Genomic DNA, 115343 nt, shown 5'->3' with positions numbered 1-115343 from the left:
CCGGTGCTTTCGGTGGTGCGCGTGCATGATCTTGCCGAGGCGGTGAACCTGATCAACGCGCACGAGTTTGGCAACGGCGTGTCGTGCTACACGAGCGATGGCGGCGTGGCGCGCGCATTTGCGCGGCAGATCCAGGTGGGCATGGTCGGGATCAACGTGCCGATTCCGGTGCCGATGGCGTGGCACAGCTTTGGGGGCTGGAAGCGCTCGCTGTTCGGGGACCACCACGCCTATGGCGAAGAAGGTGTGCGTTTTTACACGCGTTACAAGAGCGTGATGCAACGCTGGCCGGATTCGATTGCCAAGGGCGCCGAGTTCGTGATGCCGACAGCCAAGTAAGCCGGTGCATCACCCATGAGAAAGGGAGGCAATGCCTCCCTTTTCTTTTGACCATGCCGAGTTGAAACCGGCGTGTCATATTGGTTTGATGTTGACGGCGATCAGTTCGCCATCGGGCCCGATCTCCACATCAAAGCTGACGCGCTGGCCTTCATGGAATGTCTGCGAGCGCGAAAACTGGATTTCCGAATCCCGAATGAAACTCGGGGCAGCATGCATTTCTGCAGCTGCCCCGGCGGGCGGATCATATTGAACGGCGTTCTCTTCAATTCGGCTGGCCATTGCATGCTCCCAATAGGGGGTTCGTCAAACCAGGCCACCGCTTCCGGCGGCCATCCGACTGCTTGATGGCAAACACGTACTGAACAACCTGCCTGGCGGAATATCCCGGCCAATACACGCGCGAGGAAACCCCGCGCGGCAAGCCAAAACCGGGCTACCGCGCCCGCGTGCTCCTAGTTACTGGGGCACGATGTTCGAAGCTTGCTTGCCCTTGGGGCCTTGCGTGACTTCGAACGACACCTTCTGACCTTCCTTCAGGCTTTTGAAGCCTGCGGAGTTGATAGCAGAGAAATGTGCGAAAAGGTCTTCGCCGCCATCATCCGGGGTAATGAAGCCGAAACCCTTTGCGTCGTTAAACCACTTGACGGTACCAGTAGCCATGATTTTGAGTCGTGAAGTTGAGAAATCGATCGGCCGCCGGCCAAATACAAACGCAGCAGGCAGACCCGGCCTAACCGGCCAAACGATCGTTTGGTGAATATATGCTTGGCGCGTCTCCCCGTCAAAGTCTGTTTTTTTAAGCTTTCTTTTCGAACCGGGCGGGCCCGTCGTTTTCTGGCGCTCAGCAGGGTTGGCGCAGGCTTGCCATCGGTGCAAACACCGGCGCAAAACCTGGCGTTTTCACCTAAGCTTTAGTGGCTTCTGCCGCACTCGGCTCGCCCCGTAGAATCGGTGCCGCAGACGGCGCACGAAAATTGCGTGCGCCCCCGTCGTTCCAGTCGCAGCCTACCCATGACGACCGCCGCAGCCAGTAAAACCAAGAAAAATCCCGCGTTGATGGCCACCATGGTGGGCGCAATCGGCGTGGTCTTCGGGGACATCGGTACCAGCCCCCTGTATGCACTGAAGGAATGCTTCAACCCCGAGCATGGGGTCCCGTTTTCCGATCAGACCGTCTTCGGCATCCTATCGATGCTGTTCTGGGCGATGACGCTGGTGGTGTCCGTTAAATACGTGTTGTTCGTCATGCGCGCCGACAACAACGGCGAAGGCGGCATCCTCGCCCTGACGGCGCTGGCCATGCGCGCAAGCAGGGGAGGCGCCCGGTTCACACGCACATTGATGCTGCTCGGCCTGCTCGGCGCCGCCATGTTCTATGGCGATGCCGTCATCACACCTGCCATTTCAGTGCTCTCCGCCATTGAAGGCATGGAGATCATGGCCCCCGCGCTACAGAAGTGGGTGTTGCCCCTGGCGCTGATCGTGCTGATTGCCCTGTTCTTGATTCAAAAGCAGGGCACGCACGTGGTCGGGCGCCTGTTCGGGCCAATCATGGTGATCTGGTTCGTGCTGCTGGGGCTGATGGGGTTGGCTTCGGTGGTGAAGTCGCCGCAGATATTGGTGGCGTTGAGCCCTGTGTACGCCATCGAGTTCGGATTCCGGCATACGGTGCTTGCGTTCATCGTGTTCGGCTCGGTGTTTCTGGCGCTGACCGGCGCTGAGGCGCTGTATGCCGACATGGGCCACTTTGGCGCGCGCCCGATCCGCTACGCGTGGTTCTACATTGCCATGCCGTGCCTGCTGCTGAACTACTTTGGCCAGGGCGCTTTGCTGCTGCGCGAGCCGAGCGCGGTGCAGAACCCGTTCTTTCTGCTGATGCCGAACTGGGCCGTGGGCCCGATGGTGGTACTGGCCACGGCGGCCACCGTCATTGCGTCGCAGGCTGTCATCTCCGGAGCGTTTTCGATGACGGCGCAGGCCGTGCATCTGGGCTATGCGCCGCGCATGAAGATTCTTTACACGTCGGATGTGGAGATCGGCCAGATCTACGTGCCGATGGTCAACTACATGCTTTTGGTGCTGGTGGTGGCGGTGGTGCTGGCTTTCGGCAAGTCCGACAACCTGGCCGCGGCCTACGGTATTGCGGTAACGACCACCATGGTGCTGACGACGGGTCTGGTTACGGTGGTCATGCGCAACGCCTGGAAGTGGCGCCTGTCGCTGGTGGCCCCCCTCGGCGCGGTTTTCCTGGCGGTGGATCTATCGTTCTTCTCAGCCAACCTGCTCAAGATTGCCGCGGGTGGCTGGTTCCCGTTGCTGCTGGGTGGCTTGATCTTCTTCCTGATGGTGACGTGGCACTCGGGCACGCAGCTGTTGAAGGCGCGCAATGTGGAAGGTGGCATCCCGCTCGAGCCGTTCATGGAGGGGCTGCTGCGCCATCCGCCGTATCGTGTGGACGGCACGGCCGTGTATCTCACCCCGAGCATGGATTTCGTGCCCTTGGCGTTGCTGCACAACCTCAAGCACAACCACGTGCTGCACAAGCGCGTGCTGTTCATCCACTTCCGCACGCTGGCCGTGCCGTATGTGGACCCCGCCAAGCGCCTGGTTATCAAAACCATTGGCGACGACATCCACACGGCCGTGGTCGATTTCGGCTTCAAGGAAACACCGGCCGTGGACGAGATCGTCCGCAACGTGGGTGAGCGGCTTGGCATCGTTTTTGAAGATATGGAAACCTCGTTCTTCATTACGCGTGCCACGGTGGTGCCGTCGCCGCTGCCTGGCATGGCGATGTGGCGCGAATCGCTGTTTGCCTGGATGCAGCACAACAGCGCCAAGCCGTCGGACTTTTTCCGGATTCCCGCCAACCGACTGGTTGAGCTGGGGAGCAAGGTGGAGATTTAGCCCTGCGCGTGCAGTGCGCTACGCAAACCGCGTCACGCTCTCGCCCCGGCAGAACGCCAGCAGTGTCAGCTGTCCGGCCTTGGCGTGGCGGATCGCCAGCGAGGACGGCGCGGAGATTGTTGCCAGTAGCGGCACCTGCACCTGTACGCACTTGCGCGCCAGTTCGAAGCTTGCGCGGCTTGTCATGACGATGAACCCGTCTGCGGGGCGGATGCCGAGCCGGGCGAGCCGGCCGATCAGCTTGTCCAGCGCGTTGTGACGGCCCACGTCTTCCAGCACATGCAGTGGCGCGTTGCCGTCCGCAGGTACCCAGCCCGCGGCATGCAAGCCGCCGGTGAGCGCGTTGGCCGGCTGATGCGCCGTCATCGCGTGCATGGCGTCCAGCACTTGTGCGTCGGTCAATGACGCCATCCATGCAGCCGGCACAAGCGGTGTCGGTGCGTCTTCAAAGGTCTGCAGGCTTTCAATGCCACACAGCCCGCAGCCGGTCGGGCCGGCCAGCGCGCGGCGGCGTTCCTTCAGCCGCACGAAGCAATGCGAAGCGATTTCCGCATGCACCTCAAGCCCATGCGGATGCGTTTGAACATCTGCGCCACGCCAATCGGCGCGACTGTCAATGATGCCTTCGGACAGCGCGAAGCCCAATGCAAAGTCTTCCAGGTCGGCTGGCGAGGCCATCATCACCGCATGTGTGATGCCGTTGAAGACCAGCGCGACCGGTGCTTCATCTGCGACGGCGGTGGACGCGTCTTCTTGCGTGCCGGTGCGCGTGCGTTTCGTCGCGGTGGTGGAAACGACGGGCATTCCGGCGGGGTGGCGGGGCAGAAAAGTCATGCAGTGAAATGGGGCAAAGCGCGGCCGGCATCGAGCAGCACGATGAGCCAGCGTGTGTCGTCCATGGCGACGCGCAGCAGGCCGGCGTCAGCCAACGGATGCAGCGCGCGCAGCACTGTGCTGGCGCGCTCGCCCACGCGCTTGGTCAGCCAGGGTAGCGAGACCGGCTTGGCGGCGTCGGTCTCGCGCAATGCGGCCAGCAGCGCCAGTTGCAGCGCAGACCACGCCGGCTCGGTTGGCATCAGGCTTCTGCCGTGTTGGCCGCTCGGGACTCAGCGGTGCGCTCGACCTGGCTCGGCACGAGCATCACCGGAATCGACTTTGATGTCGGCGTGCGGGCCTGGTCAGCCACGGAAGAGAGCGGCACCAGCGGATTCGTCTCGGGGTAATACGCTGCCAGGCAGCCGCGCGGAATGTCGTACGCCACCAGTCGGAAGCCATCGGCGCGGCGCGTGGTGCCGTCGTCTGACAGCGTCACCATGTCGACCCACTCGCCGTCCTTCATGCGGATCGTGTGCAGGTCTTCCTTGTTGATGAAGACCACGCGGCGCTGGCCGAACACGCCGCGGTAGCGGTCGTCCATGCCATAGATGGTGGTGTTGTACTGATCGTGCGAACGCACCGTGGCCAGCGTAAAGACCGTCGTATCTGCATGGCGCTCGCGGGCGCGGTGGACCGGCGTGTCGGTCGGCACGGCGTGCGTGTGGAATTCCGCCTTGCCCGACGGCGTGCTCCACACACGTTCGGATGCAGTGTTGCGCAGACGGAAGCCGCCCGGCACGCGAATCTTCTCGTTGAAGCCGGCAAAGTCGTCGAACACGGCCTCGATGCGCTCGCGGATGCGGTCGTAGTCTTCCACCAGCCAGCGCCATGGGATGGTGCTCTCAGGCAGCGTGGCTTCCGCCAGCCGCGCCACGATGGCCGGCTCCGACAGCAGATGTGACGAGGCCGGCGGATTGATGCCCGCCGACATGTGCACCATGCTCATCGAGTCTTCCACCGTCACGCCTTGCGTGCCGCCGGCCTGTTGGTCGACTTCGGTGCGGCCCAGGCACGGCAGGATCAGGGCAGCCCTACCGTGCACGATGTGGCTGCGGTTGAGCTTGGTGGTCACGTGCACGGTCAGGTCGCACTGGCGCAGGCCAGCCCACGTGGCGGCGGTGTCCGGCGTGGCCGCCGCGAAGTTGCCGCCCATGGCGAAGAACACGCGCGCGGCGCCTTGCTGCATCGCTTCAATGGCGCCGACGGTGTCATAGCCGTGTTCGCGCGGCACCTGGATGCCGAAGACCTTTTCCAGCCGATCCAGAAACGCAGGGGCGGGCTTCTCGTAGATGCCCATCGTCCGGTCGCCCTGCACGTTGCTGTGGCCGCGCACCGGGCAGGCGCCGGCGCCCGGGCGGCCGATGTTGCCCCGCAGGAGCAACAGGTTGACGATCATCTGGATCGTCGCGACCGAATGCTTGTGCTGCGTGATGCCCATGCCCCAGCAGGCGATGACGCTGCCGGCCTTGATGTACGTGTCGCCAGCTTGGCGGATTTCGTGCTCCGGCAGGCCGGATTCGGCTTCGATGGTCGCCCACGATTCCGCGCGAACATCCGCAGCGAAGGCGTCGTATCCGCCGGTGTGTTGCGCAATGAAGGCGTGGTCGATGATGGCGGGCTCACCGCGGCTACGTGCCACGTCGTCACGCTCGATCACGTGTTTGATGACGCCTTTCACCGTTGCCAGGTCACCGCCGATGCGAACCTGGTGGTACTCCGTGCTGATGCGCGTAGAGCCCAGCGTCAGCATCTCGATCTTGCTTTGCGGATCGGCAAAGCGCTCCAGCCCGCGCTCGCGAAGCGGGTTGAACGAAACAATCTTGGCGCCGCGCTTGGACGCCTCGCGCAGCTCACCGAGCATGCGCGGGTGGTTCGTCCCCGGGTTCTGGCCGAAGATGAAGATGGCGTCCGCCTTGGTGAAATCGTCGAGCGTGACGGTGCCCTTGCCAACGCCGATGCTGCCCCGCATGCCCGTGCCGGAAGGTTCGTGGCACATGTTGGAGCAGTCGGGGAAATTGTTCGTGCCGTAGGCGCGCACGAACAACTGATAGAGGAAGGCCGCCTCATTGCTGGTGCGGCCGGAGGTGTAGAAGATCGCCTGGTTCGGATCGGGCAGCGCGCGCAGGTGCTGCGCGATCAGCGCGAAGGCGGCATCCCATTCGATCGGGACGTATTTGTCGCTGGCCGCGTCGTAGACCATCGGGTGCGTCAGGCGCCCCTGGTCTTCGAGTGCGTAGTCGGACCAGTTGGCCAACTCTCGCACGGTGTGCTGTGCGAAGAATTCCGGCGTGGTGCGGCGGGATGTAGCCTCCGCAGCCACGGCTTTGACGCCGTTCTCGCAAAATTCAAACGTGGAGGCGTGGTCGCGGTCAGGCCAGGCGCAGCCGGGGCAGTCGAAGCCGTCGGGCTGGTTGGCCGACAGCATCGTCTTGGCACCCTTGGCCGCGATGCCCTGCGAGAGCAATTGATGCGCAACGCTTTTGAGCGCGCCCCAGCCACCGGCCGGATGACGGTAGAACTCGATCTTCTGGTGCTTCATGGGTGGCGGGGCGGCTTCGAATCAGGTGTCAGGAGAACAGAACGGCAGCTTTTTGGAGTGTAATCCAAACCCCCCAGCCCAACGGCAGGCCCACGGCGGCCCAAGCCAGCACCACGGCCACGGCCGAACCAGGATGCGCCTTCCATTCCAGCGACGTTTCCGGTGCGATCACCGACGGCGTCGGGCTCTTGGTTGCAGCAGCGTGACGTTGCTCGTCGAGTTGCGCTTCGGTCATGAAGTGCTTCGCGTTGACCGGGCGCACCAGCAGGTTGCAGATGAAGCCGAGAATCAGCAGGCCGGCCAGGATCATCATCGTGATGTCGTACACGGCTGCGCGTTCCACGCCATGGGCGATCTGGTATTCGCGCAGGTAGTTCACCAGCACCGGGCCCAGAATGCCGGCCGTCGACCACGCCGTCAGCAGGCGGCCGTGGATGGCGCCCACCATTTGCGTGCCGAACATGTCAGCCAGGTACGCCGGCACGGTAGCAAAACCGCCGCCGTACATCGACAGGATCAAGCAGAAGGCCAGTGCAAACAGCGCGATATTGCCTGTGTGCGAAGTCCACGGAATCGATGCGTACAGCACGAAGCCGAGCACGAAGAAGACCGCGTACGTCATCTTGCGGCCCAGGCGGTCCGACAGCGATGCCCAGAAGAAACGGCCGCCGATGTTGAACAGGCTCAGCAGACCCGTGAAGCCCGCAGCGATGGCCGCGATCTGGCCCTTCTGAGCGGCGGTCAGGTCCATGAACGAAGTCGTCACGCCAAGCAGCTTGCCGCCAAACACTTCCTGCAGCAGCGGCGAGGCCATGCCGAGCACGCCAATACCGGCCGAGACGTTCAGGCACAGCACCGCCCAGATCAGCCAGAACTGCGGCGTCTTCAGCGCTTCGTTTGCGTGCACGTGGCGTTGCGTGACCATCGTGTCCTTCGCCTTGGTGGGCGAGGGTGTCCAGCCGGCCGGTTTCCAGCCCGTGGGCGGCACGCGGTAACCCAGTGCCCCCGCCATCATGAACACGAAGTAGATGCCAGCCAGCACAATAAACGTTTGCGACACGCCGACCGATTCGGGCGTGGCAAACACCTTCATCAGGCGGTCAGCCAGCGGGGCGCCGATCATCGCGCCGCCGCCAAAGCCCATAATGGCCATGCCGGTGGCCATGCCGCGCTTGTCCGGAAACCACTTGATCAGCGTCGACACGGGGGAGATGTAGCCCAACCCCAGGCCGATGCCGCCGATCACGCCCGAGCCCACCCACAGCAGCCACAGTTGGTGCATCTGGATGCCGAGCGCGGAAATCAGCAAGCCGCCGCACCAGCACACGGCCGACACGACGCCAGCCTTGCGCGGGCCGACGCGCTCGAGCCAGCCGCCCCACATGGCTGCGGATGCGCCCAGGAAAACGAAGAACAGCGTGAACATCCAGCCCAGGCTGGACACGCGCCAGTCACAGGTGGTGGTGAACAGCTCGGCGATCAGCGAGACATCGGCGCCGCAGGTGAGCGGCTTGGTGATGCCAAGCGCGCGGCCAAGCGGCAGCCAGAAGACTGAGAAACCGTAGGCCATGCCAATGCACAGATGGATGGCCAGTGCGGCAGGCGGAACCAGCCAGCGGTTGAAACCAACCGCGGCGACGGTGCGCTCGCGCGAAAAAAATGGATGCAGGACTGCTTCGGACATCGAATCCCCCCGGATAAGTTGAGCCCGTGTTGTGACGTACGTAGTGAAACGGTGCGGCCGCGCCGGTCATGGCCGGTGCGTGCCAGGCGGCGGCAGTTGGAGTGCGCCGACGTTGCCCGCGAAAGATAGTGGGGCAGCGTGTCCTAGATCAATAGTTGTAATCACCCGTTGTATTACGAGTCACGCAATTTACAGCCTAATCAATTAAGTTATGTTTAATAAAGCATAACTTAACTAGACCAAGGGTGACGCTGCTCCGCAACCGATGGCTTGCGGAGCGTGGCGCGCCGTTAGCCCACCACCGGCGCGTCTGGCCAGGGGCAGGCGTTGGCCTGCTGGCGGAATTCATCGGCCAAGGCGCGCAGGCAGGGGAGGGCAGATTCCATTTCTTGCGCACGCTGCTGATAGGGCCCGATGCTTTGCGCAGCGCGCTCGATGCGGCGGGCAGCATCGCCAATCGGTTGATGCCCCAGCATGCGCGCGGAACCGACGATGCGGTGCGCCGCTTCAACGATCTGTGCGTCCTCGCCGCCGCGGATGGCGTTCTCCAGGTTGGCGAGATCCTGTTCTGCCGTCTCGCAAAATAGATCGACGATAAAACGCCATTGGTGCAGATCATTGCCAAACAGCTCGATGAGCGTGTCGACGACCTGCGGCGGGAACTTGGCGGCGACGCTGGGGGATACGTTGGGCGTGGGGAGCATGGTGGCGATGCGTGCGATAGAACCAGAGGCGCACTCTGCTCGCCTCGGCTACGCGTCACCATGAGATTGGTCCGATTCTGGTGTGAGCCCAAATGAAAACGGGCGCATCGCTGGCAAAGCGATGCGCCCGTTGCGCTTTCAGCACATGCGGCTTAAGGCAGCATGGCCGCTGTGGGATTGACGTCCGCATCGCGCGAGGGCGGCCGGCGATGACGGTGCGCCCACGTGAAGACCACCGGCAGCACCAGCAGCGTGAGAATCGTCGTGGTGACCATGCCGCCGACGATCACCAGCGCCAGCGGTCGCTGTGCCTCCGAGCCGATGCTGTGCGACAGCGCCGCCGGCAACAGGCCCAGGCCCGCCAGCATGGCTGTCATGATCACCGGGCGCAAGCGCAGTGCGGCCCCGTCGACGGTGGCTTCACGCACGTTTTCGGATTGCGCCAGCCGATTGACGTACGAGATCAGGATCACCCCGTCCTGGATGGCGATGCCGAACAACGACAGAAAGCCAATCCCCGCCGAAATCGACAGCGTCTCATGCGCGATATGCAGCGCCAGCAGCCCGCCGATGGCGGCAAACGGCACATTCAGCACCACCATCAGCGCATCCTTGAAGTTGCCGAACGTGCTGTACAGCAGCAGGAAGATCACGAGAATCGTCAACGGCACGATCACCATCAGCTTGCTCTGGGCGACCTTCATCTCGTTGAACTGGCCGTCCCACTTGACGGTGTAGCCCTCGGGCAACTGCACGCCGTTGCCCACCACGTGCTGCGCCTCGTCCACCGCGCTGCCCAAATCGCGCCCGCGCACGCCGAACTTGATGGCGATGTAGCGCTTGCCGAGTTCGCGGTAGATGAAGAACGGGCCGTCGGTCATTTCCACCTTGGCGATCATCGACAGCGGGATGTGCTGGCCGTCGGGCGTATCGATCAGCAGTTCGCGGATGGCGTCGTACGACGCGCGTGCCTGCTGGTTCAGCCGCACCGCCAGGCCGAACGATTTCTCGCCCTCCAGGATTTGCGTGACCGGCGCTCCGCCAATGGCGTATTGCACGAGGTTCTGCACATCGCTCACGTTGATGTTGAAGCGCGCAGCGGCCTGGCGGTCGATGGAAACGTTCAGCGTCGGCTGGCCCAACTCGCGGAAGATGCCCACGTCCACCAGTCCTGGCACCTTCTTGAGCTGCGCCTGGATTTCGTTGGCTTTGGCTTCGAGCACATTCAGGTCATTGCCGAACAGTTTGACCGAGTTCTCGCCCTTCACGCCCGAGAGCGCTTCATCCACGTTGTCCTGGATGTACTGCGAGAAGTTGTATTCGATGCCCGGAATCTTCTCCAGACGCTTGGACAGGCGCTCGACCAGCTTCCCCTTGGTCATGCCGGCGGGCCATTGGTCAGGCGGCGCGAAGTACAGGCCGTATTCCTGGTTGAACACGCCGGTGGAATCGGTGCCGTCATCGGGGCGGCCGATCTGCACCGAAACCTGATTGATTTCCGGCTGCTTGACGAAGTACGCGCGCAGGTCGTTGGCCACTGACGACGAGTAGTCCAGGTCGACCGTGTTGGGCAACGTAATGCGTAGCCACAGGTTGTTTTCTTCCAGCGTCGGGAGGAACTCGGTACCGAGGAACGTGGCGCTATACAGCGTCAGAACGAGCGCCGTGATGGCCGTGGCAAAGACGGCCATCGGGCGTGCAATGAGCTTGCGCAGCAGCGGCTTGTACCAGCGCAGAATCGCCGCGATAAACGCCGGCGAATGCGGATGCAGCGTCTTGCCGAAGACGAACGACGTGGTGGCCGGCACGAAGGTCAGGCTCAGCACGATCGACGCCATCAAGGCAAAGCCCATCGTGAACGCCATCGGCTTGAAGATGATGCCTTCCACGCCGCCGATGAAGAACAGCGGCGAATACGCCACGATGATGATGCCCGTGGAGAAGATCATCGCGCGCTGCACTTCGCTGGTGGCCTTGATGATGGCATCGTCGAGTTTCTCGGCGCCTTCTTCCAGATGCCGCATGATGTTTTCCATCACGATCACGGCTGCGTCGACAATCACCCCAAAGTCGATCGCCCCGAGCGAGATCAAATTGGCCGGCACATGGAAGTGTTCCATGCTGATGAACGACACGCACAGCGCCAGCGGAATCACCGCCGCCACCACAGCCGCCGCACGGAAATTGCCCAGGAAGACGAACAACACCGCCAGCACCAGCGAGATGCCCACCACCAGCGTGTGTTCAACTGTGCCCATGGTGATGTCGAGCAGCACCTGGCGGTCGTAGAACGGCTTGATCTGAACGCTCTTGGGCAGGATGCCGTTGTTCAGTTCCGTTACCTTTTCGCGCACCTTGGCCAGCACCTCGCTGGCGTTGGCGTCGCGCTTGAGCAGCACGATGCCTTCCACCACGTCGGGCTGGTCGTTGTATTGCACCTGGCCCAGACGCTGCACGTTGCCGACTTCCACCTCGGCAATGTCGCGCACGCGCACCGGCACGCCGTTGTTGGCGGCCACCACCACATTGAGGATATCGTCAACCGTCTGCAGCAGGCCCACGCCGCGCACGACGAACTGCTGCTCGCCGTCGCGCAGCAGGTTGCCGCCGGTGTTGTTGTTGGCGTTGCCGATGGCCGTGATGAGTTGCGACAGCGTGATGCCGTACGACTGCAGCTTCGCCGGCGACGGCACGATGTGATACTCCTTCACCTTGCCGCCGAAGGAGCTGACATCCGCCACCCCCTGCACGTGCTTCAGCTCTTTGGTGATGTCGTAGTCCTGATAGCTCTTGAGCGTGGTCAGGTCTACGCCGTTGCCCACGAGGCGAAAGCGCATGATCTCGCCCGTGGCGTCGGAGTCGGGGCTCAGCGACGGCTGCACACCGGTCGGCAGATTGGCTGCCGCCACGTATTGCGAGAAGTTCTGCCGCGCCTTGAAGCTGTCGGTGCCTTCCTTGAACTTGAGCGTCACCACCGACAGCCCGAACAGCGATACCGAGCGGAACGACTGCACATCCGGCACGCCAGCCAACGCATTCTCGATCGGGATGGTGATCTGCTGTTCGACTTCGGTCGTGCTGCGGCCCGGCCATTGCGTGATGGCCTGCACCGACAACGGCGCCACGCCCGGATACGCCTGCAGCGGCAGCTCGCGGAACGCCAGCACGCCCGCCACCAGCAGCGCGATCGCCAGGAAGACAATCAGCAGCCGCCGCTTGAGAATGCCCGCGATGGGGTTGAAGCCCATGCCTACGCCCCCGCCTTGACGATCATCTCGTTGAGCAGCGCGGCGCCGCGCACCACTACCTGCGACGAAGCCTCAAGTCCGGCCGTCACGGCAAAGTTGCCGTCGGTGCCGGTGTCTTTGCCGTGCACTTCCACGCGCTTGAAATGCGTGGCATCGCTCTGCACGATCACGTAGTAGCTGCCGTGGTCTTTCACCAAGGCGGCCTTCGGTACCACCGTGGCCTGGCCGCTGCCGGTCTGGATGCGCGCCGTGGCGTACATCTCGGGGCGCAGCAGGCCGTCGGTGTTGGGCACGTCGCAGCGTACCGTCAGGGTGTGCGTTGCCGGGTCGATGTTCGGGGCGATAAAGCTCACGCGGCCGGTGAACTCGCGGTCCGGATACGCCGACGTATGCAGCGAGATCGGCTGACCGATACGCACGCTGGCAATGTCGTTCTCATAGACATTCCCCGTGAACCACAGCACACGCGTATCGACGATGCTCATGAACGAGTCACCCACGTTCAGGAAGGCGCCCGGGTCCATGTTGCGCTTGACGATCGTGCCCGAGATGGGCGCGCGCAGCGTCAGGTGTTCAGCCGGCGTGCCGCGCTTGGCGATCTGCGCGACATCGGCATCGGACATGCCCAGCACATGCAGGCGGCCAGCCGCGGACTGTACGGTGGCGTCCGCATCGTCCTGCAGATCCTTCATGTTGGAACCCTTGAGCTGGCGGGCGGTATTCAGCGCCAGCAGATATTCCTTCTGCGCGGAGATGAAGTCTGGCGAGTAGAGCTGCGCAATCGGCTGCCCCTCGCGCACCAGCGCACCTTCGAACAGGAGAATCTGGTCCAGCCGCCCAGCCACGCGCGCCGATGCCAACTTGGTGCGCTCGGCGTTGTAGGCGAGCTTGCCGGGCGTGGACAGCTCCACTGGCACCGAAAGCTGACTGACCTGTGCAACCTTCACCTGCTGCGGGTCGAAGCCGCCGGAAGGAATTTCCACGGAGTCGGGTTTCGGACGTGCCGGCGTAGCCGGAGCGGATGCCACGGTAACAGCGGGTTTCGCGGTCTCGGCGGGCGCAGCGGCGGGCCATTTGCGTCCGACCACCACACCAACAGCAAGGGCTGCGGCCAAGGCGATGACTGCAACAACGGGAGAGAACTTCTTCATGATGTTATTGAGCTTGAACCGGCGAGCGACCGGTGGCCGCGAGCAGCGCGTGATAGGCCTGCAAGGCCGTGGCCTGAGCCTGGGCGACCGACAGTTCTGCGTTCCTGAGCGCGCCCTGGGCGGTGAGCAGGTCGTTGAAATCAGCGTTGTTGCTGGCGTAGTTGGTCATCGTCACGCGATAGGCCGCCAGCGCTTGCGGCAGTTGCCGCTGCTTGTTGAAGTCGAGTTGGGCAAGCGTCTGGCGCAGCGTGTTATAGGCGGTATCGACGGCCAATAGCGTCTGCTGGCGCACCGACACGTCATTCGCCTCGGTGGCGATCTGGCTTTCCACCGCCTGATTCACGCCGTACTTCTCTTTGGTCAGGAACCAGAACGGAATGATCACGTCCAGCTCGATCTGGTAGCTGTTCGGCCGCACGCCATACGGCGGGTTGTCCGTGGTGACGGTGGCGATGACCTGGAAGTCGGGCAGGTAGGCCTTGCGCGCCAGCGTCACGCTCTTGCGTGCGGCGTCCATCAGGTCTGCCGACGCCTTGATCGACGGGTGCTCGCGCAGCGCCTGGTTTTCCAGCTCGGGCAGCGGCTCTTCCGGCAGGTGTACGGACTCGTCATCGGCCCGCAGCACGAGCGGGAAGCTCGGCTCCTTGCCAATGAGCGTGTTGAGGGTCTGCAGCGTGCTGTCGTACTGACGCTGCGCGGCAAACAGGTCGTTCTGCGCGCTGCTCTGCATGACCTGCGCGTTGAGGAAGTCGGCGTAGGCAGCGGCATTGTTGGCGTAGCGCACGCGCGTGATCTGCTTGACCTGCTCCAGGCGCGTGATGGTCAGCTTCTGTACATCGATCTGCTTCTGCAGCGCGATCGCCTGGTAGTACGTAGTGGAAAGCTGCGCGTAGAGCTGCAGGTACAGCGCGTCGTTTTGCGCGTTCAGCGATTCCGCCTGGCGATCGGCAATCTCAGCGGCCAGCGCTTTCTTGCCCGGAAACGGGATCTGCTGCGTCAGGTTGTACTGGCTGCCGCCCGCGCGGTTGACCGCCAGCGGAAAACCCTTCGGGATGCTGTTCCAGATGTAGCCGAGCTGCGGGTTGTTGGGCGCGGCAAGCTGCGGGGGGATCGATTTGGCCGACAGGTAGTTATGGCGCGCCTGGATCAACTGTGGGTTGTTGCCTTTCAGCTCCTGCAGCAGTTCGACGAGGTTGAAGCCCGCGCCCGTCACGCCCGGAACGGAAGGCTTGATCGACGGCATGGTCGCCACCGGCATGCTGGCCGCAGCCGGTGCCGGCGCAGGCGTGGCTGCCCAGGCAGCGGCAAATGGCAGGCAGGCCACCGCGCACAGCACGGCCCTCGCCCGTGGATGGAACGCACCCCGATGTTTCACTGCAGCAGACTCCCCTTGAGACGGGAGCGTTTTTACCGACGCGAACTTTCAAGCGCCTTTCACGACTCAGCAAGCCGTCAGGGCGTGGAGAAAACGCGCCAAACCCGCCCTGTGGCGGGAGTCTGCGACAGTCATATGACAAGACGTGTCGGAGTCTCAGGTCGGTGCAAGCGGGCATGGCATCCCGACGCGGGCAGCGAGTGCATCACGCGTGGCCTGCAAGCTGGCGATGCGGACATCGATGGCGGCAAGTTTCTCCCGCAGTAGCGCCGTAACGGCGGCATCGGTGTCGGGTTGCTGCCACACCTGCGACATCCCTTCGCCAATTTCTGCCAGCGTGAAGCCCAGTTGCTGAGCCGTGCGCACGTAGTTCACGAGTTCCACGGTTTCGGGCGGGTAAGCGCGGTAGCCGTTACTGCGGCGTCGCGCCCGGATCAGGCCGCGTACCTCGTAAAAGCGCAGGCCATCCCGCGAGACGCCGGTGGCGGCGGCCAGGTCGCCGATGGAAAGGTCGCCGGTACGCGCGTTGGAAGCGGAAGCGGGAAGTGCAGCAGGCATGGTGGCTTGGAAGAGTGGGGCGGCCGAGCGCTTGACCTTGGAGCGTACACCAAGCTTTACCGTGGCGACTCCTTCACTTCATTCCTGGAGTTTCACCATGGTTTCTGAATCGACCTTCCTGCGTGTGGTGCGCGCCAGCGGCTGGTATGACCTGATCGTGACTGCACCGTTTGCCACGCCGTGGACGTTTGCCCTGTTGCATCAAGCGCTCACTGCATTGGCGCATGCGCTGGGTATCGGCCGCTTGCCGGCATTTGAGCCAGAGCACCTGCTGATGGCCAATCTGATGGGGTCGGTGGTGTGCGTGTGGTCGGTGCTGCGCATCCGACAGCCGAGTGTGGCGCTGGGCCGGTACGACGCCGCGGCACGCGGCCTCTTTGCAGCGTGGCAGGCCTATGCGCTGGCATCCGGCGCCTCGCTGCTGGTGTTGCCGTTCCTGATTGCGGAGATCGGCTTCGGCCTGCTGCAATCGGTGCCCGTGGGCCGCTTGCCAGGGCGGACGGGCACACAGGCAGCTTAAGTGCTTGAACGCGTTAGCGCGCGGCCGGGGCGCTGGCCGGTGCCGCCGGCGGCAAGCCGGCCGGGATGTACGGACCGCCGCCCAGCACCTGCATGCGCGAGAGCACGCGCAACTGGTTGTCGAGCTTGGCCGAGTCAACAAAGCGTTTGACGTCGTCACCAGCCCGTCGGGCCATTTCGGGGGTATCGACCCAGCCCGTCAGCGTGACCTTGCCGTCTGGGGTAGAGCGGATGCGGATCTGGCGCGTGCTGAGCGCTGTGTCCTGATCCAGCGCCGCCTTGACCTGGTACGACAGCAGCGAATCGTCGAGCATGCGCGCGCCGGTGGTGTTCGGGCTATCGCCCCACGCGCAGGCAGTGAGAACGGTTGCGGCGGTGATTGCAGCCAACACACCGGTTGAGGCAGCGAAGGACAACGGAGGGAAGCGCATCGATGCTCCTGAAGAGAGGGCGACAGAACCACATCATAAGCCTGCTGCCCACCCAATCTGCTTAATGCGCGCGGCGCTCCCAAAGGGTCTGCACCGCCAGCCAACCCGGTCCCACCGTCGCCACGAGCGCAATCAGAACGCCCCACACAAAATGAAATTCGATGGCCGACGCCGACAGATTGGCCCAGTACGACACCGCCGCTACCACGTTGACGAAGAACAGCCCCGCCGCCGCCAACCGCGGCACGATGCCGACCAGCATGAGAGACGGGAAAACCAGTTCGCCAAACGTGCCGAGCGCGGCTGCAAGGGCCGGGTGCAATAGCGGCACCTTGTATTCCTCGGTGAAGAGCAGCAACGTGGTGTCCCAGTCGTGCAGCTTGGTCAGGCCCGAGCGGAAGAACACGTAGAAAAGATACGCCCGTGCGATCAACAAGATGAGCGAGCAGAGCGCGCTTTGCGGCCCGGCGAGTCGGTCAAGCGAAGCGCGGATGCGCGTGAGCGGGGCAAAGGTCGTGGCGAGGGTGTTCATGGCGTGTCTCCAGTAGGCGGTGTTGTTGGGCATGCGCTCAGCGCGAGCAGCCCCGAGCGATAGAGGGCTGACAGGCATGCGGTCAAATCAAAATCTGGCCGCTCAGCCAGCGTGGTTTCGAGCGCGGCCTGAAGCGACGGCGTCGCGTCGCAAGCTGCGAGGAACGTGGCCGTCGGGGCATCGAGATCGAGCACAGCAACGCGATGCCCGTGCACGGCAATCACAGCGGCTTCGCCCACACTCAGGTCGATTTCGTTGAGCGCGATCGTCGCGTCGGGCTGATGTGCGCGCCAGATCGAGACCACGGGCCATGGAGAAACCACCCACTGCGCACCTTCGACCAGCCCGGCGCGAAGCGTGTCCGCGGGCTGCGCGAACAGGTCGGCGTTCGCCGCTTCCACGTGTGCATCCGGCGCGTAGTGCGCCCAGTGCACGCACCATTCCAGACGCGCCACGTCAGCCAGATACGGCACGCTGTGCGCCAACGGGGATTGCGCAATGACATCCGGCAGCGCATTTCCATAGCGATGCAGGTTCGGGGATGTAGACGCCTGCATGGCCAGCGTGTCGCGCACCAGCGCATCAAAGCAGTCGTCACCGACGAGCGCTCGGCAGACGGGATACGCCCCCGTCAGCGCATTGCGCAGAATTGCCAGACGCGCATTGCGGTAGATGGCAATACCACGCGCCTCTTCGTGGCTTGCAGGGGTGGTCAGTGCGCCGATAAGGTGCGCTTCCCAGTCAGGTAGTCGCATGGTGGGACTCCTGCATGGGGGCACGGGCATGGCGATCGAGCGTTGCTTGCGCGCGTGCCGCTTCGTTCAGCAACACCTGCACGGGCGGCAGCTCGGCATCCCATTCGATCAGTGTCGGGCGTGCGCCGTGTTTGGCAATCCACGCGTCGTACAGCGCCCAGACGGGTGCATGGACCGGCGCACTGTGCGTGTCGATCAGCATGCCGTCTTCCACACTGAAGCCTGCCAAGTGAATCTCGCCGACCAGTGCAGGGTCGATATCGGCCAGTACCGATTCGACGGTCACGCCATGGTTGACGCTGTTCACGTACAGATTGTTCAGGTCCAGCAAGATGCCGCAGCCCGTGCGCCGGGCGAGGGCGGTCAGGAATGCGCCTTCGAAGAGGGCCTCGTCGGCATCGACCAGTGCGCGGCAGTCGATGTACGCGGCGATGTTCTCGATCAGCAGCGGTCGCTTGAGGATGTCCTGTGCACGCATGACGTTGGCGCAGACGACATCCAGCGATTCGCGGGAATAAGGCAGCGGCAGCAGATCGTTGACGACCTGCGCACCGCTGCGGTTGAAGCACAGGTGCTCGGAAATGGCGGCGGGCGCTACCGCATCGGCCAGCGTAGCGATGGCGCGTACGTGCTCGACGTCCAGTCCATCCGCATTGCCCAGCCCCATGCCCACGCCGTGCAGGCTCACAGGCTGGTGCGCCCGCGCGGCGTGCAGCGCTGCGCGGGCGGGGCCGCCATACAGATAGTTCTCGCTGTGCACCTCCACCCAGGGGAAGCGGGCTTCCCCGTGCAGCAGGGCAGGAAAGTGCGGTGCGCGCAGGCCTGCGCCGGCGCAGGTTGGCAGAGCGGTCTGCATGGCGGTCACCCGGCGTCGCGCGTTACTTGGACGGAGCCTGCATCGTGCCGCCCATCTGCGCGCAGGTGCCGGCGGGCACGTATTTCCACGACATTGGGTCCTTGTCCATCTTCGATTGGCCGGCGCAGGCGTGGGCGCTGCCCGGGCTGGCGCAATCGTTCTGGCCGGCCTTGGCGACGCCGTAGCACTTTTCCTTGCCGGCGGCATCAGCGGCCTGCACCGGTGTCGACAGTGCGCCCAGCGCGAGCAGGCTACCCAGAGCGGCGGCGATCATGGCGTGTTGTTTCATTTGTGTTCTCCTTGAGTGGCAGGTGTCGTTGAACGGCGGACAGGGCCAAATCCCTCGCCGTACGGTGCACTGCGGCATCGCGCAGATGTGTTCCGTGCACCTTCGTCGGCGCACGTGGGCGTTCCTGACACGGAGAACAGAAATTTTTTTGATTTTTTTTTTGTGAGGCAAACCGCCAATAAAAAAGGCGACCCCAATGGGCCGCCTTCAGGCTGAACAGGAAAAATTTACCTGGCGTGCGCCGCGCGCGTGCGCGCCGCCTTCTTGGCGGCGGCGGATCGGCCGGCTGCGCCCTTGGTAGCAGCGCCCTTCTTGGCCGCGGCCGAGCGCTCGCTGCTCGAACGCTTGGAGGCCGCGCTATGCGCCTGCTTGGACAGCGACGACTTGGAAGCCGCCGAATGGCCTTCCTTCTTCAGCGTGCGTGTTGTGGTTTTGCTGCGCTTGGCCGTGGATTCCTTGCTCGCACTGGCGTGGCTGCCGGTCTTGTTGCCTGCCTTGCTGCCGGCCTTGACGTCATGCTCCGCCTTCTTGCGCGTGGCGGCCGATGCCTTGCCTTCCCCCGGCGGCTTGACGGCAACGCCCGCGCGGCGTGCCTTCGATAGACCAATCGCAATGGCCTGCTTGGTGTTTTTCGCACCGTGCTTGCCTTCGCGGATGTGATCCATCTCTTCCTTCACGAAGTTGCCCGCCTGGGTCGAGGCGGCTTTGCCGTGGCGCTTGTCGGCGCGCGCACGTTCTACGGTTTTGCGTTCCGGCATGATGACGTCCTCCGTTGGGTTGGGGCGCCGGCCGGTCATACTGGGCATCAGCCCACAGATCGACAAACCGGCGGCGCTTGCAAACAACCACGCAACCGGCATACCTGCATCGCCTGCGTTCAGCCCACGCGGAAATGCTCGATGCTCTGCCCTGCGTTGACGGCGCGCCGCAGCCAGTCGGGCATGTCGCCCGAGCCGTCCCAGTGCTGGCCGTCGGCGCTCATGTAGACCGGGCCGATGGGTGCGGATGGCGCGGGCGGCGGCGGTGGCGCGTCAAAGCAGCCATGCGCCTGCAAATCTTCGACAGACAGGTCATAGGTTTGCATTTGTTCCAGGATCCAGGCGATCGCGGTTTCGCGACCCGGCTCCGGCGGGTGACCTTCCTTCATCTTGTACGTATGTTTGGGGTTTCTGTCCGCTGGCTGCCAAAGGGAGAGAGAGGCAGGCGCAGGGCGCGCCGGGCGCCAGCGGAAAACGCACAAGAATAACAGCAGTTGGACTGCCGATTCGTGTTGCGAATGTGGGGGACTATTGCGTGTATTGCGTTATTTGGTAACGGGGGATTCGCCCCGTGCCCGCAACCAGCGATACGGCGACCACCCCAGGTTCATGCCCGCAGCCGCCAGCAGGATCGCCCCCGCACCCAAAAACTGCGCCAGTTGCAGCCGATGCCCGAACGCAACGATGTCCACCACGATGGCGACAATGGGATAGATGAACGACAACGATCCCGTCAGATGCGTCGGCAGCCTCTGGATGGCGCCATAGAGCAGGATGTACATCAACCCTGTATGCACCACGCCCACCGTGACAAGGATCACCCACGTATGCGCATCGGCCGGCGGATGCGACAGGTTGGCCAACGGCGCCAGCATCAGCACGCCCACACACACCTGGATGAGCGCAATCAGATGCGGCGGCGTACCTGCGAGCTTCTTGATCAGGAGCGCCGCTACCGCATAGGCAAACGCCGCGCCCAGCGCCATCGCAATGCCAGTCAGGTAATCGGTCCCCATGCTGGCCGCAGGCCCCACTTGCACGATCAGTACGACGCCGATAAAGGCGATGGCCAGCCATGTGAGTTTGGCCGCCGTCAGCTTTTCTGACAGAAACAGCGCGCCCAGCCCGACCAGCATGAACGGCTGCGTGTTGTAGACCGCCGTCGCAATCGAGATGGATGCGCGCGGATACGCCGCGAACAGCAGCAGCCAATTGATGACGATTGCCACGCCGCCCAACGCGGCAATGCCCGCACGCCGCCACGTGATGGCGCCGCGCAGCAGCCCCAGGCCGGCGCACACCCCCAGCAGCGTCAGCGCGCCGAACACGCAGCGCCAGAACACAACGTCGGCCACCGGCTGGCCTGAGCGGACAACGAACCAGCCGATCGTCCCGGAGATGACCATGGCGGTGGTCATCTCGACCGTGCCGCGTGTCTTATCGTTCATGCGAACCACCTTGAGCGTTGGATGCAATCAGGATCGCATGCGGATGGGCTCACTTCCATTGCTTTTCTAAGGCAAAATTGGCGTTCTTTCTAATGAAGTAAGGCGAAGTGCCCGAATTGGAGGCGGAACGCAATGAACACGATTGACGCGCTGGATCAACGCATTCTCGACGTTCTACTGACCGATTCCCGCATCTCGCTCAAGCAACTCGCCGAGCAGGTGGGGTTGTCATCCCCCAGCGTGTCGGAGCGCCTGCGGCGGCTGGAAGAGCGCGGCGTGATCCGGCATTACACCGTCGACATTGACCCGGCGGCGCTGGGCTACACGCTGCAGGCCATCGTGCGCGTGCGGCCCATGCCGGGCAAGCTGCATATCGTGCAGAAGCTGATCGAAGAGATTCTCGAGATCGGCGAATGCGACAAGGTCACGGGCGAGGACTGCTTCATCGCCCGGCTGTATGTGCGCTCAATCGACCAGCTCGACCAGATTCTCGATCGCGTGGCGTATCACGCTGAGACCAACACCGCCATCGTCAAGACGCAGCCGGTAAAGCGGCGTGCGCCGCCGTTTGCACCGGCTGACTGACGTGCCGTCGGTTATGCGGCAACAGCGGGCTCCTGGATGGCTGCGCGAGCCATGGCTTGCCGCAGATCGGCAATCAGATCTTCCGGCGCTTCCAGCCCGACATTGAGCCGCACCAGGCGGCCGCGATAGTGGCGGTTCGGTCGCGCCAGATCGGGATACGGCATCACCAGGCTGCTCGTGCCGCCCCAACTCATGCCGATCCGGAACATGCGCAGCGCATCAATGAATGCGTTGACTTGTTCGGCCGAGACGCTTTCTTGGAACACCACCGAAAACACGCTGGTTGCGCCGGTAAAGTCGCGCTTCCAGAGCTCATGGCCGGGGCATGACGGCAGCGCCGGATGCAGCACGGTCGCAATGCAGTCCTGCAGATGCAGCCAGCGCGCCACCGCCAGGGTGGACGTTTGCAGGCGCTCAAGCCGCAGCCCCAGCGTTTGCAGGCCACGCAGCGCCAGGCTGCAATCGTCGGGCGATGCGCCCATGCCCAGATCGGCAAACGCGCTGCCCACACGCTCGAACATCGCCTCCGAGTTGACCGAGACCGACCCGAGCAACAGGTCGCTGTGGCCGCCCACGTACTTGGTCAGCGCCTGCATGCTGATGTCCACGCCGTGCGCGAAGGCATCGAAATACACGCCGGCCGTGTACGTGTTGTCGAGCGCCACCGGCACGCCGCGCGCGTGCGCCTCAGCCACGATTGCCGGCACGTCCTGCACTTCCATCGTGACCGAGCCGGGGCTTTCGGTCCAAACAAGCATGGTGTTCGGCCGGATGAGTCCGCCGATGCCTGCGCCGATGAGCGGGTCATAGATTTCGACTTCGATGCCCATGCGTTTGAGCAGGCCGTCAGCCATGCTGCGGTTGGGCCCGTACGCACTGAACGGCACCAGCGCATGGCTGCCCGCGCCGCAGCAGGCCAGGTAGACGAGCGCGATGGCCGCCTGCCCGCCGGGGACGATAAAGCTGTGGCGGGCGCGTTCCAGTTGCGCAATCCGCACGCCGAGTTCAATGGCGGTCGGTGTGCCGTAGAGGCCGTAGGTGTAGCCGTGCTGCGCATGGCGCCAGTCGTCCACGACCTGCGCTGCGTTGTCGAACAACACGGTTGAACCACGGTAGACCGGGGTCACCAATGACCGAAAGCCGCCAGGGGCAAGCGTTTCGGGGCTGACGAGCTGGGATTGCCAATGCATGGGATGGACCTCTGCGAACGCGTGGACCACGAAATCCTATGTCACGTCAGCAGAGTAATTTCAGCTATTCTGACCAGCCAGACGCAAAAATTTCTCGCTCCATGCCCGTTATGGCCGCACAGAAATCGCTCGAACTCGACGCATTCGACATTGCCATCCTCAACGCTGTTCAGCGGTGCTACACCACGCCGCTGCGCGTGATTGGGGAGCAGGTCAATCTATCGACCGCCGCCGTGCAGCGGCGCATCAAGCGAATGGAGGAAGCGGGCGTCATCGTCGGCAACGTGGCGGTAGTCGACCCCGAGCGGGTGGCCAAACCCATCACCGTGATCGTTGAGGTGCATGCCGAGCGCACCAATACCGCTGCAATGGCTGCGCTCAAGAAGGCGCTCTCCGGCCCCGAGGTGCAGCAGTGCTACTACGTGACGGGCGAGGCCGATTTCGTCCTCATCCTGAACGTGGCCACGATGACGGAGTACGAAGCTCTGGCGCGACGCCTGTTCGACGACAACGACAACATCCGGTGGTACCGCACGGCGGTGGTGCTCAACCGCGTGAAGGTCGGGCTCGAGGTGCCGCTGGGCTAGCGATGCGTGCCGTTCCACCGCCTGCACAATGCGTCAATACGGGGATGAGGCTATAGTGCCCCGGCGCACCGCCTGATAAGGTTCGCGCGCCATAACACGTACGCTGGCACGACCGGCGTCCTTGAAGGTACCAAAGGAGCTCCTATGCAGAATCCAAGAACAGGCATGCGGTGGATCGCCGCTGCAATCGCATCGATCAGCATCACGACCGTCGCACACGCGGCATCCGTCGCACCCGTGGCCGCAGAAAACGGCATGGTCGTTGCGGCACAGCATCTGGCCAGCAAGGTCGGTGTGGAAGTGCTCAAGCGCGGCGGCAATGCGGTGGATGCCGCAGTGGCCGTGGGTTACGCGCTGGCCGTGGTCTATCCGGCAGCCGGCAACCTGGGCGGCGGTGGTTTCATGACCATCCAGCTGGCCGATGGCCGCAAGACCTTCCTCGACTTCCGTGAAGTCGCGCCGAAGGGTGCCACCGCCAACATGTACCTCGACAAGGACGGCAACGTCATCAAGGGTGCGTCCACCAAGGGCCACTTGGCCGTGGGTGTGCCTGGCACCGTGTCCGGCATGGAGTATGCGCGCCAGAAGTACGGCACCATGCAACGCGCTGCACTGATCGCGCCGGCCATCACGCTGGCCGACAAGGGCTTCGTCCTCGATCAGGGCGATGTCGACATGCTGCACACCTCCACCAAGGACTTCCAGGAAGACGCCGCATCGGGCGCGATCTTCCTGAACAAGGGGCAGCCGTTCCAGGTGGGCGAGAAGCTCGTCCAGCATGACTTGGCCAAGACGCTGCGCGAGATCAGCAACAAGGGCACCGACGGCTTCTACAAGGGCTGGGTCGGGCAGGCCATTGCTGCATCGAGCAAGGCCGGTGGTGGCCTGATCACGCAAGAAGATCTGGTCAGCTACAAAACGCGCGAACTGGCGCCGGTCGAGTGCGACTACCGTGGCTATCACGTGGTGTCGGCACCTCCCCCGAGTTCAGGCGGCGTGGTCATCTGCGAAATGCTGAACATCCTGGAAGGCTATCCGCTCAAGGACCTGGGCTGGCATTCCGCGCAGGCCACGCATTACCAGATCGAAGCCATGCGCCACGCCTATGTGGACCGCAACAGCTACCTGGGCGACCCGGACTTCGTGAAGAACCCGCTGGACCGCCTGCTGAGCAAGGACTATGCGGCCAAGATTCGCGCTGTGATCGACCCGAAGAAGGCGGGTGTGTCGAAGGACATCAAGCCGGGCGTCGAGCCGCATGAGGGCAGCAATACCACGCACTACTCGATTGCCGACAAGTACGGCAACGCCGTGTCGGTCACGTACACGCTCAACGACTGGTTTGGTGCGAAGGTGACGGCCGCCAAGACGGGCGTGGTCCTGAACGATGAAATGGACGACTTCACCGCCAAGGTCGGCGTGCCTAACCTGTACGGCCTGGTGCAGGGCGAGGCCAACTCGATTGCCCCGGGCAAGCGTCCGCTGTCGTCGATGAGCCCGACCATCGTCACCAAGGACGGCAAGCCCGTCATGGTGGTGGGCACGCCGGGCGGCAGCCGCATCATCACAGCCGTCATGCTGACCATGATCAACGCGATCGACTACGGCATGAACGTGCAGGAAGCCGTCGACATGCCGCGCTTCCACCAGCAATGGCTGCCGGACGTGACCAACGTCGAGCCGTACGCGCTGTCGGAAGATACGCGCAAGATCCTGACGTCGATGGGCCACAACCTGGGGGCGCCGCAGCCGGCCAACCACCTGGCGGCGATCATCGTCGGGGCGCCGTCGCTGGGCGGCAAGCCGGTCGGCAACAACCGCTTCTATGGCGCGAACGATCCGCGTCGCAACACGGGGCTGGCAGCCGGTTATTGATCGGCATTGCAGCACCCGCAGCACGAAAAAAAGCCCGCCGAAACTTGGCGGGCTTTTTTCTTGGCGACGTTTTCCGGGTCAGGCCGCCGCAGTCAACACCGGCAGATTGCCCTCGCCAAAGCCGTGGTGCCCGCGCCGCTGCACGATCTCGAAAAAGATCTCGCCTGGATGGCGCTTGACGAAGGTTTGCAGGAACAGTTTGGGCACGCCGTCAACGATCTCGCCGTCGACCAGGATGCCGTATCGGCGCAAGGCTTCCAGGTCCAATCCGTGACGGGGCAGGCGCGCGTCGACGGTGTCGTAGTAGTGTGCCGGGGGCTCGACGAAGGTGAGGCCGTTGGCGGCCAGCGCGGCGGCTGTGCGCAGGATGTCGTCGGTGGCCAGCGCAATGTGCTGCACGCCTTCGCCGGGGTGGTCGGGCAGGTAGGCGTGCATGAGGTGCGCGCGGTGCGTGCCTTCTTCATAGAGCGGAATGCGGATCATGCCGCACGACGACACCATCACGCGGGAATCCGCCGCGACGTGCCAGTTGGCATGCAGCTCGTGGATTTCGCTGAAGCCGAGCTGGTTGCGGTAGAAGTCGATCCAATCCTGCAGACGGCCAGCGCCGACGGTTTGCGTCAGGTGGTCGACCCGCGCCAGCCCAACGCCGGCGTGGTGCCAGTCCTCAAGCGCGGTTGCTGCATCCAGCGGCCGGAAGTCGATGTCGTAGATGGAGATGTCACCCAGGCCGCCCTTGGCGCCGTGCTTGCCGCGCCAGCGGTCGACAAAATACAGATGCGTGTCGCCTACGCCTTGGATGGCCGGGATCACCAGTTCGCTCGGGCCGATCGGCTCGGTTTCGGCCGGCCATGCACCCAGTTCGACGGCGCGGTCGTAGGCGTGATGCGCATCGTCAACGCGGATGCCGATGGCGCAGATACCCACGCCATATTCCTCAGCCCAGCGGTGCGCGAAGGAATCGGCTTCGGCGTTGACGAGGAAGTTCATGTCGCCTTGCCGGTACAGCGTGACGTCCTTGCTTACGTGCCGAGCGATGGCCTTGAAGCCGAGCGATGCGAACACCTGGCCGAGCGCAGCCGGCGCTTGCGTGGCGAACTCGATGAACTCCAAGCCGGCGGTCTTGAATGGCAGGTCGGCGTTGCGGCTCATGGTCAAACTCCTGTGGCTGAAGCAAAGAATGCGGACACCGCATTGTGTACCACGCGGGTGGCAATGCGCATCCCGCAGTCGCTATGCGGCAGCTCTTTGTGGATCCGGCTGGCTCTGCAGCTTCGGTAGCCAAAGGAAGGCGATGGACGCCAGCACGGCGCCGGCAAGCATCATCGGCGCCACCATGGGCCAGGCACCGAGGCTGTGCGATGTGTCGTCAAACGCTGCCGCGGTCTGCCCGAGGCAGAAGGCTGCCAGCATCATGATGAAGCCTGACCATGACACCGCCCGCCCTGCAAGATGCGGCAACTCGCCCACCGCGCCTGCCTGGCCGCAAGGCTGGTGGATGCCGTGGCCCATGCAATAGACGCCATGCCCGAGCAGCAGCGGCCACGCCTGCCCGGGAAGCAGCCAGCAGCCCAATCCCTGAATGCAGGCGCCCAACAGGCTGAGCATTGCGCCTTGCTGCACAGTCCGCACGAGGCTCTGGCGGCGCAGCAGGCGCCGGCAACCGGTCGTACTCACGATATAGACGAGCGAGCCGCCGGCCGGTATCCAGCCATAAAGCTCGGGTGACAGGCCGAGGTATGCGATATAGACCATCGGCGAAAGCAGCAGAAAGCAGAAGATGCCGGCGTAGGTCGTGGCCGCCAGCAGGCCCCAGACGCGAAAGTCCGCGCTGGCGAAGATCTCGCGCATGCTGCCCGCCTGGGCGTGTGTCTCTTGCCGGGTTTCGGCAAAGCCGTACCAGCACATCGCCCACAGCACGATTGCATAGATGCTCATGCCCGCCAGCACCCACCGCCAGCCTGCGTGTTGCGCGACAAAGGCACCGAGAATCGGTGCCATCAACGCCACGAAACCCAGGCCCGTGAGGCCGCGTGCCATGACGTGCGGACCATCGCGCGCCGGGTGCAGATCGCGCACAGCGGCGCGGGCGCACACCAGGATGGCGGCCATCGAGAAACCCTGCAGGGCGCGTGCGGCGGTCAACATGGAAGCGGTTGTCGCCAGCGCGCCGGCCAGTGCAGCCATGGCATAGCACGCGAGCCCGAGCAACAGCACCTGGCGGCGGCCAAAACGATCGGCAAGGCTGCCCATCGGCAGTTGCCCGATGCCAAAGGCCAGCGCGAAGACCGTGAGGCTCGCGCTGGCCGATCCCAGCGTCTGGGCAATGGCGGGCAGGGCGGGAAGATAACTGTCGGTCGCAACCGGTTGCGCCGATAGCAGCAACGGCAGCAGCAGGGCAAAGCTCAGGGGGCGACGCGTCATCGGCTCAGTATGCAATGGCCGCGCTGCGCCGCAGCTCATCTGCGGTGGCGGTGCCGAAGCCGAAGAACTCCAGATACGCGGGAATCATCTCGAACAGCATGTCGGTGCCGACCTGGACATCGCAGCCCTTGTCGAGCGCTGCGCGCAGCAGCGGCGTGTACTCGGATTTCATGACCACCTCGCCGACAAAGCAGCTCGGCGCGATGCGTGCCACGTCGAAGGGCAGCGGATCGTCTTCCTTCATGCCGACCGGCGTGGCGTTGACGACCACATCGAAGCCGTCCGGATCATTCGACCCGGTGCGCACCACTAACGCGGGGTAGTGCTCGCGCAGACGCAGCCCCAGTGATTCAGCGGATTCTGCGCGCGTGTCATACAGAGCCAACTCGCCGACACCCGCAGCCGCCAGCGACGCGGCAATCGCCGAGCCGACACCGCCGGCCCCCGAGAGCAGCACACGCGCCCCTTCCAGTTTGCGCCCCTTGCGCAGCACGCCGCGCACGAAGCCGGCACCGTCGAACTGATCGCCCAGCAACGTGCCGTCATCGCGCTTGAGCACCGCATTGCAGGCGCCCGCGATGCGCACGGCGGGCGTGACTTCGTCGACCAGATCCACCGTGGTGACCTTGTGCGGCATGGTGATCAGCGCGCCACGCAGGTTGGTAAAGCGGCAGATCGATTCGAAGCTCTGCGCGTAATCCTCTGCCTTGACCCCCATGGGCACCACAACGGCGTCGATGCCTTTTTGCTCGAACCAGGGGTTGTAGATCATCGGCGACTTGAACGTCTCGGTCGGGTAGCCGATGTGGGCGATGAGGGTGGTTTTTCCAGAAATCATGGTTCAGGCGTGCGTGTTTCAGGCGGCCAAGGCTCCGGCCCGCTGGCGGGCATATTCAGCCTTGTCGACGGGTTGGGCGGCTGGTTGGCCCAGGTCGTCCATATGAATGCGGTAGGTCTCGCGTGCGGTCATGGCGGCCACGGCGGCGATCACCGTTACGCCAAAGGCAATGGCGCCCACGGTCAGCCAGATGTTGGTGGCGCCCGGCGGTGCCACGGCGGTGAAGAGGGCCGGCAGCATGGCAGTGATGGCCGTGCCGACGTTCTGCGAAATCGCCATGGCCGACACACGAGTACGCGTCGGGAACAACTCCGGATAGAAGCTCGGGAACACCGCGTTGTAGCCTTGGTAGACCACGCCCCACATCAGAATCGAGATGACGAAGGCGAGCGGCACGTTCTTGATGCTGATGGCGTACAGGTAGGCAAAGGCGAGCAGGCCAGCGAGCAGCGAACCGATCACGATCGGCGGCTTGCGGCCGATGCGGTCGGACAGGTCACCAACATACGGAATGACGAGTACCGCAACGATGTTGCCCACCACCGGAATCCACAGGTAGATGTCTTGGGCAAAGCCGATGCCGTATGCCGGCTGCACCGCATAGGCGGCGCCAAAGATGGTCGCTACCACCGGAATCACGTTCATCAGCGCCATGCAGACCACGCGCAGCATGTCGGGCGTGCTGTATTTGAAGGCGTCGATCACGGGGGAGCGCGGGCGGCCTTGTTGCTGTTGCTCAGCGGTAAACGCGGGGGTTTCGTGCACTTCGCGGCGGATGACGTAGCCGGCGATGATGACGACGAAGCTCAGAACGAACGGAATGCGCCAGCCCCAGGCGTTGAACTGGTCGGCGGGCATGTAGTGCGCCAGCGGTAGGAACACGGCGGCCGCCAGGATCTGCCCGGCCTGCACGCCTTGCAGCGTAAAGCTCGCGAAGAACCCGCGCCGGCCAAACGGCGCGTGCTCCAGGATCATCGAGCTGGCGCCCGAGATTTCACCGGCCACGGCAAAGCCTTGGATCAGGCGCATGATGACCAGCAATGCGGGAGCCCACAGGCCGACTTGGTCATACGTGGGCAGCAGGCCCACGGCAATGGTCGAAAAACCCATCAGGAACATGCACCAGAGCAGCACGTTCTTGCGCCCATGCGTGTCGCCCAGATGGCCCAGCACGAACGCGCCGATTGGTCGCGCGATATAACCGACGCCGTACGTCGCCAGCGAGGCGATGATGGCCGTCTTCGGGTCGCCTTTGGGGAAGAAGATCTGCGGAAAGATCAGCGCCGCTGCGGTGGCGTAAATGAAGAAGTCGTAGTACTCGAGCGCCGAGCCGATCCAGCCGCTGGCGGCGGCTTTCTTCGACTGGTGCTTGCCCAGGGGCTCGTGGGCAGGGGCTGCGGTCATGGTTGTCTCCGGTTTTATCTGTGCGGCCTATCGTGCAACTCGTGCGATTCGTTCGATGAAGGGCCGTCTGTACACGCAACGCAGCGTAGTCCGCCGCCCGGGCGGGGCACAAGCGACTGCCGATTGAATTCGTTCGATAATCGCACAACATGGTGCGAATAACGTACGACTCAAGGGTTTCTCCGAGTTCATCGGTCTGTCAAAGCGTGAGGTCTTGGTGCAACGGACGTGCGCGGCGCGCTACAGCACACGCATGATCGAAAGCGCTGTGTCCTGCAGCACCTGCAGCACGCGCTGCAAGGCGTGCTCCGTTGTTTCTTCACCGACTTGCATGTTCACGCTCAACGCGGCGATCACGTTGCCGTGCCGATCCCGCAGCGGTACCGCCACGCCGCGCACGCCAATCTGCAATTGCTGTTCGACCACGGCGTAATCCTGCCGGCCCGCCTTGCGGATTTCATCGAACAGGCGGTCCCGCTGCAGGATGGTGTACGGCGTGTAGGGTGTCAGCACGCAGGTCTCCAGCCATGCCTTGACCTTCTGCTCGGGTTGCGCGGCCAGCATCATCACGCCGGCTGAGGCGAGCGGCGCCGGCACGCGCGCACCCAGCACGAAGCCCGTGCTCATGACTCGGCTGGTGCTGGTGCGCGAAATGAAGACGAGCTCCCAATCATCCAGCACGCTGAGGTACGCCACCTCGCCCACGGCGGCGGTCACCTGCTGCAGGAAGGGCTGCACCGTGCGCGGCAGGCGCGCCGAATCGAAGTACGACCAGCCCACCTTCAGCACGCGCGGCGTCAGGCTGAACAGCGTGCCTTCGCTGGTGAGGTAGCCGAGGTGTTCGAGCGTCAGCAGGTAGCGGCGCGCGGCCGTGCGGGTGAGGCCGGTCAACTCGGCAGCCTGGGTGGGCGTCAGGCGCGGGTGCTCGTGGTCGAACGCCTCCAGGATGGCGAGCCCTTTTTCCAGCCCAGCGATCCAGTCGCGCCGGCTCAGCGGTTCCTTCGTCATGGCGATAACCCTAAAAACGAGCGATATGTGCGCACGATTGTACGATCATCGCACGTTGTTGCGCGAATGCCGCTTGTGAATGCATGGTGCGCCCACCTACGCTGCGGGCATCGTCAGACCAACGCATTGCCATGAATTCGCCCCGCGCAGCGCGCCATCCCAAATGCATCGCCACCGTGTGCCTGTCCGGCACGCTGCCTGAAAAGCTGGAAGCCGCGGCCGCCGCGGGCTTTGACGGTGTCGAGATCTTCGAAAACGACCTGTTGAATTTCGACGGATCGCCGGCGCGCGTGCGGCAAATGGCGGCGGACCTTGGGCTGGCGATCATGCTGTACCAGCCCTTCCGCGATTTCGAGGCAATGCCCGGCGAACTGCTCGCACGCAATCTGGCGCGCGCCGAGCGCAAGTTCGACGTGATGGCCGAATTGGGCGTCGACACGGTACTGGTCTGCAGCAACGTGCAGGACATCGCCATCGACGACCCGGCGCGCGCGGCAGACGATCTGCGCCAGATGGCGGAAGCAGCGGCACGGCGCGGGCTGCGCGTGGGCTATGAGGCACTGGCCTGGGGGCGGCACACGCGGACCTGGCGCCAGGCGTGGCAGATCGTGCGGCAGGCTGACCACCCGGCGCTCGGGCTGATTCTCGACAGCTTCCATACGCTGTCGCTGGGCGACACGCTGGATGGCATTCACGACGTGCCGACAGACAAGCTCTTCTTCGTGCAATTTGCAGATGCCCCAAAGTTGTCGATGGACGTACTGTCCTGGAGCCGGCATCACCGTAACTTCCCGGGGCAGGGTGACCTTCCGGTGACGGACTTTGCGCGCGACTTGCTTGCTGCGGGCTATACCGGGCCCTTGTCGCTCGAAGTCTTCAACGACGAATTCCGCTCTGCACCGGCGCGGCTCACGGCACTGGACGGCATGCGTTCGCTGCGCTGGCTGGAGTCCGAAGCTGGTGGTGCGGAACTGCCCGCGGCAGCTCAATTTGAAGGCGTGGATTTCCTGGAGTTTGCCGTGGATGCAGCGGCAGGACGGGAACTTGAAACGCGCCTGCGTGCGCTGGGTTTTATCCTTGCGGGGCACCATCGCTCCAAGGCGGTTGACCTGTATCGGCAAGGTGGCGTCAACGTGATCCTGAACATGGAGCAGGACAGCGCGGCGTCGGAACACTTTCAGCTGCATGGGCCGTCTGTCTGTGCGATCGGCCTGAAGGTGGACGATGCCGAGCGCGCCATGGCACGCGCACGTGAGCTGTGTGCCCAGGAGTGGCGCGGGCCCGTGGGGCCGACTGAGCGCAGCATTCCCGCGCTGCGCGCACCCGATGGCACGCTGCTCTATCTGATCGACGATCGCCATGCCGATCGCAGCATCTACGAGAGCGATTTTGTCTTGCATCCTGGCATGCAAGACGGTGCAGCAGGTTGGGCATCGATTGACCACGTTGCGCAGGCGCTGCCGGCGCACCGGCTCGACAGCTTCGTGCTGTTCTACCGGGCCATCTTTGGCATGCACGCCGAAGCTGTACAGGAGATTGCCGACCCGTACGGCCTCGTGAAAAGCCGGGCGATGGTGAGTCCGGACCGCAACGTGCGGATTCCACTCAACGTATCGGAAAGCGGGCGCACGGCCACGGGCAGGTTCATCACCGCCTACGCGGGCTCGGGGGTGCATCACATTGCATTCCGCACTGAGCGGCTGTTCGAGACCATTGAGGCCATCGACCGTGGCGCGGCCCGCCTGCAGCACGTTCCCGAGAACTATTACGACGACGTTGCCGCCCGGCTTGGTCTGGATGAAGCGCTGCTCAACCGCCTGCATGACGATGGTCTTCTCTACGACCGCGACCCGCACGGCGATTTTCTGCACGCCTACACCGAGCCCTTTCGCGAGCGCTTCTTCTTCGAGCTTGTCCAGCGCAACGGCTACCTGGGCTACGGCGCAGCAAACGCTGCCGTGCGCATGGCTGTGCAGGCACAACTGAGCCGCGGCACCACCACTTCGGCTGACCACTGAGACACGAGAATTTTTGCGCTCACGGTTGTGCGGCCGTGGGTGCTATCCACGCAACACCACGGCTGCGCGTGCGGCCGTCGCACATCCATACCCATCACACCAAAGAGGAGACAAGGGAGCCATGAACAAGACAATGATTGCCGCACTGGTGCTCGGAGCCACGAGCCTGCCAGCGGCAGCGCAAACCGCAGGCGGTGTCACGCTCTACGGGCTGATCGACACCACCATCCGCTACAGCACGCACGAAAATGCGGCGGGCAGCAGCAATCTGCAGATGATGGACGGCGTGCTGACCGGTAGCCGCTGGGGCTTGCGCGGCACGGAAGACCTGGGCGGCGGCACCAAGGCCATGTTCATCCTGGAATCGGGCTTCTTCCCCGATACCGGCGGCAGCCAGCAGGGCGGGCGCCTGTTCGGACGCACCGCGGTGGTCGGCCTCGAAGGCGACTACGGCAAGCTTTACCTCGGTCGGCAATACACGCTGGCGCACGAGGTCTTGTCTTCGTACGAGGCGATGGCGTTTGCCAACAACTCCATCGTTGGCTATCAGGGCGGCAACTACACCGGCCTGCGCTACGACAACACGGTCAAATACATCAAGTCGTTCGGCGGGCTGCAGCTTGCGGGCGCCTGGACCTTTGGCGAGGCTGCGGGCAGCTTCAGCAAGAGTTCGGCTGGCGCCGGCTCGATCGTCTACAGCATGGGGTCGGCTGAAGTGGGCGCGGTGTACCAGGTCACGCGCGATGTGTCATCGGCGTTCTTCGGCGCGGTGCCGGCGGCGCTCGCCAGCAAGCAGACGGTCTGGGGTTTTGGCGGCAAGCTCGATACCTCGATTGCCACGTGGTACCTGGGCTATACAAACAGCCGCCTCGACGTGGCCGACTACAAGAACCAGGCCGCCTATGTGGGCGCGAAAGTACCGATCTCCGGCGCACTGAGTTTCATCGGCACCGTGCAGTACGACTGGATGAAGCACCTCGATGCCAGCGGCAAGCGCCTGACCACCGCCGGTATGCTCGACTACGCTCTCAGCAAGCGCACTGACGTCTACGCCGAAGTTGATTACACCCGCCTGCAAGGCGCCTGGATTGCGCTGAACAGCGCGGCCACGTTCAACAACTCGGGCAACACGTATGGCAACAACTCGCGCCTGGGCGTCATGCTGGGCGTGCGGCACAAGTTCTGATCGCTTTGATCATGAAAAAGCCCGCCAGAGCCTCGGCGGGCTTTTTCTTTGTTGCGATCAATGCACTGGGCAGTCGCGCGCGATCACGTCACCCACCATTGCGGCGGTGGCGCCGGATAGCGTCCAACCCAGATGCCCGTGGCCTGTGTTGTAGAACACGCGCCCATGCCGCCCACGGCCGACGCGCGGCATCATGTCCGGCATCATCGGGCGCAAGCCCGCCCACGGCACCACGCGCGACGTGCCAATCGCAAAGTTGCGGCGCGTCCAGGCCACCAGGGGTTCGATGCGATCCGCGCGGATATCGCGGTTGTAACCGTTGAACTCGGCCGTGCCGGCCACGCGGAAGCGGCCGGTGCCAAGTCGGCTGGTCACGATCTTCGCGCTCTCATCGAGCAGGCTGACCCACGGCGCGCCTTGCATGCTGGCTTCATCGTCCAGGTGCACCGTGATGGAATACCCCTTGACCGGATACACGTTGATGCGATCGCCAACCATTTGTGCGATATGCCGGCTGCCCACGCCCGCGCACACGACCATCGCGTCGGCGGCAAGGTCCTGCACGACGTTCGCCTCGCTGGTGGAAAGGCGGTCATCCAGCGTGGTTTGCAGCAGGAGACGAACGCCGTGCTCTGTGGTTTGCACATCGCGCACGTCCACACCTTGCAGGAAGCGCACGCCGCGCTTTTCGCAGGCCTGCGCGAGGCCGCGCGTGAACTTGTGGATGTCGCCGGTGGCGTCGGACTCGGTGAAATAACCGCCGTAGTAGTTGCCCCGCAGTGTGGGCTCGATGGCGGCAATGTCTTCCGGGCTCACGGCGTGGCGCTCAAGCCCCCCGGCGATGAGCAGGGCGTTGGCCTTGCCTGCGGCCGCAAAGCTCGCCTTGTCGTGATAGACGTGCAGAATGCCGCGCTTCTGCAGGTCGAAATCGATCTGCTCCCGTTCGGCCATCGCAAACAGATGCTTGCGGGCCTCGATGGCCATGCGCGTGGTTTCGATAGTGTTGCGGCGGTAGTGCGCGATGCTGGCCACGAACTCGCCGATCCACGAATACTTATGCCAGGACGGCTTGGGATTGAGCAGGAGCGGGGCGTCGTTGCGCAGCATCCATTTGATGCCCTTGAGCAGCGTGCCGGTGCTGTTCCAGACTTCAGCGTTGCTGGCGGAAAGCTGCCCGCCGTTGGCGAACGAGGTTTCCATGGCCGGATACAAGTGGCGGTCGAGCACCGTGACCTGATAGCCGAGTTGCGAGAGCGTGTAAGCAGTGGTGACGCCGGATATACCGGCGCCGACGATGACGATGTGCGTCATGGCGGTCCCTATGGAGTGATGTCATGACCGGACGATCCGGTCGGCTCACCCCATCTGTCTTGGGACCTGAGAGCTTGGGCGCCAGCAGCGGTGGCGCCTTCCCCTTCGGTGGGCGCACGCATGCACGCCTCTCTCCAGATTCGCAGTCGACGCCACAGTCCTTTTGCCTGAGAGTTTCCGGGGTGGTTGCTCCATCGGCGCCGGGCGTTGCGCGTGTGTGCGTTGAGCCCGGTCTCTCCTGCGGCGTGTTGCAGCTGTCGTTGGTGCGTCAGCCGCGCCTGCGTGCTGCCGGTGTGGGCAGCGGGACGGAGTGTGTCACGGGTTGTGACGTTCGGCAAGTCGGGCTGTCCCGGGGGCAACGGATGGCGTGTCGTCCTTCAGGTCCACGCCACTGCGGCCGAGCGCCAGCGCGCCTTTGAGCAGGAACACCAGCCGGGCCGCTGCCTGGTCATAGGTCAGGCCAGCCGGCCGAACATTCGAGATGCAGTTACGCTGCGCATCGGAGCACCCAACGCGCGGCGCGTAGGTCAGGTAAGTGCCTAGGCTGTCTGGCGAGCTCAACCCGGGCCGCTCACCGATCAGCATCACCACCTGCCGCGCGCCAAGCAGCGAACCGATCTCATCGCCCAGCGCCACACGAGACTGCGCGGCGATGACCACGGGGCCGATCGACCAGTCGCGCGGCAGACGCTCGCGCACGCAGCACAGGAGCGGCATGCCGTGGCTTTGCGCCGCCAATGCGGAAAGCCCGTCAGCAATCACAAAGACAACGTCGAAGGGTTGCGCTGGCCGCAACGCGCCGAGTTTTGCGCGGCTGGCATCGTCAAGCCGGCGGCCAAGATCGGGACGGCGCAGATACTGGGCGCGATCGGCTGCCGCGCTGTGCACGGTCAACGCCGTGAAGCCCGCCTGTTCAAGCGCGGCCGCCACTGCAGCGATATCGAGCGGCAAGTGCACGGCATCGCGCGCCTGGGCATGCGCCACGCCAAACGCGAGCACGGCGTCGGTCGTCTGGCTGTTGCCGGCGCGGCCCAGCGCAATACGTGCGTCGGTAAAGGCACGCAGGTGTGTCCACGGATTCGGTTGAACGAGCGTGTGTTTCGGCATGTGCGGATATCCAACGGGGTTCACAGCGCGTGGGCCAACCGCAGCAGCGGCTGCTGCGCCGTGGCGTCTTGCAGGCGCCCAGCGGTGTCGACAATACCCATGCTTTGCAGCCACGCCTCAAACTCCGGCGCCGGCCGCAGGCCCAGCGTGTCGCGCAGATAGAGTGCGTCATGAAACGACGTGCTCTGGTAGTTCAGCATGATGTCGTCGGCGCCCGGCACGCCCATGATGAAGTGGATGCCGGCCACGCCAAACAGGGTGAGCAGCGTATCCATGTCGTCCTGATCGGCTTCGGCGTGGTTGGTGTAGCACACGTCGCAACCCATCGGCAGGCCCATGAGCTTGCCGCAGAAGTGGTCTTCCAATCCGGCGCGGATGATCTGCTTGCCGTCGTAGAGATACTCCGGCCCGATAAAACCGACCACCGTGTTGACCAGCAACGGCGAGAACGCCCGCGCCACCGCATAAGCACGCGCCTCCATGGTTTGCTGATCGACGCCGTGATGCGCATTGGCCGACAACGCGCTGCCCTGGCCGGTCTCGAAATACATCACGTTATTGCCGACCGTACCGCGCTCAAGGCCCCGCGCGGCGTCATGCGCCTCGGCCAGCAAGGCAAGGCTGATGCCGAATCCCGCGTTGGCCTGTTCGCTGCCCGCCACCGACTGAAATACCAAGTCCACCGGCGCGCCCTGGTCAATGGCGCGCAGTGTGTTCGTCACGTGGGTCAGCACGCACGACTGCGTGGGAATGGCGTAGCGATTGCGCAGTTCATCGACCAATTGCAGCAGCGAGACGATCGCGCCGAGATTATCGCCCGCAGGGTTGATGCCGATGGTCGCATCGCCGCAGCCATAGAGCAGGCCATCGATGATCGACGCGGCAATACCTTTGGGGTCGTCCGTCGGGTGGTTGGGTTGGAGCCGGACCGACAACCGGCCGGGCAGCCCGATGGTGTTGCGAAAGCGCGTGACCACGCGGCACTTGCGGGCGACGGCGATCAGATCCTGATTGCGCATCAGCTTGCTGACCGCGGCAGCCATTTCGGGCGTGATACCGGGCGCGACGTTTGCCAGTGTCTGGCTGTCCGTCTCATGCAGGAGCAGCCAGTTACGAAATTCGCCCACCGTCAGCGAGGCAATCGGCTGGAAGGCCCGCGCGTCGTGCCGATCAAGAATCAGGCGCGTGACCTCGTCTTTCTCATAAGGCACCAGCGCTTCGTTAAGGAACGCCGACAGCGGCACGTCTGCCAGCGCCATGCGCGCGGCCATGCGTTCGCCTTCGCTGGCAGCGGCCAGGCCCGCCAGATAGTCGCCGGAACGCGCCGGGCTGGCTTTGGCCAGGAGCGTCTTGAGATCGTTGAACACATAGCGCTGCGCGCCAATGGTCTGAGCGAAGTGCATGATGGGATACGCGGAAGAGTCCAATGACGGTGACGGCGGTGTCTATCCTGCCACTTTAGTTGCCTTACATGCCACGGCGGCAATGTTCTAATACGCGTTTCCCAAACATCGATCTCTCCCCGCCAATGACCGCATCCGCCACACCGTCCCGCACACATCAAGCGGGCTCTGCCATGGAAGTGCTGGCGGTCTTTCTCAAGCTGGGTCTCACCAGTTTCGGTGGGCCGGTGGCACATATCGGCTACTTCCGGCGCGAGTTCGTGGAGCGCCGCCGCTGGCTGGACGACGCAACGTTCACGGACCTCGTGGGCCTGTGCCAGTTTCTTCCCGGGCCTGCCAGCAGCCAGGTGGGATTCTCCGTCGGGCTGCTTCGGGCGGGGTGGCGCGGCGGGTTAGCAGCATGGTGCGGCTTTACGCTGCCTTCCGTCTTGTTGCTGCTGGCCTTTGCGATGCTCGCGCCGAGCCTGGGCGGCCCGATTGGCGCGGGCCTGATCCACGGTTTGAAGCTGGTTGCCGTTGCGGTAGTGGCACAGGCCGTGTGGGACATGGCACGCAAGCTCTGTCCTGACTGGCAGCGCGCAGGTATCGCGCTGATCAGCATCGCCGTGCTCAGCGCGTTGACAACCGTATACGCGCAACTGGTCGTGATCGTGCTCGGCGCCATGCTCGGGCTGGCGTTGTGCAGATCGTCCCGTCAGGCGAGTGGTGGTCCGAGGGCGGAGCAGGGGGCTGCATTCCGCGTGTCCCACGTGGCGAGCATCGTCTGCATGGTCCTGTTTTGCGCGCTGCTGTTCGGGCTTCCTGTCGCGACGGATCTCCATCCGTGGATGCCCGCCAAGGTGTTCGACGCTTTCTATCGTTCGGGCGCGTTGGTATTTGGGGGCGGGCACGTCGTGCTGCCCCTGCTGGAGCAGCAGACTGTTGCGACTGGCTGGGTCGCGTCGAACGATTTTCTGGCTGGCTATGGTGCCGCGCAAGCCGTGCCGGGGCCGCTATTTACCTTCGCCGCTTTCCTCGGCTGGACGATCGGCCCGGGGCTGAATCACTGGGCCGGGGCTGCGCTTGCCACGGTGGGCATTTTTCTGCCGGGCCTGCTGCTGGTCATTGCCGCGCTGCCTTACTGGCAGGCGTTGCGCGCTCGCCCCTCCATGGCAGCGTTGCTGGCAGGTGTGAATGCCGCGGTGGTCGGGTTGCTGGCGTTTGCGCTTTACTCGCCGGTCTGGACGAGCGCCGTGCGGTCATGGCTTGATTTCGCTGTCGCGGCGATTGCGTTTCTGCTGCTGACGCGATGGAAAACGCCACCGCTGATTGTGGTGGCGTTTTGTGCGGCGGCGGGCGTTGCCGCAGCCGTGCTGGGTTGAATCGCGCTCTCCCTACGAGCGGCAACCGGTAGCTGCGCAAAGGCAGCGGGTCATTCGTCCATGAGCCGAACCCTGACCTTCTTGCCCTTCAGCGTGCCGGCGTTGAGCTTGCGCAGCGCATCGCGCGCGATGCCGCGCTCGACCGCGACGTAGGTCGAGAATTCGGTCACGTTGATCTTGCCGATCTGGTCGCCGCGAAAGCCGGCATCGCCCGTCAACGCGCCGAGCACATCGCCAGGGCGGATCTTCTCCTTGCGTCCGCCGAGAATCTGCAGCGTTTCCATTGGCGGCAGCAGCGGGGCGTCATTGCCGGTATCCAGCTCGTCGAGCTTGTGCCATTCGACCTCGCGCCCGAGGGCCTGCTCGATGTTGCCGACGCGCCCCATCTCATCCATGCTCGCGAGGCTCAGCGCCCAGCCGTTCTCATCGGCACGGCCCGTGCGGCCAATGCGATGCACGTGCACTTCGGGGTCAGGCGTCACGTCAACGTTGATCACCGCTTCGAGCTGTGCGATGTCGAGCCCGCGCGCGGCAACGTCGGTCGCGACGAGCACCGAGCAACTGCGGTTCGCGAACTGGATCAATACCTGATCGCGCTCGCGCTGCTCGAGTTCGCCATGCAACGCCAGCGCGTGGATGCCCTGCGCGCGCAACACGTCAAGCAGGTCGCGGCATTGCTGCTTCGTGTTGCAGAACGCGAGCGTGCTCACCGGCCGATAGTGCTTGAGCAGCAGCCCGACCGCATGCAACCGCTTGTTGTCGGGCACCTCGTAGAAGCGCTGGCGAATCTTGCTGTCGTCGTGGCGCTCTTCGAGCTTTACCTCTTTTGGATTGCGCAGAATGCGCTGGCTCAGCTTCGCAATACCTTCCGGGTAGGTTGCTGAGAACAGCAGCGTCTGCCGATCAGGCGGGCATTGGCGCACGACTGTCGCGATGTCATCGAAGAAGCCCATGTCGAGCATGCGGTCGGCTTCGTCCAGCACGAGCGTCTTCAATGCGCCGAGCGCGAGATTGCCGCGCTCCAGATGGTCCATGATGCGCCCCGGTGTGCCGACGATGACATGTGCGCCATGCTCGAGGCTCGCCGCCTGCGGACGCATCGGTGTGCCGCCGCAGAGCGTCAGTACCTTTACGTTTTCTTCGGCGCGTGCCAGACGGCGGACCTCCTGTGCCACCTGATCGGCAAGCTCGCGCGTGGGGCAGAGCACCATCGCCTGCACGTCGAAGCTGCGCGCGTCGAGCCGTGCGAGCAGGGCCAGCGCAAACGCTGCAGTTTTGCCGCTGCCGGTCTTGGCCTGCGCGATCAGGTCGTGCCCCGCAAGCGCGATGGGCAGGCTTGCAGCCTGGATCGGCGTCATGTCGGTGTAGCCGAGCTGCGCAAGGTTCGCGAGCACGGCCGGGGCGAGCGCTAGGGTGGTGAAGGGCGTGGCGGTTGGTTCGATGGTCATGTCGTTGCGTTGGATCACTTGAGCGGCTTGCCTTCGATTTGCTTGTAGATGACCCGGCCGTCTTTGGTTTCGACGCGTTTGAGATAGTTGCGCGCGCCGCATAGCGCACAGCGGAACAGCGGTCCTTGGCCCTCATCCTTGATGACGACGTCGGACAGCTCCCACTGCGTGCCGCAGCTCTGGTTGATGCAAGTGAACACGGTTTTCTCTAAATGGATTGTTCGTTGCGCCTCGATGACGAGGCAGGTGGACCGGGGCCGCGAGCGCGCCGATGTCAATCTGGATCATTACCTCAACCACAAATGGCGTTGCCAAGCCGTTCGTAGGAGATTGCGCTGCCCTTTGGCTATGTTGGCCTGACAGGTGGGAAAGTCATCTCGTCTCGCGACGCCCACGCCATGCGCCCAATGCATCCTGTTGGTGCAACAGATTCGCGGCTACAACGTTGAGAGCGATGGAGATATGGGGCCGATCCTGCAGATCGTCACGTTTTCCCCGCCGGACTCTAACACACCCATTTAGGCCAGTAAGGCGCGGGCTAAACCTATGTGACGACTGGCAGGAAACCGCAGATGTCATTTCTTTGACACGGCCTAGAGTCCACGCTCTTGTCCCGGTTTGAGGTGCGTCAAGTCCGGTCGGTAGCTGCTGGCATCTAATGGATTGCATATTGGCAATCGTTTGACGCCCCAACCATGCGCACCGCCCCCGTGCCGTCTTCACCGACTGCAGACCAGATCGATCTGCCGTTTCACGCGGCTCTTGCCCGCACATCGAATTCGCTGTCGCTTGCATCAATGCAACTGGCGTTGCTCGATTGGGCGCTGCATCTGGCCGTCTCGCCGGGCAAGCGGCTGGATCTGTGCCGCCTGGCGCTGACGCAGGCCGAACAACTTGAGCGTTACATCCGAAACTGCTTGGCGTCCGGCCCGCGGGACGTGTGTCTTTGCGTCCAGCCGCCGGCCCATGATCGTCGTTTCTTGGCTGACGAGTGGCGCTTGTGGCCGTTCAACGTGCTGCACCAGTCTTTCCTGTTGACTGAACAATGGTGGGAGGCGGCCACGCGCGGCGTCTGGGGTGTCGCCAAGCATCATGAGGACGTCGTTGCCTTTGCTGCGCGTCAATGGCTCGACATGATGTCGCCGGGCAACCAACTGGCAACCAACCCGATTGTCCTGCGTCGGACGTTCGAGCAGCACGGCACCAATCTCGTGCGCGGTGCGTTCAATGCGCTCGATGATCTCGAGCGTTCCATGAGCGGCGCGCCGGCGGCCGGTACGGAACGCTTCATGGTAGGCCGTGACGTTGCCATAACGCCCGGCAAGGTCGTGCTGCGCAACCGCCTGATCGAGTTGATCCAGTACACACCGACCACGAGCAAGGTCCAGGCCGAGCCCATCCTGATCGTGCCGGCATGGATCATGAAGTACTACATCCTGGATCTGTCGCCGCAGAACTCGCTGATCCGCTATCTGGTAGAGCAGGGCCATACCGTGTTCTGCATCTCCTGGAAAAACCCCGACGAGGCTGATCGCGACCTCGACATGGATGACTACCTCAAGCTCGGTGTCTTTGCCGCGCTCGATGCCGTCAATGCCATCGTGCCGGGCCGGCACGTACACGCCGCCGGCTACTGCCTCGGGGGCACGTTATTGGCCATTGCCGCGGCTGCCATGGCACGCGATGGCGATGCGCGGCTGGCGTCGATGACGCTCTTTGCCGCGCAGACAGACTTCTGTGAGCCGGGCGAACTGGGCCTGTTCATCGACGAGGCACAGGTCAGTCTGCTGGAAGCGCAGATGGAGCAGACCGGCTATCTGCGCGCCAGCCAGATGGCCGGAGCCTTCCAGATGCTGCGCTCATACGACTTGCTGTGGTCCAGGTTGGTGGGGGAATACCTGCTGGGCGATCGCGCACCCATGAACGATCTGATGGCCTGGAACGCCGATGCCACACGCATGCCTGCGCGGATGCACAGCCAGTATCTGAGGCACCTGTTCCTGAACGACGACCTGAGCGAGGGCCGCTACCCCGTCAACGGCAAGCCGGTGGCACTCAACGACATCGATCTGCCCATCTTCGTGGTGGGCACGCTGACCGACCACGTGGCGCCATGGCGCTCGGTCTACAAGCTGCATCACTTGACCGAGTCGGAGCTGACGTTCGTGTTGACAAGCGGCGGTCATAACGCCGGCATTGTCAGCCCGCCGGCCAACTCGCATCGGCGGTTCCAGATGCAGACGCGCCACATCGGTGAGACATCGGCGGCGCCGGATGACTGGCTGGCATCGGCCCCCGCCACCGACGGTTCATGGTGGCCGGCATGGCATGCATGGCTGGTCGCGCATGCATCGGGCGCCACAGCGGTCAAACCGCCGAAGATGGGCGTACCCGGATTGCCGCCACTGGCTGATGCGCCCGGCACCTACGTGCTGGAGAAATAGATGCGTGTGGAGAAACAACGCCGCGCATGCGGCAGGTACGCCGGCACGCGTATGGCCGCCATGGTGGCCTCCGCCACTGCGCTGGCCCTGTCGGCTTGCATCTCGATGGCGCCGCCTTACGAGGCGCCCGCCTTGCCCGTGGCCCAGCACTATGACGCTGACGATGGCCGCGATGGCCTGTCTGCCTCCGCCACCGGCTGGCAGGCGTATTTTACGGACAAGCGCCTGCAGGCATTGATCGCTCAGGCGCTGGAGAACAACCGCGATCTGCGCACCGCCGTGCTGCGGGTGGAGGAGGCGCGTGCCGCGTTTGGCATCCAGCGGGCGGAGATATTTCCGCACCTCGACGCGCAGGCCGGCATCAGCCGCCTGAGCATTCCGGCGGACCTGAGCCCATTCGGCATGCCGATGCGTGTCACTCAGTACCAGGTGGGCGCCGGTGTTTCCAGTTGGGAGATCGATTTCTGGGGGCGCGTACGCAACCTCAACGACGCCGCACTGGAGAGCTATGTGGCTTCCGACGCTGCGCGCCGTGCGGTAGCGCTTGGGCTGATCGCGCAGGTGGCCGACAGCTACCTGGTATTGCGTGAACTGGACGAGCGCATTGCACTGGCGCAGCAGACCGTAGACAGCCGAACCGAGACCCTGCGCATCTTCTCGCGCCGTGTGACGGTGGGAGCGACTTCACGATTGAACCAAACGCAGGTCGAGACCCTGCTGACCCAGGCGCAGGCGCTGTTGACGCAATTGCAGCAGGCGCGCGACGCACAGGCGCATGGCTTGGCCTTGCTTGTCGGCAAGCCGATCGACCTGCCATCGGTTTCTGAGCCACTTGACGAGCACCGCATGCTGGCCGAGTTGCGCGCAGGCCTGCCTTCCGACCTACTGACGCAGCGCCCGGACATTGTTGCCGCGGAGCACCGGCTGCGTGCCGCGCACGCCAGCATCGGCGCGGCACGGGCGGCGTTTTTCCCCCGCGTGGCCCTGACAGGCGCTTACGGCACGATCAGCCCGGAACTGGGCAATCTGTTTGCACCCGGCACGCGCGCCTGGGTTTTTGCACCAAGCATCAGCCTCCCGCTGTTTGAAGGCGGCAAGCTGCGCAGCAACCTCGACCTGGCAGAAACCCGCCGAGACCTTGCCGTGTCTGCCTACGAGAAGACCGTGCAGAGCGCTTTCCGCGACGTGTCCGACGCGCTTTCCGCACGCAAGTGGGTAGCCGAACAGCTCGACATTGCGCAGGCCGCACTGGCAGCGCAGACCGAACGCGCACGGTTGTCGCAACTTCGCTTTGATGCCGGAGCATCGACGTTCCTGGAGGTTCTTGACGCCCAGCGCGACCTACTGGCCGCGCAGCAGCAACTGGTGCAGGTGCGCCGTGCGCTTCTCTCTAGCCGCGTTGGCCTGTATGCGGCACTGGGTGGCGGCACGCAGGCCGTCGAATCCGCATCCGATCCGCAACCCCATCTGAGCCCGACGCCATCACCGCGCGTATCGGGCAAACCTACACCATGACCACGACTCCCCGACAACGATGGATTGCGCTGCTCGCTGCCGCCTTGGTGGTCGCCAGTGGGGCGTTCGCATGGAAGGCCTTGCGGCAAGAGGGGCCCGGCAAGGGTTTTGTGAGCGGCAACGGCCGTATCGAGGCCACCGAAATCGACGTGGCCACCAAGCTTCCCGGCCGCGTGCAAGACATCCTGGTGGACGAGGGCGACTTCGTGAGGGGCGGCCAGCCGCTTGCGCACATGCAAGTGCAGACGCTGGAAGCGCAGCGCGACGAGGCCCAGGCGCGGCAGCAGCAATCCGTTTCTGCCGTGGCGAGTGCGCAGGCCCAGGTGGCTGTACGAGAGGCCGATCGGCAGGCTGCACTGGCACAGATCGCCCTGCGTGAGAGCGACCTGGATGCCGCGCAGCGGCGGTTGGCGCGTTCCGAAACGCTGTCGAACGAAGGGGCATCGTCCATGCAGGAACTGGACGACGACCGCGCCCGTGTGCGCAGCGCCAAGGCCGCGCTGGTGGCGGCCCGCGCGCAAGCCGAGGCGGCGCAGGCCGCCGTCTTGGCCGCCCGTACGCAGGTGGCCGGTGCCGGTGCCACCGTCAAGGCGGCCGACGCAACCGTACTGCGCATCAAGGCCGATATCGATGACAGCGCCTTGACGGCCCCGCGCGACGCCCGCGTGCAATACCGCATCGCCCAGCCCGGTGAGGTTCTGGCCGGCGGCGGGCGCCTGCTCAATCTCGTGGATCTTTCCGACGTCTACATGACCTTCTTTGTGCCGGAGACGGACGCAGGCCGCATCGCCATGGGCAGCGAGGTGCGTATTGTGCTCGACGCCGCGCCGCAATTCGTGATTCCGGCGCGCGTGTCCTTTGTGGCCAGCACCGCGCAATTCACCCCCAAGACCGTGGAGACGGCCAGCGAGCGCCAGAAGCTGATGTTTCGCGTCAAGGCGCAGATCGATCGCGATCTGCTGCGCAAACACCTGAAGCTCGTGAAGACCGGTCTGCCCGGCGTGGCGTGGCTCAGACTCGACGGGCAAGCCGAATGGCCGGCCAGCCTGGCGATCAAGGTTCCGCAGTGACCACCTCTGTCGACCCATCTGCGTTACATGACGGGCGCCCCGTGGCGCCGGTGGCAAGCCTGGCCGGCGTGAGCCTGCGCTATCGCAAGACGCTGGCGCTGGATGGCGTCACGCTCGATCTGCCCGCCGGCTGCATGGTCGGACTGATCGGTCCGGACGGCGTGGGCAAGTCCAGCCTGCTGTCATTGGTGGCCGGCGCGCGTGCCCTGCAGGACGGCGCAGTGCATGTGCTGGGCAGCGACATGGCCGACCGCCGTGCGCGCGCCGCGGTCGGTCCTCGCATTGCTTACATGCCGCAAGGGTTGGGGCGCAACCTGTACCCCACGCTGTCGATCGAGGAGAACCTGCAGTTCTTCGGGCGGCTGTTCGGCCACGATGCAGCGGAGCGCCGACGCCGCATTGATGCGCTCACGTCCAGCACCGGCCTGCGCGCGTTTCTCTCACGACCAGCCGGCAAGCTGTCGGGCGGCATGAAACAGAAGCTGGCCTTGTGCTGCGCGCTGATCCACGATCCCGATCTGCTGATTCTGGACGAGCCGACCACGGGCGTCGACCCGCTCTCGCGCAGGCAGTTCTGGGACTTGATTGCCAGTATTCGCGCCGCGCGCCCGGGCATGAGCGTGATCGTGGCCACCGCGTACATGGAAGAGGCCGAGCGCTTTGATTGGCTGATCGCCATGGATGCGGGGCAGGTGCTCGCCACCGGCACACCGGCCGCCCTGCGCAGCCGCGCGGGTACCGATTCCCTTGAGGCCGCTTTCATTGCGCTGCTGCCGCTCACGCGCCGGCAGGGTCATCAGGCCGTGGTGGTGCCACCGCTGGTGGCCGGCGCAGAAGACGATGTGGCAGTGCAAGCGAACGGCCTGACCATGCGCTTTGGCGACTTTGTCGCAGTCGACCACGTCGACTTCCGTATCCGTCGTGGAGAGATCTTCGGCTTTCTCGGCTCGAACGGCTGCGGCAAATCGACCACCATGAAGATGCTCACGGGCCTGCTGCCTGCCAGCGAGGGCCAAGCGTGGTTGTTTGGGCATCCTGTTGACCCGAAGGACATCGACACACGCCGGCGTGTGGGCTACATGTCGCAAGCGTTCTCGCTGTATGGCGAGCTGACCGTACGTCAGAACCTTGTGCTGCACGCGCGCCTGTTCCAGGTGCCCGAACCCGAGGTGCAGTCGCGTGCGGCTGAGATGCTGACCCGCTTCGGACTGCAGGACGTGTCCGACAGCCTGCCCCAGAGCTTGCCGCTGGGCATGCGGCAGCGGCTGTCGCTGGCCGTGGCGATGGTGCACAAGCCTGAGCTGCTGATCCTGGACGAGCCGACCTCCGGCGTGGACCCGGTCGCGCGCGATATGTTCTGGCGCCTGATGATCGACCTCGCCCGGCGGGATCGCGTGACCATCTTCATCTCCACGCACTTCATGAACGAGGCCGAGCGATGCGACCGCATCTCGCTCATGCATGCCGGCCGTGTGCTGGTGAGCGATGCGCCCGCGGCGCTGGTGCGTGCCCGTGGCACGCAGACGCTCGAGCAGGCGTTCATTGGCTATCTACGGGAGGCTGCCGAAGCGTCTGCGGACACCGACGAGGTTGCCGCGCCGCTGCCGGTGCGCACGGCGGCAACCACTGCGCCTACCGGCATGCCCGCCCGCCGCGGCTTCAGTCTTGCGCGCGCATTGAGCTATTCGCAGCGCGAGGCGTTGGAGCTGCGCCGCGACCGCGTGCGCGCCACGCTGGCCCTGCTGGGCACGGCCATCCTCATGTTCATCATCGGATACGGCATCAGCCTGGATGTGGAGAACCTGACCTACGCCGTGCTGGACCGCGACCAGACCGTGCTCTCGCACGACTACACGCTCAACCTGGCGGGCTCGCGTTATTTCATCGAAAAACCCCCAATTCGCGACTACGCTGAGTTGGACCGCCGCATGCGCAACGGCGAGTTGTCGCTGGCGATTGAAATCCCGCCTGGTTTTGCACGCGACTTGGAACGCGGCGCGGCCGTGCAGATCGGTGCCTGGGTGGACGGTGCCATGCCCACCCGCGCGGAAACCGTGCGCGGTTACGTACAGGCCATCCACCAACTCTGGCTGGCCGATACGGCCGTGCACCGGCTGGGGGTGCGTCTGGCGGCGCCCAGCAGCGTTGAGACGCGCTATCGCTACAACCCCGACGTGAAAAGCCTGCCTGCCATGGTGCCTGCCGTGATTCCGATGCTGCTGATGATGATTCCCGCCATGCTGGCGGCGCTGTCGGTGGTGCGCGAGAAGGAGTTGGGCTCCATCATCAATTTCTACGTGACACCGGTCACACGCGCGGAATTTGTGCTCGGCAAGCAGGCGCCGTATATCGTGCTGGCCATGCTGAACTTCCTGTTGCTGGCGGTGCTGGCGGTGACGGTGTTCGGTGTCCCGATTAAAGGCAGCTTTGCGACGCTAGCGCTGGGGGCGCTGATCTTCGTGACGTGTTCGACGGGTTTCGGGCTGTTTGCGTCCACCTTCACGCAAAGCCAGATCGCGGCCATGTTCGTCACCATGATCGGCACAATCATTCCGTGCGTGCAATTTTCCGGATTGCTCAATCCGGTGTCGTCGCTGGAAGGGGCGGGGGCCTTGATCGGGCGCGTGTATCCGGCCACGCATTTCCTGACCATAAGCCGGGGCGTGTTCAGCAAGGCGCTGGATATGGGTGCGTTGGGCAGCGCATTCTGGCCGCTCCTGGCGGCGGTGCCGTTCATCCTGGGCGCCACCTTGCTGATGCTGCGCAAGCAGGATCGATAGGAGAGCCACATCATGCCGAGCCTTCCGATCGATCGCCGCACCGCTCGCCTGAACAACATCTTCCGTCTTGGCATCAAGGAATTACGAAGCCTGGTGCGCGACCCGATGATGCTGGTGCTGATCGTCTATACCTTCACAGTGTCGATCTACGTGGCGGCTACTGCCATGCCGGCAAGCCTGCACAATGCCTCGATCGCCATCGTCGATGAAGACAGCTCACCGCTGTCGGCGCGCATTGTCTCGAGCTTCTATCCACCGCATTTCCGAACGCCGGCGCTGATTCCGCTCACGGAGGTGGACCCAGGCATGGACAGCGGCCGTTACACGTTCGTGCTCGACATCCCGCCCAACTTCCAGCGCGATGTGCTGGCGGGCCGCGCACCGTCCATTCAGCTCAACATCGACGCCACGCGCATGAGCCAGGCCTTTACCGGCAACGGCTACATCCAGCAGATCGTCTCGGGCGAGGTGAATACCTTCCTGCAGCGCCACCGCGCCGCGCCCGCCACGCCGGTCGACTTGGTGCTGCGCACCCGCTTCAACCCGAACCTGGAGCAGACGTGGTTCGGCTCGTTGATGGAGATCATCAACAACGTGACCATGCTCTCGATCATCCTGACCGGAGCCGCGCTCATCCGCGAACGCGAGCACGGCACGATCGAGCACCTGCTGGTGATGCCTGTCACGCCATTCGAGATCATGGTGTCCAAGGTCTGGTCGATGGGGCTGGTGGTGGTGCTGGCCGCGCTCGTTGCATTGGTGTGCGTGGTGCAGGGCGCGCTGCATGTACCGATCGAGGGCTCGATCCTGCTGTTCATGCTGGTGGCTACGCTGCATCTGTTTGCCACGACGTCCATGGGGATTTTTCTTGCGACGGTGGCGCGGTCCATGCCGCAGTTCGGCATGCTATTGGTTCTGGTGCTGCTGCCGCTGCAGTTGCTCTCGGGCGGTACCACCCCGCGAGAGAGCATGCCCAGCGTGGTCCAGGACATTATGTTCGCCGCGCCGACCACGCATTTTGTGTCGGCGTCGCAAGCCATTCTCTATCGGGGTGCGGGGCTCGAGGTCGTGTGGCCGCAGTGTCTGGCCATCTGCGTAATCGGCACCGTGCTGTTTCTCGCATCATTGACGCGCTTTCGCCAAACCATCAGCCAGATGGTTTAAGGAGCCAACATGGATACACCCGCCAACGTTCCTCTCGCGCTCCAAAAGGCGCAAGTCAAGTTCGCACTGCAGACGTTGGGTCTGCTCAAGGCAACACGGCAGCGGTGGTATGAATTGGGTGCTGAGCTGCTGGCCCAAGACGTCGCCCGCACAGAGTCCGCGCTGGAGGATCTGCAACGCGTCGGAGACTGGAACGCCTTTGCAGCACTGCTGCCCAACGCATTCTGGCAGGCCAGCCAGCGCGGCATGAATGTGCTGCAGGGGGTGGTGCAGACGGCCATCTCTAACCAATCGAGCTTCGTGGCGGATTACCAGGGCGTCATGCTGGAATGGCAGCAGGCTTCTGTAAGGGCATTGAGCACGGCAGGCAATGCCATGCCGGTCAATACGGCGCTGCAGGGCATGCTGTCGGCGTGGGGCATGCCGGGCGACGCATTGCTCCCCTCCGGACCTGAGCGGTCAACTCCTGTCCGTGCGCCCGGCAAGGGCAACGGTCAACTCCATCAAGCTTCCTGACGAGCACACATGGGCCCCGATCATTTGTCTGCACCGCCGGCCTTGCTGCCAGTCGGTGATCTGAGTGTTGTGCGCAATCGCACCTTTGACGAAATTGCCATTGGCGACACGGCTGCCATCCTGCGCACGCTCACGGCGGAGGACATCCAACTCTTTGCCGTGCTATCGGGGGACGTCAACCCGCAGCACCTGGACCCGGAGTTTGCGGCGTCCACGCGTTTTCATGGTGTGATTGCCCACGGCATGCTGGGCGGAGCGCTTATTTCCGCTTTGCTTGGCACGCGTTTGCCGGGGCCGGGAACGATCTACCTTGGTCAGACGCTGCAGTTTCTCGCGCCGGTGCGCATTGGCGACACCTTGACCATCCGCGTGACGGTGGTCAGCAAGGAGGAGGAAAGAAAGCGGATCAAGCTGGCATGCAGTTGCACAAACGACAGCGGCACGGTGGCCATCACGGGCGAGGCCGAGGTCATCGCGCCCACCGAGCGGATCGAGCGTCCGCGTACCACGCTGCCGGATGTGCGTATCACCACCGGCAGTGATGGCATTCACCGGCTGCTCGACCATGTGCGGCCTCTTGGTGCGATCCGTATGGCCATCGTCCACCCGTGTGATGCGCTGAGCCTGTCTGCCGTGATGGACGCGCACGCTGAGGGGCTGATCGTGCCATGCCTCGTCGCGCCGTATGCCAAGCTGATGCGCGTAGCCGCCGAGGCTGGCCTTGACCTCAGTGGCATTGAGATCGAAGACGTGCCGCACAGCAGTGCCGCTGCAACCCGCGCAGTGGAGCTTGTGACGCAGGGCAGGGCAGAGGCGCTGATGAAGGGCAGTCTGCATACCGACGAGTTGATGGCGGCAGTGGTGCGCGAGGAGGCTGGGCTGCGTACCAAACGTCGGATCAGCCATTGCTTCTTGATGCAATCGCCAGCGTATCCGCGCCCGTTTATCGTGACGGATGCGGCCATCAACATTGCGCCGACCCTGGATCAAAAGGCGGACATCGTCCGCAACGCCATCGATCTGGCGCATGCGATTGGCGTTGAACGGCCTCGTGTGGCGATCCTTGCGGCGGTCGAGACCGTGAACCCGCGCATGCCCGCCACGCTTGATGCGGCCGCACTATGCAAGATGGCGGACCGCGGTCAGATCGAGGGCGGTGTGCTGGACGGGCCGCTGGCTTTCGACAATGCGGTATCTGCGGCTGCGGCGCGTATCAAGGGCATTGTTTCGGAAGTCGCAGGGCAGGCCGATGTGCTGGTGGTGCCCGATCTGGAAAGCGGCAACATGCTCGCCAAACAGTTGGAATACCTGGGCGGCGCTGCCAGCGCAGGCATCGTGCTCGGCGCCCGCGTGCCCATTGTGTTGACCAGCCGTGCCGACTCGCGCGAATCACGCATCGCGTCGTGTGCCGTTGCCACCTTGCTGGCTCACCGCTACCGCAACCTACCGCCATGAACGATTGCATCGTCGTACTGAATTGCGGCTCGTCGAGCATCAAGTTTGCGTTGTTCGATGCCACCCTGGATCCATTGCCGCGCACACCCATGTGGAGCGGGAAAGTGGAGGGGATCGGCACCGAGCACCCTCTGGCGACAGAGGCTGGCGCGCCAACACAAGCGCTAGCGCTTGACAGTTCGCAGCCCTATCACGCCGCACTCATGCACATTCGCCAGCGTGTCGAGCACAGGCTGGACGGCCGCCGGCTGATGGCCGTGGCGCATCGGGTGGTGCATGGCGGCTCCAAATATTTCGCGCCGGTACGCGTGAACTCGGAGGTGCTTTCCGATCTACGGAGCTACATTCCGCTGGCGCCCCTGCATCAGCCGTTTGCGCTGGAGGCCATCGAGGCGCTGTTGGCGGACTTGCCCGATGTGCCGCAAGTCGCGTGCTTCGATACCGCGTTCCACCGCACGCTGCCGCAGGTTGAGACGATGCTGCCGCTGCCGTACACGGCATGGGAGCGCGGTCTGCGCCGTTATGGCTTTCACGGGTTGTCGTACGAGTACATGTCGATCGCTTTGCTGGAACGGCATGGCGATATAGCCCTGGGGCGAGGCATCGTCGCGCACTTGGGCAGCGGCGCCAGCCTGTGTGCGATGCACGGCCTGAAGAGCGTGGCCACAACGATGGGGTTTTCCGCCCTCGACGGCCTGATGATGGGGACGCGATGTGGCTCGCTCGATCCGGGTGCGGTGCTCTACATGATGGAGACGGAGCATCTTTCCCCCGCACAAGTCGGGCACGTGCTGTATCACGAATCGGGTCTGCTTGGGGTGTCGGGGCTGTCTTCCGACCCGCGCGAGCTGATTGCGTGCGAGGCCGACAACCCGCGCGCGCAGGCAGCGCTCGCGCTCTACGTGCGCCGGATCGTCCGTGAGATCGGCGCCCTGGTGGCCGTGCTGGGCGGCCTGGATTTCTTGGTCTTCACGGCGGGTATTGGCGAACACAACGCTGTACTTCGCGAACGCGTTGTGGGCGCACTTGGCTATTTGGGCGCCGACCTAGATGACGAGGCCAACCAGGCGCATGCGGCGATCATTTCCAGTTCAGCGAGCCGGATTCGCGTGGCGGTCGAGCCTACAAATGAGGAGTGGGTGGCAGCTCGGCATGCGGTGCAGTGCAATCTACGGCCATAAGCCTTCCTTGCACGATCGTTGATCGGGCTGGCAGGCAGTTATGCACAGTGTGCTGCACTGCCCCATGTCCACCTCGCTTGGTGGACACGAGCTTGCAGAAATTGGCATTACCGTGGCGTCTGCCTCCACATCTGATGGTTCAGCATCATCTGCTCCATCATCTGATAGTGGAGGTCCATGTACTGGTCCGACATGTATTGGTGTTCCTTCATCTGCTCGGGTGTGAGCCGCGAGTAGTAGCCTCCCATCCCCCGCCACCCCATCATCGGGCCACCGCCCATCATGTGACCACCGTGCATGCCGGGCCCGCCCATCATTCCAGGGCCACCCATCATCCCGGGCCCCCGCAACTCGCGCATCATGCCCATCGTGCTCTGCGTTGTTGCCCAATGTTCATCGAGCAGTTTCTGGCGCTCTTTCGGATCCTGGGTCTGGCGAGCCTTGTCCATTTCTTCCTCACGTATCTCCTGAAGCGAAATATGAAGGCCAATCTGATTGAGGTGGCGTGCGATGGCGATAGCCCTCAGTAGGGCAATCCTTCTTCGATCGGAAGGGAAGGGTCCCGGGACCACTCGTTCCAGGAACCGAGATATAGCCGCACGTTCTTGATGCCGGCTTCCTCCAGCGCGACGAACGTTGTGGATGCGCGCGCGCCTTTGAAGCAGAAGACAATGACGGGGGTTTCCTGGCGAATTCCGACCGTCGCGCAATCGGCAAGAATCTCTGCCGGTGACTTGAACATCTGCCCAGTGGGCGTGCGCGATGTGGCCTCAGAGGGCGTTAAGCGGGATTTTCAGGTAGCGAACGCCGTTCTCTTCGGGCGGGGGCAGCTCTCCTGCGCGGATGTTGACCTGCACTGAAGGCAGAATCAGCGTCGGCATCGCCAGCGTCGCATCGCGGGCCTGCCGCATGGCGACAAACTGTGCCTCGGTCACGCCGTCGTGCACATGGATATTGCGATTGCGTTCGTCACGCACCGTAGTTTCCCAGGCCGGACCCCGTCCTTCTGGCGGATAGTCGTGACACATGAAGAGCCGGGTCTCGTCTGGCAAGTCCAGCAGCTTACGGATGGAATGAAACAGCTCGTGTGCATTGCCACCCGGGAAGTCACAGCGCGCGGTGCCAACGTCCGGCATGAACAGCGTATCGCCCACGAAAACCACATCCTCGAATTGGTACGCCATATCGGCAGGTGTGTGGCCTGGCACGTGAATCGCCTTGCCGGTCAGCCCGCCGATGGCGAACGTCTCGCCGTCTTCAAACAGATGGTCGAACTGTGACCCGTCTGGCCGGAACTCCGCTTCCAGGTTGAAGAGTTCTTTGAACACGCCCTGCACCTGTCGGATGTGTTGACCGATGCCGATGCGGCCACCCAGATGACGCTTGAGATAGGGCGCGGCGGAAAGGTGGTCTGCGTGTGCATGCGTCTCAAGAATCCATTCGACGCGCAACGCACGCTCGCGCACAAACGCGATGACCCGGTCGGCGCTGGCCGTCGACGTCCGGCCCGACTTTGGGTCGTAATCCAGGACCGAGTCGATGATCGCGCACTCGGAGCGCGCTTCCTGATGAACCACGTAGGTCACTGTCCAGGTTGCCGGGTCAAAGAATGGCTGAACAATCGGTTGCATGGGGCCTCCTATGCCGCACATCAATCTACTGGAAAATAATATATTTTTTTATATACTATACGCATGGAAACCGAAAGCACATATGGACAACGATCAAGCTGCTATCGACCTCGTCAGCATGCAAGCCGCCGCGTCGAACGCTTGCGCCTTACTCAAGCTGCTCGCCAATCCTGACCGACTGCTGCTGATGTGCCAGTTGTCGCAAGAGGAGCTGTCCGTGGGCGCACTGGAGGAGCGGCTGGGCATCCGGCAGCCGACGCTGTCGCAACAGCTGGGCATCCTGCGCGAGAACGGCTTGGTGGTGTCACGTCGTGATGGGAAGAACATCTTTTATTCGATCGAAAGTGGGCCGGCGCTCGCAGTCATGACTGTCCTTTACGAACAGTTCTGCGCCGACGGCAAAGGGGAAAAAACATGCTGATTGACATCACAAACTTCACGCCTGGCCTGTCGCTGGGCGGCGGACTGATCATCGGTGCGGCGGCGGCCGTGCTGGTGCTGTTCAACGGCCGTATCGCAGGCATCAGCGGCATCCTGGGCGGGTTATTGAGCCTGCCACGCACTGACGTGGTCTGGCGCGTGGCCTTTCTTGCCGGTCTGGTCGGTGCCCCGGTCATTGCGACTGTGCTCGGCAGGGCGCCCGTTGCAGATATCCAGGCCGGCTGGAGCGAAATCCTGGTCGCCGGCTTTCTGGTGGGCCTGGGCACGCGCTACGCCAGCGGCTGCACAAGCGGCCACGGGGTGTGCGGTATCTCGCGCGGCTCCGTTCGCTCCCTGGTTGCGACCTCGACCTTCATGGCGGCTGGCTTCCTGACCGTCTTCGTGCAACGACATCTGATTGGAGGCTGACATGGCTGCCATTACCGCATTGCTCGCCGGCCTGCTTTTCGGCATGGGCTTAATGATTTCCGGGATGGCCAATCCGGCCAAGGTGCAGGGCTTTCTCGACCTGGCAGGCCGGTGGGACCCTTCTCTTGCCTTCGTGATGGTCGGCGCGATTGCCGTTGGCTCACTCGCGTTCTTCATTGCCAAACGCCGCAAGCGTTCGTTCCTCGGAATGTCCATGCAGTTGCCAGCAAGCACGGTCGTGACACTGCGGCTGGTGTTGGGCAGCGCCGCGTTTGGTATCGGCTGGGGCTTGGCAGGCTTCTGCCCGGGCCCCGCGCTCGTGGCCCTGGGTGCGGGCTATCCGAAAGCGATTGGCTTCGTAGCCGCCATGGTGGCTGGCATGGTTGTCTTCGAGGTCTTTGAGCGAATGAAATCCAGCGCACAACACGCATAAGCAGGCTACGGGGAGTCAATGGAAAACATCGTTGTAAGCAGCGCTGCACTTGGCGCTGTGGTCGGCCTCATCCTGGCGTTGACTGGTGCAGGTGGCGCGATCCTCGCGGTTCCGCTTCTGCTGTTCGTCCTGCGCCTCAATGTTGCAGAGGCCGCGCCGGTCGCCCTGCTTGCCGTGGGCCTGTCTGCGGCCGTGGGGGCCGCCATTGGACTGCGGGCGGGCATCGTGCGCTACCGCGCCGCCACGCTGATGGCATTGGCCGGTACGGTCTTCTCACCCGCAGGCTTGTGGCTCGCGCACCGTCTTCCGAACGGACCGCTGACCCTGCTCTTCGCTGCCGTGCTGGCCTTTGTTGCGCTGCGCATGTTCAAGCAGGCTAGCGCGAGTGCGCCCCACAGAGCGGAAACCGAGCAGCACTCGCAACCGTGTCAACTGGATAACCAGACCGGCCGCTTTGTCTGGACGGCTTCCTGCACCCGCGCGCTCGCGCTTTCGGGCATTGGCGCTGGCTTTCTCTCGGGCCTGCTGGGGGTGGGTGGGGGCTTCGTCATCGTTCCGGCGCTCAAGAAAGCCACCAACGCCCCGGTGCATTCCATCGTCGCGACCTCTCTGGCAGTCATTACCTTGGTGTCTGCCTCAGGCGTCATCACAACTGCCTTGTCGGGGCGAATGAACTGGCAGATCGGCGTGCCTTTTGCCGCAGGCGCCATGCTTGCCATGCTGGGTGGGCGGGTCGTGGCCGGTCAGTTGAGCGGCCACAGGCTGCAGCAGGGCTTCGCGTTTATCGCGGGTCTCATTGCCATCGGGATGGTGGCGAAGGTCGCACTGGCAGCGTAATGCCAAACACACGAACGTACCCGAAAAAGGTACGCCTCATACAAAGGAGACACTCTTGAACTCAGTCAAGTCGCACACCCTGGTAGTGGCGCTTTTGGCGGCAACCAGCATGCCTGCGCTATCGCAACCTCAGACCGTCCCGATGCACGTGCCTGAGGAGTCTTCGATCCCGCAGGGGGCCATGGGGGACGCCATCAAGCGCGGAAAGGAGCTGCTGACGGATACCCACAAACTGTTGCCCCGAAACGTGGGCAACGGCCTGAACTGTACGAGTTGCCATCTGAATGGCGGGACGACGGCCTACGCATCGCCTTGGGTCGGGCTCACAGGAGCCTTTCCGGAATACCGGTCCCGCAGCGGCAAAATCATCTCGCTGCAGGAGCGCATCAACGACTGCTTCCAGCGCTCGATGAACGGCAAACCGCTGCCCTTCGACTCGGCAGAGATGAACGCCATCATGGCCTATATGAAGTGGCTGTCCACAGGCGTGCCCACCGGCACCAATGTGGCTGGCCGAGGTTTCGAGAAGATTGACACCTCGCTCGTTCCAAACCGTGAGCACGGCAAATCAGTCTACGCAGCACAGTGCGCGTCCTGCCACGGTGCTGAGGGGCAGGGCACCCCAAATCCGCAAGGCGGCTACATATTCCCGCCACTGTGGGGCAAGGACTCGTTCAACGTGGGGGCAGGGATGGCCCGGATGTACACCGCTGCTGCGTTCGTGAAGCACAACATGCCGCTTGGTCAGGGCGGCACGCTGTCTGCGCAGGATGCTGTGGATGTCGCCGCGTTCTTTACCCAGCAACCCCGCCCAGACTACGCGCCACGCGTCAACGATTGGCCCAAAGGTGACAGGCCGAAGGACGCACGCTAGCGCCGGGCGGCCGGGCGACGGACCACTTAGCAAAGTGTTGCGCTACATCATGACCCGGCTTTTGACTTGCGTTAAGAATTTTCCCAAGGCGCATATGAGTCGCCCAGCCTCTGAACGGATTGCACAGCAACGTTCAGCCTTGGTGAAAAGCCTGTGCAATCCTCATCGAATCAAGGAGTCCGCCATGCAAGCAAATGTTGGAACGATCGACCGCGTTATTCGAATTGTTGTCGGGCTGGTTTTGATCGGTCTGGCCGCGACAGGGCGCGTGGGCGCCTGGGGCTGGATTGGCATCGTGCCACTGCTGACAGGTATCGTGCGCGTATGCCCCGCCTACAGCATTCTGGGCGTGAAAACGTGCGCAGCGCCGAAGGCGGATGCAAAGTAGAAACGCACCGGCCGTGCCCGGACGAAGCCCATCTGGGCACAACCGTGCCACATCAGGAAGCGCTATTGATCAACCAATTATTTGCTGGGACACCGCAGGTGTGCGATCGGCCGGTGAATGCGCCGGAATTTGAGGTGACTTCGGAACGGATGAGAAGGCGCGTTGTGAGTGCGCCCGCTTAGTGCCCGTATTACGCGGTTTTCCGTGCAGCGCTTTCGGCCGCCGCCACAGTGCGTTTGATCGCGATGAAGCTGTCCGGGCTCACCGATATGGAGTCAATGCCGCACTCGACAAGGAAGGCGGCAAATTCGGGGTGGTCACTGGGTGCTTGGCCACACAAACCGACGTGGGCGCCGGCCTCATGTGCCTTCGCGATGACGCTTTGGATCATCCACTTGACGGCATCGTCCTGCTCATCGAAAGGCTCCGCGAGATCTGCCGAGTCGCGGTCAACGCCCAGCGTCAGCTGCGTCAGATCGTTGCTGCCAATCGAGAAGCCGTCGAAGCGTTGCGCGAAAGCCTTCGCCAGAATCACGTTCGATGGAATCTCGCACATCACATAAATTTTGAGGCTGGCTTCGCCGCGCCGGATGCCGTTCTGCGCCATCACTTCATAGTGCTGCTCGATCACACAGGCCCATCGCGACAAGATCAGGATCTCCTTATCGCTCAGGACGAACGCCGCACGCTCGGTTTTTGATGTCGGGACGTTCTTCGTCGGGTGGCCGCCGTCGTTTGCGTAGATCATTTTGAGACCTTTGCCGCCCAGCTTCTTTCCAACGATCGGCAACAACGACGGCTCAGACAGCAGCGGCTTGAAGACCTCGTATTCGTCGGGGGCCACCTTGCCCTGGACGACGTTTTCGCCAAGCTCCCAGGCCGCATTGATCAGGACAGACTTGTCAAAGCCCGTCTCGGTATCGATGGTGAACATGACACCGGCGCCGCCCAGGTCGGATCTCACCATCCGCCGCACGCCGACCGACAGTGCGACCTTGGAATGGTCGATGCCCTTCGCTTGGCGGTAACTGATTGCGCGGTCTGTGAACAGCGACGCGTAGCAGCGGCGGCAGGTGTCGAGCAGGGCACGTTCGCCCCGGATGTTGAGATAGGTTTCCTGCTGCCCGGCAAAGCTCGCCCCCGGCAGATCCTCGGCCGTCGCGCTTGATCGCACGGCAACGTCCACGTCGACCTGTCCCAGCCGGCGGTTCAGTTCATGGTATGCAAGCCATTCAGTAAGAAATGCGCTGACTCTCTTTGTAGAGCAACTTCTGTCTCCGCTATGCCGTCATGACTTGGAAGTAAATCCGTGCGCAAAATTAACGCGCACCCGGGTCGCAAGGAAAAATCAGTACAAAACGAAAGAGCGAACAGTAGCTACCTTCCCATCTCACCAGCGAGGCTCGGTTGGATGAGCGATCGCAACTCTTGGGTCTGGAGGTACAGACTTTTCTGATGCAAAGCCAACTCAATCTTGTGGGTTGCTACTGCGTTGTTGCGCGATCCGACCGTGCATCCGACAGCCACTTGTCTTCGTATATTGATTGCTTCCACGTTGCGAAGCGCCACGATAGAGGTCAACGATGAAACGGTATCAACTGGCAAAGTTGTTTGGTGTTCTGCTTTCTTTCGCAATCATTTCTGGCGGCTATGCGTCCGTAGCGACGGCCGCAATGGGCGATGGCGAAGCCACCACCATGGTGGGCGGCGCTCCGATGTATCCGTCCAAGAACATTATTCAAAATGCGGTCAATTCGAAGGATCACACCACTCTTGTTGCTGCCGTGAAGGCAGGTGGCTTGGTCGAAACACTGTCTGGGACGGGGCCATTCACCGTGTTCGCACCAACCAACGAAGCCTTTGCTGCGCTGCCCTCCGGCACCGTCGATCAGTTGCTCAAGCCTGAAAGCAAGCCGACCTTGGTCAAGGTGTTGACCTATCACGTGGTGCCCGGCCGGCTCACGGCACAAGACCTTATGAAGGCTGTCGCCGATGGCGGCGGCAAGGCGATGCTCAAAACCGTCGAGGGTGATCCGCTCACCGTCATGCAGAAGGGCGACCGTTTGACCGTCACCGACGACAAGGGTGGCGTCGCCGTTGTAACGATCGGCAACGTGTACCAGTCGAACGGCGTGATTCACGTCGTGGACAAGGTATTGATGCCGTAATCCTTCCCGTGCAGCGCAAGGGCGCGTGCCCTTGCGCGCTCGAACTATGACGGGAGGAAGGCAATGTCATCTCATTTCGCTACGCGCAAGATGTTCATTGCCGGAAGGACGCGGTAGATATGCTTTTGCCGCATCCCGTCATGGGTAACCCGGGCACGCAAAATCATATGCACGTTGTCGGAGCATCTTCGCCCGGCCCCGCGCGCACGATATCAGCGCCGCAGGAAGCCGCCCGGGAACGGCTTATTGAGCTGCTCAAGCAGACTGGCGAAGGAAGCAAATCGGCGTTCGCAGAACCCTGTACGCTGACTTCTCCCAAACTCTATTCGTCGGCTTACACAATCCTCCGCAGTTCAGGCGAAGCAGAAGACGTGCTGCAGAACTGGGTCTGTACGCAGGGCACGATTCCGTTGTACCGATGGAGCATGTGGCGTCGATGCAGTCCGTCTTGGAGCAGGGCAATGCCAAGGACAAAGCCATCAGAAACAGGGGGCATTGGCGCGCTTCGGGCGGGTGGCCTCCGGCAGTATGCTTGGCGTTGATACAGTAGTGCCGGACACGAACACGACGTCCACCTGTTTCATGCGTGAATCAGTTCTGGCGTGTTTCCCGACGACGCGTCATGCCCAACGCGCTGATGCGCCGTGGTTCGCGCCTTTAGCCGCGTTGGCGTGGTTCTTGCGCGGATTCACCATCCGTGCAAAGTACATTGTTGCGGAGACGTCCGCCATGCCGCGGAACCATCCAGAATGCCCGCCAGTCCGTCACGACCGCCATTACGGTGGCGCCTTCGACGCGCGCGCGAGCGACGGCCGACAAGGTAGGCGGTGCCATCGACGCAGCGTCGTGATGCAGCGTTCCGCCGCACGCGATCATGGCCGATACGCCGCTGCAATCCTGAAACGATCCTGTGCCTTCAACGGATGTGGTGGCGCCAGCGGTGGTGCTGCCTGCGTAAGGCCGCAACGCCGTTCGCCATTTACGTGACGGTAGAGACCTGTTCAACAACTGGCGTCGGGAGGGAATGGCACGGGGGCCGTCGAATCTCGTTGTCAGAGCAGTGTTTGGCAAACCGGGACGAGCGCTTCTTCAAGGTGAGGGCGGCGCGTTGCGTCAAGGGGACGAATCATGACATCCAAACATTGCACACCATCGTGGACATGGGCACGCAAGGGCCTGCTGACCGCCACGATCGGATTGCTGGGGGCTACAGGCCTTGCTGCGCCGACCGGTACAACCGGATCGACCGGCCCAGCCAAGAATGCCGGCATCAGCGCGTCGCCGCATATGCTGAATGGCAAGGTGGTTCCGCCGCCTCGTCCCACTGTGCCGACCGTGATCGTTCCAGGCATGCCGCGTTCGCTCATGCGCGAAGCAGAGCACGGCCATAGCACCGGCGGCACGATCGTCTCTCCGGCGTCGGTGCATCGCCAGAACGGCACTGTCTGGGTCGACTGACGGAGGCGATCATGAAAAAACTCATCCTGGCATGCATGCTCGCAGTCAGTCTCCTGCTGGCATTCCGGCCCATATCCATACCATCTGCCCAGGCTGCGGCGCCGATGAAGGTGCTTGTACTGTACGACGCGCCGCCTAACGACCCTTACACCAACCTGGGTCTTGCCTACGCAATCATGCTGCGCAACCTGCTGGGGCATTGGAATACCTCAGTCAGTCTGGTCCCGATCCAGAATTACACGGCGGGCTCCGTGCAGGCCAGCCAGGCCACCTTCTATCTGGGCGACTACTACAACAACACCATTCCCCCTGCGTTCCTGAGTGACGTGATGTCGACCACCTCCACCGTGGTCTGGTTCAAGTACAACCTGTGGGAGCTGGCCTGGGACACGGTCGATTACGCCAATCCAACCTTCACCCAGAAATTCGGCATCGCCTTCAACGAGGTCTATGGCTTCAACGGCAACGTCTATCCGTCGTCGAGCAATCCGAACCCGGGGTTCTTCGATACCGTGGCTTACAAGGGCATGTCGATGGTGAAGTACTACAACTTCAACGCGACGACGGGCGTGGTCAGCGCCGATCCGGACATCGGCGTCACGCAGGTCACTGACGCAACGAAGGCGAAGGTGCTGGTCAACATCACGGACAGCCAGACCGGAGCCGTGGCGCCCTACGTGGTCCGCTCGGGCAACTTCTGGTACTTCGCCGATCAGCCGTTTTCGTACATCGGCCCGCGCGACCGCTACCTGGCGTTCTGCGATCTGCTGCACGACATCCTTGGCGACAGCCCGTCAACGGTCTACACCCACCGGGCCATGGTGCGCTTCGAAGACATGAATGCGTACACCAGTACAAGCTCGATGAAGAAGCTGACGGATTATCTGTACAACAAGCACATTCCGTTCTCGATGGCGACGATTCCGGTCTACACCGATCCGAACGGGTATTACAACAACGGCGTGCCGGAGACGATCACGCTGGCCAACGCGACTGGGTTGAAATCGGCGATCAACTATGCGCTCAAGCGCGGGGGCAGGGTGATGATGCATGGCTACACGCATCAATACGAGAACGTGCCCAATATCGACAATGCGGTGAGCGGCAATGATTTCGAGTTCTGGTATGCGACGGCCAATACCCCGACCGACGACGACTCGCTCCAGTGGGCGGGCGGGCGACTGGACGCGGGCCTCCAGCAGTTCACCAGCAACGGTTACACACCGTTCGCCTGGGAGGCCCCTCATTACGAATCGTCGCCGCTGTCGATTGCCGCAGTACCGCCGCGCTTCAACTCGACCTACCAGCGCGTGGTGTACTTCGCGTGCACCAACAACACCACGAGCAGCGTCACTAACACCAATACCATCTGCAGCAATAGCGATCTGTACACGCTCAACTCAACCGCCAACAGTCACGCGTTCGCGGTCGGGCAGTTCTTCCCGTACGCGATCTATTCCGACTACTACGGCCAGCGCATCATTCCGGAGAACCTCGGCAACATCGAATACAACATCTGCAATATCGATCCGTTCTCGTGCCTGACGTACACCTGGCAGGACATCTACCTGAATGCCCAATATGCGTGGGTCGTGCGCGATGGTTTCGCGTCGTTCTTCTTCCATCCGTTCTGGTTGGACTCCGACATGTCGGGTACGGCTGCGTCCAACGCATTCCAGGATTTCCAAAGCCTGGTGAAAGGCATCTCTGGCCTCGGATACCAGTGGGTGGATGCAAGCACACTCAAATAACCCCAAACGCATCTGGCAGGGCGGTGGACACCACGTCACCGCCTCGCCTTCCCCTCGATTGGCCCGCCGTCTGCCTCACCCCGCATCAGGTCAAAGCGCTGAGGGCAGGGCTGGGCCGGCTGCCCCACCCGCGGCGCTCGCTCAGCGGCACCCAGGCGATCACCGGTCGCTCCGTCACTGGCTGAGCCGGCTTCGGGGGTACGCACCCGGCACCAGGATCGGCAGCTCCACGTCGGTCGCAGACACGTTATAGACGTTTGGCACTGCCGCCGTCGACAGGTCGAGAGCCGATGTCACCGGAGGGATCTGCGTGCCGAGCGCAAAGTTGACGACGTTGGTCGCATTGGGCAGCGAGCTCGCGCTGACGATTGCCGCGTACTGAACGTGCTGCGGATAGAACAGCAGCCCGACCTGGTCGCCGTCCTGAAGCTGCTCTCCAATGGCGGGCAGCAACACTGCGCCTGCGTTCAGCCCCGGATCATCCTGATGGTCGCCTTCTGCAAACGCCGTCACCTGGTCGTCCACCAGGATCAGCTTGCCGGCACGCTGAATGCCGACACCGACGTAAGCCACCGCCGCCTGAACCGCACCCGTTCCGCGCGTCACCGCCAGGTTGGTGATACGGGGCACGCCGGCCAGTACCTGCCCGGTACCGCTGATGGTCGTGATCGGCACGAAGACTGGCCCGGCCGCACCCAGCGGCACCGACGCGGTCAGCGTGGATGCGCTCGTGGGAATCGCCCCCGGCCCCGACAGCGAGCCCACGGGGATGCGGTCCATCTCCAATCCGACCGGCTGGGTATTGGGGGCGCCAACCGTATCCGCCACCGAGAGGCAAACCTTGGGGATCGCGTTGAACGTGTCGGAGTCGACGCCCTTCAACTGTCTGTCGAACCAGCTGAGGATCGACGCGACACCCACGACGCCGCCGCAATTGGCGGTGCCCTGCGACTGGCCCGCCAGCGGATTCATATGGCCGCCTTCGGTCGTCAGCACGCGCACATCCGCGCCGGTCGACGCGAAATACCGCGCGTTCATGTAGGCCTCTGTCACGTTGAACAGAACATCGCGGTTGCCCTGCAGGAACAGCGCTGGCACCTTGCGCAGTACTGCCTGGGTTTCGCCAAAGTTCCAGGGAAGGCCCGCACGCTGCTGGGCCTCGAAATAGCCCATGCCATGATCGAAGAAGAACTGGGTCAGCTCAGTGCCGGAGACGGGGCGCGGGTACGCCGTCGGTAGACTCGCCAGGTTGAACAGGTCTGTCTCCGTGCGGACGGTGCTGGCTAGCGGCCCCTGCACGCCGATGGTGTTGCACAGCGTTGCTACCAGCGGCGTATTCGATACGCCGTGCCCGCCCGGGCTCGCGGTCGTGGCGGTGCTGGCCAGCAGGCAAAGCAGCCCGCCGTAGGAGAGCTTCATGCCTTGGCCCGGCAGCAGGCTGTATAGCAGGTCATACCAGGTGCCGTTGGGCACGATGGTGTCGATGCGTGGGTCGAGCGCGGCCAGCGGCATCTGAAAACCGCCGCCGTAGCTGTAACCGATCGTGCCGACCTTGATGTCTTTGGGTATCCCGGTCTGCGGCTCGGTCTGCACGTACAGACTGTCGGCGTTGTCGTAGGCCCAATCCAGGATCGCGCGAGCGTCCTGAACTTCGGCGCGCGGATCGATGATGCGGGCATTGCCGCCGCCATTGGCGGGCACGCTGTCGCCGTGTCCGCGTTCGTCGTAGCTGATGACAACGTAGCCGTGATACGGCAGCGCCTGCACCAGTTCGTCGATCGACGTGAAATGCGGATCGCCCGGATGCAGATCGCCATTGGCTGCCAGGGTTTTCAGTCGATTGCCGCCGTAGCCATGGCTGTGCAGGACCACCGGAAAGCGATCGCCAGGACAGCGCGAGGGCAGCATGACCGAAAAGTAAACGCGGGTGGTTGGCGTTGGATTCGCGCTCGGGTCGAAGTCCGACGGCACCGGCACGACGATCGAGTTGTTGACCACACTCGGTGCCAGTGGTGTATCGCAGGCAGCCGACTGCGCGACAGGGGACGTTGCCACGACCGAGGAGGTCGCGGATCCTGAGGCGCCCGCCGTTGATGAATCAGATGCGCCACCGCCGCAGGCGGCAACGAGCAAACAAAGACTGGCTGCCAGGCAGCCGTTGCGGATGTGCAGCATGGGGTCTCCTCCTGCCTCGATCGGTGTCTTCTATGTACGTATGCCGAGGCTGCGAGGATTCTATTGACGCCGTTCTGTTTGAGACACGCTGTTTTTTAGAGCCTGTCATCGAAAGGGGCGCGCGATGCAGGTTAACCCGAGCGACAGTGGCCGTTCTCCCGATTAGCGGCGGCAAGAACTTTCATCCAAGCGCGGGGAAACCCCGACTGCGGGAGGCCGGTGAGGCGCTGTGGATTCGCCCGGGGGCGATGCAGAGATTGCAGGTGACAGGCTGATGCTGATCAGCCGTTCGTGTTGAAGCAGTAACTTTAATGGAGGCCGGCGAATCTACTGGCCCACACGTTATCCGTCGCGGTCAAAAAAACCTTCGACCATCAGGCCGAAGGTTTAGCACGTGAAATCAAAAACCGGACGACAGGTACTGTTCGCGCACCGCCAGCCCGGCGTAAGGCAAGTTGCTCGCGGTGACGATCGCCACGTAGTCGGAGAATCGGTACTGCAACCGTGCCGTCTGCAGTGGCGATCCGCTCAATACCTCTGGTGATGGATCACCCATTGTCGACGTCGGCATACCGAGCGCATTGCGCAGCGCATATCTCGCGCCATCCCAGGCGGCCGTTGTGTCGCCGGCGCTCATACCGCGTCGGTAGACGTCTATGCCGACGAGATGGCCACTGGGCCCGAAGCTGAGCCACAACTCGCTGACAGGCGGGCCGGCAAGACCGAGCTTATTGGCGTCCACACCTCGGCAGCGAAGATAGCGGTAGCCGTGTTTGACATCATCACAGGCTATGTCATTTTTGTCTGCCCAGCGAGCGGCCTCCTCGGCGGTCGTGCGATCCAGTACGAATCCGCCCGGGACGGGGCGAGCCGGTGCGATCTGGTCTGTTCGAAGGTGCGCCAGGCCGCTGGCACGCAGTACGCTGACTTGCTCCGCCGTGGTGGTGTCGACGGGGCAGGGGACGCCAAGCATCGCGAGCAGAGGGCGAGCCGCCTTCGAGTGCAATGCCCCGACCAGACCAATCGCAACCGCCAGCGCTGCAACACTGGGCATTGTGTAGCGCTGCAGCCAGCGGCGCGGGCTCATTGGCAGTTCTGGGCGGTGTTGGGGCCCAGATACTGAGGCATAGACGACACGATGGTCGACTTGAGGCCAGTGAGCACGGGTGCTACACGGGAGATGTAGGCATCCGGAACGCCATCGGTCTTCATGACAGCAGCTGCATCGGTGATGAACTGATCGAACACACAGCCAGGGATACCGACGTCGGAATGTGCTGTGGCCATGTCGTCACACATGACGGTGGTGCCATCTGCCGCGACTTGTCCTGGATAGCTGAAGGGGCCACCAAACAACGCTTTGAACTGGAGGTTCAGGCAAGCCTTGAGACGCCCCACCGTGTCGTGTCCGGGCTGACCGATGTTGGCAAAGTACGGTGCTTCTTTGGGGTCTGCGAGCAGACCGGACACCGCGTCGTCGACCACCTTCGAAACGGCGGCCGGTGCACTTGCATCTCCGCCAAGTCCGGCCCACATGTCGGCGTTTTGCGGAAATTGTGCTGTCGACGCCGTCGATGCCATCGACATGGGCGCATCGTCGCCGCCTCCGCATGCGCTCAGCGTCGCGGTGGTCAACGTCAAAACCAGTAGCAGTGCTCGCTTCATGGGTCAATCTCCTTTGGCAGGGTATGGATCGGGCGCTGCGCAGCTTGTCTCAAGCCCGGCGCAGCGCTGATGTCATATACGTCTGCCATGCGAGATCGGATGCAGGATGGATCGAGCCACTGCAGAGTTTTGATGTGCGGACATGGTGCACGCTCACGCAGACTGCATCGAACCGCACTGGACCGTATCAATGCACGGAATTTCGTTGGAGCAGTGCGGCGATGTAAATCTAGGTGCAATGTCCCAGTCCGGAATGGCTATGCCGCGCCATTCGCAAGAAATCGCGCGCACTTTTACTTGTCCGGAAATTGCCGTCTTCTTCCCGTTAAGGCCGGCGCAACAAGTAAAGCGGTGAGCAAAAGGAATAAGGGCGGGGCGGCCAAGCGAAGATCAGCGCAAATAGGATGGACGAGCCGCTCCCCCAGTTCCACCATGGAATCGGTCAGTCTAGGGGTAGGCCCATTGGCGGCGTCACGAAGCCGCTTTGACGCCGGGGTGTGAAAAGCACCTACCGGGGCTTCACCGGGCGTGGCGCTGGGCAAGTCTGATGCCACGGCAGGTACGCGCTCGCTGGTGACGGCCTCGATTGACTTGAGGCCCCCGCTTCGTACGCTGCACACCTGGGACGTTACTAGCGAATTCCGTACTGCTGTCCACCTTGGTGGGCGTCAACAACGCCTCTCGTCTCCTTCAGTCGTTCAAACCCACATAGACGGCAACGAGGTGTCCACCTCGATTGTCGGAGCGCAAGCACGTGCAAAGGCCCGCGCCCGAACAGTCACGCCTGCATGTCCCGCAACACGCCCAACTCACTCGATTCGACATCATCTGCGCCTGATTCCGTCGGTGTTTTCCCTAACCTTTATTGCGTTGAGTTTAGGCCGTTAAGCCGCTAATATTTGGCCGATGCAACGTGTTTTATAGGCCGACAAAACGTAATAATAGGAGGTTTGTCGGGACCGAGACGTTGGGGCTGGCTCCTTGCATGTGGCGCTGCAACTGACTGTCGTCCTTTGCGCCTGTACCAGCGCGTCGTCATGGCGTACCGATATCTGGTTCGCCAGCCTTGGCATGGCTTGCCCGAATGCTTTCTGCGAAGCGTCATCCATTCCATATGCAGTTCAACGTAATGAACCTCGACACCCAAGCTACTGCAGTGCTCCAAGACAGCCTGCGCGACTCTTCACTGCTCGAAACGCGCGCCTGGTTGGCCTCGGGATGGCAAGAGGCATCCAGCGGACGCTCGTTTGCAGTGACCAATCCTGCCACGGGCGAGATCCTGGCCCGCGTGGCCAGCCTGAGCGGTGCCGAGGTTGAATCGGCAATCACGGCCTCCGCAGAAGCGCAGGCCGTGTGGCAGCGCCGCAGCAGCCACGAGCGGGCCAAGCTGCTGCGTGCCTGGTTCGATCTGATGATTGCCAACGCCGACGACCTGGCTCTGATCATGACCTCGGAGCAGGGCAAACCGCTGGCCGAAGCGCGCGGCGAGATCCTTTACGCGGCGTCGTTTGTCGAGTGGTTCGCGGAAGAGGCGAAGCGCATCTACGGTGACGTCGCATCGCATCCGCAGACCGACAAGCGGATCCTCGTCATTCGCCAGCCGGTCGGCGTTTGCGCGGCCATCACGCCGTGGAATTTCCCGGCGGCGATGATCACCCGCAAGGTGGCACCAGCCCTTGCCGCGGGCTGCTCGATGATCGTGCGGCCGGCCGACCTGACGCCGCTGACCGCGCTTGCGCTGGCAGTGCTGGCTGAGCGTGCGGGCATTCCTGCCGGCGTGCTTCAAATAGTGTGCGGCCCGTCGCGCGAGATCGGTGCGGTCCTGACGGCCAGCCCGGTCGTACGCAAACTGTCCTTTACAGGCTCGACCGAGGTTGGTCGCGTGCTGATGAGCCAGTCGTCGCCGACGATCAAGCGGCTGTCGCTCGAGCTGGGTGGCAACGCCCCGTTCATCGTGTTCGACGATGCGGATCTCGATGCCGCCATCGAAGGCGCGATGGCGTCGAAATACCGCAACAGCGGCCAGACCTGCGTATGCGCCAACCGCTTCCTGGTGCAGGACGGCATCTACGACCGCTTCGTCGAGGCGCTGGTGCGCCGCGTGGCGGAGCTCAAGGTCGGCAATGGCGTCGAGCCAGGCGTGCAACAGGGGCCGCTGATTCAGAAGTCCGCGTGCGAACACCTGCAAGCCATGATCGACGATGCCGTCGACAAGGGCGCGAAGGTCGTCATCGGCGGCAAGGGCCATGCATTGGGCGGCACGTTCTTCGAGCCGACCGTGATTGCCGGCGCCACGCCAGACATGCGCGTGGCGCGCGAGGAACTGTTCGGTCCGGTCGCTCCCGTGTTCCGCTTTCGCGATGAAGCCGAGGCGATTGCGCTGGCCAATGACACCGAGTACGGCCTGGCCGCCTATCTCTACACCCGCGACAACGCACGCATCTGGCGCGTTGGTGAAGCACTGGAGTACGGCATGGTGGGCCTGAACACCGGTCTGATTTCCAACGAGGTGGCCCCGTTCGGCGGCGTGAAGCAGTCCGGCCTCGGCCGCGAGGGCTCGCGATACGGCATCGACGAATACCTGGAAATCAAGTACCTGTGCGCGCAGGTCTGAGCACGGCGTAACCGACAGCATCAAAGAGCAAAAGAATGGCTCAATTCCAACAGCCGGTACGCTTCGACACGGTCCCGTCCATCCTCCAGGAATGGGGCGCCGCGCGCCGCCTCGGAGAAATCCTGGCCACATGGACAGAGCGCCGCAGTGTGCTGGTCGTCACTGATGGTGGCCTGCACGAAGCCGGGGTGCTGGAGAACGCCAAGGCATCGCTGGCGACAGCCGGCTTCCGCGTGACCGTTTTCGACGAGGTGGTGGCCGATCCGCCTGAGGCGGTGCTGCTGCGCTGCGTCGAGCATGCGCGCGCGGCTGGTGTCGATCTCGTGATTGGTCTGGGTGGCGGCTCGTCGATGGACATTGCGAAGCTGGCGGCCGTGCTGCTTGTTTCCGAACAGCCGCTGGCCGAGATGTATGGCATCGGAAACGTCAAGGGCGCACGCGTGCCGCTGGTGCAGATGCCGACCACGGCCGGTACCGGTTCGGAGGTCACCAACATCTCCATCGTGTCGGTCGGCGAGACGACCAAGATGGGAATCGTCGCGCCCCAGCTTTTCGCGGACCGGGTGATCCTGGACGCCGAGCTGACGGTCGGCCTGCCGCGTCAGCACACTGCGGCCACGGGGATCGACGCCATGGTTCACGCCATCGAGGCTTACACCAGCAAGCACAAGAAGAACGTCATCTCCGACGCGCTGGCGCGTGAGGCGCTACGCCTGCTGTCGGCCAATTTGCTGGCTGCATGCGAGAACGGTAACGACCGGAGCGCGCGCGAGGCGATGCTGCTTGGCGCGACGCTCGCCGGCCAGGCCTTCGCCAATGCGCCGGTTGCGGCCGTCCATGCGTTGGCGTATCCGCTGGGTGGGCATTTCCATATCCCGCACGGTCTGTCGAACGCGCTGATGCTTGGGCCCGTGTTGCGCTTCAACGCAGCAGCAGCGGCCGCGCAGTACGCAGAGCTGGCCGGTGCGCTAGGCGTCGGTCATGCCGATGACGATGACGAAGCCCGCACCGAGGCCTTTATTGGATTCATGGAGGATCTGATGGATCGGTCGGGTGCGCCGCGGCGGCTGCGCGATGCAGGTGTCACGCGCGAAAGCCTGGCGATGCTTGCTGCGGACGCCATGCAACAGCAGCGCCTATTGCAGAACAACCCGGTGGAGGTGCGGCAAGCCGACGCCCTGCAGCTCTACGAACAGGCGTACTGAAGAGAGAGTGGGGCGCTCGCTGGACCGGTGCAGACCGGCATCCACCAATCCATTGCAATAAAGGGGCCCGCCGTCTGGCGGGGCCCGCAGCACAGGAAGTGAAGCATCATGAGTAACGTGGAAACCAACGGTCACTACAAGGTTGTCGTCCTCGGCGCCGGATTCGGCGGGTTGGGCATGGCGGCGCAGTTGAAGCAGGCGGGCATCGATGATTTCGTCGTGCTCGAAAAGCGCCCGGCGCTGGGCGGTGTTTGGCGCGACAACTCCTACCCCGGCGCGGCGTGTGACACCGAATCGCACCTCTATTGCTACAGTTTCCACCCGCATTTGCGCGTGAGTGCCATGTACGCGGGCCGCGACGAGCTGCTCGGCTACATGGAATCGCTCGCAGACCGTTTCGGACTCGATGCCCACTTGCGCTTCAACAGCGAAATCCGCAGCGCGGTTTGGGACAAGGCTGATCGCCTCTGGCGCTTCGAACTGGCCGACGGCTCGCGCCTGACCTCGCGCTTCTTCGTGCCGGCCTGGGGCCAGCTCAACCGACCGTTGATTCCCAAGGTGCCGGGACTGAACACCTTCAAGGGGGAATACTTTCATTCCGCCGACTGGCGCCATGATGTGGACCTGCGCGGCAAGCGCGTCGCCAGCATTGGTAACGCGGCCAGCGCGGTGCAGTACATTCCCGAGATTGCCCCGGTGGTGAACCATCTGACCGTGTTCCAACGCAGCGCCAACTGGATCATGCCGCGCAATCAGATTGTCTTCACCACGGAACAGCTCGATGAATTTCAGCGCGATCCGGCACTGTTCGAAAAGAGCCGCGAGCGGCTGCATGCATTCCGAGAGTCAGGCTTCGAGCGCACCCGCGTCGGCACCGATGCGCAGCGCGAAGGCAAGCGCCTGGCGCTGGAGCATTTGGAGCGTAACGTGGCCGACCCGGCCCTGCGTGCCAAGCTCACGCCAGGCTATGAATTTGCCTGCAAGCGCATTCTGCGCTCCGACGACTACTACCCCGCCCTGACGCGCGACAACGTCACGCTCGAGACGGCCGGAATTGAGGCGTTTGTGGAAGAGGGCATCCTGACCAAGGATGGCCGCGTGCACGCTTTCGACGTCGTGGTATTCGGCACCGGTTTTGAGAGCCAGGCATTCCAGGGTGACCTGCAGGTCAGCGGCCTCGACGGTTCGCTGGCCGATGCCTGGGCCGACGGACCGCAAGCGTATCTCGGCATGGCGGTACCGGGCTTTCCGAATCTATTCATGATCTATGGCCCGAACACCAACCTGAACCACAACTCCATCCTCTCGATGCTGGAGATCCAGCAGCGCTACATCATCGATGCGATTCGCGGCATCGAGGCCTCGGGCGTTGGTGCGTGCCAGATCAGCAAGGCGCGATCCGACGACTACAACCGTGCGCTGCAGGCGGCGATGGGCGGCTCGGCATTTTCCGCCGACTGCTCAAGCTGGTACAAGAACGCCCAGGGCAAGGTCATCAACAACTGGTCTGGCACGGTGGACGAGTACCGCGCGGCGGTGCGCTGGGACCTCGGCGCATTCGAGCAGGTTTGACGGGGCAGGGACGTGTCTTCGGAACTCTCCTGGCAGCCGCTAAGCGAGGTGGCGGAGGATGCGCGGCCCCTGGTGCAGGCGTTTCGCGAAGCGGGCGGCCTGCACTACGGCAGCCTGGCGCCGGAGCCTTCGCGCGCGAACTTTGCCCGGGCCTGCAGCCTGAATGGTTTGAACGACATCGACGGCGTTGACCACCGCGACATCATGGTGCCTGTGACCGACGGTGCGATTCGGGTGCGGCTGTACCAGCCGAACGAGGCGGAGTGCGCGGGCGGCAAGGGGCCCTTGGTCGTGTTCCTGCACGGCGGTGGCTGGGTGATCGGCAGCATCGACACGCATGACGGCATTTGCCGGCTGCTGGCCCGGCAAAGCGGCTGCATCGTCGCGTCGGTGGAATATCGTCTGGCCCCAGAACATCAATGGCCAGTGCCGCTTCGGGACTGCGAGGAGGCACTCGGCTATTTGGTCGCCAATGCGGCAGCGTTGTCCATTGACGCCAGCCGCGTGGTGCAGGCTGGAGATAGCGCGGGCGGCAATATGGCGACCATCATCAGCAACGCGCCGGCTACAGGGGCGTACCAGGTCGTAGGCCAGGTGCTGCTCTATCCGGTGACGGACCTGACAGCAAGCCGGCCCTCCTACGGCCGCTTCCGAGTCGGACTGCCGCTCGTCGCAGAATCGATGCGATGGTTCCGCGATCTGTACGTGCCAGCGGGCACGCCGCTTGACCAGCCTGCCTTGTCACCGCTGCTACACGCAGAGGGCCGCCGCCAGCCACCGATGTTTATCGCTACCGTCGGCCTGGACCCGCTCTGTGACGAAGGCATTGAATACGCGGCAATGGCGGCGCGAGCAGGTGGCTTGCTGGAGCATCACCACCTACCTCGTCACATGCACGGCATTTTCACGGCGGCAGGGCGCATCAGCACTGCGCAGAATCTGCTAGAGCGCGCAGGCTTATTCATTCGCCGACTGTCTTCGCATTCGTGAAGCGTTGCTTCTGATGGGCGACGATGAGGCCGCTTTCTTCTGATGTGTAGGCACGCGAGCTAGCGCGTGTGCTGATCGCTGCGGCAGGAATGCCGCGCCCATCCTGCCGGTCTTGACTCGCACTTCGGCAATTTGCCAGGCTTGCAAGGACCGCCCGCGTGATTCGCGGCCCCGCGCTTGAACACGGAAATCCCGACGCGCCCGGCGATGGAACTAGCCTCGTCGTGAGTGGCGCCTCTCTCAGTTGTTCCTTTCCCAGCTCTCCGTCTGATGCCAACGCGGCACGCGCGCGTGCTGGGAGCCTCGCGCCGCTGCGCTCGAACGGCCGAATCCCCACCCGCACGCGTAAGTAAATCGATTGGACATCGTTTGCGTCTTGTTTGGTTGGTGTTTTCCCTAGCTTTTGTCACCTTGATGATAGGCCGGTGCAACGCTAATATTTGGCCGTACTAACGTTGTTTTTAGGCCGTAAATACGTACTCGCAAGGCGATGCTCAGGTTAGGGGCGCCCAGGTCGGTGCCGCACCGAGCGTCACAGGCCCGTGCTGGCTTCCTTGGCGGCGAGGTGATCTGCAAATGGCAGCCAGAAAACAGCTGCCGGGGCTACAGCGCTGTGGGCGTCTTCTTCTGCTCTGCACTCCTGTTTCCATCAACGCATCTAGCAGGGAGGCTCAGGCCATGGCTGCGAGCAATAAACGTCAATCGATCGTCCCGGCCCCTTTCCAAGGGCACTACGACGCGTATCACTTCTCGCCGGCAACGCGTGTGGGCGACATGGTTTGGGTATCCGGCCAGGTTGGCGTGGACACGGACATGAAGCCTGCCGAAGGGATGCAAGCGCAGGCGCAGATCGCTTTCGAATGCCTGAAGCTGGTTCTCGAAGAGGCGGGCGCGAGCCTGGCCGATGTCGTTGAGCTCACAACGTTTCACACGGACCTGCATGGCGACATTGATGCGTTTATCGCCGTCAAGGACCAGTACTTCCCGAGCCGCTATCCGTCGTGGTCAGCGGTGGGGGTGACGCAGTTGGCCTTGCCTGGATTGCTGATCGAGATTCGCGCAACGGCCGTAGCCGGATCCGGAGAGGAATGAGCGCTTGAGGCGGCCGGACATGCTGGCTGCAAGGCGAGAGATATTGGAAGGAGCCCATGATGAAGAAGCAACGCATTGAAGTCGTATCCGCAATCGCGGCCGCAGTATGTTTTGCGATCGGTACCACCGCCATGGCGGAAGACCTCACACCTGAGGGCGCTGATCGATCTGCCAGCAAGGACGGTAGCGTCCCCGTTTATGCCGGCAAGCAATCCCCCGAAGCCGGATGGGAGTGGGGCAAGGTTCGCGGTGATTTCTGGAAGCACAAGAGCGAGAAGCCTCTGTACTCGATCGATGCGTCAAACATCGACAAGTACGCAGACAAGCTGACGCCCGGCCAGATCCAGCTCTTCAAGCAGAAGAAGAGCTATCGCATGGACGTGTATGCGTCGCATCGCGAATGCCAGGTGCCCGACTTTGTTGCGCAAAACTCCAAGGCAAATCTGACCGGAGCGAAGCTGGATTCGACGGGGGAGCAGCTGCAGACCGCAACCCTTCCGGGTGTTGTATTCCCGCAGCCTAAGAACGGCGCAGAAGCGATCCTGAACTACATGTATCGCTACCACGGTGAAGGTCTGGAGTGGCCGAAGATGGTCACCTCCATTTCCCCACGCCCGGGCAGCAACGAATGGATCGACGTGATCTCTCCGCAGCATGCCTTCGTCCCCTGGGGCAAGCCGGGCAAGACGACGCCACAGGATGTTGATCAGCTCAGCAGTGCCGCCTTCTTCAAGATGGAATCGCCACCGGCGCTGGCAGGACAGGCTTTTGTACAGCGGCAGTTCTTCAACAAGCCATCGGAGACGTTCTACTACTTCCCGGGCCAACGTCGCGTGCGCCGCATGCCGGCCTATACGCACGATGCGCCGGTCATCGGCATGGAGAACCAGTACCTGATCGATGAGGCCAACATGTTCTACGGCACCATCGACCGGTTCAACTGGAAGCTCGTCGGCAAGAAGGAACTGCTGGTGCCGTACAACGCGTTCGGGATGTACAAGTTCAAGGAAAAGCTGCACGACGTTGCTACGCCAGACGGCGTCGCTTCGAGCAATCGTCGCTACGAAATGCACCGCGTCTGGGTGGTCGAGGCCACGCTCAAGCCGAGCGCGCGCCATGTTGCATCCAAGAAGGTCTTCTACCTCGATGAAGACAGCTGGCTAGCCCTCGTCGGCGAAGACTACGACGCCCAGGGCAAGTTGTGGAAGGTGCGCGAAAGCTACCCGATTCCGGTGTGGGAGCTGGGCGGCACGTGCGACAACATGCCGTTCGTGATGTACGACCTCAGCAACGGCCGCTACGTGATGGATCAAACGACGTTCGGCCAGGGCAAGGACATTCATTGGTACGAGCAGATCAATGATCCGCGCTTCAAGACGGATTTCTTTACCGCAGAAACACTGCGCGCGGTGAGCGAGCGCTGAACGTGGCCGCATGAGCGGGGGCCGGCACGCGCTTGAGGAGGGGCGTGCCGGTATCAAAACGGGTTGGAGGAAAAATGAATACCAAGAAGATGTCCACGCGGACAGCGATTTCGCTCGCCGTGCTGGCAGCAACAACGTCTGCAGCGCAGGCCTACGACTTCACGATGGGCACGGACGACGCGGTGAAAGGCTCGCTGGTGAGCAACATCACAGCCGGCGTGGCAACGCGAACGAAGAGCCCGAGCTGTGCGCTCACGGGCGATCCGAACGCAAACGGCTGCGGCGCTGCGGCCAACACTGACCAGTGGGGTGCCGGCGACAACGGCGATTTGAACTATCGCCGATGGAAGCCCTACAGCACGTACCTGAGCGCGACCAGCGAATTGCTGTTGACGATGCCCAGCGAGGGGTTGAAGTTCATGGCGCGCGGCACGGGCATGTACGACTTCATGGCCAAGAACACCGAGCGCACGCCGCTGTCGAGTGATGCGAGGGCGCAGGTGGTTTATGACGCGCACGTGCTTGATCTATGGGCGCAGAAGGACTTTACCGTGGCGGATCAGAACGCCCACGTCCGTATCGGCAACCAGGTCATCAACTGGGGCGAGAGCATGTTTGCCATGGGCGGTATCAACGCCACCAACTCGCTCGATGTCCAGAAGCTCCTGATTCCGGGCTCGCAGCTCAAGCAGGCGCTGCTACCTGCGCCGATGGTGAGCTTTGCCACGAATCTCTCGCATGGCCTCAGCACCGAGGCTTATTACCAGTTCATCTGGAACGGCAACCGCATGCCGCCGGTTGGCTCCTTCTGGTCGGCGTCCAACGTTGTGGGCCGTGGTGCTGAGCCTTTCACCGTGAACACGACGAACTTCAATGCGAACGGCCCGAGTGCAGGCACGGTCGCAGGCCAGAACGGTTTGAACAGCCACGACCCGGGCACCATTACGGCGATCAACAACGGCCTGGTCAATGGCGACTTCGCTGGCCCCCCTTCGTTCTCGATCGGGCTGCCGGTCTCCAACAAGTTGCCTTCGAAGTACAAGCCGCAATTCGGTGTGAAGTTCAACTATGTACCGACCTCCATCGACGCGAACTTCGCCTTCTATTACGAGAACTACACCGACAAGTCGCCCGTGTTGGCCTCGTTCGCGAACAACACGGCGCAGTGGTCGTATCAGCAGAATCGTCAGCTGTTTGGGATCAGCGCGAACTTCCCCGTCGGACCCTGGGCGGTGGGGACGGAACTGTCGTATCGCCCGCGCGACGCGGTGGCGCTTTCGGGCTGCTACGGCGCGGGCGGACCGATGGACCTGAACGTGAACCCGGCCGGTGTCGACTGCCAGCAGTGGGTGGACCGTAAGAAGCTGCAATTCGGCATCAACGGCATTCTGGCGCTCACGCGCAGCGAATATCCGTTCCTCAAGATGATCGGAGCAGATTCGGCCTCGCTGACCGCAGAAGCGACGATGGTCTACTACCCAGGCCTGGGTGGCAGCGTGACACGCACCGTCAACGGCGTGCAGGTCATGCAGGCGCCGCAGGCTGGCTATCTGACGTGGCTGAACAACAACTCGGGCACGGGTTACCCCATCGGCATGCGCCAGGGTACGGCAGCCTCGGGCGGTGTGACGGTCGACTTCAACTGGACCTATGACGGCACGCTCATCCCCGGTTGGCAGGTGACGCCTGGCGTGACATTCAACGCCGCGCTGTACGGCTACACGCCGACGTTCAACGCCAACTACATGCAGGGGGCGAAGTCCGCCAACTTCTACGTGCTGTTCAACCAGAACCCGACGGTCTGGCAGGCGGGCATCAACTTCACGGCGTTCTGGGGCGGGCACAACACGGTGGGCAATCCGTATTCGGATCGCAACTTCATCGGCGCATTCGTCACGCGCAACTTCTAACGCGTTCGTGTCGGGCGGCGGCGCACGCGGTGCGCCGCCAGGAATACTTGAAGGGGTAGTGTCGTGTTGAATCGTCTTGTTGCGGGGCTGGAAAAAGCCTTCTTCGGTCACCGCGCGATCGTGCTGGCGGTGATTGGCCTATTCACTGCAGGCATGGCCGTGTTTGCCGTGCAACTGCGCATGGATGCCGGCTTCGAGAAGCAGATGCCGATCGGCCATGAGTACATCCAGACGTTCCAGAAGTACCGGAACGATCTGCTCGGGGCCAACCGAATCACGGTGGTGGTGCGCGCGAAGAAGGGCTCAATCTGGACGCCGGAGGGGCTTACACGGTTGTACAACGTGACCCAGGCCGTCATTTACCTGCCGAACGTGGATCGCATCGGTGTGCGTTCGCTGTGGACGCCCAACGCGTTCGTCAACGAGATCACCGAAGAAGGCTTCCGCGCCGAGCCGATCATCTCGGGCAACATCACACCCGATCAGCTGACGCCTGAAGTCGTGGCGAGCATTCGTCGCGCGACCACGCTCGGCGGCTACGTGGGCACGCTCGTCTCGCACAACGAAGACAGCGCGATGATCACCGCAGAGCTCAACGAGCGCGACAGTGCAGGCAAGGTGCTCGACTACGTGGCGTTCAACCACACGCTCGAAGACAAGATCCGCAAGCCGTTTGAGGATGCCGGCTACGAGGTTCAGATCATCGGCTTCGCCAAGCAGATCGGTGACATTGCCGATGGCGCCAAGGGCGTGCTCGTCTTCTGCGCGATCGCGCTGCTGCTGACGGCCCTCTCGGTGTACTGGTACTGCCATTCGGTGCGCTTCACGGTGCTGCTGATTGTGTGCTCGTTGAGTTCACTTGTCTGGCAGTTCGGCACGCTGCGGCTGCTGGGCTTCGGGCTGGATCCGCTGGCGGTGCTGGTGCCGTTCCTGGTCTTTGCCATCGGGGTGTCGCACGGCGTGCAGCAGGTCAACTTCATCGTGCGCGAGATTGCCCGCGGCAATAGCTCGTACGACGCTGCACGCCACAGCTTCAGCGGTCTGCTGATCCCGGGCGTGCTAGCCCTCGTGACGGCCTTCGTCTCGTTCATCACGCTACTGCTGATCCCGATTCCGATGGTGCGGGAGCTGGCGATCACGGCCTCGCTGGGCGTGGCCTACAAGATCGTGACGAACCTGATCCTGCTGCCGGTGGCCGCCTCTTGCTTCAACTTCACGCAAGCCTACGCGCAGAGCGCGCTCAAGCGTGCGGCTTGGCGCTCGGCGGTCCTGCGCCCCCTTTCCAAAGTCGCCCAGCCAAAGTACGCCGGCATCACGCTGTTGATCACGTTGGTGGTGTTTGGGCTGGCGGTCTGGCAAAGCCGTGACCGTGTGATCGGCACGCTGCAGCCGGGTGCGCCTGAGTTGCGCGAGGAAGCGCGCTTCAACCGGGATGCGACGTCGATTGCCGGCAACTACGACATGGGGCTCGATTGGCTGTCGGTGGCGATCGAGTCGAACGGCAAGGCGTGCGACAACCCGGCCGTCGGCTTGTATGAGGACGAGTTCACCGCCGCCATGCGCACCGAGCCCGGGGTGGTCTCCGCCCAGTCGTACTCGGGGATGCTGCGCACCTACAACGCGGGCTACAACGAAGACTATCCAAAGATGAACGTCGTGCCGATCGACCCCGAGAACTACGGGGCCGTGTCGGTCGATGTGGCACGCCTGAAGGGCTTCATGACAGCCGACTGCAGCATGACGGCTGTCCATCTTTACCTGACCGATCACAAGGCGACGACGATCAACCGGATCCTGGATGACATCAAGCAGTACCGCGCATCGCATCCGTTCCCGGGTATCAAGATCCGCCTCGCGGCGGGCAATGCCGGCGTGCTGGCCGCCACAAATGACGAGGTGGAGCACAGCGAGCTGCCGATGATGCTGTACGTGTACGCCGCCATCGTGATCCTCGTGTTCCTGGCCTACCGCGACTGGCGCTCGATGCTGGCCTGCTGCGTGCCGCTGACAGTCGCCACCTTCATCGGCTACTGGTTCATGAAGGAACTCAAGATCGGCCTGACCGTGGCTACGCTGCCGGTGATGGTGCTGGCTGTCGGCATCGGCGTGGACTACGCGCTGTACATCTACAACCGCCTGCAGCGGCACCTGGCCGAAGGCGATCCGATTGAACGGGCGATGGAGCGCGCGCTGGAGTTCGAGTGCGTGGCGACGATCTTCACTGCCATCACGCTGGCCGTCGGTGTGGCGACGTGGAGCTTCTCGGCGCTCAAGTTCCAGGCCGACATGGGCAAGCTGCTGGCCTTCATGTTCATCGTGAACCTGGTGATGGCGATGACCGCGCTGCCGGCGCTGGCCTCGGTGCTGGAGCGCTGGTTCCCCCGGCGCAAGCCTGCGCGTGCGCCGGGCCTGCTGAGCCACTGAACGGGAGACAGCCATGATGAAAACGATCCTTACCAGCATCGCGCTGTGCGCGGCAGCCGCAGTGTTTGCACAAACGCCCGCCGAAGGTACGGTCGCCACCTGGAGCGTCAAGCCCGCGCATACGTGGCCCGCGCCGACGCACCGCATGCTGCTGGACGCCACGCGTGCCGGCAAACGCATCATCGTCGTGGGCGAGCACGGCATCGTTCTGCTCTCCGACGACGAAGGCAAGACGTATCGGCAGGCACGCTCGGTTCCAGTGTCCGCCACGCTATCCGCTGTCTCCTTTGCCGATGAACAGCACGGCTGGGTAGTCGGTCAGTGGGGCGTGATTCTCGCGACGAGCGATGGCGGTGAGACGTGGAAAAAGCAGCGTATGGACACGGCCGTCGATCAGCCGCTGTTCTCCGTGCTTTTTACGAACGACCAGGATGGCATTGCAGTTGGGCTGTGGTCTTTGATGCTGCAGACCCACGACGGCGGTAAGACGTGGATGAAAACGACGTTGCCAAAACCCCCCGGGGGCGGCAAGGCCGACCGCAACCTGTACCGCGTGTTTGCGGATGGCAAGGGCGCGTTCTACATCTCTGCCGAGCAGGGGACGGTGCTCAAGTCGGCCGATGGCGGCGCCACTTGGGATTACCTCGCAACGGGCGGCAAGGGTTCGCTGTGGTCGGGTGTGGCCATGCCAGATGGACGGGTTGTGGTGGGTGGTCTGCTCGGCAGTCTGTTCCAGAGCAGCGATGGTGGGGCGACCTGGCAACCGTTGAAGGCCGAGACGAAGAGTTCGATCACCGGTCTTGTAGCGTCGGGTAACGGGTTCGTTGCGGTCGGGCTGGATGGGCTCGTGCTCAAGCAGCGTGAAGACGGCGCGCCGCTGGCGGTGGCACAGCGTGAAGATCGCCCAGCACTAACCGCTGCGGTGATCGGTGCGGGTGGCAAGCCGATTCTGTTTTCGAAAGAGGGCGTGCTTGCCGGCCTCTGAGGCCAGTTAAAGCGCACACACGTCTCCCCGTGTCTCCCGACATCGTCGAGACGGGTTCGTTATGCAACGAGGGAAGAAGGGGTTCACATGCATGTGAGAGAGCAGATGAAGCTGGAGCTGGCGCGCGATGGTGCCACCGTCGCCCGGGGCCTGTTTTCCCCCGAGCGCCTTAAGCGGATGCGCGAGGCGTTCGATTACGGGATTGCCCACCCCAGCCCGCAGCACGGCTACGCCTTTGCAGGCACGCCGGATGAGCATTTCAACGACTACGGCAACTTTGACAACCGTGATGTACACGTCGCGACGGTCAAAGCGTTGGGGCTCGATGAATTTGTAGCGTCGCTCTGGGATTCCGAGCATGTGTGGTTCATCGGCGAGGAGCTCTTCATCAAGAAGGGCGGCAGGGCCGGCCGATCACCGTGGCACCAGGACACTTCGTACTATCCGTTCAGCGGGCCGCAGTTGCTCAACATCTGGACGTGCTTTGAGAAGATTCCCCGCAAGAATGCGCTAGAGGTCGTGCGAGGCTCTCACCTTGGAGCGCAGTACAACGGTACCTCCTACAACGACCCTAACGATCACACCAAGCCGCTGTGGGCCAACACCGATTGGCCTCTACTGCCCAACATTGAGGCCGACCGTGCAAAAGACCCAGCCTCGTGGGACGTTGTCTCCTGGGAGCTGGAGCCGGGCGATGCGCTGTTGTTCCACTCGGGCTCGCTGCACGGCGGTGCGCCCGTGACCCCGGATTGCCCGGATCGCCATACGCTGGTTTACCGGTTCTACGGCGACAAGCTGTTTTACCGGCCCCTGCCAACCGGGGGATGCAACTACGGCTACGACATCAGCAATCTCAACGATCCGTCGCTGACGCCGGGCGAACCGTTCCGGGCGCCTTACTGCACGCAGGTGCGGTGAGGCAAGCAAAGGCGTCGTCTCAGCGGCGTGCGCCATCGCCAAGCCCCCTTAAACCAGCGAACACAGCAATCCGATGGGATTGAAAACGTACGCTGGTGACGTCTCCTAGATCCTGGCTTTGGTCTCCTCTGGGGTCTTTTGATGCCGTGGCAGCACGGCATCTTTTTTTGTCTTGCTTTACAGAACGTCGTTGGGAGCGATCCGCCCTTGCGCGATGAGCGCGGTCATCACCATGACCAGTTCGAACGCGCGGTCCTCGCTCACCGATTGATGCTGGGCGTCAAACCTCAGCACCGTGACGCCGTCCAGCAGTGCTGTGATGAGCGTTGCGCGAGCGAGGCATTCCCGCGCGGTTGCTGTCGCGTCGACTTCCCGGATGAGGTCGGCCCAGACCACCCGGTAGGCGGCATAGCCGCTTCTCACCTTTTCACGCGTGATATCCGAATGCTGGGCCAGCGCCCACATCTCCGACCACAGCTGCTGCACCGCAGGAACACAGGTTTCCTCGAAGTTTTCTGCGGCAATTTCGAGCATGCGCTCCAGCGCCGGTTTGCCGCTCGGTTTGCCGATCTCCGAGTAACGGTCCAGATAAGCCTGCCCAACCGCTTCCATTGTCGAACGGAGCAAATCGTCATGGGTCGGGAAATAGTTCTGAAGCGCCGATGGCAGGGTGCCAAGTTCTCTTGCCACCCGTGCCAGGGTGAAATTTGCATAGCCTTCCGTCGCCAGCAGGTTGGCGGCGGTGGAGATGATCTCGTTGATCTTGAGCTCTCTGCGTTTGCCCTGGGCCGTCGGCCGGTAATGGAAGCTGTCTTGAGTCGACTGACGCGTGCGCAATTCCAGTAGGGCCGGCTGCAGGTACCCGTCAGATCCAAACACGCTGACACGGGCATCGCTACCGTCGTGCAGTGTGCGTGGACGACGAAGAGGTACCTCGCTCTGCAGCGTTGCGGCTGAAGCACTCACGACCATCTTGACGGCGCGCTTCGCAACACGAGCGAGCTCGACATAGTCTCTTCCCGGGTAATCGCCGTGGGATGCGAATAGCGTCATGCCGTCCATCTGCGCGCCGATCACGGCGGCACGCACCAGACATTCTTCGTGACTCAACGTGGGGTGGAGTTCCGACAACAACTTCGCAAAGATCTCTCGAAAACGCGCCTGCATATCGTCGAGCAGTTCTGCGACAAAGGCTTCATGCGAAGCGAATGCCCAGATCTCCACCATGAATTTCGGCAGATCGGTTTCGTTGATGTTCTGGAAGATGCGATTGATCAGCGCGGAGCAACGTTGTGCCGCCCCCGTGCCCGGACGACTCGCAATCGCTGTGTAGTCCTCCATGACCTGGCTCATATAGGCCGGGAGCACCGTGCGAAGCAATTCTTCTGTCGTTCGAAAGTAATACTGCAGATTTCCATGGGTGATGCCCATGCGATCCGCTACACGGCGTATTGCGAATCCGGCATAGCCGTCTTCTTGAAAGACCTGGCGCGCGGTATCGATGATCTCGCGAATGCGCTGTTCCCGATTGCGCCGTGTTGATGACCGCACGGCGGACTTGGCTCCCTCCGAATGGTCAGGGGTTCCTTGCTTGACCGCGCTGTTTTGCACGTTGACTCTCCCGTGGCTTATACAAAACTTCCGCAAATTATAGGCCTATCCGACGGAATGGGAGAAACGTAGCTGCTTTCCCTCTGATCTTGCGCATAAGTCATGTCTGCTTGAGTGCGCAGATCACACACCTCCGTCTTTAACTCGAATACTTGGCAGGAACAGTCCACGCCAACCTTGCGCTGCAAAACACTTTGGTTGGTGTGCCTAGCCATCCTGCGCCTTGCAGCGTGCGAAGTTGAGTCGGCTCGACAGCGTTTGCGTCTCCCTTGGTCGGTGTTTTCCCTAGTTTGCTCGCCCTTGAGTGTAGGCCGGTGCGACGTTAATATTAGGCCGTAGTAACGCAAATACAGGGCCAGTAACACGCTCATGTAAGGCAAATGTAGGCCGCGCAATCAGGTGAAGGATTTCGTGCATCGCAGGGCTGGTTGCGTGCGCAATGCCTTCCAGGAAGGGCTGAACGGCTTCCCAACTTGATGGTGGAACAGAAGAAGGGTGGCGGCTCTTCTCTGTCGCTCGGCGCATGGGTGCCGGCTTCAACTGACGTGGAGCGCACCGCGGCGATTGATCCACGTTTGACCTTACCCAACCCTCACCAGAAGAAGTCGTAGGAGGCAACCATGGCAAAGCACCCCGTCGTCGTGCATGGAGGGATGAAAAGCTGCGAAGAAGCTGCGCTGGTCGCCCACATCTTGAGCAGGGATTGAGGAAATCCGAAATGAGTATGGATCTTGAGCGTGGTAAAGAGCGCGCCGACCTGGGGAAGTATCGGGCGCTGGGTGGCTGGGTGGAAAAGCCGGACGACATGCAGCACGCGCTGGAGGGCAACGTCAGCGCGGATGTGGTGATTGCCGGTGCCGGTTTTGCAGGTCTTTCCGCGGCGCTGGAGCTGGCCAGGCTGGGCGCGAACGTCGTTGTGATTGAGCGGGATTTCGCCGGCTTCGGCGCAAGCGGACGAAACGCAGGCTATCTGGCCGGCGCCATGGCGCTCGAATACGACCTCATGTTCAGGGGCCTCAGCAAGGAACGGGCGACGCAGATCGTCCGCTACTACGACGACGCTGTCGGCTTCGTGGAAGGCAAGCTCAAGGAACACGATATCGACTGCGAATACGTGCAGTCCGGGTGGATCCGGGCGGGCGTCCATCCGTCGCAGGAGAAGAGGATCCGCGCGGATATGCAGGTCGGTATCGAACACGGCCACAAGTCGGAATTTCTGGATCACGCGCAGATGCGCGCGCGCGGCATTCCGTCGGCGTTTCTATTTGGCGAATACACGCCGGCCGGCGGAACGCTTCATCCAGGCAAATACGTCATGGGGCTGCGCCGTGCCGCGCTGCGGGCTGGCGTGAAGCTCTACGAGAACACGCCGCTCCTGTCTTACACCGACGGCCCGGTCATTCGGGTGCAGACTCCGCGCGGTAGCGTCAGCGCCCCGGTGCTGATGCTTGCCACCAACGCCTACACGCCGCAGCTCGGTTTGCTTGCAAACAAGGTGGTGCCCTTGCGGATCTCGGCAATCGAGACCGAACCGCTGTCCGCGGTGCAGTTGGCCTCGCTGGATTGGCCAAGGCGCGAAGGCATCGTGACGGGCCACTTCAGCATGGAAAGCTTCCGCCTGACGGCACGCAACACAATCATCTCCACAGTCAAGCGCATCCACTATCCGTACGGCTCAGAGACGCCGAACGTGCCCGCCTACGACCAGTATCGAGCGCTGCGAGCAAACCTCCATGAGCGTTTGCCCGCCTTGAAGGACATCGCATTACGGCATTGCTGGAGCGGCTACATCAGCACCGCCGGCAACGCGCTTCCCGTGGTCGGCACAACCGGCGCAAACCAGAACATTTACTACACCGCCGGGTGTTCTGGCCATGGCCTGGCCAGTCAATCCATGCTCGGAAACATGCTTGCCCAGAAGATTCGCGGTACCGAGCCGCCGCTACTGGCAGCGCTGCGTTACGACACGCCCACGCTGCCGCCGGAGCCGTTCCGCTGGTGTCTCGTCAATGGGGCTCTGGCCGCGGCAAACACATTGGACGATCGGTTGAACCGCAAGGTGCGGGGCGCTGCAGCCTGAAGGCGAGCGCTTTCTGCGACCGCGCGACGGAGGCCAAATGAAATCGCAAACGTCTATGCGTTCCTCGCCTCCGATGAGGCCAGCGTTATCAACGGAGAAGCGATCGAAGTGTCGGGGGAACTCTCGACCTAGTTGCGATCAGAGCGGGTTCGCAGTTGTTCAGCCATCAACATCAACGTGAGGTAACACCATGTCCGTCAAGCGTTTCCCCAACTCAGCAACGCCCTCTGAACTTGCATCCGTCATTGAAGCGGACGGCGGCGTGATCGTGAAGGGCTTCCTAGCCCCAAGCCTGCTCGAGAACCTGAAGAAGGATCTTCTTCCGATGCTCGAAGCAACCCCAAACGGGGTGGACGAGTACTTTGCCGGTACACAAACGCGGCGGCTGTCACGCCTGTTTGCCCGCACTGACCATATGGTCGACGTCGCGCTGAACCCGCTGTATCTCGAAACTGCACGCCTCATCCTGCAGAAGCCGATCAAGCTCTGGAGTGGAGAGAACCAGGTCGAGGTGGCCCCCGATATTCAGGTGGGCGTGACGCAGGCTATCCAGATTCGACCCGGTCAGGGCATCCAACCGTTGCACCGTGACGATTCAGTCTGGCTGTGGCGACACCCCGGCTACAACCGGGAAGCTCGCGTGCAAATCATGATCGCCATCACCGACTTCTCCGAAGAGAACGGCGGGACCTTGGTCATCCCCGGCAGCCACAAGTGGGATGACGAGCGCATGCCAAAGCAAGAAGAGGCGATCCCGACCTCGATGGACGCTGGCGATGCACTGATCTTCATCGGTTCGACGTACCACGGAGGTGGTCAGAACCGTAGCAATGCGCCGCGCACGGGGCTGACCATGTCGTATGACCTCGCGATCTTGCGGCAGGAAGAGAACCACTACCTGACGTTGCCGATCGAGCGCGTCAAGCGCTTCCCTGAGGAAATGCAGCGACTGCTTGGATGGTCGTGCAGCACGACCTATGCGGGATTTGTCGAGCGCAACGGGGTGATGACCGACCCGCAGGCGTTGCTCCAGCAGGACGACTTTGCCGAGGTCGGCCACTTCGACTGACTCCAGTGCATCGGTCCTGCCCATGGAGCGCATGGGGAGGGCTCAACCGCTTCAAGGGCGGTGCACGCAGCGATGTCACTGGCGAGATGCCAGGGGCGTCGGAGTGCCGTCGCGACAGGATATCGACGACCTGGCGCAATGCATCGCAAGCCAATAGATCACGCAGATTTTTCAAGTTAAGCCCGGGGGCAAGATGAACGACATTGCAAAGAAACACGATGAGGCGCCCGAGGCGGCAGCGCTCACGCGGCGCGGCTTTCTCGGCATGGCCGCATCGGTGACGGCAGCGGCAACGGCGGCGGTACTGCCGAATGTGGCGAGCGCAGTCACTGCAGCAAGCGATGGCCGCGATGTGCTCGAGGTGGCCATCATTGGCGCGGGGCTGGCAGGCCTGACCGCGGCACGTGACCTGAAGCGTGCGGGGTGCGAGTCCTTCGTGGTGCTGGAAGCGCGCGACCGCGTCGGCGGACGGACCCTCAACCACGATCTCGGCAACGGCTACTTCTCGGAAGCGGGTGGCCAATGGATCGGGCCCGGCCAGACCGCGATCGCCAATCTGGCTCGCGAGCTGGGTGTCGGCACCTTTCTGACGCACTGGGAGGGCGATTTCGTGATGCTTGCCGGCAACGCACGCACAACCATCGCAAACGACGGCGGCTTTGACACGGATCCGAAGCTGCGGCGCGAGCTCGAGGAGATGGCCAAGAGCGTGCCGACGGCCGCGCCGTGGACGTCACCGCGTGCTGCCGAGTTCGATGCCATGTCGCTTGCTGACTGGCTGGCAACCAAGAACCTTACACCGGAAGCCCAAATCGGCTGGGTGCTCGCCGCGCAGCTGACGACAGGTACTGCACCGGAAAAACTATCGATGCTGCACTATCTGTCCCTGATCAACTCGGCGGATTGCAATTACAGGCAGCTCGAAGCAATCAAGGGCGGTGCACAGGAGAGCCGCATCTCGGGCGGTTCGCAGATCCTGTCAATCAAGATGGCCGAGGCGCTGGGCGACAAGGTGCGCCTGTCGACCCCGGTGCTTCGTATCGAGAACTGGCAAAACGGACCGGTGACCATCCACACCGCGAAGGGCGTGGTTCGCGCGCGCAGTTTGATCGTCGCGCTCTCGCCATCACTGTGCAACCAGATCGCCTTCGATCCGCCGCTGCCGGAAAAGCGCCGGGAAATGCAGCGCCGCTGGCCTGCCTATGCACCGATGCGCAAGACAGCGCATGTCTACAAGAAGGCGTTCTGGCGTGACAAGGGCTTGGACGGCATGCTCGTGCAATTGAGGGGGCCGATCCAATTTGCCTACGACAACTCGCCGGAGGATGTCTCGTTCGGCGTGATCTCGGCCTTCGTGAACAACGGCGTGCTGCCGTCCGACCCCAAGGCTGCCGAAGCCGAGCTCTCGCGCATCTATGCCCAGGCGTTTGGCGACGAAGCGCTGCATCCCGTTGCGTACCACGAGCACGACTGGGGCAAGGCTGACAACTGGTCATTGAGCTGCACATCGCCCATCCCTCCAGGCTTTCTCACCAAGTACGGCGATGTGTTGCATCCGCCAATCGGCCGGTTGATCTGGGCGGGTACGGAAACCGCAGAAATCTGGATTACCACCATGGACGGTGCAATACGGTCGGGCCACAAGGCGGCATTGCAAGCGCTTCAGGCTGCGGCTGGGGGGAAAGCATGATGAACACGAATACGACAACAAAATCACGCGGTCGCGGCAAGCGGATTCTGGTACTGGGGGGCGCGCTCCTGTTGGCCGCAGTGGTGGTCGGTGGCGTCATGTACGGGCCGAACTTCTATGGCCTGCTGCAGATTGGCAAGCAGCTCGATCAGATCACGCAGGAGGACACGCGTGTCGGCGGTCCATGGCCACGCGTCAGCGAAGTGTGCGTGTCTTGCCATGGTTATGGTGGCAACGCACGCGCCCAGACCTATCCGCGCCTGGCGGGTCAGCCGGAGGCCTACCTCAAGAAGCAGCTCACCGCCTTCGCCAGCGGCGAGCGCAGCAATCCGACCATGACGTCGCTGGCGGTGAGCATGTCGCAACACGAGCTTGACGGCTTGGCGGCGCATTTCTCGAAGATGACGCCGCTGCCGAACACGACGTTCCAGGCGGACCCGGCACACGTGGCGCGCGGCGAGGCGCTGGTCAAGGCCAACAACTGCGCCGCTTGTCACGGGCAGCAGTTGGAGGGGAAAGACCTGTATCCGCGGTTGGCCGGGCAGGGTTACGGCTATCTGCGCGACCAGCTGACCAGCTTCAAGAGCGGCGCGCGCCGCGATGCCACGGGCTCGATGCCGGCAGTTGTCGGAGCGCTGTCGCAGCAGGATATCGACGACCTCGCGCAATACATCGCAAGCCGATAGACCACGCAGATTTTTCAAGCTAGGCGGGAAGCAAGATGGACGATATTGCAAAGAAAGGCGATGAGACGCCGGAGGCGGCTGCGCTCACGCGGCGCGGCTTTCTCGGCATGGCCGCATCGGTGACAGCAGCGGCGACGGCGGCGGCATTGCCGAAGGTGGCGAGCGCGGCAACGGCTGCGAGCGATGAGCGGGACGTACTTGAGGTGGCCATCATCGGTGCCGGGCTGGCAGGCCTGACCGCGGCACGTGACCTGAAGCGTGCGGGGTGCGAGTCCTTCGTGGTGCTGGAAGCGCGCGACCGCGTCGGCGGACGGACTCTCAACCACGACCTCGGCAAAGGCTACTTCTCGGAATCGGGCGGCCAATGGATCGGGCCGGGTCAAACTGCGGTTGCCGATCTGGTACGTGAGCTGGGTGTTGGCACGTTTCCCACCTACTGGCAGGGCAAGACCGTGATGCTGGCCGGTGGCGCGCGTGCTGCAGTCGATACTGAGGGCGGGTTCGGCACGGATCCGAAGATTGCGCATGAACTCGAGGAACTGGCCAAGAGCGTGCCGTGCGGCGCGCCGTGGAAATCGCCGCGCGCCGCCGAGTTCGACGCGATGTCGGTCGGCGATTGGCTGGTGAAAAAGAACATCGCAAACGCAGACCAGATCGGTTGGTCGACCGGCTTGGCGATCACGGGCGGCGCCTCGCCGGCGCGACTGTCGCTGCTGCACTGGTTGTCGATGGTCAATTCAGCCGAATGCAACTACGACCGGCTCGAAGCGGTCAAGGACGGCGCGCAGGGCACCCGTATCTCGGGCGGCTCGCAGATTCTGTCGATCAAGATGGCGGAAGCGTTGGGTAACAAGGTCCGACTGTCGAGCCCCGTGCTGCGCATTGAGAACTGGCAGAACGGACCGGTTGCCATTCATACCGCGAATGGTGTGGTCCGTGCGCGTAACGTGATCGTTGCGCTCGCGCCGATGCTGTGCAATCAGATCGCCTTCGACCCGCCGCTGCCGGAGAAACGCCGCGAAATGCAGCGCCGCTGGCCGGCGTTTGCGCCCGGACGCAAGACGACGCACGTCTACAAGAAAGCGTTCTGGCGCGACAAGGGCCTGAACGGCTGGATTTTTCAACCGGGGGGGCCGGTGCTTTGGGCGTACGACAACTCGCCGGAGGATGTCTCGTTCGGCGTCATCAACGCGTTCGTGCACATCAGCATGCTGCCGGCTGATCCGAAGGAGGCCGAGGCCCAACTCTCGCAGATCTATGCCGAGGCGTTTGGCGACGAAGCGCTGCACCCCATCGCATTCCATCAGCGTGATTGGCTCAAGGCAGACAAATGGACGCTGAGCTGCGTGTCGCCGATGCCGCCCGGTTTTCTCACCACGTACGGTGAAGCCCTGCATCCGTCTGTCGGCAAGCTGATCTGGTCGGGCACGGAAACCGCGGAAATCTGGGCGGGTTACATGGATGGTGCGGTGCGTTCCGGTCACAAGGCAGCGTTGCAGGCGCTGCAGGCCGTAGCCGGGGGGAAGGCTTGATGAATACCGCAACGAAACCACGCAGCCGCGGCAAGCGGATGCTCATCCTGTCAGGCTGGCTGCTGTTGGCAGCTGCCGTGGTCGGCGGCATCGTTTATGGGCCGGAAGTCTATGGCCTGCTGCGGATAAGCAATGAGGTCGACAAGATCTCGGACAACAACGCACGTGTGAACGGCCCTTGGCCTCGCGCCAGCGATTCTTGCATTTACTGCCACGGCTTCGAAGGCAACGCCGTTACCCAAGCCTATCCGCGCTTGGCGGGGCAGAAGGAGGCATATCTCAGGAAGCAGCTCAAGGCATTCGCCAGTGGCGAGCGTAGCGACCCGACCATGACGCCATTTGCGCTCAGCCTGTCGGAGCACGAGTTCGAGTCGATGGTGACGCATTTCTCGCAGATGACGCCGCTGCCGAACACGAGCTTCCATGCCGATGCGGCCCGCGTGGCGCGAGGCGAGGCGCTGGCCAAAGACAAGAACTGCGCCGCCTGCCATGGGCAGCAGCTCGAGGGGAAGGATGCGTATCCGCGATTGGCAGGGCAGGGCCACGACTACCTGGTCGACCAGCTCACGAACTTCAAGACTGGTAAGCGCCACGATCCCACCGGGGCGATGGCAGCGATGGCCGGTCCGTTGTCGCAACAGGATATCGAGGACCTCGCGCAATTCATCGCCAGCCGATAAGAAAGAACTGATATTCGTGGATAAGCGCAATGGTGAAGACATTCATCAACACCACCGGAATTCATCATGGAACCAAAATACTATCTTTATTGCCTTGCTGATTTCACATTGATCACGGCTTCATTAATCTACGGGATCAAGCTTCTCAAGAAGCGCAACTTCCTCCTCGGGTTCGAGTGGCTGGTTGTGGCGTTCTCGGCGACGAACCTATTGACCAATGCATTAACCGGCGAACGGATGTTCTTGAACATCTCGCTTTTTTGCGATGCATTTTCCAGAACCGCCGGTGTACCGGTGATCGGGATCGCCGGCATGATGGCTGTGACGCATCGATACAAGCCATCGATGGGCGCTGATGTCATGTATGTGTTGGGCGCGCTGGCAGCAACTGTGGTGGTATGGACAGCAGATTTCATGGTGGGGCCAAAGCCTTACTTCTATCTGGTGATGTGGTCTTTGTTCTCGGTTTACGTCGTTTACGTGATCAAGAAATTGCTAAGCGCCGGAGAGAAGCGGATCGCTTTCGGCGTGATCCTGGCGTTGGTATCCGCACAGACGATTGCCAGCATCTATGATTTCTACCATATACCGGGTGACGATGATCACGCGGTTTTCTATACGATTGCGATGCTTGTCTGGGCTTATCAGTCCGTGGTGTTTTATTACGCCTATTGCGCTTTGGAGCGCGCGCAGGAAAATGAACTGAGCCTGAATCGTGGTTATGCCCTTGGCGGTCTGGGGCGGACTTCGCAGTGATCACGCCGCTTTTGCTGACATTCCTTTAGAGGCCCTCAGAACGAGTCGGCAAAGCACTTTTGGAGTCGGTGCCGTGAAGCATCAAAGCCGCGGGCCGTCCGCTAAACGCTGGGTCCGACGCAAGGAAACCCGGCCGCAAGAGCTGGTCTCCGCTGCGTTGGACCTGTTCGTTGTGCGCGGCTATGCGGCCACGCGGCTGGAAGATGTCGCCGCGGCCGCTGGGGTATCAAAGGGCACCGTCTACCTGTATTTCGCCAGCAAGGAAGAGCTGTTCAAGGCAGTGATCCAGGAAAACCTCTTGCCTGTGCTGGCTGAAGGCGAGGCCTTCATTGATACCTTCGAAGGGACCAGCGAGGCGCTGCTGCACGAGATTTTGATGCGCTGGTGGGAGCGAACTGGTGAATCCGCTGCCTCGGGGCTGACCAAACTGTTGATCGCCGAATCGGGCAATTTCCCCGATCTCATGCAGTACTACAGCGTGGAAGTCATAGAGCGCTATGACCGGCTGTTCGCATCCATCCTGGCACGCGGCGTGGCGCGGGGCGATTTTCGAGAAACCGACGTGCAACAGACCACGCTGGCACTGGTCGCACCGATGCTGTTTCTGAAGATGTGGAAGCACTCCTTTGGCATCTGTGCAGCTAAAGCGCTGGAACCGAAGGTGTTCATCACGCATGTGGTATCGCTGCTGTTGCATGGGCTGCTACGCAATCCCTCTCCAGGTGCAGCACTTCCGGCGCCTCCGCCCCTGACTGCCCAGCCATCGGCCATCTAACCGCGAAGTTTCGACATGCCAAAAGCCAACGGGGTGCTCTGAAAGGCCACCCCCTTTGGCTTTAAGAGATCGACGCAGTGCAGGTCCTGCATATCAGGACTCGCATTGCATCAGGAGTGAGCGATCGGTCCCGAGGCCGCACCGCTGCGACGTTGTTCAAGCCAGCGCGCCAGCCGCCCGCCGAACAGCAGTTCGTAAAGCACAGGCACCAGACCCAGCGTGATCAACGTGCCAAGCAGCAGCCCGCCGATGATGGTGAGCGCCATGCCCGCCCATAGGCTGCCGCCAAACAGCAACAGAGGGATCAAACCCGCCACGCACGTGAGCTTGGTCATCACGATGGGGCGCAGCCGCGCCACGGCAGCCGACACCACGGCTTCGCGCCTGGGCTTGCCAGCAGCCAGTTCGGCCTCGATGCGCTCAAGCAGTAGCACCGCGTTGTTCACGATGATGCCGGCCAGCGACAGGATGCCGAAGTTGGCCATGAAGCCCAGGGGCTCGCCGCCGAGCAGCAGTGCCGGCGCCACACCGATCATCGCAAACGGGATGATGCCCACGATCAGCGTCAGCTTGCGGAAGGAGTTGAACTGCCAGACGAACAGCAACAGCATGGCCACCACCGCGAGCGGCAGGTATGTCTCGAGGGATGCGTTGGAATCAGCGGCTTCCTCGATCTCGGCGCCCATCTCGATACGGTAGCCCGGGGGCAACGTGATCTTTGCGATGTTCGGGGCAGCGCGGTCGACGGTCTGTTGCGCAGTGGCCTGCGTACTGCGGCCTTCCACGGTCAACGTGCGCACCAGGTCGCGGCGACGGATGGCCGACGGCTCAGAAGACAGTGACACACTCGCCAGTGCAGACAGGGGCACAGGTGCCGCGCCGCTGGCCGGGTGGATCAGCGTGTTGGCCAAGTCTTCGGGGCGGGCGCGTTCAGCATCGCTGCCACGCACCACCAGCGGGACGAGCGTGTCGCCGTCGCGCAGGACGGAGACCTCAACGCCAGTATATCGGGCGCCGAGCGAGGTGGCGATGTCTTCGCTGCTGATGCCCAGGCGGCGTGCCTTGCGCTGGTCGATCTGTACGTCCACACGCGGCACGCGCGGGCCCCAATCATTGCGCACCTGCACCATCCCAGGAAGCGGGCGCAGCACGCCTTCGATCTTGCTGCCAATGTCACGCAGTACGGTTTCGTCCGGGCCGCTGATCCGGTAGGCCACCATGCCTGCATCGTTCGTGCTGCGTGAGAAGCGCTTGGCATCCACGCGCACATCGGGATAGCGCTGCGCCATCCATTGGCGTGTGCGCTCGATCATGGGTGCAACATCCTTCGCACTCTGCACGCTCACCGTGAAGTAGCCCACGTGCGAGGCCGGCAACGGCGGGTTGAGCACGAGCACGACGCGGGGGCCGCCATCTGCCACGTAACCGATGCTGGTCGTGACTTCGGGGTTCGCTTTCTTGTCGCTCAGCCAGTGGCTCAGGTCGCGCACCACGGCTTGCGTGCGTCGTGCATCGCTGCCTGGCTGCAGCTCAATTGCAACCTGGTACTGCGGGCGCTCCGACGGGGGCAAGAACCCGGTCGGCACGCGCGAGAGCAGAATCATCGAGCCGATGAACAGCACGGTCATCGCGGCCAGCATTTTGCCCTTGTGGTCCAGCACCTTGCGGATCACGCGCGCATAGCCCGCGTAGAAGCCGGTTTCTTTCGGTGGTTCGTTGGCGTTGTGGTGGCCGGGCTTCAGGAAGAAGTAGCACAGCAGCGGCGTCACCGTCAGACAGAGCAGCCACGAGCTCAGCAACGACAACGCCACCACGATCACCAGCGGCCGCAGGTATTCATTGACCGTGGTGCTGCCGAAGAAGAACGGTGAGAAGGCGAAGATGATGACCAGTGAAGAGGTCAGCAGCGGAATCCCTAGCGTTTGGCCAGCCCGGATGCAGGCCGTTTTGCGGTCTTCGCCCATGGCCAAGCGTCGCTCGACGTCTTCGGCAATCACGATGCCGTTGTCCACTAGCAGGCCCAACGCAATGATGATGGCCGCCATTGAGACGATATGCAGCTCGATGCTCAATGCGCACATCACCAGCAGCGTGGCAAGAATCGTGAGCGGCACGATGCTGCCAACGATGATGCCGGCGCGCCAGCCCAGGAACAGCACCACCACTGTCATCACGATGACGATGGTTTCTTCCATCACGCGGTTCATGTTGCCCATCTCGCGCTCGACCACGTCGGCCTGGTAGGTCACGAAGTCCAACGAGAAACCGGCGGGCAACTGCTGCTCCAACTGAGCCACGCGCTCCTTGAGTTCCTGGCCCAGCATCTTGATGTTCTGGCCGGAGCGCATCGATACACCCAGCACCACGGCGTTATCGCCGCGGTAGATGGCTGCGGACTCCGGAGGATCAGCCGGCAGCACGCGTATCTGGGCGATGTCGCCCAGACGGACGGTAGCTGGCGCCGTGCCAGCACTGGCGGGCACGGCCAGCACGAAGTCGCGCAGCGCCTCCAGAGAGCGGATTTCACCTGAGGCGACGACAGCGCTGTTCAGGCCCGAGAGCACGACCTGCCCGCCCGAGAGCACGACGTTCTGCTGGTGCAGTTGCTGCAGTACGGCGTTGGCACCCAGACCCAGGCCGGCGAGACGTGTGCGGTCGAATTCGATATAGACGCGTTCGTCCTGCAACCCATGGAAGGTCACGCCCTGTACGCCCTTGATGGCATAGATGCCCTCGCGCAGGCGCTTGAGCGGCTCACGCATCTCGCTCATCGAGAAGCCCGGTGCTGTGACGGCGATCGAGGCGATGGCCACGCGGCCAAAGTCATCGTTGATTTGTGGCGGCAGCGTGCCGGCGGGAAATAGGGGGCGAGCCTCTTCGATCTTGGCGCGCATGCGTTGCCAGACCGGCATCAGATTGCGCACTTCATCGCGCAGGTTGACTTGCAGGATGACGGTGCCGGGGCGCACCGTGCTCGTCACGTGCTTGAGCTCTGGCAACTGGCGCAACCGCTCTTCCAAGGGGCGCGCGACCAACTGCTCCATGCGTTCTGCAGGCAGGCCAGGGTTGGCCACGATGACGATCGCATCACGGACGGTGGTGGAGGGCTCCTCTTGCGAGGGGAAGCTAAGGAAGGCAAAGACGCCCGATACCAGAATCAGCAGCGCAACAAAGAATGTCAGGCGGGTACTGTTGAGCGCGCTTTCGGTGAGTTTCATTGCGCGACCCCTTCCGTTGCGCCTTGAAGCAGGGTCTGCGTTGGATGTGCTTGGGCGAGCTGGCCTTCATGCAGGAAGGCGGTGCCCGCGACGATCACACGGTCGCCGGCCGTCAGGCCTTGCGAAACCGTGACGCGGCCCTCGCGCTGCACGGCGGTGCCCGCTTGGACTGAGCGGCGTTGCAGCTTGCCGGTCTGGTCCAGCACAAAGACGGCAGCCTGGCCGGGCTTGTCGCCCCACATGACGGCAGGTGCTGGCACGGTGATCGCGTTGGGCGCGGTGCGGTTGGCCAACTCGACCGACACGACGCCGCCGCTGCGCAGATGTTTCGAGGTAACCGCACTTTGTGGCACGCGGAAGATTGCCTGCACCAGCGAGCCGTTGTCGCTGCGGGCGGACAACCGCTCCAGTGCAAGCGGGAATGACTCGGAGTCGCTCTTGCCCTGGGCGCTGTCTCCGGAAGAAAGGGTAGCGGCGACGCTGTCGGGCAACATGGCAACCACCTCCAGCGCGTTGCCGGCCTGAATCTGCAGGATGGCCTGGCCCGGCGCAACATCAGAGAAAGGCTGCGTCAGACGTGCCACGATTTCGCCGTCAAACGGAGCAGTGATGTGGGTGAGCGCCAGGTCTCGGCGGGCCGTAGCAAGTGCGGCATCGGCTGCTGCCAGCTGACTTTGCGCAAGCTGGTGGGCGGCCCGTGCAGATTCCAGCGCCGTTTGCGAAATGATCTTGTCGCGTGCCAGCGCCTCTTGCTGCTGCAATTGGGCTCGGCGTTCTACCGCGGTTGCTGCTGCGGCGGCACGGTCGGCTTCTGCCTTGTTCAGGCGCCAGCGGGCTGGAGACTCGTCCAGCCGTGCAAGCACCTGGCCCGCACGCACCCGGTCACCCACCTCGACGGGAATGGCGACCACTCGCCCGGCGGCCTCGAAGCCCAGGTCACTGCGCTGGCGTGCCCGCAGCGTGCCGACGAAGCTATCGGCGGATGCTCGGGCCTTGACCGCGCCGACGACTTCGACCTTGACCGGCTTGGGCGGTGCAGCCACCGGTGTGGCGGATGGGGTGCAGGCGCTCATGGCGAATGCTGACACCACGGCCGCAAGAGCCGTGAGCCCGGCGATGGGCTGGAAATGGGTACACATGGGACAACCTTTGAATCGAAGCGATGGGGCAGGAGTTAGGGCAGACCGCGCGCCAGTTCTTCCACCGTCTTGCGCATGGCGGCGCGCTGGTCGGGGGTGAACTCGTGCAGTTGAAGGAGTTCGAGCAGCAGCAGGCCGTCCAGCGCAACCGACAGCAGTTGCGCAAGACCGGCCTTTGGGCCGTGGTCCAGTGCGTCATAGCCGCGAGCGAACAACGCCTGGACGGGCGGGAGCAAGTGCGGGTGAGCGGAGGCCGCCGACAACATATTGGCCATGAGCTGCTTCCGGCTGGCAGGCATGTCGAAGGTGAAGCTGGCCAGCTCGGCCATTTTTGCTCGTAGCGAAATCGGCTTGGCATCGTCCGGCGCTGGTACGCCGACCTGTGCGTCCAGCTCGGCCACCATGCGCTCGACCAGGGCAGTGAGCAGATCGTCACGTGTCTTGAAGTGATAGATCAGCCCGGCTTTGGTGATGCCGACGGCATCTGCCGTCGCCTGGATGGTGAGCTGGGTCACACCACGCTCGGCCATCAGGTCTGCTGCGGCATCGAGAATTTTGTCGCGAGAGTTGGAGGACTCATTGGGTGTTGCCATGGCATCTCCTCGTGTTTGAACTTTACTATACGTATAGTATAGTTAAAGAAATCAACTCGTCAATGCCCGGAGCTATTGCATGCACCCCCTGATTTCTTCCGCTGCCCCCGTATTTCGTCGCGCCACGCGCCAGACGCTGCTCGGCGCAGCGGTGCTCACTCTGATTGGATTGGCCGGCTGCGCCACGGCCCCGGTGGGCTCCGCGCCGGCGGCAACCGCCGTCAACGTGCCTAGCCAGTGGAGCGAAAGCGCAATCCCCATCCAAGGTGTCGTGGCTGCCGAGTGGTGGCGCGACTTTGGTAACAATGAACTGAATACGCTGATTGATACCGCCCTCAAATCAAACCGAGACCTGAAGATCGCCGCCGCGCGGCTGGCCCAGGCGCGCGCACTGACCGATGGGGCACAGGCTGAGCGCCGGCCGCAGCTGGGCGCTGTGGCAGGGGCACAACGCGGCCGGGAAACGGGTATCGATCCGCGTGCTGAGCGTAGTTTCGCCGGCCTGCGCGCGAGTTGGGAAATCGATGTCTTCGGCCGAGGGGCTTTGGCGATCGACGCCGCCGAGGCCGACGCACAAGCCGCCTCCCAGGCGTTACGAGCAACCCAGATCGCGCTCGCGGCCGATGTGGCAACCGCCTATTTCGAGTTGCAGACGCTTGCGCACCGCGTGGCGTTGAACCGTGAGGCGATTGCCGTTGCGCAGCGCCAGGTCGAAGTGGTTCGCCGCAAGTTCGACGCAGGGCAGGCGACGTCGGTCGATGTGGACCGCTGGCAGGCAGAGCTGGCGCAGGAGCAAGCCGCTACCGAGCAGTTGGATGGTTCGCGGCGGATACGTCATCGACAACTGGCCGTGTTGTTGGGCGTGAGTGAAGCGCCGGCGTTGAACTTGCAGGCGACCGCCACCGTGCCGCAGCCGCCGGCGACTTTGCTGCCTGGCGAACTGCTGGAGCGCCGCCCGGACGTCTTGCGTCAAGCTCGCGCGCTGGATGCTGCGCTGGCACGCGTGGGTGTAGCGCGTCGAGAGGTCTACCCCCGACTGCAGATCGAGTGGGCCAACACGCGTGAACGGACGGCGATCGTTGGCCAATCCGCGTCTCCGCAGGTGGTATTGGGTTACGGCGTTTCGCTGACGTTGCCGATCCTGGACGGCGGGCGTATCCGCGCCAACATCGCGGTCAACGAGGCTAAGGCCAATGAGGCAATGGCCGAGTATGAAAAGGCCATGCTGGCCGCACTGTCGGACGCCGAGGTGGCCTTGGCACAGTGGTCCACCTCGGAAGCCTCTTTGACCAAGTGGCAGCAGGCGCAGGCTGCGGGCGAAACTGCGGCACAGCGCGCGGAACGGCTGTTCGATGCCGGCCTGGCAGATGCGAGCTCGGTATTGGATGCACGGCGCAGCTACCTGCGCGCGCAGGATGCCGTCAGCCAGGCGGAAGGCGCGCGTTGGGCGGCTGCCGTGGGCCTGCGCCGCGTGTTTGCCGGCGCGGTTTGATAGGAATATGGGGCAGCTTTTTCGCCAATCAGGAGGCTGCGCATGAGCCAGGCACAAGCGTCCGAAGATCGGCAACTCCGTTTTGAGGCATGCCGCTTCGCGATCGATACGTTCGTGAAAATCCACCTGGAACATATCGAGGGCGCAAGACTGCTGCTCACAAGCCATCTGCGCATGATGTTCACGTTATCGCTCGGGGCACTGGCAGGATTGATCACGCTGTATGCGTCGATCCTGCGCTTTGGCGCCGTCGACCTTCACGCCGCTGGCAGCATGGTGCGCGTGGGCTTTGCGATGGCGGCGGTTACGTCCATGGTGGCATCGGCGCTGCTGTCCGCCGCATGCCTGCAGCGTGCTAGTGCCGATGCGGCTCAGCTCCTGCGCGATCCGTTTCCAGATACGGACAACGCGTTGACGAACATCTTCGATGCAGTCGATGCGAACGAGCGCCAGATCCTGCAGTCAGTGAATCGGGCATTGGAGACGCGTGTGGCACGGCACCCCGGGTTCGATGCCAACACGCGCACCCCGACCGTACTGCTGGTGGTCGGGGTTGTCATGGCGGGGCTGTCGTTCTTTGAGGCTACTGTCTGAGTGGCCGATCGATGTTTTCGGAGTGCTGCCCCGCGATCAGCGCGGGCGGCGCGCGGCATCCGCCGTCGGCTTCCAGTGCAGGACGCCGAAGAGCAGCGTCAGCAGCACGCTATCGAACAGCGGTCCCTTGTGCAGGGCCACCTTTCGGAAGCAGATCAGCACTTCAAGCGCATGCACGGCGAGCAGCACCGCAGCCGCGACACGCACCCAGTGGACGGCGTCCGGCGCCAGCGGCAGCGCCGTCAGGTAACTGCCGGCTGCGACGCCATACACAAAGAGCAGCAGCAACTTGCTAGCGACGGTGAACACGGTGGAATCTCCAGAGGTGGATGCGGATTGTGCCCATCGGCTCAGCTTGCGGTACTTGCAGCCTTCGCGGCTTCCTGCTCCTGAAGCTCGCGCCACATGATCTTGCCGGTGCCCGATTTGGGCAGTGACGCGACAAATTCAACAATGCGTGGTGCCTTGTAGGCCGCCATGTTCTCGCGGGACCACGTGATGATGTCGTCTTCGGTCACGGCCGGCGCATGCCGTGCATTGCGCACGACGAACGCTTTCACTGTCTCGCCCCGATGCGCGTCGCGCGCGGCAATCACGCAGACTTCCTGGATGGCGGGGTGGTAATACAGCATGGTCTCCACCTCGGCCGGCCACACTTTGTAGCCCGACGCGTTAATCATCCGTTTCAGGCGATCCGCCATGAAGAAATAGCCCTCCTCGTCCATTCTGGCGAGGTCGCCGGTGCGCAGAAAGCGCTTGCCGTCGATTTCGATGAACGCTTCGCGCGTGGCTTCCGGATTGCGCCAATAGCCTTGCATCAGCTGCGGGCCGTGCGTCACGATTTCGCCGGTCTCGCCTTGCGGCAATGCTTCGAGTGTCTGCGGGTCGATGATCCGGGCATCGACATCGAACATGGGAATGCCGAGGCAATTCGGCTTCGGCCGGTGCGGCGGGTTGATGTGCGTCGGGGCGATCGTCTCCGACAAGCCGTAGCCTTCGATGTACTCGATGCCGGTCTTGTCGTGCAGTTTCTTGGCGACGGCGTCCGGCATCGCCGCGCCGCCACCGGCCACCACACGCAGGCTCGACAGGTCATAGTCATCGAGCTTCGAGTTCGAAAGAAAATCGATGGCCATTGTTGAAATGGACCACCAGTCCGTCACACGGTGATGCTCGATCGCGTGCGCGGCTGCATCACGATCCCAGCGTGGCAGTACGACGACGGTTGCGCCGCTGAAGAGCGGCGCGTTCAGCCCACTCTGCATGCCCGTCACATGAAACAGCGGCAGTACCGACAGCAGGATTGAGTTCTGCGTGCCGCTCGCCCAGTTGACCACGCCGAGCGCCGTGCACATCGCGCTGCGATGCGTGTGCATGCATCCCTTCGGCTTGCCCGTCGTGCCCGACGTATACGGCATCACGCAGAGGTCGTCCGGCCCTGCGGTCAGCGGCCCTGGCGCAACGCGCGCATCCAGCATGTCGCTCCAATGCGTGACGCCAATGCGGTCACCACCGTCGATATGGCGTGGCGCGCTGACGAACTCCGGCGGCGTGATGCTGGATGGCCGCTTCAGATAGTCGCTGTACGTCGCGACGATGGTGTGCGCAAGCTGCCCGTCGGCATCGTCGGCGAGCGGCGCGATGCGTTCGTATAAATCCTGCGCCACGAAGGCGGTGCGTGCACCGCTGTCCTCGACGTAGTGACGAAGCTCGTCCGTCATGTTCATCGGATTGATGGGTACGACGACGGCGTTGGCGCGCAGGATGCCGTAATAGGCGAGCATCCATTGCGGGCTGTTCTGCATGTACAGCAACACGCGGTCTCCGGCCTTCACGTTGCAGCGTTGCTGCAGATACCCGGCAATCCGTTCGGTCTCGTCCTTGAACTCCGCAAACGTGATCGGCGTGTCGTAGAAGACGATGAACGGCTTGTCCGGATAGCGGGCCGCCGAAACCTCCGCGTTGAAGTACAGATTGGTCGCGGGCAGGGTCAGATGACGGGGAAGGTGCGCCGGCCAGTGCGCGGAGGTTTCCGGGGGCATGTTTCGACTCCAAACTTCACGTGGGTAATAGACAGGGAGACAGGGTGTTAAGCCCGGGCGGCATTCGGCACGGCAAGCGTCGGCGCGCGACGCATCAGTTGCCAGCCGAAAATCAGCATCCAGATCGGCAGGGCGAGGACGGCGATGGTCTCGCCCGCATCTGCGATCGAAGCAAGGCTGGGGAAGAAGCCGAACACGAAATAGCACCCGAAGCCCCAGCCGACGATATGGAGAAGGAACGATCCGCGCCAGCCCGCTTTTTTGAGCAGTCTTCCGGCAATCGGTGTCCAGAAGAACACGAGCGGGCCTTCCACCCACCAGAACCCGCTTTGCGTGGCATTGGCGATGGCGGTCCACACGGCTGCCGCTGCAACCTTCGCGCCGTCTTCCCCGCTGGCATATACATGGGCGAGCGGATGGATGGTCGACAACTGGAGCACCGCCCCAGCGATGCCACAGACGATATAGACCGCGATGGCGATGGCGATCATTTCGCGGAGCGCCCCAAGCTCTTCACGAAACGTGTGCAGGAAGTAGCCGCCAATGGCCACGAACGGCAGATAGAAGCCCAGCACGTCGGCCAGCATCCACCAGCGGAACAGGTCACGCGCTTGCGCCGGCAAGGCCAGCATTGCGGGGCCGTGAGGCACCATTTCGATGTCGCCGCCCGTGACGACCACCGACAGGGCGATGGTGGCGCAAGCCGCGAGACCGCCAAGGATGGCGCTCCAGGCCGTGAACCTGGCTGCGTTATACGAGTTCATATGCATCAATCTCCAGGGATACCTCAGGTGTTTGCGTGACGGACTTCTTGGTGATGGATCGCGGACTGCGCGGCGGAGGTTTGCGCCTCTTCGCGCATGCCGGGCGTGACACGGCTGACACCGCGGATCAGATCGACGGCCTTCTCACCGATCATGATGGTGGGTGCGTTGGTGTTGCCGCCGATCAGGGTCGGCATGATCGACGCGTCGACAACACGCAGCCCGTCCAGGCCGTGCACGCGCAGTTGTGGGTCGACCACGGCCATCTCGTCCTGGCCCATGCGGCAGGTGCCGACGGGGTGATAGACGGTATCGGTGCGCTGCCGCAGGACTGCGCGGATGTCGTCATCGGTCTTCACGTGTGGGGTGAAGAGGTCGCGCGTGGCCCACTTGGCCAGTGCGGGCGCCTGCATGAGCCGGCGCGTGATCTTGAAGCCGGCCACCATGTCTTCGACATCGCGCGGGTCATCGAAGAAGGCCGGGTCGATGAGCGGTGCGGCGAGCGGATCGTTACTACGCAGCGTGACCGCGCCCCGGCTGTGCGGACGCAGCAGGCAGACGTGGCACGAGAACCCATGGCCCAGGCGCATGCGGCGCGCGTGGTTGTCCACCATCGCCACCACGAAATGCAGTTGGATGTCGGGTGCCTCGAGTTCGGGACGTGTCTTCAGGAAGCCGCCACCTTCGGCGAAGTTCGTCGTCAGCATGCCGCGCCGCTCGCGGCGGAAACGCAGGATCTCGCCCAGCATGCGCACACCGCCGCGAAGTGAGACGCCAATTGTGTCGAGACTGCGTGCGCTGTAGCCGAAGACGAAGTCGGGATGGTCCTGCAGATTGCGCCCCACGCCCGGCAGATGCTGCACGGCCTGGATGCCCACGCGTGCAAGCTCCTGTGCTGGCCCCACGCCAGACAGCATCAGCAACTGCGGCGTCTGGAGCGCACCTGCAGCCAGCACCACTTCGCGCCGCGCGCGCAGTGTGCGTACCGTGCCGTTCTGCAGCACCTCCACGCCAACGGCGCGCTTGCCTTCGAACAGGATGCGGCGGACTTGCGCGTGGGTTTCGACCGTAAGATTGGCGCGTCGGCCGATATGCGGGTGCAGATACGCACGCGCCGCGCTCCACCGTTCCCCCTGCTTCTGCGTGACCTGGTAGATGCCGATGCCTTCCTGTTGCGCGCCGTTGAAATCGTCCGTGAGCGGCAGGCCCGCCTGGCGGGCGGCTTCCAGATAGCGTGCCTGGAAGGGATTGTCGGTGCGCAGGTCGCTGACATTCAGCGGGCCGTTGCGGCCGTGCCATGTGTTGTCGAAGCGTTCGTTGTGCTCGCTGAGGCGGAAGTAGGGCAGCACGTCGTCATACGACCAGCCGCCGTTGCCCAGCGACGCCCAGTGATCGTAATCGCTGCGGTGGCCGCGGATGTAGACCATCGCGTTGATGGCAGAGGAACCGCCCAACATCTTGCCGCGAGGCTGGTAGCCGATGCGCCCACCAAGCCCGGCCTGCGGCACGGTATCGAATGCCCAGTTATTGAGACGGGTTGGCACCATAGCGACCGCGCCCGCCGGGACCTTGACCATCATGCCGTCGCCATGCCCCCCTGCCTCGAGCACGCAAACCGAGACGTTCGGGTCTTCGGACAGCCGGCCCGCGACCACGCAGCCGCCCGAGCCGCCGCCGACGATGATGTAATCGAATTGTTGATTCATGATGTTTCTCTCGACAAGCAACCGACGGGATCAGGCAATGCGCGACAGCACGCGGAGCAGCCAGTTGAAGGTATGGCCGTAGGGCGGGTGGAACAGCGCGGTGCCATTCCAGCGGGCCTGATGAAAGACCGGCTTGCGCTTGCTGAAGGTGTCGAATCCCCATTTGCCGTGGTAGGCCCCCATGCCGCTGGGGCCGACGCCGCCAAAGGGTTGGCTCTCTTGCGCCAGGTGCCACAGGCAGTCGTTGATCGTCACACCGCCCGATACGGTTTCGCGCAGTGCGCGATTGCAGCGCGATGCATCGTCACCAAACCAGTACAGCGCGAGCGGGCGGGCGTTGCGCTGGACGTACGCCAGTGCATCGTCGAGGTTTGCATATTCGACGATGGGCAACACTGGGCCGAAGATCTCTTCACGCATCAAACGCGTGGCGACGGGGGCGCCAATCACGAGCGTGGGCGGGAACTTGCGTGATGCCGCGTTGAACGCTTCGCCCGCCGGGTTGACCTCGATCACGCGTGCGCCTGCGGTGCGCGCCTCGCGGACCATCTCTGCCAAACGTGCACGATGGCGTTCGCTGATGACGGCGGTGTAGTCGGGGTTGGAAGCGAGCTTCGGATAGAGCTTCGTGATGGCCCGCTCCAGATGCGATGCGACGTTTTCCGCCGTACCTGCGGGCACGAGCAGATAGTCCGGCGCGACGCAGGTTTGCCCTGCGTTCAGCAGCTTGCCGAATGCGATGCGTTGCGCCGCAACCGCGACATTGCACGACACATCAAGAATGGCTGGTGATTTGCCGCCGAGTTCCAGGGTGACCGGTGTCAGGTTGGCCGCCGCCGCTTGCGCCACGTCACGCCCCACCTGGGTCGAACCCGTGAAGAACAAGTGATCGAACGGCAGGCTGGCAAAGGCCTTGCCCAGTTCAACATCGCCGATGGCGACATCGAGTTCATCCGGGTTGAATATTTCGCGCGCCATCGAAACGAGCAACGCCGACAGCCGTGGCGTGAGCTCTGACGGCTTGATCAACACCCGGTTGCCGGCCGCAAGCGCGGCAAGCGCTGGCCCCAACGACAGTTGCAGCGGATAGTTCCACGGCGCAATGATGCCCACCACGCCCAGCGGCTGCGGCATGAGCCGGTTGTAGGCGGGGCGGAAGTGCAATGCGGTCGGCACGCGCTGCGTGCGCATCCACTGCTTCAGGTGGCGCCGCGCATGACGGATGCCCGTGCGCACGACAAACACCTCGGCAAGTCGGGTTTCGTGCGCCGAGCGGCCTTGAAAGTCGACGTCGATGGCACGCACGATGTCAGACTCGTGCGAGTCGAGCCAGGCCGCGAGCCGATCGAGACGGGACAGGCGCGTGGCCAGTGTCGGGTCGGGGTCCAGCGCGAAAGCCTGGCGCTGGCGTTCAAAGCTGGCGACAAGCTCGGTTGGGGAGCCTTGCAGCATGGTGTCTCCTATGCGCTCTCGATTGAGAGATCGCAGCAACGGCTGTTTTTGTTTTGGTTGTGCGTGGATGCCGGCCAGGTGGTCCCGGTACGCCGGAACGTACTCAGGCGGAATGCCTGCTGGCGTTCATCTGTTCGGCTGCGGAAGCTGCCGTATTGCGTTTCGCATGTCCGGCAATCAGGTCGACCAATAACGGCGCGACGCCCTCCGAGATGTCGTGGCCCATGCCGCGAATGGTGACCATCTCTGCATCGGGGATGGCAGCAGCAGTTGCGGTGCCGCCACTGGCTGCCACCATCAGATCCAGATCGCCGTGCACCACCAGCGTCGGCACCCGGATGCGGCGGACTTCTGCTGTCCGGTCACCCGACTTGATGATCGCCCCGAGCTGGCGAGCCACGCCTTCCGCATCCTTCGCCTGCTGGCCTCGGTCCCACGCGTCGGCGGCGTAGGCGCGTCGCGCAGCGTCATCCACGGGATACGTCTGCGTACCGATGTGCGCCATGATCGCGCTGTAACGCTGCACGGCTTCGTCACGCGTGCGTGCGGGCGGCTTGGTCAGCATCGACATGCTGGATATGGCCGGCTGGCCGACCTTTCGAGAGCCGGTGGTGGAGAAGATCGAGGTGAGCGACAGCGTGCGGTGCGGATGGCTACCGGCGATGATCTGCGCGATCATGCCGCCCATCGACATCCCCACGATATGCGCACGCGCCACACACAGATGATCGAGCAGGCCAACCGTATCGGCGGCCATGTCTTCAAGGCTGTAGCCGGAAGGCATCGGCAATCGCAGGAATTGCCGCAGCAACCCGGGCGGCTTCTGCGCGATGCGGGAGGAGCGGCCGACGTCGCGGTTGTCCAAGACGATGACGCGAAAGCCACGTTGCACCAAGCCGTCGATCATGTTGGCGGGCCACGACGTCAGTTGCAGGCTCAGGCCCGCGACGAGCAGAAGAGGCTCAGCGCTTTCGAGCCCGTACGTGCGGTAGCACAGGCGGACACCGGTCGGCGCGTCGCAGAACAGATCGTGCGCTTCATCCATGGCGTGGATCGACATGATCAGGCTCCCACCGCTTGCCGGGCCTGCGAGCGCGCCGTGCTGCCCGCTTGGTTGGCGTGCTCAAAACGCAGGAACGGGTTTTCGACCGGGCTGTCTCCCAGGTTGGCGACGTCGACGTTGTAGTCCTCCGACATGATCCAGGGCGTTTCCAGGCCCTGGCAAGGCATGCTCTGGATGGCGCGCTTAACGTAGCCGGAGCCGAGGTTGAGCAGCGGAAGCTTGGGCATGTCAGCGTCGGGAGCCTTGGGCACGCAGATCGCGGAGCCGGTGCGATCCATGTGGTCGAGCATGCGGCAGAAGTGTTGCGCCAGCAGCCCCAGCTTGAGCGTCCACGACGAGTTCGTGTAGCCGATGGAGAAGACGTAGTTCGGCACGCCGCTGAGCATCATGCCTTTGAAGGTCACCGTGCTGTGCAGATCGACGGGCTCGCCATCGACAATCAGCTTGATGCCGCCGAACAGGCGAATGTTGAGCCCGGTGGCAGTTACGACGATATCCGCCGGCAGCTCTTGCCCCGACTCCAGCAGGATGCCGGTCTCCGTAAACGTCTTGATGTGATCCGTCACCACGGATGCCTGGCCTTTGCGTATGGCCTTGAACAGATCGCCATCGGGCACCGCGCACAAACGCTGATCCCACGGGTCGTAGGGCGGGTTGAAGTGCACGTCGATCGGATAGCCCTTGGGCAACTGGCGCTTGTTGAGAAAGCGGATGAGACGCCGCGCAAATTTTGGCCGCTTCTTGCACAGGTACCAGATGCCGCGCGAAATGGCGATGTTCTTGCGGCGCACGAGCGCATAGGCCCACGCATGCGGTATCACCTTGCGCAGCGTGTTGGCGATGACGTCCTCCGAGGGCAGGCTCACGACATAGGTGGGCGTGCGCTGGAGCATCGTCACATGCTTGGCCTTGTCCGCCATGGCCGGCAACAGCGTGACGGCGGTGGCGCCGCTGCCGATCACCACGACACGCTTGTCTGTGTAGTCGAGGTCCTCCGGCCAATGCTGCGGATGCACGGTGCGGCCCTGGAAGCGTTCGATGCCTTCCAGCTTCGGGGTGAAGCCCTGATCGTGGTGGAAATAGCCGGCGGCGCTGAACAACCATTTGGCCAGGATCGTTTTGCGTTCGCCCGTATCCGTACGCTCGACCTCGACTGTCCATAGGGCTTGAGCGCTGGACCACGATGCTTGAATCACCTTGTGGTTCAGGCGGATGTGGCGATTGATCCCATACTCAGCGGCGGTCTCGCGCAGGTAGGAGAGGATATCGGCCGCCCCGGCAATCGACTTCTTGTACGGCCATGGCTTGAACTCGTAGCCGTAGGTGTGCATGTCCGAGTCGGAGCGGATGCCGGGATAGCGGAACAGGTCCCATGTGCCGCCGGTGACAGCGCGCGATTCCAGGATGACGTAGGACGTGCCCGCGCGCTCCGTCTCCAGGTAACGCGCGACACCGATGCCAGACAGGCCGGCGCCAACGATGAGGACGTCCACATGCTCTGTGGGCGGAAGGTGATGTACGGTCACAGCGTGTCTCCGGATTGGGGCGAGGTGCCCAGGGCTGGGGAGCAATGTGGTTGGCAGCGCTGTGGTCAAACCCGAGGTTTTCGGGCTGCGCTCCGAACCCCGCGTCGCTGCCATACGCAGGCCCTCCCCAAAAACGGCACCTGAAGTACGTATTATCGGCCTACAGTTAGCGTTCTATCGGCCAAATATTAGCGTTGATACGGCCTAGATTCAAGCTGAGGCGAGGTAGGGAAAACACCCAGGCGATCGGGCGCAAAGGATGTGCATGCCGTCTAGTCTGTGTGTGGCGGGACACGCGTCAGCGAACGGCGCCGCCTTGCCGCAGAATGCAAGCCGCCCGTAACGAGCGGCATGGCTGGAGGAGGTCGATCAGTGAACGTGGCCACGAGCTAGGTGATGGGCGCCCCGTAGTGGCGGCAGCGATCCGCAGACTCAACCGTAGCGTGTTGCTGCACTGAGTAACGTCCACCGTTGAGAGTCCAGGCGCGCTCGTCTCTCGCTATATCTCGGTGGACACGCAAAGCAACGCGCAAGCGCCGCTGCGGCCTGACTTGACCGACCTGGATTTCGCCTCGACCCGGTCTGCGCAGCGCACGTTGTGGCACCCGTGGATGGAACTGGCGGTCAGCTTGACGCAGGACCTTCAGGAACTGCATGAGTTGTTGCCGGTGTCACCGCGCACCATCGTGGCCTACGTTGACAGCCACATGGAGGCCATGGCTGAACTCCTGCGGATCGAGTGCGCCGAAGTAATGATGTGAACAAAACCTCGGTCAATGGATGGTTGTGTGACGCTGTTTGGTCACCGTGCGCCTAGACCTCGTGAAATCAAAAACCGGACGACAGGTACTGTTCGCGCACCGCCAGCCCGGCGTAAGGCAAGTTGCTCGCGGTGACGATCGCCACGTAGTCGGAAAATCGATACTGCAACCGTGCCGTCTGCAGTGGCGATCCGCTCAATACCTCTGGTGATGGATCACCCATTGTCGACGTCGGCATACCGAGCGCATTGCGCAGCGCATATCTCGCGCCATCCCAGGCGGCCGTTGTGTCGCCGGTGCTCCGCCCAGAACTGATCCACGTCACCATGGTCGACTTTGCTTTTTATATCACGTTGCGATATATCTAAAGCATGCATGCATAAGATGTCGCGAAGCGGTGCCCTCATGGCCGCTGTCAGAACCACGTGCGTAGCAGTGCCTATGCGCAGCGATGCTGGTGCAGGGAACGACGGGAAAACTCCATGGCCGAGTCCAGAACGTTCGACATCTTCCGCTACGATCCGGACCGTGACGCCGCGCCACACATGCAGACGTTCGAGATCGACATCACGTCAACTGACAGGATGCTACTCGACGTCTTGGTGCGGCTGAAGGCGCTCGATGAAACGTTGAGTTACAGGCGCTCTTGCCGGGAAGGCGTATGCGGTTCAGACGCGATGAACATCAATGGCAAGAACGGTCTTGCCTGTACGACGAACCTTCTCGATCTGCCACGCCATACGGTTTTGCGCCCGTTGCCCGGCTTGCCGGTCGTCCGCGACCTGATCGTCGACATGACGGCATTCTTCAAGCAATACCACTCGATCACGCCATACCTGATCAACGATACGCCACCACCTGAACGCGAGCGCCTCCAGTCGCCGGACGAACGCGATCAACTTGACGGGCTCTACGAATGCATCCTGTGCGCCTGTTGCTCGAGCGCCTGTCCATCGTTCTGGTGGAACCCCGACAAATATGTTGGCCCGGCGGGGCTTCTGCAGGCATACCGCTTCCTCGTGGACTCACGCGATGAGGGCACGAATGCACGGCTCGACAATCTCGAGGATCCGTATCGACTGTTCCGCTGCCGCTCGATATTGAACTGCACCGACGTTTGCCCGAAAGGACTGAACCCGGCGAAGGCGATCGGCGAGATCAAAACCATGCTAGTACGCCGGATCATTTAAACCGTTTTGGAGAAAGGAGCAAAAACCATTATGGCAACACCACGAGCGGCGCCAGGGGAACTGATCGACGTGCGACCGCTCGGTCCGGGCGTGAAGAGCGCCAAGTCGGTCACTCTCATGCGGTCCGACCATCTCGAGGTCATACGGCTCGTGCTTCCTGCCGGCAAGCGGATTCCCGAACACCGCGCGCCAGGTGAAATTACCGTGCAGTGCCTCGAAGGAAGCTTGACGTTCGGCACGGACGTCGCTGTACGCACGATGCACGCCGGGGACTTGCTCTTCATGGTGCCGGGCCAAGCGCACTGGCTCGAGGCGCTCGACGACGCGTCGGTACTGGTCACGCTCTATTTGCCGCAGGGTCACGACGAAGGGAGGTGAGGCAATATCGTCGGCTCATGGGGCGACGGCGTGCGAACGTCTATACAGATCATGAGCGCACCGAGCTCATTCAGCTCTTGGCGTCAGCGCCCGGAATACGCCACGTCGAGATCACGAAAAGCATCCGAAGGGGGCTATCGCACTTGCTTCGATCTGTCGATGGACGTTGTCGACGATTTCTTCGCCTACTTGGAAGATCACGACTGGATGTCTTGTTTTGTCGTGCGTTGTAAAAGCCGTGCACGGTCGCTGTTAGCTTAGCCCCACTTGAATACCTATTAAGGGGCCTAAGTGCTGACGCGGCGTAACGGTCAAAGTTATTCCTCGGACACAACGCTCGCTCAGGCCGCTACAGTCCCAACGGCGATTTGCCTCGGCCTATAGAGCCGCGTATGCAACACGTCCAGGTGTGCCAGCCCTTGCGCGATGCTGGACATCGGCAGATAGCTGAAGCACAGCCGGACGTGGTTGAGGCTGGCCGGGCCGTAGTGCTGGCCGTGCACCAAACGCACATCGTGCTCGCGGCGCGCTGCGTCGATGAAGGCCTGCGCATCGGTGCCAGCCACCAGCCGAACCCAAAACGAGAACCCGCCGCGTGGCATGGTGTAGTCGGGCTCGCAGAAGCGGCTGCCTTGAAGCAGCTTGTGCAGAGCATCGCGCTTTGCGCGGTAATGCGGGCGCAGCCGCGCGATGTGCGTATCGAGCACGTCCGACCGCATCAGTCCCAGCACCACGTTGCTCACGATCGGGCTCACGCCGCCGTCGCACTTGAGCCGCGCGAGTTGGCTGATGATGTCGGGCTCCGCCAGCACCCAGCCTACGCGCAGGCCCGGTCCCGCCACCTTCGAGATGGAGTGCACATTGATCACGTTGCCACCGGACGAAAGCCACTCGGTGGGGCCATCGTAGGGCAGTTCGGCGTAGACCAGATCCTGGACCAGCGGCACCCCGTGCTGCGCCAGCAGCGCCGCCACGCGGGCCATGTGCGCACGTGGCATATGGCAGCCGGTCGGATTGTGGAAGGCAGGAGTGGTGTAGTACAGCCTCACGCGGTGCGTGTGACGCAGAGCGGCTTCCAGCGCATCCAAGTCGACGCCGTCTGCTCCCATGCCGAGCTGCACTATGGTCGCCCCTGCCACCGAGAACGTGCGTAGCGCGCCCAGGTATGACGGGTCTTCGGTCAGCACTACGTCGCCTGGATCGAGGTACAGGTCAGCCAGCAGTTGCACCGCTTGCGAGGCTCCGTTGGTCAGGATCACCTGGTCTTGCCGCACGCCGTGGCGGAGCGCGATCTGCGTGCGCAGCTCCGGCAGGCCCAGCGCATCGGTGTACTGCGGCAGGTCGGCCGCCGATACGCCGGTGGCAGTGTCGAAGGCATCCGGCCAGGCAAGCTCTGTGAACAGAGCTGGGTCCGGCAGGCCGTAGGCGAAGTTGACGGCGTGCTTGCCGCCCGAGTAGTCGAACGCGGCAAAGTCTTGCGACAGGCGGCTGCGGTGCGAGGGGATCAGGTTCATGGGTCAGGCAGGCATGGTCGTGGCGGCGTGGTCAGGGCGAAAGCGCTCGTAGTAGGCTGCGATAAAGCTGGCGGGCACCGGTGCACTGAAGTAAGGAAAGTCGGCCGTGGCCTTTGGCAGAGCAGGCTGCACAGCGGACTCCTTGAGCGAGGGCTGCCAAGCCGCGCCAAAGAACTGCTGACCGTAGCGGATCGCTAGCGCCGGCACCACCGGATACAGCAGGCTCAGGAACACCGACACGCGCTCCGCCTTCCATGCGCCTGTGCTCTCATGTGCCAAGCCCGACTCCTCGAAATACGCGTCGATGGCGTCGAGCGCGTCCCAGAAGCGCACGTCTTCGATGGCGCGAGCGTAACGCTGGGTGATGCCGCGCAGGACGGGCGAAAGGCCACCGGCATCCACCGTGAGGGCTCCCTCGGCGTTACGGCGCAGCGCGTCTTCCCAGGCGCGCAGATGCGTGGTAGCGGCAATCAGGCCGTCGATCTGGAAATCATTGTCATTACCGCCAAACGGTTTGGCCACGCGCGCCAGCGCGTAGCGCAGGACGCTGGGTTCCAGCTCGCGGGCCACCTCGTCGGCCCACAGCGCGTGGTTGCGGCTGGTGGAGAACTTCTCGCCTTCGAGCTTGTAGAAATCCTGGATCGAATGGTTATCGGGGATGGGGTAGCCGCGCGCGAGCAGGGCTCCGCTCACGCCCACCGTGTAGTAGAAGCGGTTGTCCTGGCCCATGAAGAACAGCAGGTGCGTGTCGGGGTCGTGCAGCACCGCTTCGGCGTCCAGACCGTCGCGGGCGCATTGCTCACGGATACCCGTGTCGTAACACCACAGGCCCTCGAACCAGGTGAGCAGCGTCTGACCAGCCACGGCTTCGGGCTGGTCGAGCACTACGCCGCGGCTGAAGTGGCGCGACATCGGCAGTGCATGGGCATCGCGAGCCAGCCAGCTGCGCTCTTTTTCGCGGATCACCTCGGGCCACGCGCTCCGCGAGATGGCCTTGTCAAGCGCCTGCGCCAGCAGCGGCACGTTGAGCACCGCTTGTCGAATCGGCCGCAACGTGAGCGCGTTGCCGCACGTGGCGTGCCGCGCATTGCGCAAGGTAGCGTGTTGCACGGCCAAGCCGCAGTTTTCGCATAGGTTGCTGTCTGTGGGTGCGCCACAAGCCGGGCAGTTGCCTGCGGCCAGCGAGTCAGCGACGAACTCGTCGCAGTGTGCGCAGTAGAGTTGCACTCCGTCGCGCACATCTACATAGCCTGCGTCCTGCAACTGGCGGAAGATCGCCAGGGCGTTGTTCTTGTGCGCGGCACTGGAAGTCCGCACGAACACGTCGGGTGTTATCTGCAGTGCGCGCAGGCACTGCAGGATTTCAACGATGTGCATCTGTGCAACCTCGTCGACCGGGCGGCCGAGCTTGCGGGCCTTCACGAGGGTGTAGGTGCCGTGCTCATCGGCGCCAGTGACGTGGTACGCCCGGTGGCCAGCCATGCGCTGGAAACGCACGAAGACGTCAGTGAGCAGGTAGACGCCACCGATATGGCCGAGGTGCAGCTTGCCATTGGGGCAGGGCGGTGCGGGGCAAACGAAGTAGGTGCGCATATCGGTCAGGTCAGTCCCACCAGATGGAGAGGAATTTGAGGCTGGCATTCGGGTCGGTATTGCGGATGGCGTGTTTCTGGTGCGGCGGCATGTAGAACAACGTTGATTCGCCCACCAGGCGGATCTGGCCGTCGGCCTCGAACTCGCCGCGCCCCGAGATGAGCACCCACAGCTCGTGCTCGTGGTGCGCGTGCAGATCGACCGCGCCGCCCGGCACCACTTCCACCACCGACGTGCCGAACTGCGTCTGCAGGCCCTGCGGCAGGTGCTCCAGCAGGCGGCAGACCAGCACGCCGTACTCGGGCCGCATCATCGTGCGGTCGATCTGCTTCGTGTACACGTGTGCATTCCCCCGGGGTTGTCCGCTCAGTCGCGGTAGAAGATGCCGTTGGACACCTTCAGGTTATCCATGTCTGCCACCTTGCCCTCGGGCGGGTTGTAGGCGCGCTTCATGCGGTTGTATTCGGCACGTGTCGGCCCGCCGGTGGAGGCGCGCTGAAACACCAGATACAGCGTGCGGCGCGAGCGGTCGCTCTTGTTGGGCTCCGAATAATGCGGCGCGTAGTCGTCGAAGATGAAGATGTCGCCGGCCTTCCAGGGCGTTGGTTCCCACGTGAAGGTGTCCGCCACCTCGGTGTCGATCACGCCGCCCTTGTTCATCGGAAACACGCCTTCCTTGTGGCGGCCGGGCGTGAAGAACAGGCCGCCGTTGTTGGGGTCGGAATCGTCGATGCCGATGGCTACCACTGCGTGCACCATGCGGTCCGGAATCTTGTGCGGGATGTGATAGATGTCCTGGTGCGGACGGTAGCCACCGCTGTCGGGGTACTTGAAGATCAGCAGCTCCTTGAGCATGCGCGTGTCTTCGTCAAGCAGCGTCTCGACGGCGCTGCGGATGCGGCCATCGGCCAGCAGGGCTTCGCGCAGGGCATCGTTATAGTCGAGAAAGTTCTCCACCTTGGAGATGATCTTGCGGTCTTCTTTGGTCTTCTCGAACCACATCATCCACTTGTCGTCGCTCACGTTCCAGCGGCCGACCTCGTCGACCAGGTTGGAGATGCGCTCGCGCGCGGTCGCGTCGAAGAAGCCTTCCAGCCTGAGATACCCGTCCTGGTGCCACTTTTCCTGTTGCGCTTCGGTCAGCATACGAAATACCCTCCTTGAGAAGAAAGACGAAGGCCGCGCTTCAGCGCACGGCCGGTGCGGCCGCCCGCACGCGCAGCGTGGCCAGCAG

At 63.0% G+C, this 115343-nt stretch carries 102 protein-coding genes, 2 pseudogenes and 1 riboswitch (2 of these 105 cut by a window edge); of the genes and pseudogenes, 50 read left to right on the top strand and 54 right to left on the bottom strand.

Features of this window, described 5'->3' with window-relative positions:
- Positions 1-339, top strand: the 3' end of a protein-coding gene (locus tag M1D44_RS21750; RefSeq protein WP_024978713.1) for a CoA-acylating methylmalonate-semialdehyde dehydrogenase. Its footprint begins 1185 nt before the window's first position; only the last 339 of its 1524 coding nucleotides appear in the window; its start codon lies beyond the left edge, outside the window; it ends in the stop codon at positions 337-339.
- 75 nt (positions 340-414) lie between these two features.
- On the opposite strand, the gene M1D44_RS21745 is transcribed toward M1D44_RS21750, so the two are convergent.
- Together M1D44_RS21745 and M1D44_RS21740 are read right to left on the bottom strand one after the other, a co-directional pair.
- Entirely contained in the window at positions 415-621 is a 207-nt protein-coding gene (locus tag M1D44_RS21745; protein ID WP_024978714.1) for a cold-shock protein, read from the bottom strand.
- Positions 622-798: 177 nt separating this feature from the next.
- On the bottom strand, positions 799-1002 hold the full coding sequence (locus M1D44_RS21740; RefSeq protein WP_004627322.1) for a cold-shock protein: 204 nt from the start codon (positions 1000-1002) through the stop codon (positions 799-801).
- Between the two features lie 351 nt (positions 1003-1353).
- On the opposite strand from M1D44_RS21740, the gene M1D44_RS21735 reads away from it, so the two are divergent.
- On the top strand, positions 1354-3249 hold the full coding sequence (locus M1D44_RS21735; protein WP_024978715.1) for a potassium transporter Kup: 1896 nt from the start codon (positions 1354-1356) through the stop codon (positions 3247-3249).
- Positions 3250-3267: 18 nt separating this feature from the next.
- Here the strand turns inward: M1D44_RS21735 and fdhD are convergent, their stop codons facing one another.
- From fdhD to M1D44_RS21690, 9 genes are all read right to left on the bottom strand, one after another.
- A complete protein-coding gene (gene fdhD / locus M1D44_RS21730) occupies positions 3268-4083 on the bottom strand; it encodes a formate dehydrogenase accessory sulfurtransferase FdhD (protein WP_316852422.1) in 816 nt (271 codons plus the stop codon).
- Positions 4080-4325, bottom strand: a complete 246-nt coding sequence (locus M1D44_RS21725; protein WP_024978717.1) for a hypothetical protein — start codon at positions 4323-4325, stop codon at positions 4080-4082. Before M1D44_RS21725 ends, fdhD begins: the two co-directional genes overlap by 4 nt.
- Positions 4325-6664, bottom strand: coding sequence for an FdhF/YdeP family oxidoreductase (locus M1D44_RS21720; protein ID WP_316852421.1), 2340 nt, complete (start codon positions 6662-6664; stop codon positions 4325-4327). Before M1D44_RS21720 ends, M1D44_RS21725 begins: the two co-directional genes overlap by 1 nt.
- A 28-nt stretch (positions 6665-6692) precedes the next feature.
- Positions 6693-8348 carry an OFA family MFS transporter gene (locus M1D44_RS21715; RefSeq protein WP_316852420.1) on the bottom strand — a complete coding sequence of 552 codons (1656 nt, stop codon included), beginning with the start codon at positions 8346-8348 and terminating at the stop codon, positions 6693-6695.
- 290 nt (positions 8349-8638) lie between these two features.
- Positions 8639-9052: an Hpt domain-containing protein gene (locus M1D44_RS21710; protein ID WP_316852419.1), complete on the bottom strand. Its 414-nt coding sequence runs from the start codon at positions 9050-9052 to the stop codon at positions 8639-8641.
- A 152-nt stretch (positions 9053-9204) separates the two neighbouring features.
- Positions 9205-12300: an efflux RND transporter permease subunit gene (locus tag M1D44_RS21705; protein WP_316852418.1), complete on the bottom strand. Its 3096-nt coding sequence runs from the start codon at positions 12298-12300 to the stop codon at positions 9205-9207.
- A gap of 2 nt (positions 12301-12302) precedes the next feature.
- The gene (locus M1D44_RS21700; RefSeq protein WP_112188057.1) at positions 12303-13451 is read right to left on the bottom strand and encodes an efflux RND transporter periplasmic adaptor subunit; all 1149 of its coding nucleotides are present in this window, start codon (positions 13449-13451) and stop codon (positions 12303-12305) included.
- Positions 13452-13455: 4 nt separating this feature from the next.
- The gene (locus tag M1D44_RS21695; RefSeq protein WP_024978722.1) at positions 13456-14826 is read right to left on the bottom strand and encodes a TolC family protein; all 1371 of its coding nucleotides are present in this window, start codon (positions 14824-14826) and stop codon (positions 13456-13458) included.
- Between the two features lie 156 nt (positions 14827-14982).
- The gene (locus tag M1D44_RS21690; RefSeq protein ID WP_024978723.1) at positions 14983-15384 is read right to left on the bottom strand and encodes a MerR family transcriptional regulator; all 402 of its coding nucleotides are present in this window, start codon (positions 15382-15384) and stop codon (positions 14983-14985) included.
- A gap of 97 nt (positions 15385-15481) precedes the next feature.
- Between M1D44_RS21690 and M1D44_RS21685 the strand changes: the two genes are divergently transcribed.
- The gene (locus M1D44_RS21685; protein WP_024978724.1) at positions 15482-15904 is read left to right on the top strand and encodes a hypothetical protein; all 423 of its coding nucleotides are present in this window, start codon (positions 15482-15484) and stop codon (positions 15902-15904) included.
- A gap of 13 nt (positions 15905-15917) precedes the next feature.
- On the opposite strand, the gene M1D44_RS21680 is transcribed toward M1D44_RS21685, so the two are convergent.
- The 8 genes from M1D44_RS21680 to M1D44_RS21645 form a co-directional block, all read right to left on the bottom strand.
- On the bottom strand, positions 15918-16334 hold the full coding sequence (locus M1D44_RS21680) for a BON domain-containing protein (protein WP_316683098.1): 417 nt from the start codon (positions 16332-16334) through the stop codon (positions 15918-15920).
- Between the two features lie 61 nt (positions 16335-16395).
- On the bottom strand, positions 16396-16866 hold the full coding sequence (locus M1D44_RS21675) for a DoxX family protein (protein ID WP_316683097.1): 471 nt from the start codon (positions 16864-16866) through the stop codon (positions 16396-16398).
- Positions 16863-17621 (bottom strand): DNA-binding domain-containing protein, encoded by a 759-nt coding sequence (locus M1D44_RS21670; protein WP_316852417.1) that lies wholly within the window; start codon positions 17619-17621, stop codon positions 16863-16865. The genes M1D44_RS21675 and M1D44_RS21670 overlap by 4 nt, the downstream gene beginning before the upstream one ends.
- Positions 17608-18477, bottom strand: a complete 870-nt coding sequence (bufB, locus tag M1D44_RS21665; RefSeq protein WP_316852416.1) for an MNIO family bufferin maturase — start codon at positions 18475-18477, stop codon at positions 17608-17610. Before bufB ends, M1D44_RS21670 begins: the two co-directional genes overlap by 14 nt.
- 22 nt (positions 18478-18499) lie before the next feature.
- Entirely contained in the window at positions 18500-18766 is a 267-nt protein-coding gene (locus tag M1D44_RS21660) for a BufA1 family periplasmic bufferin-type metallophore (RefSeq protein WP_024978729.1), read from the bottom strand.
- A 227-nt stretch (positions 18767-18993) separates the two neighbouring features.
- Positions 18994-19524, bottom strand: coding sequence for a hypothetical protein (locus tag M1D44_RS21655; protein ID WP_045204032.1), 531 nt, complete (start codon positions 19522-19524; stop codon positions 18994-18996).
- A 119-nt stretch (positions 19525-19643) separates the two neighbouring features.
- On the bottom strand, positions 19644-19913 hold the full coding sequence (locus tag M1D44_RS21650) for an H-NS family nucleoid-associated regulatory protein (protein WP_024978731.1): 270 nt from the start codon (positions 19911-19913) through the stop codon (positions 19644-19646).
- 156 nt (positions 19914-20069) lie between these two features.
- A complete protein-coding gene (locus tag M1D44_RS21645; protein ID WP_316852415.1) occupies positions 20070-20972 on the bottom strand; it encodes a DMT family transporter in 903 nt (300 codons plus the stop codon).
- A gap of 132 nt (positions 20973-21104) precedes the next feature.
- On the opposite strand from M1D44_RS21645, the gene M1D44_RS21640 reads away from it, so the two are divergent.
- Complete coding sequence (locus M1D44_RS21640; RefSeq protein ID WP_316852414.1) at positions 21105-21557, top strand: Lrp/AsnC family transcriptional regulator; 453 nt, start codon at positions 21105-21107, stop codon at positions 21555-21557.
- Between the two features lie 11 nt (positions 21558-21568).
- On the opposite strand, the gene M1D44_RS21635 is transcribed toward M1D44_RS21640, so the two are convergent.
- Complete coding sequence (locus tag M1D44_RS21635; protein WP_316683093.1) at positions 21569-22747, bottom strand: cystathionine beta-lyase; 1179 nt, start codon at positions 22745-22747, stop codon at positions 21569-21571.
- Positions 22748-22857: 110 nt separating this feature from the next.
- Between M1D44_RS21635 and M1D44_RS21630 the strand changes: the two genes are divergently transcribed.
- Together M1D44_RS21630 and ggt are read left to right on the top strand one after the other, a co-directional pair.
- Positions 22858-23334, top strand: a complete 477-nt coding sequence (locus tag M1D44_RS21630; RefSeq protein ID WP_024978735.1) for an Lrp/AsnC family transcriptional regulator — start codon at positions 22858-22860, stop codon at positions 23332-23334.
- 144 nt (positions 23335-23478) lie between these two features.
- On the top strand, positions 23479-25209 hold the full coding sequence (gene ggt, locus M1D44_RS21625) for a gamma-glutamyltransferase (protein ID WP_024978736.1): 1731 nt from the start codon (positions 23479-23481) through the stop codon (positions 25207-25209).
- A gap of 78 nt (positions 25210-25287) precedes the next feature.
- On the opposite strand, the gene M1D44_RS21620 is transcribed toward ggt, so the two are convergent.
- The 5 genes from M1D44_RS21620 to M1D44_RS21600 form a co-directional block, all read right to left on the bottom strand.
- On the bottom strand, positions 25288-26361 hold the full coding sequence (locus M1D44_RS21620; RefSeq protein ID WP_316852413.1) for a 4-hydroxyphenylpyruvate dioxygenase family protein: 1074 nt from the start codon (positions 26359-26361) through the stop codon (positions 25288-25290).
- 81 nt (positions 26362-26442) lie between these two features.
- Complete coding sequence (locus tag M1D44_RS21615; protein WP_112188043.1) at positions 26443-27633, bottom strand: MFS transporter; 1191 nt, start codon at positions 27631-27633, stop codon at positions 26443-26445.
- 4 nt (positions 27634-27637) lie between these two features.
- Positions 27638-28471 carry a shikimate dehydrogenase family protein gene (locus tag M1D44_RS21610; protein ID WP_112188041.1) on the bottom strand — a complete coding sequence of 278 codons (834 nt, stop codon included), beginning with the start codon at positions 28469-28471 and terminating at the stop codon, positions 27638-27640.
- 18 nt (positions 28472-28489) lie between these two features.
- Positions 28490-29875 (bottom strand): MFS transporter, encoded by a 1386-nt coding sequence (locus M1D44_RS21605; protein WP_316852412.1) that lies wholly within the window; start codon positions 29873-29875, stop codon positions 28490-28492.
- A 240-nt stretch (positions 29876-30115) separates the two neighbouring features.
- Positions 30116-30883 carry an IclR family transcriptional regulator domain-containing protein gene (locus M1D44_RS21600; RefSeq protein WP_316852411.1) on the bottom strand — a complete coding sequence of 256 codons (768 nt, stop codon included), beginning with the start codon at positions 30881-30883 and terminating at the stop codon, positions 30116-30118.
- Positions 30884-31014: 131 nt separating this feature from the next.
- Between M1D44_RS21600 and M1D44_RS21595 the strand changes: the two genes are divergently transcribed.
- On the top strand, positions 31015-32901 hold the full coding sequence (locus tag M1D44_RS21595; protein WP_316852410.1) for a bifunctional sugar phosphate isomerase/epimerase/4-hydroxyphenylpyruvate dioxygenase family protein: 1887 nt from the start codon (positions 31015-31017) through the stop codon (positions 32899-32901).
- A 121-nt stretch (positions 32902-33022) separates the two neighbouring features.
- The gene (locus tag M1D44_RS21590; RefSeq protein ID WP_024978742.1) at positions 33023-34087 is read left to right on the top strand and encodes a porin; all 1065 of its coding nucleotides are present in this window, start codon (positions 33023-33025) and stop codon (positions 34085-34087) included.
- Positions 34088-34144: 57 nt separating this feature from the next.
- Here the strand turns inward: M1D44_RS21590 and M1D44_RS21585 are convergent, their stop codons facing one another.
- The 3 genes from M1D44_RS21585 to M1D44_RS21575 form a co-directional block, all read right to left on the bottom strand.
- Complete coding sequence (locus M1D44_RS21585) at positions 34145-35398, bottom strand: D-amino acid dehydrogenase (RefSeq protein ID WP_112188039.1); 1254 nt, start codon at positions 35396-35398, stop codon at positions 34145-34147.
- Between the two features lie 145 nt (positions 35399-35543).
- Positions 35544-35649: riboswitch (glycine riboswitch) on the bottom strand.
- A 64-nt stretch (positions 35650-35713) separates the two neighbouring features.
- Positions 35714-36505 carry an ethanolamine ammonia-lyase subunit EutC gene (eutC, locus tag M1D44_RS21580; protein WP_316852409.1) on the bottom strand — a complete coding sequence of 264 codons (792 nt, stop codon included), beginning with the start codon at positions 36503-36505 and terminating at the stop codon, positions 35714-35716.
- A gap of 20 nt (positions 36506-36525) precedes the next feature.
- Complete coding sequence (locus tag M1D44_RS21575; protein ID WP_316852408.1) at positions 36526-37908, bottom strand: ethanolamine ammonia-lyase subunit EutB; 1383 nt, start codon at positions 37906-37908, stop codon at positions 36526-36528.
- A 125-nt stretch (positions 37909-38033) separates the two neighbouring features.
- Here M1D44_RS21575 and chrA point away from each other — a divergent pair, with 125 nt between their 5' ends.
- The gene (gene chrA / locus M1D44_RS21570) at positions 38034-39269 is read left to right on the top strand and encodes a chromate efflux transporter (RefSeq protein ID WP_024978746.1); all 1236 of its coding nucleotides are present in this window, start codon (positions 38034-38036) and stop codon (positions 39267-39269) included.
- A 50-nt stretch (positions 39270-39319) separates the two neighbouring features.
- On the opposite strand, the gene dbpA is transcribed toward chrA, so the two are convergent.
- Complete coding sequence (gene dbpA, locus M1D44_RS21565; RefSeq protein WP_024978747.1) at positions 39320-40717, bottom strand: ATP-dependent RNA helicase DbpA; 1398 nt, start codon at positions 40715-40717, stop codon at positions 39320-39322.
- 14 nt (positions 40718-40731) lie between these two features.
- Entirely contained in the window at positions 40732-40917 is a 186-nt protein-coding gene (locus M1D44_RS21560; RefSeq protein ID WP_024978748.1) for a hypothetical protein, read from the bottom strand.
- 495 nt (positions 40918-41412) lie between these two features.
- Here M1D44_RS21560 and M1D44_RS21555 point away from each other — a divergent pair, with 495 nt between their 5' ends.
- The 8 genes from M1D44_RS21555 to M1D44_RS21520 are packed head-to-tail and all read left to right on the top strand — an operon-like array spanning position 41413 to position 52842.
- Positions 41413-43161: a PHA/PHB synthase family protein gene (locus M1D44_RS21555; RefSeq protein ID WP_316852407.1), complete on the top strand. Its 1749-nt coding sequence runs from the start codon at positions 41413-41415 to the stop codon at positions 43159-43161.
- The gene (locus tag M1D44_RS21550) at positions 43162-44676 is read left to right on the top strand and encodes an efflux transporter outer membrane subunit (RefSeq protein WP_428984630.1); all 1515 of its coding nucleotides are present in this window, start codon (positions 43162-43164) and stop codon (positions 44674-44676) included.
- Positions 44673-45746 (top strand): HlyD family secretion protein, encoded by a 1074-nt coding sequence (locus tag M1D44_RS21545; protein WP_316852406.1) that lies wholly within the window; start codon positions 44673-44675, stop codon positions 45744-45746. The genes M1D44_RS21550 and M1D44_RS21545 overlap by 4 nt, the downstream gene beginning before the upstream one ends.
- Entirely contained in the window at positions 45710-48526 is a 2817-nt protein-coding gene (gene rbbA / locus M1D44_RS21540; RefSeq protein WP_316852405.1) for a ribosome-associated ATPase/putative transporter RbbA, read from the top strand. The genes M1D44_RS21545 and rbbA overlap by 37 nt, the downstream gene beginning before the upstream one ends.
- Positions 48527-48538: 12 nt before the next feature.
- A complete protein-coding gene (locus M1D44_RS21535) occupies positions 48539-49690 on the top strand; it encodes an ABC transporter permease (RefSeq protein WP_051541544.1) in 1152 nt (383 codons plus the stop codon).
- Positions 49691-49699: 9 nt separating this feature from the next.
- Complete coding sequence (locus M1D44_RS21530) at positions 49700-50206, top strand: hypothetical protein (protein ID WP_112188027.1); 507 nt, start codon at positions 49700-49702, stop codon at positions 50204-50206.
- Positions 50207-50215: 9 nt separating this feature from the next.
- A complete protein-coding gene (locus M1D44_RS21525) occupies positions 50216-51661 on the top strand; it encodes a bifunctional enoyl-CoA hydratase/phosphate acetyltransferase (protein WP_316852404.1) in 1446 nt (481 codons plus the stop codon).
- Entirely contained in the window at positions 51658-52842 is a 1185-nt protein-coding gene (locus tag M1D44_RS21520) for an acetate/propionate family kinase (protein ID WP_316852403.1), read from the top strand. Before M1D44_RS21525 ends, M1D44_RS21520 begins: the two co-directional genes overlap by 4 nt.
- A 107-nt stretch (positions 52843-52949) precedes the next feature.
- Here the strand turns inward: M1D44_RS21520 and M1D44_RS21515 are convergent, their stop codons facing one another.
- The 3 genes from M1D44_RS21515 to M1D44_RS21505 all read right to left on the bottom strand — a co-directional run bounded on the left by M1D44_RS21515 (position 52950) and on the right by M1D44_RS21505 (position 54473).
- Positions 52950-53291, bottom strand: coding sequence for a hypothetical protein (locus M1D44_RS21515; RefSeq protein ID WP_316852402.1), 342 nt, complete (start codon positions 53289-53291; stop codon positions 52950-52952).
- 74 nt (positions 53292-53365) lie between these two features.
- On the bottom strand, positions 53366-53584 hold the full coding sequence (locus tag M1D44_RS21510; protein WP_239498079.1) for a sulfurtransferase: 219 nt from the start codon (positions 53582-53584) through the stop codon (positions 53366-53368).
- A gap of 28 nt (positions 53585-53612) precedes the next feature.
- Entirely contained in the window at positions 53613-54473 is an 861-nt protein-coding gene (locus M1D44_RS21505; protein WP_316852401.1) for an MBL fold metallo-hydrolase, read from the bottom strand.
- Positions 54474-54555: 82 nt separating this feature from the next.
- On the opposite strand from M1D44_RS21505, the gene M1D44_RS21500 reads away from it, so the two are divergent.
- From M1D44_RS21500 to M1D44_RS21475, 6 genes are all read left to right on the top strand, one after another.
- Complete coding sequence (locus M1D44_RS21500) at positions 54556-54894, top strand: ArsR/SmtB family transcription factor (protein ID WP_112188020.1); 339 nt, start codon at positions 54556-54558, stop codon at positions 54892-54894.
- Positions 54888-55322 carry a YeeE/YedE family protein gene (locus M1D44_RS21495; protein WP_024978760.1) on the top strand — a complete coding sequence of 145 codons (435 nt, stop codon included), beginning with the start codon at positions 54888-54890 and terminating at the stop codon, positions 55320-55322. The genes M1D44_RS21500 and M1D44_RS21495 overlap by 7 nt, the downstream gene beginning before the upstream one ends.
- 1 nt (position 55323) lies before the next feature.
- Positions 55324-55755 carry a DUF6691 family protein gene (locus M1D44_RS21490; protein ID WP_112188016.1) on the top strand — a complete coding sequence of 144 codons (432 nt, stop codon included), beginning with the start codon at positions 55324-55326 and terminating at the stop codon, positions 55753-55755.
- A gap of 18 nt (positions 55756-55773) precedes the next feature.
- Positions 55774-56592 carry a sulfite exporter TauE/SafE family protein gene (locus M1D44_RS21485; protein ID WP_316852400.1) on the top strand — a complete coding sequence of 273 codons (819 nt, stop codon included), beginning with the start codon at positions 55774-55776 and terminating at the stop codon, positions 56590-56592.
- Positions 56593-56647: 55 nt separating this feature from the next.
- Entirely contained in the window at positions 56648-57466 is an 819-nt protein-coding gene (locus tag M1D44_RS21480; RefSeq protein WP_316852399.1) for a c-type cytochrome, read from the top strand.
- Between the two features lie 184 nt (positions 57467-57650).
- A complete protein-coding gene (locus M1D44_RS21475) occupies positions 57651-57854 on the top strand; it encodes a YgaP family membrane protein (protein ID WP_024978764.1) in 204 nt (67 codons plus the stop codon).
- A 190-nt stretch (positions 57855-58044) separates the two neighbouring features.
- Here the strand turns inward: M1D44_RS21475 and M1D44_RS21470 are convergent.
- A pseudogene (locus tag M1D44_RS21470) lies at positions 58045-59082 on the bottom strand (PEP/pyruvate-binding domain-containing protein); the annotation flags it as partial.
- 355 nt (positions 59083-59437) lie between these two features.
- Here M1D44_RS21470 and M1D44_RS21465 point away from each other — a divergent pair.
- The 3 genes from M1D44_RS21465 (at position 59438) to M1D44_RS21455 (ending at position 63231) form a co-directional block, all read left to right on the top strand.
- Positions 59438-60022: a fasciclin domain-containing protein gene (locus tag M1D44_RS21465; protein ID WP_024978765.1), complete on the top strand. Its 585-nt coding sequence runs from the start codon at positions 59438-59440 to the stop codon at positions 60020-60022.
- Between the two features lie 1128 nt (positions 60023-61150).
- The gene (locus M1D44_RS21460) at positions 61151-61480 is read left to right on the top strand and encodes a hypothetical protein (protein ID WP_024978768.1); all 330 of its coding nucleotides are present in this window, start codon (positions 61151-61153) and stop codon (positions 61478-61480) included.
- Between the two features lie 11 nt (positions 61481-61491).
- The gene (locus M1D44_RS21455; RefSeq protein ID WP_024978769.1) at positions 61492-63231 is read left to right on the top strand and encodes a DUF2334 domain-containing protein; all 1740 of its coding nucleotides are present in this window, start codon (positions 61492-61494) and stop codon (positions 63229-63231) included.
- Positions 63232-63405: 174 nt separating this feature from the next.
- Here M1D44_RS21455 and M1D44_RS21450 read toward each other — a convergent pair whose 3' ends face one another.
- From M1D44_RS21450 to M1D44_RS21440, 3 genes are all read right to left on the bottom strand, one after another.
- Complete coding sequence (locus tag M1D44_RS21450; protein ID WP_316852398.1) at positions 63406-65286, bottom strand: CocE/NonD family hydrolase; 1881 nt, start codon at positions 65284-65286, stop codon at positions 63406-63408.
- 520 nt (positions 65287-65806) lie between these two features.
- Positions 65807-66493: a hypothetical protein gene (locus tag M1D44_RS21445; protein WP_316852397.1), complete on the bottom strand. Its 687-nt coding sequence runs from the start codon at positions 66491-66493 to the stop codon at positions 65807-65809.
- Positions 66490-67071 carry a globin family protein gene (locus tag M1D44_RS21440; RefSeq protein WP_024978772.1) on the bottom strand — a complete coding sequence of 194 codons (582 nt, stop codon included), beginning with the start codon at positions 67069-67071 and terminating at the stop codon, positions 66490-66492. Before M1D44_RS21440 ends, M1D44_RS21445 begins: the two co-directional genes overlap by 4 nt.
- A gap of 1129 nt (positions 67072-68200) precedes the next feature.
- Here M1D44_RS21440 and M1D44_RS21435 point away from each other — a divergent pair.
- The 10 genes from M1D44_RS21435 to M1D44_RS21390 all read left to right on the top strand — a co-directional run bounded on the left by M1D44_RS21435 (position 68201) and on the right by M1D44_RS21390 (position 82205).
- A complete protein-coding gene (locus tag M1D44_RS21435; protein ID WP_316852396.1) occupies positions 68201-69685 on the top strand; it encodes an NAD-dependent succinate-semialdehyde dehydrogenase in 1485 nt (494 codons plus the stop codon).
- Positions 69686-69720: 35 nt separating this feature from the next.
- Entirely contained in the window at positions 69721-70890 is a 1170-nt protein-coding gene (locus M1D44_RS21430) for an iron-containing alcohol dehydrogenase (protein ID WP_112188004.1), read from the top strand.
- A 108-nt stretch (positions 70891-70998) separates the two neighbouring features.
- A complete protein-coding gene (locus tag M1D44_RS21425) occupies positions 70999-72462 on the top strand; it encodes a flavin-containing monooxygenase (protein WP_316852395.1) in 1464 nt (487 codons plus the stop codon).
- Positions 72463-72474: 12 nt separating this feature from the next.
- Positions 72475-73452, top strand: a complete 978-nt coding sequence (locus tag M1D44_RS21420) for an alpha/beta hydrolase (protein WP_316852394.1) — start codon at positions 72475-72477, stop codon at positions 73450-73452.
- Positions 73453-74130: 678 nt separating this feature from the next.
- Positions 74131-74544, top strand: a complete 414-nt coding sequence (locus M1D44_RS21415; RefSeq protein WP_112187999.1) for a RidA family protein — start codon at positions 74131-74133, stop codon at positions 74542-74544.
- A 56-nt stretch (positions 74545-74600) separates the two neighbouring features.
- The gene (locus tag M1D44_RS21410; RefSeq protein WP_316852393.1) at positions 74601-75968 is read left to right on the top strand and encodes a DUF1329 domain-containing protein; all 1368 of its coding nucleotides are present in this window, start codon (positions 74601-74603) and stop codon (positions 75966-75968) included.
- 74 nt (positions 75969-76042) lie between these two features.
- Complete coding sequence (locus tag M1D44_RS21405; RefSeq protein WP_439004451.1) at positions 76043-77878, top strand: DUF1302 domain-containing protein; 1836 nt, start codon at positions 76043-76045, stop codon at positions 77876-77878.
- A gap of 63 nt (positions 77879-77941) precedes the next feature.
- A complete protein-coding gene (locus M1D44_RS21400; protein WP_316852391.1) occupies positions 77942-80302 on the top strand; it encodes an efflux RND transporter permease subunit in 2361 nt (786 codons plus the stop codon).
- Between the two features lie 13 nt (positions 80303-80315).
- Positions 80316-81287, top strand: a complete 972-nt coding sequence (locus M1D44_RS21395; protein ID WP_316852390.1) for a WD40/YVTN/BNR-like repeat-containing protein — start codon at positions 80316-80318, stop codon at positions 81285-81287.
- A 105-nt stretch (positions 81288-81392) separates the two neighbouring features.
- A complete protein-coding gene (locus M1D44_RS21390; RefSeq protein WP_316852389.1) occupies positions 81393-82205 on the top strand; it encodes a phytanoyl-CoA dioxygenase family protein in 813 nt (270 codons plus the stop codon).
- A gap of 177 nt (positions 82206-82382) precedes the next feature.
- Here M1D44_RS21390 and M1D44_RS21385 read toward each other — a convergent pair whose 3' ends face one another.
- Positions 82383-83816, bottom strand: a complete 1434-nt coding sequence (locus M1D44_RS21385; protein WP_024978783.1) for a TetR/AcrR family transcriptional regulator — start codon at positions 83814-83816, stop codon at positions 82383-82385.
- 718 nt (positions 83817-84534) lie between these two features.
- On the opposite strand from M1D44_RS21385, the gene M1D44_RS21380 reads away from it, so the two are divergent.
- The 9 genes and pseudogenes from M1D44_RS21380 to M1D44_RS21340 all read left to right on the top strand — a co-directional run bounded on the left by M1D44_RS21380 (position 84535) and on the right by M1D44_RS21340 (position 93084).
- Positions 84535-85896: an NAD(P)/FAD-dependent oxidoreductase gene (locus M1D44_RS21380; protein WP_316852695.1), complete on the top strand. Its 1362-nt coding sequence runs from the start codon at positions 84535-84537 to the stop codon at positions 85894-85896.
- Between the two features lie 30 nt (positions 85897-85926).
- Positions 85927-86028: pseudogene (locus M1D44_RS21375) on the top strand (SDR family oxidoreductase); the annotation flags it as partial.
- A gap of 58 nt (positions 86029-86086) precedes the next feature.
- Positions 86087-86965, top strand: a complete 879-nt coding sequence (locus M1D44_RS21370; RefSeq protein ID WP_112187984.1) for a phytanoyl-CoA dioxygenase family protein — start codon at positions 86087-86089, stop codon at positions 86963-86965.
- A 193-nt stretch (positions 86966-87158) separates the two neighbouring features.
- On the top strand, positions 87159-88655 hold the full coding sequence (locus M1D44_RS21365; protein WP_316852388.1) for a flavin monoamine oxidase family protein: 1497 nt from the start codon (positions 87159-87161) through the stop codon (positions 88653-88655).
- Positions 88652-89341: a c-type cytochrome gene (locus M1D44_RS21360; protein ID WP_152543742.1), complete on the top strand. Its 690-nt coding sequence runs from the start codon at positions 88652-88654 to the stop codon at positions 89339-89341. The genes M1D44_RS21365 and M1D44_RS21360 overlap by 4 nt, the downstream gene beginning before the upstream one ends.
- Positions 89342-89376: 35 nt before the next feature.
- Complete coding sequence (locus M1D44_RS21355; protein WP_316852387.1) at positions 89377-90873, top strand: flavin monoamine oxidase family protein; 1497 nt, start codon at positions 89377-89379, stop codon at positions 90871-90873.
- Positions 90873-91553 (top strand): c-type cytochrome, encoded by a 681-nt coding sequence (locus M1D44_RS21350; RefSeq protein ID WP_316852386.1) that lies wholly within the window; start codon positions 90873-90875, stop codon positions 91551-91553. The genes M1D44_RS21355 and M1D44_RS21350 overlap by 1 nt, the downstream gene beginning before the upstream one ends.
- A gap of 66 nt (positions 91554-91619) precedes the next feature.
- The gene (locus tag M1D44_RS21345; protein ID WP_316852385.1) at positions 91620-92309 is read left to right on the top strand and encodes a hypothetical protein; all 690 of its coding nucleotides are present in this window, start codon (positions 91620-91622) and stop codon (positions 92307-92309) included.
- 73 nt (positions 92310-92382) lie between these two features.
- Complete coding sequence (locus M1D44_RS21340) at positions 92383-93084, top strand: TetR/AcrR family transcriptional regulator (RefSeq protein WP_316852694.1); 702 nt, start codon at positions 92383-92385, stop codon at positions 93082-93084.
- 110 nt (positions 93085-93194) lie between these two features.
- On the opposite strand, the gene M1D44_RS21335 is transcribed toward M1D44_RS21340, so the two are convergent.
- From M1D44_RS21335 to M1D44_RS21325, 3 genes are all read right to left on the bottom strand, one after another.
- Positions 93195-96302 carry an efflux RND transporter permease subunit gene (locus tag M1D44_RS21335; RefSeq protein ID WP_316852384.1) on the bottom strand — a complete coding sequence of 1036 codons (3108 nt, stop codon included), beginning with the start codon at positions 96300-96302 and terminating at the stop codon, positions 93195-93197.
- A complete protein-coding gene (locus M1D44_RS21330; RefSeq protein ID WP_316852383.1) occupies positions 96299-97375 on the bottom strand; it encodes an efflux RND transporter periplasmic adaptor subunit in 1077 nt (358 codons plus the stop codon). Before M1D44_RS21330 ends, M1D44_RS21335 begins: the two co-directional genes overlap by 4 nt.
- Before the next feature lie 101 nt (positions 97376-97476).
- On the bottom strand, positions 97477-98034 hold the full coding sequence (locus M1D44_RS21325) for a TetR/AcrR family transcriptional regulator (RefSeq protein ID WP_316852382.1): 558 nt from the start codon (positions 98032-98034) through the stop codon (positions 97477-97479).
- A 79-nt stretch (positions 98035-98113) separates the two neighbouring features.
- Here M1D44_RS21325 and M1D44_RS21320 point away from each other — a divergent pair, with 79 nt between their 5' ends.
- Both M1D44_RS21320 and M1D44_RS21315 read left to right on the top strand, forming a co-directional pair.
- A complete protein-coding gene (locus tag M1D44_RS21320) occupies positions 98114-99526 on the top strand; it encodes a TolC family protein (protein WP_316852381.1) in 1413 nt (470 codons plus the stop codon).
- A 42-nt stretch (positions 99527-99568) separates the two neighbouring features.
- Positions 99569-100120, top strand: a complete 552-nt coding sequence (locus tag M1D44_RS21315; protein ID WP_024978796.1) for a hypothetical protein — start codon at positions 99569-99571, stop codon at positions 100118-100120.
- A gap of 36 nt (positions 100121-100156) precedes the next feature.
- Here M1D44_RS21315 and M1D44_RS21310 read toward each other — a convergent pair whose 3' ends face one another.
- From M1D44_RS21310 to M1D44_RS21280, 7 genes are all read right to left on the bottom strand, one after another.
- On the bottom strand, positions 100157-100429 hold the full coding sequence (locus tag M1D44_RS21310) for a hypothetical protein (protein WP_024978797.1): 273 nt from the start codon (positions 100427-100429) through the stop codon (positions 100157-100159).
- Between the two features lie 41 nt (positions 100430-100470).
- Positions 100471-102162, bottom strand: coding sequence for a long-chain fatty acid--CoA ligase (locus M1D44_RS21305; RefSeq protein ID WP_024978798.1), 1692 nt, complete (start codon positions 102160-102162; stop codon positions 100471-100473).
- A gap of 47 nt (positions 102163-102209) precedes the next feature.
- On the bottom strand, positions 102210-102926 hold the full coding sequence (locus tag M1D44_RS21300) for a hypothetical protein (RefSeq protein WP_024978799.1): 717 nt from the start codon (positions 102924-102926) through the stop codon (positions 102210-102212).
- 23 nt (positions 102927-102949) lie between these two features.
- Positions 102950-104632 carry a GMC family oxidoreductase gene (locus M1D44_RS21295; protein WP_316852380.1) on the bottom strand — a complete coding sequence of 561 codons (1683 nt, stop codon included), beginning with the start codon at positions 104630-104632 and terminating at the stop codon, positions 102950-102952.
- Positions 104633-104662: 30 nt separating this feature from the next.
- On the bottom strand, positions 104663-106084 hold the full coding sequence (locus tag M1D44_RS21290) for a coniferyl aldehyde dehydrogenase (RefSeq protein WP_316852379.1): 1422 nt from the start codon (positions 106082-106084) through the stop codon (positions 104663-104665).
- Positions 106085-106187: 103 nt separating this feature from the next.
- Positions 106188-107144 (bottom strand): alpha/beta fold hydrolase, encoded by a 957-nt coding sequence (locus tag M1D44_RS21285; protein WP_316852378.1) that lies wholly within the window; start codon positions 107142-107144, stop codon positions 106188-106190.
- Between the two features lie 2 nt (positions 107145-107146).
- Positions 107147-108673, bottom strand: a complete 1527-nt coding sequence (locus M1D44_RS21280) for a flavin-containing monooxygenase (protein WP_024978803.1) — start codon at positions 108671-108673, stop codon at positions 107147-107149.
- Between the two features lie 551 nt (positions 108674-109224).
- On the opposite strand from M1D44_RS21280, the gene M1D44_RS21275 reads away from it, so the two are divergent.
- Positions 109225-109434 carry a hypothetical protein gene (locus M1D44_RS21275; RefSeq protein WP_316852377.1) on the top strand — a complete coding sequence of 70 codons (210 nt, stop codon included), beginning with the start codon at positions 109225-109227 and terminating at the stop codon, positions 109432-109434.
- A 67-nt stretch (positions 109435-109501) separates the two neighbouring features.
- On the opposite strand, the gene M1D44_RS21270 is transcribed toward M1D44_RS21275, so the two are convergent.
- Entirely contained in the window at positions 109502-109762 is a 261-nt protein-coding gene (locus M1D44_RS21270) for a hypothetical protein (protein WP_316852376.1), read from the bottom strand.
- Positions 109763-109916: 154 nt separating this feature from the next.
- On the opposite strand from M1D44_RS21270, the gene M1D44_RS21265 reads away from it, so the two are divergent.
- Both M1D44_RS21265 and M1D44_RS21260 read left to right on the top strand, forming a co-directional pair.
- Complete coding sequence (locus M1D44_RS21265) at positions 109917-110624, top strand: succinate dehydrogenase iron-sulfur subunit (protein WP_112187921.1); 708 nt, start codon at positions 109917-109919, stop codon at positions 110622-110624.
- Positions 110625-110654: 30 nt separating this feature from the next.
- Positions 110655-111002, top strand: a complete 348-nt coding sequence (locus M1D44_RS21260) for a cupin domain-containing protein (RefSeq protein WP_112187919.1) — start codon at positions 110655-110657, stop codon at positions 111000-111002.
- A gap of 341 nt (positions 111003-111343) precedes the next feature.
- Here M1D44_RS21260 and M1D44_RS21255 read toward each other — a convergent pair whose 3' ends face one another.
- The 5 genes in view from M1D44_RS21255 to M1D44_RS21235 are tightly spaced (at most 40 nt apart) and all read right to left on the bottom strand, a layout consistent with a single transcriptional unit that may run on beyond the window.
- Positions 111344-112516: an aminotransferase-like domain-containing protein gene (locus M1D44_RS21255; RefSeq protein ID WP_316852375.1), complete on the bottom strand. Its 1173-nt coding sequence runs from the start codon at positions 112514-112516 to the stop codon at positions 111344-111346.
- Between the two features lie 3 nt (positions 112517-112519).
- Entirely contained in the window at positions 112520-114109 is a 1590-nt protein-coding gene (locus M1D44_RS21250; RefSeq protein ID WP_316852374.1) for a class I tRNA ligase family protein, read from the bottom strand.
- Between the two features lie 10 nt (positions 114110-114119).
- Positions 114120-114449, bottom strand: a complete 330-nt coding sequence (locus M1D44_RS21245; protein ID WP_316852373.1) for a cupin domain-containing protein — start codon at positions 114447-114449, stop codon at positions 114120-114122.
- Positions 114450-114475: 26 nt separating this feature from the next.
- On the bottom strand, positions 114476-115255 hold the full coding sequence (locus M1D44_RS21240; RefSeq protein WP_316852372.1) for a phytanoyl-CoA dioxygenase family protein: 780 nt from the start codon (positions 115253-115255) through the stop codon (positions 114476-114478).
- A 40-nt stretch (positions 115256-115295) separates the two neighbouring features.
- On the bottom strand, positions 115296-115343 hold the 3' end of the coding sequence (locus M1D44_RS21235; RefSeq protein WP_316852371.1) for an MFS transporter. 1209 nt of this gene lie beyond the right edge of the window; 48 of the gene's 1257 nt are visible here — the last part of the coding sequence; the start codon falls outside the window, past its right edge; it ends in the stop codon at positions 115296-115298.

This window comes from Ralstonia sp. SA306, assembly GCF_054792405.1.
The sequence above is the reverse complement of the archived record's forward strand: the minus strand, read 5'-3'. Positions and strand labels throughout refer to the sequence as shown.

Excerpts from the sequence above, each read along its gene's own strand:
- M1D44_RS21425 (WP_316852395.1), top strand. The coding sequence starts at position 70,999 with ATGAGTAACGTGGAAACCAACGGTCACTACAAGGTTGTCGTCCTCGGC.
- M1D44_RS21715 (WP_316852420.1), bottom strand. The coding sequence starts at position 8,348 with ATGTCCGAAGCAGTCCTGCATCCATTTTTTTCGCGCGAGCGCACCGTC.
- M1D44_RS21705 (WP_316852418.1), bottom strand. The coding sequence starts at position 12,300 with ATGGGCTTCAACCCCATCGCGGGCATTCTCAAGCGGCGGCTGCTGATT.
- M1D44_RS21515 (WP_316852402.1), bottom strand. The coding sequence starts at position 53,291 with ATGGACAAGGCTCGCCAGACCCAGGATCCGAAAGAGCGCCAGAAACTG.
- M1D44_RS21370 (WP_112187984.1), top strand. The coding sequence starts at position 86,087 with ATGTCCGTCAAGCGTTTCCCCAACTCAGCAACGCCCTCTGAACTTGCA.
- M1D44_RS21285 (WP_316852378.1), bottom strand. The coding sequence starts at position 107,144 with ATGTCGATCCACGCCATGGATGAAGCGCACGATCTGTTCTGCGACGCG.
- M1D44_RS21675 (WP_316683097.1), bottom strand. The coding sequence starts at position 16,866 with ATGAACACCCTCGCCACGACCTTTGCCCCGCTCACGCGCATCCGCGCT.
- M1D44_RS21630 (WP_024978735.1), top strand. The coding sequence starts at position 22,858 with ATGGCCGCACAGAAATCGCTCGAACTCGACGCATTCGACATTGCCATC.
- M1D44_RS21535 (WP_051541544.1), top strand. The coding sequence starts at position 48,539 with ATGCCGAGCCTTCCGATCGATCGCCGCACCGCTCGCCTGAACAACATC.
- M1D44_RS21620 (WP_316852413.1), bottom strand. The coding sequence starts at position 26,361 with ATGAGCCGCAACGCCGACCTGCCATTCAAGACCGCCGGCTTGGAGTTC.
- M1D44_RS21270 (WP_316852376.1), bottom strand. The coding sequence starts at position 109,762 with ATGGTGACGTGGATCAGTTCTGGGCGGAGCACCGGCGACACAACGGCC.
- bufB (WP_316852416.1), bottom strand. The coding sequence starts at position 18,477 with ATGCAGACCGCTCTGCCAACCTGCGCCGGCGCAGGCCTGCGCGCACCG.
- ggt (WP_024978736.1), top strand. The coding sequence starts at position 23,479 with ATGCAGAATCCAAGAACAGGCATGCGGTGGATCGCCGCTGCAATCGCA.
- M1D44_RS21390 (WP_316852389.1), top strand. The coding sequence starts at position 81,393 with ATGAAGCTGGAGCTGGCGCGCGATGGTGCCACCGTCGCCCGGGGCCTG.
- M1D44_RS21335 (WP_316852384.1), bottom strand. The coding sequence starts at position 96,302 with ATGAAACTCACCGAAAGCGCGCTCAACAGTACCCGCCTGACATTCTTT.
- M1D44_RS21250 (WP_316852374.1), bottom strand. The coding sequence starts at position 114,109 with ATGCGCACCTACTTCGTTTGCCCCGCACCGCCCTGCCCCAATGGCAAG.
- M1D44_RS21735 (WP_024978715.1), top strand. The coding sequence starts at position 1,354 with ATGACGACCGCCGCAGCCAGTAAAACCAAGAAAAATCCCGCGTTGATG.
- M1D44_RS21265 (WP_112187921.1), top strand. The coding sequence starts at position 109,917 with ATGGCCGAGTCCAGAACGTTCGACATCTTCCGCTACGATCCGGACCGT.
- M1D44_RS21490 (WP_112188016.1), top strand. The coding sequence starts at position 55,324 with ATGGCTGCCATTACCGCATTGCTCGCCGGCCTGCTTTTCGGCATGGGC.
- dbpA (WP_024978747.1), bottom strand. The coding sequence starts at position 40,717 with ATGACCATCGAACCAACCGCCACGCCCTTCACCACCCTAGCGCTCGCC.
- M1D44_RS21670 (WP_316852417.1), bottom strand. The coding sequence starts at position 17,621 with ATGCGACTACCTGACTGGGAAGCGCACCTTATCGGCGCACTGACCACC.
- M1D44_RS21440 (WP_024978772.1), bottom strand. The coding sequence starts at position 67,071 with ATGAAGCGAGCACTGCTACTGGTTTTGACGTTGACCACCGCGACGCTG.
- M1D44_RS21700 (WP_112188057.1), bottom strand. The coding sequence starts at position 13,451 with ATGAAGAAGTTCTCTCCCGTTGTTGCAGTCATCGCCTTGGCCGCAGCC.
- M1D44_RS21550 (WP_428984630.1), top strand. The coding sequence starts at position 43,162 with ATGCGTGTGGAGAAACAACGCCGCGCATGCGGCAGGTACGCCGGCACG.
- M1D44_RS21300 (WP_024978799.1), bottom strand. The coding sequence starts at position 102,926 with ATGAACTCGTATAACGCAGCCAGGTTCACGGCCTGGAGCGCCATCCTT.
- M1D44_RS21660 (WP_024978729.1), bottom strand. The coding sequence starts at position 18,766 with ATGAAACAACACGCCATGATCGCCGCCGCTCTGGGTAGCCTGCTCGCG.
- M1D44_RS21415 (WP_112187999.1), top strand. The coding sequence starts at position 74,131 with ATGGCTGCGAGCAATAAACGTCAATCGATCGTCCCGGCCCCTTTCCAA.
- M1D44_RS21585 (WP_112188039.1), bottom strand. The coding sequence starts at position 35,398 with ATGACGCACATCGTCATCGTCGGCGCCGGTATATCCGGCGTCACCACT.
- M1D44_RS21720 (WP_316852421.1), bottom strand. The coding sequence starts at position 6,664 with ATGAAGCACCAGAAGATCGAGTTCTACCGTCATCCGGCCGGTGGCTGG.
- M1D44_RS21690 (WP_024978723.1), bottom strand. The coding sequence starts at position 15,384 with ATGCCTGCTGCACTTCCCGCTTCCGCTTCCAACGCGCGTACCGGCGAC.
- M1D44_RS21575 (WP_316852408.1), bottom strand. The coding sequence starts at position 37,908 with ATGCACTTCGCTCAGACCATTGGCGCGCAGCGCTATGTGTTCAACGAT.
- M1D44_RS21325 (WP_316852382.1), bottom strand. The coding sequence starts at position 98,034 with ATGGCAACACCCAATGAGTCCTCCAACTCTCGCGACAAAATTCTCGAT.
- M1D44_RS21315 (WP_024978796.1), top strand. The coding sequence starts at position 99,569 with ATGAGCCAGGCACAAGCGTCCGAAGATCGGCAACTCCGTTTTGAGGCA.
- M1D44_RS21460 (WP_024978768.1), top strand. The coding sequence starts at position 61,151 with ATGACATCCAAACATTGCACACCATCGTGGACATGGGCACGCAAGGGC.
- M1D44_RS21395 (WP_316852390.1), top strand. The coding sequence starts at position 80,316 with ATGATGAAAACGATCCTTACCAGCATCGCGCTGTGCGCGGCAGCCGCA.
- M1D44_RS21240 (WP_316852372.1), bottom strand. The coding sequence starts at position 115,255 with ATGCTGACCGAAGCGCAACAGGAAAAGTGGCACCAGGACGGGTATCTC.
- M1D44_RS21710 (WP_316852419.1), bottom strand. The coding sequence starts at position 9,052 with ATGCTCCCCACGCCCAACGTATCCCCCAGCGTCGCCGCCAAGTTCCCG.
- M1D44_RS21255 (WP_316852375.1), bottom strand. The coding sequence starts at position 112,516 with ATGAACCTGATCCCCTCGCACCGCAGCCGCCTGTCGCAAGACTTTGCC.
- M1D44_RS21345 (WP_316852385.1), top strand. The coding sequence starts at position 91,620 with ATGGAACCAAAATACTATCTTTATTGCCTTGCTGATTTCACATTGATC.
- M1D44_RS21685 (WP_024978724.1), top strand. The coding sequence starts at position 15,482 with ATGGTTTCTGAATCGACCTTCCTGCGTGTGGTGCGCGCCAGCGGCTGG.
- M1D44_RS21365 (WP_316852388.1), top strand. The coding sequence starts at position 87,159 with ATGAACGACATTGCAAAGAAACACGATGAGGCGCCCGAGGCGGCAGCG.
- M1D44_RS21445 (WP_316852397.1), bottom strand. The coding sequence starts at position 66,493 with ATGAGCCCGCGCCGCTGGCTGCAGCGCTACACAATGCCCAGTGTTGCA.
- M1D44_RS21475 (WP_024978764.1), top strand. The coding sequence starts at position 57,651 with ATGCAAGCAAATGTTGGAACGATCGACCGCGTTATTCGAATTGTTGTC.
- M1D44_RS21465 (WP_024978765.1), top strand. The coding sequence starts at position 59,438 with ATGAAACGGTATCAACTGGCAAAGTTGTTTGGTGTTCTGCTTTCTTTC.
- M1D44_RS21525 (WP_316852404.1), top strand. The coding sequence starts at position 50,216 with ATGGGCCCCGATCATTTGTCTGCACCGCCGGCCTTGCTGCCAGTCGGT.
- fdhD (WP_316852422.1), bottom strand. The coding sequence starts at position 4,083 with ATGACTTTTCTGCCCCGCCACCCCGCCGGAATGCCCGTCGTTTCCACC.
- M1D44_RS21645 (WP_316852415.1), bottom strand. The coding sequence starts at position 20,972 with ATGAACGATAAGACACGCGGCACGGTCGAGATGACCACCGCCATGGTC.
- M1D44_RS21290 (WP_316852379.1), bottom strand. The coding sequence starts at position 106,084 with ATGCTGCAAGGCTCCCCAACCGAGCTTGTCGCCAGCTTTGAACGCCAG.
- M1D44_RS21555 (WP_316852407.1), top strand. The coding sequence starts at position 41,413 with ATGCGCACCGCCCCCGTGCCGTCTTCACCGACTGCAGACCAGATCGAT.
- M1D44_RS21305 (WP_024978798.1), bottom strand. The coding sequence starts at position 102,162 with ATGCCCCCGGAAACCTCCGCGCACTGGCCGGCGCACCTTCCCCGTCAT.
- M1D44_RS21615 (WP_112188043.1), bottom strand. The coding sequence starts at position 27,633 with ATGACGCGTCGCCCCCTGAGCTTTGCCCTGCTGCTGCCGTTGCTGCTA.
- M1D44_RS21410 (WP_316852393.1), top strand. The coding sequence starts at position 74,601 with ATGATGAAGAAGCAACGCATTGAAGTCGTATCCGCAATCGCGGCCGCA.
- M1D44_RS21430 (WP_112188004.1), top strand. The coding sequence starts at position 69,721 with ATGGCTCAATTCCAACAGCCGGTACGCTTCGACACGGTCCCGTCCATC.
- M1D44_RS21360 (WP_152543742.1), top strand. The coding sequence starts at position 88,652 with ATGATGAACACGAATACGACAACAAAATCACGCGGTCGCGGCAAGCGG.
- M1D44_RS21405 (WP_439004451.1), top strand. The coding sequence starts at position 76,043 with ATGAATACCAAGAAGATGTCCACGCGGACAGCGATTTCGCTCGCCGTG.
- M1D44_RS21725 (WP_024978717.1), bottom strand. The coding sequence starts at position 4,325 with ATGCCAACCGAGCCGGCGTGGTCTGCGCTGCAACTGGCGCTGCTGGCC.
- chrA (WP_024978746.1), top strand. The coding sequence starts at position 38,034 with ATGACCGCATCCGCCACACCGTCCCGCACACATCAAGCGGGCTCTGCC.
- M1D44_RS21545 (WP_316852406.1), top strand. The coding sequence starts at position 44,673 with ATGACCACGACTCCCCGACAACGATGGATTGCGCTGCTCGCTGCCGCC.
- M1D44_RS21485 (WP_316852400.1), top strand. The coding sequence starts at position 55,774 with ATGGAAAACATCGTTGTAAGCAGCGCTGCACTTGGCGCTGTGGTCGGC.
- M1D44_RS21655 (WP_045204032.1), bottom strand. The coding sequence starts at position 19,524 with ATGCCGGAACGCAAAACCGTAGAACGTGCGCGCGCCGACAAGCGCCAC.
- M1D44_RS21600 (WP_316852411.1), bottom strand. The coding sequence starts at position 30,883 with ATGACGAAGGAACCGCTGAGCCGGCGCGACTGGATCGCTGGGCTGGAA.
- eutC (WP_316852409.1), bottom strand. The coding sequence starts at position 36,505 with ATGCCGAAACACACGCTCGTTCAACCGAATCCGTGGACACACCTGCGT.
- M1D44_RS21500 (WP_112188020.1), top strand. The coding sequence starts at position 54,556 with ATGGACAACGATCAAGCTGCTATCGACCTCGTCAGCATGCAAGCCGCC.
- M1D44_RS21740 (WP_004627322.1), bottom strand. The coding sequence starts at position 1,002 with ATGGCTACTGGTACCGTCAAGTGGTTTAACGACGCAAAGGGTTTCGGC.
- M1D44_RS21520 (WP_316852403.1), top strand. The coding sequence starts at position 51,658 with ATGAACGATTGCATCGTCGTACTGAATTGCGGCTCGTCGAGCATCAAG.
- M1D44_RS21350 (WP_316852386.1), top strand. The coding sequence starts at position 90,873 with ATGAATACCGCAACGAAACCACGCAGCCGCGGCAAGCGGATGCTCATC.
- M1D44_RS21590 (WP_024978742.1), top strand. The coding sequence starts at position 33,023 with ATGAACAAGACAATGATTGCCGCACTGGTGCTCGGAGCCACGAGCCTG.
- M1D44_RS21530 (WP_112188027.1), top strand. The coding sequence starts at position 49,700 with ATGGATACACCCGCCAACGTTCCTCTCGCGCTCCAAAAGGCGCAAGTC.
- M1D44_RS21380 (WP_316852695.1), top strand. The coding sequence starts at position 84,535 with ATGAGTATGGATCTTGAGCGTGGTAAAGAGCGCGCCGACCTGGGGAAG.
- M1D44_RS21745 (WP_024978714.1), bottom strand. The coding sequence starts at position 621 with ATGGCCAGCCGAATTGAAGAGAACGCCGTTCAATATGATCCGCCCGCC.
- M1D44_RS21635 (WP_316683093.1), bottom strand. The coding sequence starts at position 22,747 with ATGCATTGGCAATCCCAGCTCGTCAGCCCCGAAACGCTTGCCCCTGGC.
- M1D44_RS21605 (WP_316852412.1), bottom strand. The coding sequence starts at position 29,875 with ATGACCGCAGCCCCTGCCCACGAGCCCCTGGGCAAGCACCAGTCGAAG.
- M1D44_RS21435 (WP_316852396.1), top strand. The coding sequence starts at position 68,201 with ATGAACCTCGACACCCAAGCTACTGCAGTGCTCCAAGACAGCCTGCGC.
- M1D44_RS21260 (WP_112187919.1), top strand. The coding sequence starts at position 110,655 with ATGGCAACACCACGAGCGGCGCCAGGGGAACTGATCGACGTGCGACCG.
- M1D44_RS21330 (WP_316852383.1), bottom strand. The coding sequence starts at position 97,375 with ATGAGCGCCTGCACCCCATCCGCCACACCGGTGGCTGCACCGCCCAAG.
- M1D44_RS21610 (WP_112188041.1), bottom strand. The coding sequence starts at position 28,471 with ATGATTTCTGGAAAAACCACCCTCATCGCCCACATCGGCTACCCGACC.
- M1D44_RS21510 (WP_239498079.1), bottom strand. The coding sequence starts at position 53,584 with ATGTTCAAGTCACCGGCAGAGATTCTTGCCGATTGCGCGACGGTCGGA.
- rbbA (WP_316852405.1), top strand. The coding sequence starts at position 45,710 with ATGGCCGGCCAGCCTGGCGATCAAGGTTCCGCAGTGACCACCTCTGTC.
- M1D44_RS21495 (WP_024978760.1), top strand. The coding sequence starts at position 54,888 with ATGCTGATTGACATCACAAACTTCACGCCTGGCCTGTCGCTGGGCGGC.
- M1D44_RS21640 (WP_316852414.1), top strand. The coding sequence starts at position 21,105 with ATGAACACGATTGACGCGCTGGATCAACGCATTCTCGACGTTCTACTG.
- M1D44_RS21650 (WP_024978731.1), bottom strand. The coding sequence starts at position 19,913 with ATGAAGGAAGGTCACCCGCCGGAGCCGGGTCGCGAAACCGCGATCGCC.
- M1D44_RS21295 (WP_316852380.1), bottom strand. The coding sequence starts at position 104,632 with ATGAATCAACAATTCGATTACATCATCGTCGGCGGCGGCTCGGGCGGC.
- M1D44_RS21595 (WP_316852410.1), top strand. The coding sequence starts at position 31,015 with ATGAATTCGCCCCGCGCAGCGCGCCATCCCAAATGCATCGCCACCGTG.
- M1D44_RS21505 (WP_316852401.1), bottom strand. The coding sequence starts at position 54,473 with ATGCAACCGATTGTTCAGCCATTCTTTGACCCGGCAACCTGGACAGTG.
- M1D44_RS21355 (WP_316852387.1), top strand. The coding sequence starts at position 89,377 with ATGGACGATATTGCAAAGAAAGGCGATGAGACGCCGGAGGCGGCTGCG.
- M1D44_RS21455 (WP_024978769.1), top strand. The coding sequence starts at position 61,492 with ATGAAAAAACTCATCCTGGCATGCATGCTCGCAGTCAGTCTCCTGCTG.
- M1D44_RS21680 (WP_316683098.1), bottom strand. The coding sequence starts at position 16,334 with ATGCGCTTCCCTCCGTTGTCCTTCGCTGCCTCAACCGGTGTGTTGGCT.
- M1D44_RS21320 (WP_316852381.1), top strand. The coding sequence starts at position 98,114 with ATGCACCCCCTGATTTCTTCCGCTGCCCCCGTATTTCGTCGCGCCACG.